The organism is Leeuwenhoekiella polynyae, assembly GCF_004104075.1.
In the GTDB taxonomy this organism is placed as follows: Bacteria; Bacteroidota; Bacteroidia; order Flavobacteriales; family Flavobacteriaceae; genus Leeuwenhoekiella; species Leeuwenhoekiella polynyae.
The window spans coordinates 1-100,218 of the sequence record NZ_QOVK01000017.1 but is presented as its reverse complement, the minus strand read 5'-3'; the positions used below and the strand labels follow the sequence as shown (position 1 = coordinate 100,218).

The 100,218-nt window shown below is 37.0% G+C and carries 94 protein-coding genes and 1 riboswitch; of the genes, 47 read left to right on the top strand and 47 right to left on the bottom strand.

The features are described 5' to 3' along the window. Window positions 1-126: 126 nt before the first annotated feature. A complete protein-coding gene (locus DSM02_RS15445) occupies window positions 127-1,107 on the bottom strand; it encodes an App1 family protein (protein ID WP_128766457.1) in 981 nt (326 codons plus the stop codon). A gap of 65 nt (window positions 1,108-1,172) precedes the next feature. Between DSM02_RS15445 and DSM02_RS15440 the strand changes: the two genes are divergently transcribed. The 6 genes from DSM02_RS15440 to DSM02_RS15415 all read left to right on the top strand — a co-directional run bounded on the left by DSM02_RS15440 (window position 1,173) and on the right by DSM02_RS15415 (window position 7,158). After that, window positions 1,173-2,063, top strand: coding sequence for a diacylglycerol/lipid kinase family protein (locus DSM02_RS15440; protein ID WP_128766456.1), 891 nt, complete (start codon window positions 1,173-1,175; stop codon window positions 2,061-2,063). Between the two features lie 89 nt (window positions 2,064-2,152). After that, complete coding sequence (locus DSM02_RS15435) at window positions 2,153-2,740, top strand: superoxide dismutase family protein (protein ID WP_128766455.1); 588 nt, start codon at window positions 2,153-2,155, stop codon at window positions 2,738-2,740. Between the two features lie 95 nt (window positions 2,741-2,835). Continuing rightward, the gene (locus DSM02_RS15430; RefSeq protein WP_128761167.1) at window positions 2,836-3,366 is read left to right on the top strand and encodes an RNA polymerase sigma factor; all 531 of its coding nucleotides are present in this window, start codon (window positions 2,836-2,838) and stop codon (window positions 3,364-3,366) included. Further along, the gene (locus DSM02_RS15425) at window positions 3,367-4,173 is read left to right on the top strand and encodes an anti-sigma factor (RefSeq protein ID WP_128766454.1); all 807 of its coding nucleotides are present in this window, start codon (window positions 3,367-3,369) and stop codon (window positions 4,171-4,173) included. Window positions 4,174-4,557: 384 nt separating this feature from the next. Next, window positions 4,558-5,772 (top strand): LETM1-related biofilm-associated protein, encoded by a 1,215-nt coding sequence (locus DSM02_RS15420; protein ID WP_128766453.1) that lies wholly within the window; start codon window positions 4,558-4,560, stop codon window positions 5,770-5,772. A gap of 57 nt (window positions 5,773-5,829) precedes the next feature. Next, on the top strand, window positions 5,830-7,158 hold the full coding sequence (locus tag DSM02_RS15415) for a DUF2254 domain-containing protein (RefSeq protein WP_128766452.1): 1,329 nt from the start codon (window positions 5,830-5,832) through the stop codon (window positions 7,156-7,158). Between the two features lie 72 nt (window positions 7,159-7,230). Here the strand turns inward: DSM02_RS15415 and DSM02_RS15410 are convergent, their stop codons facing one another. From DSM02_RS15410 to DSM02_RS15390, 5 genes are all read right to left on the bottom strand, one after another. Then, window positions 7,231-7,989, bottom strand: coding sequence for a LytR/AlgR family response regulator transcription factor (locus DSM02_RS15410; protein ID WP_128766451.1), 759 nt, complete (start codon window positions 7,987-7,989; stop codon window positions 7,231-7,233). Window positions 7,990-8,031: 42 nt separating this feature from the next. After that, entirely contained in the window at window positions 8,032-8,361 is a 330-nt protein-coding gene (locus tag DSM02_RS15405) for a 2TM domain-containing protein (RefSeq protein ID WP_128766450.1), read from the bottom strand. Window positions 8,362-8,376: 15 nt separating this feature from the next. Beyond that, the gene (locus tag DSM02_RS15400; protein WP_128766449.1) at window positions 8,377-8,691 is read right to left on the bottom strand and encodes a 2TM domain-containing protein; all 315 of its coding nucleotides are present in this window, start codon (window positions 8,689-8,691) and stop codon (window positions 8,377-8,379) included. Between the two features lie 100 nt (window positions 8,692-8,791). Then, window positions 8,792-10,132, bottom strand: coding sequence for a 2TM domain-containing protein (locus tag DSM02_RS15395; protein WP_128766448.1), 1,341 nt, complete (start codon window positions 10,130-10,132; stop codon window positions 8,792-8,794). A 9-nt stretch (window positions 10,133-10,141) separates the two neighbouring features. Further along, entirely contained in the window at window positions 10,142-10,333 is a 192-nt protein-coding gene (locus DSM02_RS15390; protein WP_128766447.1) for a hypothetical protein, read from the bottom strand. Between the two features lie 195 nt (window positions 10,334-10,528). Between DSM02_RS15390 and DSM02_RS15385 the strand changes: the two genes are divergently transcribed. From DSM02_RS15385 to DSM02_RS15375, 3 genes are all read left to right on the top strand, one after another. Beyond that, window positions 10,529-14,197, top strand: coding sequence for a hypothetical protein (locus DSM02_RS15385; protein WP_128766446.1), 3,669 nt, complete (start codon window positions 10,529-10,531; stop codon window positions 14,195-14,197). A 214-nt stretch (window positions 14,198-14,411) separates the two neighbouring features. Continuing rightward, the gene (locus tag DSM02_RS15380) at window positions 14,412-15,830 is read left to right on the top strand and encodes an MBL fold metallo-hydrolase (protein WP_128766445.1); all 1,419 of its coding nucleotides are present in this window, start codon (window positions 14,412-14,414) and stop codon (window positions 15,828-15,830) included. 3 nt (window positions 15,831-15,833) lie between these two features. Next, entirely contained in the window at window positions 15,834-16,217 is a 384-nt protein-coding gene (locus tag DSM02_RS15375; protein WP_128766444.1) for a rhodanese-like domain-containing protein, read from the top strand. Between the two features lie 55 nt (window positions 16,218-16,272). Here DSM02_RS15375 and DSM02_RS15370 read toward each other — a convergent pair whose 3' ends face one another. Beyond that, window positions 16,273-16,638: a winged helix-turn-helix transcriptional regulator gene (locus DSM02_RS15370; RefSeq protein ID WP_128766443.1), complete on the bottom strand. Its 366-nt coding sequence runs from the start codon at window positions 16,636-16,638 to the stop codon at window positions 16,273-16,275. Window positions 16,639-16,770: 132 nt separating this feature from the next. Between DSM02_RS15370 and DSM02_RS15365 the strand changes: the two genes are divergently transcribed. Next, a complete protein-coding gene (locus DSM02_RS15365) occupies window positions 16,771-17,658 on the top strand; it encodes an SDR family oxidoreductase (RefSeq protein WP_128766442.1) in 888 nt (295 codons plus the stop codon). A gap of 64 nt (window positions 17,659-17,722) precedes the next feature. Here DSM02_RS15365 and rpiA read toward each other — a convergent pair whose 3' ends face one another. Together rpiA and DSM02_RS15355 are read right to left on the bottom strand one after the other, a co-directional pair. Beyond that, entirely contained in the window at window positions 17,723-18,400 is a 678-nt protein-coding gene (rpiA, locus tag DSM02_RS15360) for a ribose-5-phosphate isomerase RpiA (RefSeq protein WP_128766441.1), read from the bottom strand. A 39-nt stretch (window positions 18,401-18,439) separates the two neighbouring features. Further along, window positions 18,440-19,021, bottom strand: coding sequence for a nucleotidyltransferase family protein (locus DSM02_RS15355; RefSeq protein ID WP_164918325.1), 582 nt, complete (start codon window positions 19,019-19,021; stop codon window positions 18,440-18,442). Between the two features lie 148 nt (window positions 19,022-19,169). On the opposite strand from DSM02_RS15355, the gene DSM02_RS15350 reads away from it, so the two are divergent. Continuing rightward, window positions 19,170-19,631 (top strand): (2Fe-2S)-binding protein, encoded by a 462-nt coding sequence (locus tag DSM02_RS15350; protein WP_128766439.1) that lies wholly within the window; start codon window positions 19,170-19,172, stop codon window positions 19,629-19,631. Window positions 19,632-19,642: 11 nt separating this feature from the next. Further along, window positions 19,643-21,799: a xanthine dehydrogenase family protein molybdopterin-binding subunit gene (locus DSM02_RS15345; RefSeq protein WP_128766438.1), complete on the top strand. Its 2,157-nt coding sequence runs from the start codon at window positions 19,643-19,645 to the stop codon at window positions 21,797-21,799. A gap of 76 nt (window positions 21,800-21,875) precedes the next feature. Here DSM02_RS15345 and DSM02_RS15340 read toward each other — a convergent pair whose 3' ends face one another. Beyond that, the gene (locus DSM02_RS15340) at window positions 21,876-22,565 is read right to left on the bottom strand and encodes a VIT1/CCC1 transporter family protein (protein WP_128761185.1); all 690 of its coding nucleotides are present in this window, start codon (window positions 22,563-22,565) and stop codon (window positions 21,876-21,878) included. Between the two features lie 129 nt (window positions 22,566-22,694). Between DSM02_RS15340 and DSM02_RS15335 the strand changes: the two genes are divergently transcribed. The 3 genes from DSM02_RS15335 (at window position 22,695) to DSM02_RS15325 (ending at window position 26,155) form a co-directional block, all read left to right on the top strand. Continuing rightward, window positions 22,695-23,267 (top strand): non-canonical purine NTP diphosphatase, encoded by a 573-nt coding sequence (locus tag DSM02_RS15335; RefSeq protein WP_128766437.1) that lies wholly within the window; start codon window positions 22,695-22,697, stop codon window positions 23,265-23,267. A gap of 182 nt (window positions 23,268-23,449) precedes the next feature. After that, window positions 23,450-25,279 (top strand): DEAD/DEAH box helicase, encoded by a 1,830-nt coding sequence (locus DSM02_RS15330; RefSeq protein ID WP_128766436.1) that lies wholly within the window; start codon window positions 23,450-23,452, stop codon window positions 25,277-25,279. A 75-nt stretch (window positions 25,280-25,354) separates the two neighbouring features. Then, on the top strand, window positions 25,355-26,155 hold the full coding sequence (locus tag DSM02_RS15325; RefSeq protein WP_128766435.1) for a carboxypeptidase-like regulatory domain-containing protein: 801 nt from the start codon (window positions 25,355-25,357) through the stop codon (window positions 26,153-26,155). 21 nt (window positions 26,156-26,176) lie between these two features. Here the strand turns inward: DSM02_RS15325 and DSM02_RS15320 are convergent, their stop codons facing one another. Beyond that, window positions 26,177-26,419: a CBU_0592 family membrane protein gene (locus DSM02_RS15320; protein ID WP_128766434.1), complete on the bottom strand. Its 243-nt coding sequence runs from the start codon at window positions 26,417-26,419 to the stop codon at window positions 26,177-26,179. Further along, complete coding sequence (locus DSM02_RS15315; RefSeq protein WP_128766433.1) at window positions 26,419-27,072, bottom strand: TrmH family RNA methyltransferase; 654 nt, start codon at window positions 27,070-27,072, stop codon at window positions 26,419-26,421. The genes DSM02_RS15320 and DSM02_RS15315 overlap by 1 nt, the downstream gene beginning before the upstream one ends. A gap of 69 nt (window positions 27,073-27,141) precedes the next feature. On the opposite strand from DSM02_RS15315, the gene DSM02_RS15310 reads away from it, so the two are divergent. Beyond that, window positions 27,142-27,822, top strand: a complete 681-nt coding sequence (locus DSM02_RS15310) for an SIR2 family NAD-dependent protein deacylase (protein ID WP_128766432.1) — start codon at window positions 27,142-27,144, stop codon at window positions 27,820-27,822. Here the strand turns inward: DSM02_RS15310 and DSM02_RS15305 are convergent. Further along, on the bottom strand, window positions 27,791-28,264 hold the full coding sequence (locus DSM02_RS15305) for a heme-binding domain-containing protein (protein ID WP_128766431.1): 474 nt from the start codon (window positions 28,262-28,264) through the stop codon (window positions 27,791-27,793). The two genes, DSM02_RS15310 and DSM02_RS15305, sit on opposite strands and share 32 nt — an antisense overlap. Before the next feature lie 48 nt (window positions 28,265-28,312). Here DSM02_RS15305 and DSM02_RS15300 point away from each other — a divergent pair, with 48 nt between their 5' ends. Next, a complete protein-coding gene (locus DSM02_RS15300; RefSeq protein WP_128766430.1) occupies window positions 28,313-28,858 on the top strand; it encodes a hypothetical protein in 546 nt (181 codons plus the stop codon). 123 nt (window positions 28,859-28,981) lie between these two features. After that, entirely contained in the window at window positions 28,982-30,325 is a 1,344-nt protein-coding gene (gene purB, locus DSM02_RS15295) for an adenylosuccinate lyase (protein WP_128766429.1), read from the top strand. A 170-nt stretch (window positions 30,326-30,495) separates the two neighbouring features. Here the strand turns inward: purB and DSM02_RS15290 are convergent, their stop codons facing one another. The 6 genes from DSM02_RS15290 to DSM02_RS15265 all read right to left on the bottom strand — a co-directional run bounded on the left by DSM02_RS15290 (window position 30,496) and on the right by DSM02_RS15265 (window position 35,942). After that, window positions 30,496-31,680, bottom strand: coding sequence for an acetate/propionate family kinase (locus tag DSM02_RS15290; protein WP_128766428.1), 1,185 nt, complete (start codon window positions 31,678-31,680; stop codon window positions 30,496-30,498). Window positions 31,681-31,696: 16 nt separating this feature from the next. Further along, window positions 31,697-33,790 (bottom strand): phosphate acetyltransferase, encoded by a 2,094-nt coding sequence (gene pta / locus DSM02_RS15285; RefSeq protein ID WP_128766427.1) that lies wholly within the window; start codon window positions 33,788-33,790, stop codon window positions 31,697-31,699. 139 nt (window positions 33,791-33,929) lie between these two features. Beyond that, window positions 33,930-34,466 carry a DUF4252 domain-containing protein gene (locus tag DSM02_RS15280; RefSeq protein WP_128766426.1) on the bottom strand — a complete coding sequence of 179 codons (537 nt, stop codon included), beginning with the start codon at window positions 34,464-34,466 and terminating at the stop codon, window positions 33,930-33,932. Between the two features lies 1 nt (window position 34,467). After that, window positions 34,468-34,992, bottom strand: coding sequence for a DUF4252 domain-containing protein (locus DSM02_RS15275; RefSeq protein WP_128766425.1), 525 nt, complete (start codon window positions 34,990-34,992; stop codon window positions 34,468-34,470). A gap of 16 nt (window positions 34,993-35,008) precedes the next feature. Next, window positions 35,009-35,446 (bottom strand): hypothetical protein, encoded by a 438-nt coding sequence (locus DSM02_RS15270; RefSeq protein WP_128766424.1) that lies wholly within the window; start codon window positions 35,444-35,446, stop codon window positions 35,009-35,011. Then, complete coding sequence (locus DSM02_RS15265; protein WP_073098903.1) at window positions 35,433-35,942, bottom strand: RNA polymerase sigma factor; 510 nt, start codon at window positions 35,940-35,942, stop codon at window positions 35,433-35,435. Before DSM02_RS15265 ends, DSM02_RS15270 begins: the two co-directional genes overlap by 14 nt. A 111-nt stretch (window positions 35,943-36,053) precedes the next feature. Between DSM02_RS15265 and DSM02_RS15260 the strand changes: the two genes are divergently transcribed. From DSM02_RS15260 to DSM02_RS15255, 3 genes are all read left to right on the top strand, one after another. Beyond that, complete coding sequence (locus DSM02_RS15260) at window positions 36,054-37,535, top strand: S41 family peptidase (RefSeq protein WP_128766423.1); 1,482 nt, start codon at window positions 36,054-36,056, stop codon at window positions 37,533-37,535. Between the two features lie 221 nt (window positions 37,536-37,756). Next, window positions 37,757-38,125 (top strand): S41 family peptidase, encoded by a 369-nt coding sequence (locus tag DSM02_RS20600; protein WP_240674075.1) that lies wholly within the window; start codon window positions 37,757-37,759, stop codon window positions 38,123-38,125. Beyond that, the gene (locus DSM02_RS15255) at window positions 38,112-39,080 is read left to right on the top strand and encodes a S41 family peptidase (RefSeq protein WP_240674074.1); all 969 of its coding nucleotides are present in this window, start codon (window positions 38,112-38,114) and stop codon (window positions 39,078-39,080) included. The genes DSM02_RS20600 and DSM02_RS15255 overlap by 14 nt, the downstream gene beginning before the upstream one ends. A gap of 76 nt (window positions 39,081-39,156) precedes the next feature. On the opposite strand, the gene DSM02_RS15250 is transcribed toward DSM02_RS15255, so the two are convergent. Both DSM02_RS15250 and DSM02_RS15245 read right to left on the bottom strand, forming a co-directional pair. After that, window positions 39,157-40,221 carry a DUF5074 domain-containing protein gene (locus DSM02_RS15250; protein ID WP_128766422.1) on the bottom strand — a complete coding sequence of 355 codons (1,065 nt, stop codon included), beginning with the start codon at window positions 40,219-40,221 and terminating at the stop codon, window positions 39,157-39,159. A gap of 10 nt (window positions 40,222-40,231) precedes the next feature. Beyond that, window positions 40,232-42,070: a TonB-dependent receptor plug domain-containing protein gene (locus DSM02_RS15245; protein ID WP_128766421.1), complete on the bottom strand. Its 1,839-nt coding sequence runs from the start codon at window positions 42,068-42,070 to the stop codon at window positions 40,232-40,234. A gap of 31 nt (window positions 42,071-42,101) precedes the next feature. Beyond that, window positions 42,102-42,319, bottom strand: a riboswitch (cobalamin riboswitch). Window positions 42,320-42,406: 87 nt separating this feature from the next. On the opposite strand from DSM02_RS15245, the gene DSM02_RS15240 reads away from it, so the two are divergent. The 7 genes from DSM02_RS15240 (at window position 42,407) to DSM02_RS15210 (ending at window position 48,978) form a co-directional block, all read left to right on the top strand. Further along, a complete protein-coding gene (locus DSM02_RS15240) occupies window positions 42,407-43,552 on the top strand; it encodes an ABC transporter substrate-binding protein (protein WP_317128253.1) in 1,146 nt (381 codons plus the stop codon). Beyond that, entirely contained in the window at window positions 43,545-44,573 is a 1,029-nt protein-coding gene (locus tag DSM02_RS15235) for an iron ABC transporter permease (RefSeq protein ID WP_128766420.1), read from the top strand. Before DSM02_RS15240 ends, DSM02_RS15235 begins: the two co-directional genes overlap by 8 nt. 3 nt (window positions 44,574-44,576) lie before the next feature. Further along, window positions 44,577-45,365 carry an ABC transporter ATP-binding protein gene (locus DSM02_RS15230; protein WP_128766419.1) on the top strand — a complete coding sequence of 263 codons (789 nt, stop codon included), beginning with the start codon at window positions 44,577-44,579 and terminating at the stop codon, window positions 45,363-45,365. A 137-nt stretch (window positions 45,366-45,502) separates the two neighbouring features. Then, window positions 45,503-46,840 (top strand): DNA recombination protein RmuC, encoded by a 1,338-nt coding sequence (rmuC, locus tag DSM02_RS15225; RefSeq protein WP_128766418.1) that lies wholly within the window; start codon window positions 45,503-45,505, stop codon window positions 46,838-46,840. A gap of 24 nt (window positions 46,841-46,864) precedes the next feature. Next, entirely contained in the window at window positions 46,865-47,233 is a 369-nt protein-coding gene (locus DSM02_RS15220) for a 6-phosphogluconate dehydrogenase (RefSeq protein ID WP_128766417.1), read from the top strand. A gap of 73 nt (window positions 47,234-47,306) precedes the next feature. After that, window positions 47,307-47,801: an acyl-CoA thioesterase gene (locus tag DSM02_RS15215; RefSeq protein ID WP_128766460.1), complete on the top strand. Its 495-nt coding sequence runs from the start codon at window positions 47,307-47,309 to the stop codon at window positions 47,799-47,801. Between the two features lie 772 nt (window positions 47,802-48,573). Then, window positions 48,574-48,978, top strand: a complete 405-nt coding sequence (locus DSM02_RS15210) for a DUF819 family protein (RefSeq protein ID WP_317128252.1) — start codon at window positions 48,574-48,576, stop codon at window positions 48,976-48,978. A 327-nt stretch (window positions 48,979-49,305) separates the two neighbouring features. On the opposite strand, the gene DSM02_RS15205 is transcribed toward DSM02_RS15210, so the two are convergent. The 3 genes from DSM02_RS15205 to rpmH form a co-directional block, all read right to left on the bottom strand. Next, on the bottom strand, window positions 49,306-49,899 hold the full coding sequence (locus DSM02_RS15205; protein ID WP_128766416.1) for a T9SS type A sorting domain-containing protein: 594 nt from the start codon (window positions 49,897-49,899) through the stop codon (window positions 49,306-49,308). Between the two features lie 127 nt (window positions 49,900-50,026). Continuing rightward, complete coding sequence (carB, locus tag DSM02_RS15200) at window positions 50,027-52,879, bottom strand: carbamoyl-phosphate synthase large subunit (protein WP_128766415.1); 2,853 nt, start codon at window positions 52,877-52,879, stop codon at window positions 50,027-50,029. A 109-nt stretch (window positions 52,880-52,988) separates the two neighbouring features. After that, window positions 52,989-53,150: a 50S ribosomal protein L34 gene (rpmH, locus tag DSM02_RS15195; protein WP_073098918.1), complete on the bottom strand. Its 162-nt coding sequence runs from the start codon at window positions 53,148-53,150 to the stop codon at window positions 52,989-52,991. A 201-nt stretch (window positions 53,151-53,351) separates the two neighbouring features. On the opposite strand from rpmH, the gene DSM02_RS15190 reads away from it, so the two are divergent. Both DSM02_RS15190 and DSM02_RS15185 read left to right on the top strand, forming a co-directional pair. Beyond that, window positions 53,352-53,909 carry a DUF2892 domain-containing protein gene (locus DSM02_RS15190; RefSeq protein ID WP_128761210.1) on the top strand — a complete coding sequence of 186 codons (558 nt, stop codon included), beginning with the start codon at window positions 53,352-53,354 and terminating at the stop codon, window positions 53,907-53,909. A 161-nt stretch (window positions 53,910-54,070) separates the two neighbouring features. Next, window positions 54,071-54,775, top strand: coding sequence for a TlpA family protein disulfide reductase (locus tag DSM02_RS15185; protein WP_128766414.1), 705 nt, complete (start codon window positions 54,071-54,073; stop codon window positions 54,773-54,775). A gap of 79 nt (window positions 54,776-54,854) precedes the next feature. On the opposite strand, the gene DSM02_RS15180 is transcribed toward DSM02_RS15185, so the two are convergent. Together DSM02_RS15180 and DSM02_RS15175 are read right to left on the bottom strand one after the other, a co-directional pair. After that, the gene (locus DSM02_RS15180; RefSeq protein ID WP_128766413.1) at window positions 54,855-55,805 is read right to left on the bottom strand and encodes a lytic transglycosylase domain-containing protein; all 951 of its coding nucleotides are present in this window, start codon (window positions 55,803-55,805) and stop codon (window positions 54,855-54,857) included. 36 nt (window positions 55,806-55,841) lie between these two features. Continuing rightward, window positions 55,842-56,492: an alpha/beta hydrolase gene (locus DSM02_RS15175; protein WP_240674072.1), complete on the bottom strand. Its 651-nt coding sequence runs from the start codon at window positions 56,490-56,492 to the stop codon at window positions 55,842-55,844. A 233-nt stretch (window positions 56,493-56,725) separates the two neighbouring features. Between DSM02_RS15175 and DSM02_RS15170 the strand changes: the two genes are divergently transcribed. Further along, on the top strand, window positions 56,726-57,025 hold the full coding sequence (locus DSM02_RS15170) for a GNAT family N-acetyltransferase (RefSeq protein WP_128761214.1): 300 nt from the start codon (window positions 56,726-56,728) through the stop codon (window positions 57,023-57,025). A 49-nt stretch (window positions 57,026-57,074) separates the two neighbouring features. Here the strand turns inward: DSM02_RS15170 and mtaB are convergent, their stop codons facing one another. Then, entirely contained in the window at window positions 57,075-58,412 is a 1,338-nt protein-coding gene (gene mtaB / locus DSM02_RS15165) for a tRNA (N(6)-L-threonylcarbamoyladenosine(37)-C(2))-methylthiotransferase MtaB (protein ID WP_128766459.1), read from the bottom strand. Between the two features lie 236 nt (window positions 58,413-58,648). On the opposite strand from mtaB, the gene DSM02_RS15160 reads away from it, so the two are divergent. The 5 genes from DSM02_RS15160 to DSM02_RS15140 all read left to right on the top strand — a co-directional run bounded on the left by DSM02_RS15160 (window position 58,649) and on the right by DSM02_RS15140 (window position 65,014). Continuing rightward, window positions 58,649-60,232: an ABC transporter substrate-binding protein gene (locus tag DSM02_RS15160; RefSeq protein WP_128766458.1), complete on the top strand. Its 1,584-nt coding sequence runs from the start codon at window positions 58,649-58,651 to the stop codon at window positions 60,230-60,232. 145 nt (window positions 60,233-60,377) lie between these two features. After that, window positions 60,378-61,001 (top strand): TetR/AcrR family transcriptional regulator, encoded by a 624-nt coding sequence (locus tag DSM02_RS15155; RefSeq protein WP_128766411.1) that lies wholly within the window; start codon window positions 60,378-60,380, stop codon window positions 60,999-61,001. Continuing rightward, window positions 60,991-62,325 (top strand): TolC family protein, encoded by a 1,335-nt coding sequence (locus DSM02_RS15150; RefSeq protein ID WP_128766410.1) that lies wholly within the window; start codon window positions 60,991-60,993, stop codon window positions 62,323-62,325. Before DSM02_RS15155 ends, DSM02_RS15150 begins: the two co-directional genes overlap by 11 nt. Window positions 62,326-62,338: 13 nt before the next feature. Further along, window positions 62,339-63,421: an HlyD family secretion protein gene (locus tag DSM02_RS15145; RefSeq protein WP_128766409.1), complete on the top strand. Its 1,083-nt coding sequence runs from the start codon at window positions 62,339-62,341 to the stop codon at window positions 63,419-63,421. 6 nt (window positions 63,422-63,427) lie between these two features. After that, the gene (locus DSM02_RS15140; RefSeq protein WP_128766408.1) at window positions 63,428-65,014 is read left to right on the top strand and encodes a DHA2 family efflux MFS transporter permease subunit; all 1,587 of its coding nucleotides are present in this window, start codon (window positions 63,428-63,430) and stop codon (window positions 65,012-65,014) included. Here DSM02_RS15140 and DSM02_RS15135 read toward each other — a convergent pair. Together DSM02_RS15135 and rpsA are read right to left on the bottom strand one after the other, a co-directional pair. Further along, complete coding sequence (locus DSM02_RS15135; protein ID WP_128766407.1) at window positions 65,011-66,189, bottom strand: GlmU family protein; 1,179 nt, start codon at window positions 66,187-66,189, stop codon at window positions 65,011-65,013. The two genes, DSM02_RS15140 and DSM02_RS15135, sit on opposite strands and share 4 nt — an antisense overlap. A gap of 150 nt (window positions 66,190-66,339) precedes the next feature. After that, complete coding sequence (rpsA, locus tag DSM02_RS15130; protein ID WP_128761222.1) at window positions 66,340-68,223, bottom strand: 30S ribosomal protein S1; 1,884 nt, start codon at window positions 68,221-68,223, stop codon at window positions 66,340-66,342. A 193-nt stretch (window positions 68,224-68,416) separates the two neighbouring features. Between rpsA and DSM02_RS15125 the strand changes: the two genes are divergently transcribed. Beyond that, window positions 68,417-69,256: an alpha/beta hydrolase gene (locus DSM02_RS15125; protein ID WP_128766406.1), complete on the top strand. Its 840-nt coding sequence runs from the start codon at window positions 68,417-68,419 to the stop codon at window positions 69,254-69,256. Between the two features lie 67 nt (window positions 69,257-69,323). Here the strand turns inward: DSM02_RS15125 and DSM02_RS15120 are convergent, their stop codons facing one another. From DSM02_RS15120 to lon, 5 genes are all read right to left on the bottom strand, one after another. Beyond that, window positions 69,324-70,754 carry an NAD-dependent succinate-semialdehyde dehydrogenase gene (locus DSM02_RS15120; RefSeq protein ID WP_128766405.1) on the bottom strand — a complete coding sequence of 477 codons (1,431 nt, stop codon included), beginning with the start codon at window positions 70,752-70,754 and terminating at the stop codon, window positions 69,324-69,326. Between the two features lie 170 nt (window positions 70,755-70,924). After that, entirely contained in the window at window positions 70,925-72,094 is a 1,170-nt protein-coding gene (locus DSM02_RS15115; protein WP_128766404.1) for an MFS transporter, read from the bottom strand. Window positions 72,095-72,175: 81 nt separating this feature from the next. After that, window positions 72,176-72,871 (bottom strand): (d)CMP kinase, encoded by a 696-nt coding sequence (cmk, locus tag DSM02_RS15110; protein ID WP_128766403.1) that lies wholly within the window; start codon window positions 72,869-72,871, stop codon window positions 72,176-72,178. 43 nt (window positions 72,872-72,914) lie between these two features. Continuing rightward, entirely contained in the window at window positions 72,915-73,934 is a 1,020-nt protein-coding gene (porQ, locus tag DSM02_RS15105) for a type IX secretion system protein PorQ (protein ID WP_128766402.1), read from the bottom strand. A 163-nt stretch (window positions 73,935-74,097) separates the two neighbouring features. Continuing rightward, complete coding sequence (lon, locus tag DSM02_RS15100; RefSeq protein ID WP_128766401.1) at window positions 74,098-76,548, bottom strand: endopeptidase La; 2,451 nt, start codon at window positions 76,546-76,548, stop codon at window positions 74,098-74,100. Window positions 76,549-76,774: 226 nt separating this feature from the next. On the opposite strand from lon, the gene DSM02_RS15095 reads away from it, so the two are divergent. Genes DSM02_RS15095 through DSM02_RS15080 form a run of 4 tightly spaced genes read left to right on the top strand, consistent with a single transcriptional unit; the run spans window position 76,775 to window position 79,731 of the window. Next, window positions 76,775-77,335, top strand: coding sequence for an RNA polymerase sigma factor (locus tag DSM02_RS15095; RefSeq protein ID WP_128766400.1), 561 nt, complete (start codon window positions 76,775-76,777; stop codon window positions 77,333-77,335). Window positions 77,336-77,342: 7 nt separating this feature from the next. Then, a complete protein-coding gene (locus DSM02_RS15090) occupies window positions 77,343-77,900 on the top strand; it encodes a DUF4179 domain-containing protein (RefSeq protein WP_128766399.1) in 558 nt (185 codons plus the stop codon). After that, complete coding sequence (locus tag DSM02_RS15085) at window positions 77,881-78,984, top strand: hypothetical protein (protein WP_128766398.1); 1,104 nt, start codon at window positions 77,881-77,883, stop codon at window positions 78,982-78,984. Before DSM02_RS15090 ends, DSM02_RS15085 begins: the two co-directional genes overlap by 20 nt. An 18-nt stretch (window positions 78,985-79,002) precedes the next feature. Further along, window positions 79,003-79,731, top strand: a complete 729-nt coding sequence (locus DSM02_RS15080; protein ID WP_128766397.1) for a head GIN domain-containing protein — start codon at window positions 79,003-79,005, stop codon at window positions 79,729-79,731. 68 nt (window positions 79,732-79,799) lie between these two features. Here the strand turns inward: DSM02_RS15080 and DSM02_RS15075 are convergent, their stop codons facing one another. From DSM02_RS15075 to DSM02_RS15050, 6 genes are all read right to left on the bottom strand, one after another. Further along, entirely contained in the window at window positions 79,800-81,134 is a 1,335-nt protein-coding gene (locus DSM02_RS15075; protein ID WP_128766396.1) for an MFS transporter, read from the bottom strand. A gap of 81 nt (window positions 81,135-81,215) precedes the next feature. Beyond that, entirely contained in the window at window positions 81,216-82,028 is an 813-nt protein-coding gene (locus DSM02_RS15070; protein ID WP_128766395.1) for a M48 family metallopeptidase, read from the bottom strand. Between the two features lie 91 nt (window positions 82,029-82,119). After that, window positions 82,120-84,513 carry a glycoside hydrolase family 31 protein gene (locus DSM02_RS15065; protein ID WP_128766394.1) on the bottom strand — a complete coding sequence of 798 codons (2,394 nt, stop codon included), beginning with the start codon at window positions 84,511-84,513 and terminating at the stop codon, window positions 82,120-82,122. Between the two features lie 109 nt (window positions 84,514-84,622). After that, on the bottom strand, window positions 84,623-86,542 hold the full coding sequence (gene glgB, locus DSM02_RS15060) for a 1,4-alpha-glucan branching protein GlgB (protein ID WP_128766393.1): 1,920 nt from the start codon (window positions 86,540-86,542) through the stop codon (window positions 84,623-84,625). Next, window positions 86,535-88,172, bottom strand: coding sequence for a phosphotransferase (locus DSM02_RS15055; protein ID WP_128766392.1), 1,638 nt, complete (start codon window positions 88,170-88,172; stop codon window positions 86,535-86,537). Before DSM02_RS15055 ends, glgB begins: the two co-directional genes overlap by 8 nt. A 43-nt stretch (window positions 88,173-88,215) precedes the next feature. Then, window positions 88,216-90,150, bottom strand: coding sequence for an alpha-1,4-glucan--maltose-1-phosphate maltosyltransferase (locus DSM02_RS15050; protein ID WP_128766391.1), 1,935 nt, complete (start codon window positions 90,148-90,150; stop codon window positions 88,216-88,218). Between the two features lie 181 nt (window positions 90,151-90,331). Here DSM02_RS15050 and msrB (DSM02_RS15045) point away from each other — a divergent pair, with 181 nt between their 5' ends. The 5 genes from msrB (DSM02_RS15045) (at window position 90,332) to lpdA (ending at window position 94,099) form a co-directional block, all read left to right on the top strand. After that, window positions 90,332-90,805, top strand: coding sequence for a peptide-methionine (R)-S-oxide reductase MsrB (gene msrB / locus DSM02_RS15045; RefSeq protein ID WP_128766390.1), 474 nt, complete (start codon window positions 90,332-90,334; stop codon window positions 90,803-90,805). Between the two features lie 167 nt (window positions 90,806-90,972). Then, window positions 90,973-91,371 (top strand): peptide-methionine (R)-S-oxide reductase MsrB, encoded by a 399-nt coding sequence (gene msrB, locus DSM02_RS15040; RefSeq protein WP_128766389.1) that lies wholly within the window; start codon window positions 90,973-90,975, stop codon window positions 91,369-91,371. 131 nt (window positions 91,372-91,502) lie between these two features. Next, window positions 91,503-92,045, top strand: a complete 543-nt coding sequence (locus DSM02_RS15035; protein ID WP_128766388.1) for a collagen-like protein — start codon at window positions 91,503-91,505, stop codon at window positions 92,043-92,045. A 22-nt stretch (window positions 92,046-92,067) separates the two neighbouring features. After that, window positions 92,068-92,634, top strand: coding sequence for a uracil-DNA glycosylase family protein (locus DSM02_RS15030; RefSeq protein WP_128766387.1), 567 nt, complete (start codon window positions 92,068-92,070; stop codon window positions 92,632-92,634). 88 nt (window positions 92,635-92,722) lie between these two features. Further along, window positions 92,723-94,099, top strand: a complete 1,377-nt coding sequence (gene lpdA / locus DSM02_RS15025; protein ID WP_128766386.1) for a dihydrolipoyl dehydrogenase — start codon at window positions 92,723-92,725, stop codon at window positions 94,097-94,099. A gap of 75 nt (window positions 94,100-94,174) precedes the next feature. Here the strand turns inward: lpdA and DSM02_RS15020 are convergent, their stop codons facing one another. From DSM02_RS15020 to DSM02_RS15000, 5 genes are all read right to left on the bottom strand, one after another. Beyond that, a complete protein-coding gene (locus DSM02_RS15020) occupies window positions 94,175-94,720 on the bottom strand; it encodes a hypothetical protein (protein ID WP_128766385.1) in 546 nt (181 codons plus the stop codon). Between the two features lie 104 nt (window positions 94,721-94,824). Further along, window positions 94,825-95,550 (bottom strand): Dph6-related ATP pyrophosphatase, encoded by a 726-nt coding sequence (locus tag DSM02_RS15015; protein WP_128766384.1) that lies wholly within the window; start codon window positions 95,548-95,550, stop codon window positions 94,825-94,827. Between the two features lie 9 nt (window positions 95,551-95,559). Next, entirely contained in the window at window positions 95,560-95,985 is a 426-nt protein-coding gene (aroQ, locus tag DSM02_RS15010; RefSeq protein ID WP_128766383.1) for a type II 3-dehydroquinate dehydratase, read from the bottom strand. Window positions 95,986-96,135: 150 nt separating this feature from the next. After that, on the bottom strand, window positions 96,136-96,738 hold the full coding sequence (locus DSM02_RS15005) for a porin family protein (protein ID WP_128766382.1): 603 nt from the start codon (window positions 96,736-96,738) through the stop codon (window positions 96,136-96,138). A gap of 419 nt (window positions 96,739-97,157) precedes the next feature. Continuing rightward, window positions 97,158-97,757, bottom strand: coding sequence for a porin family protein (locus DSM02_RS15000; RefSeq protein ID WP_128766381.1), 600 nt, complete (start codon window positions 97,755-97,757; stop codon window positions 97,158-97,160). Window positions 97,758-97,866: 109 nt separating this feature from the next. Here DSM02_RS15000 and DSM02_RS14995 point away from each other — a divergent pair, with 109 nt between their 5' ends. Continuing rightward, on the top strand, window positions 97,867-98,763 hold the full coding sequence (locus tag DSM02_RS14995; protein ID WP_128766380.1) for a site-specific tyrosine recombinase: 897 nt from the start codon (window positions 97,867-97,869) through the stop codon (window positions 98,761-98,763). A 93-nt stretch (window positions 98,764-98,856) separates the two neighbouring features. Here DSM02_RS14995 and DSM02_RS14990 read toward each other — a convergent pair whose 3' ends face one another. Both DSM02_RS14990 and DSM02_RS14985 read right to left on the bottom strand, forming a co-directional pair. Next, entirely contained in the window at window positions 98,857-99,300 is a 444-nt protein-coding gene (locus DSM02_RS14990) for an Hsp20/alpha crystallin family protein (RefSeq protein ID WP_128766379.1), read from the bottom strand. A 189-nt stretch (window positions 99,301-99,489) separates the two neighbouring features. Continuing rightward, the gene (locus tag DSM02_RS14985) at window positions 99,490-99,852 is read right to left on the bottom strand and encodes a hypothetical protein (RefSeq protein ID WP_128766378.1); all 363 of its coding nucleotides are present in this window, start codon (window positions 99,850-99,852) and stop codon (window positions 99,490-99,492) included. Window positions 99,853-100,218: the final 366 nt, after the last annotated feature.

Genomic DNA, 100,218 nt, shown 5'->3' with positions numbered 1-100,218 from the left:
GAAGCAGGCTCAACTGAGACTGATGGTCGGTCTTCCAAACAGGTTTTGCTTTCATTCCATGAAATTAAAACATATTCAGAATAAATCCTATAAAAAAAGGCTGCCTTTTTAGACAGCCTCTTTTATTTACTGTTCTTTTATCACCCCTATTGCTTTAGAGTGCTGGATAGCTTCTGTGCTTTTTTTAAAGTAGCAGGTTGCGACTTGCATGTTATTGATGTTATCAAGTACTTCCTGAATTTTATTTTTTTTAGAACCACTGGTTTGACGCAGGTAAACAGCTTCAATATTCTTTGGAAACATTTTACAAATACGCTCATAGATATAAGCATCTTGTTGTGAATCATCACCAAGAAGCACATAGCGTTGCTTCGGGTAAAAGGAAATAATATCTTTTATTTTGACAAATTTGTGATCGTGGTTTCCGCCACCGGTTCCCAGAAAATCGGTTATTCCGGTCTTAATATCTTTCAGTTTAATAACAGCCTTAGGCAGCTTCTGTAGATTAGTAAACTGAACAATAAAATTGTATAAATTCCATTCACTACTGGAGACGTAAAAAAACGAATTGCTCACTCCTTTCTCTTTATGTCCGCTATTGCTCAAAGCCTGGTAATGCTTCACTACATCTTCAAAAGTCTTTCTGTCGTTTACATTTCGCGCCAGCATAACATAAAGCTTCTTAAGAATATTTCCGCTATGCGAGATTAAAAAAGTATCATCTATATCTGAGATAATACTCACTTTACTTTCAAAAGGCTTTAAAAATTGAGCTTTATCAACAATGCCATAATTTACTTCTTCTGGTTTACATGTCACTTCATAAGTGTGCCAGCCACTCTGCAAAGTATTATCGTAGGGTATTGTAAACCTAAAATAACCATCATTCATCGTTTTGGTAGTAATATCAATATCTTTAAAACGCAGCCGAACCTCAACATTTTTTAGAGGAGAAATTCTAAACATATGCAAAACAGAGAATGCATGCTTAAACCCTTTGCGATCTGTTTTATATTTATCTGGTGCCCAGGATTTAAATACATGTCCAAAAACTATTAGCTCCTCATCGTTGGCATATCCGCGGTATAATTGTAAATCCAGCTTCACTTATTGGTATTTTATTAACGGTCTTCTGTGGTCAAAATAGCTAATTTTAAATCGAAATCTACTTAATGAAAACACAAAAGACCATTTTACTTGTCATTAATCCTATTGCAGGTGGCACAAACAAAAATCCCATTATTAAAGCATTTGAAAAACACGTTTCTCAAAACAACGATGAGAGTATTGTCTACGAGACAACAGGTAAAAATGACAAAGAAGCCATTCAAAATTTAATTGCTGAAAAACGACCAGATCGTATTCTGATATCCGGTGGTGATGGTACTATTCGCGAAGTGGCTGATGCTATTAAAAACGAATCCTTAAAAATAGGTCTTTTACCATCTGGTTCTGCTAATGGGTTGGCTACTAATTTTGATATTCCAGACTCACTAGAGCAACAACTCAAAATCGCGTTAGGTGATCATTATATTGAAATGGACCTTCTTGAAATAGATGGATACACCTGTCTGCACATTGCAGATCTTGGTGTAAATGCAAAGTTGATAGAGAATTATGAAAAATCTGAAATACGTGGTAAGCTGGGATATCTTATACAAGCATTCCCGACACTTATTAATAATGATTTTCCTTTTGAAGTAGAGGTCGAATGCAACGAAGAAACTTGTACTGAAGAAGGTGTGCTGGTCGCAATCGCCAATGCCAATAAATTTGGTACCGGAGCAAAAATAAATCCTACCGGAAAAATGAACGATGGCTTTTTTGAGGTTTTAGTGTTTAAAAATTTCAGTATTAAAGGAATTCTTGAAACCTTTTATGATGATGCGCATTTAGATCCAGATTTTGTAAAAGTCTATAAATGCAAAGAAGTGACCATACGCAGTAAAAAGGCAATCGCTTTTCAGATTGATGGCGAGTTTATAGGTGAGAAACAATTGATTAATGCTAAAATGACCGATTCTAAACTCACTATTGCAATACCCAAAAGCTTTAAGTGCTAATTAACCCTAATGTTAAGCTTATCTTTAATTCTTTGGTCGGGCTGAAACAAACCCTTAATTTAGTACTGTAAACTAATCAAAATTCTATTATGAAAAATTACGCAATACTTTTTTCACTTGCACTTACTCTAGGTTTTACCTCTTGTAAGAATGACAAGAAAGAAAAAGAAATGGACGAAACAACTACAACCGAAACTGCAGATATGCAAGAAGAAGCTCCGGTAGTTAAAAAAATAACGGTAAATCTTGAATCTAAAAGTGGTAGTACTGCAACTGGTAGTGCTGTTTTTACAGAAGAAGATGGTGAAGTTTCTATGACTGCTGTTTTTGAAGGTTTAGAACCGGGAATGCATGCAATACATATTCATGAGAATGCAGACTGTTCTGCAGATGATGGTACATCAGCAGGTGGTCACTGGAATCCTACTAAAGAGAAGCATGGCAAATGGGGTGATCCAGAAGGGTATCACAAAGGAGACATAGGAAACTTTCAAGCAGATGAGAATGGGAATGGTACTATTACTATCACTACAGATGAATGGTGCATTAGCTGTGATGATCCTATGAAAGATATTGTAGGTAAAGGACTTATTGTGCATCAAGGTGCAGATGATTTTACAAGTCAACCTAGCGGTGCAGCAGGACCACGTGTAAGTTGTGGTGGTATTATTGAATAATACATTAGCATCCTCTAACTAATTATTAAAAGCAGCTCATAGGGCTGCTTTTTCACTTTTAATTTAATACATTTAGGCACAACTAACAGATTGCTATGCAACCAGATGAATTAATTTTACGTCTTCAGCAAAAAGACGAGAAAGCCTTTGAACGCTTATATAGCCTTTACTCAGAAAGTATTTTTGGCGTAATTAACAGTGTACTCCACGATGTTGAAGCATCAGAAGAAGTATTACAGGATGTTTTTATTAAAGTATGGGATAACTGTGAATCGTATTCCTCTAAAAAAGGAAGATTCTTTACCTGGCTCCTTAATATTGCTCGTAATGCAGCAATAGATAAGACTAGGTCTAAAGCATTTAAGAACCAAAAGAAAAACCTTACTCAAGAATATTTCGTAGATATCCTTGAAAACAAAAGTAGTTTTTCAAGTAAAGTTGATGCGATAGGTATAAAAAAATATATTAAAGCTTTAGGAGAAGATTGTAAAAAAGTGATTAATCTTTTATTTTTTAAAGGATACACGCAAAAAGAAGCTTCTGAAGAATTAGATATGCCTCTAGGAACTATTAAAACGCGCAACAGACTTTGTATTAATAAACTAAGAGCTATATTGGTAAATTAAATGGATATTCAAGAATACATAGAATCTGGCATACTTGAGCTGTATGTATATGGGGCCTTAACTTCTAAAGAAAGTAAAGAAGTTTCAACGGTACTTAAACAATACCCTGAAGTAGAAAAAGAAGTAGAACAAATAGAAGCTGCACTACAAAATCTGGCAACAGCGGCTGCGCCATATAATCCTGAGGAAATACTTGCTGCAATACGAGCAAAACTTCAGAGTAACAATGGTGTAGTAAAATTAAATCCTGCATCTCAAAAAAGAACACGCTTGCTGTCATTCATCAGCATAGCTGCTTCGGTAATTTTCTTAGTTGGAATATTTGTTTTGTTAAATAGAACAAATACACTTCGTAAAGAATTACAAGTTGTAGAGATCGAAAACACCAAGTTAGAAAGTAAACTTCAATATTCTGAAGATGCATTAACTGAAACAAAAGAGATACTGGCGGTCATTCGTGATCCACAGGTTACTAAAGTACCTCTTGCTGGTCAGCAGGTTGCTCCTGAAGCATACGTAAACGTCTTTTGGGATAAGGAATCTAATAAGGCTTATATAGATGCTATGGGATTACCAGAACCTCCGGAAGGTTTTGTATATCAAGTGTGGTCTTTAAAGCTAGATCCGCTTACTCCTACGAGTATGGGACTTTTGGATGATTTTGTAAATAATACGAATAAGGTCTTTGCTCTAGAGAATCCTAATGATTCACAAGCATTTGGTATTACGCTAGAACCTGCAGGGGGTAGTGAAACTCCTACAATGGAACAATTATATACCTTAGGTGTTGTAGCGAATAATGCTTAAGACAAAATAGTTTATAAATGAAAAAGCCTCTGTATTCACAGAGGCTTTTTTTTATATCAATTTTCTTAAAATAATTCAGAAATAGACATAAAAAAAGAATCACCTGCCTTCTCCAAAACAAGGTGATTCTCAACTAACAAAAAATCCAAAAAAACTAATCAACTAACCAAAATTGATAATTTTCCTTTCCATATTCTCCAAAATAATTGAGATTTGGATTTTTCAATTGAATAAGTTAAATGCCCTGTTTAACTTATTCATTACATTTACGTAGTAAAACTGACTATGGTTTTTAGAATTTTAAAAAAAGTGTATTTTTTTTAAAAAACAATTTCAAATTACTGAAATTCAATTGTTTAAATTTTAAATTTTAATCTAAATTTTATGAATCCTTCATCTTTTGGATGGATTACAAAGCATCAACCTGTAATAAAAAAAGCTTTTAAGGAACTTAACTCAGACTTGAACGCCTTATATGAATTATTACTTCAATCTGGTTTTATATATGGTGTTTCAGTAACAACAGTAAGCTACGGAACAGCAGAGCCTTTATTGTGGAATGAAACGGAACGCACTAAACTTAATTTTTTTGACAGCCTTTATTGTGTTTATTATCAGAAATATAAAAACGATACTCACTTTTTTAAGGCAATTACCGAATATTATGAGCAACTAGATCCTAAAGAACACTTTTATTTTACCCGATTTTCAAAACTAAAACCAAATGCTGCTACTTTAGAAAAGATCATTCAAGAGCGCATTCAGACTAATGAACATTTGCTTCAAAAAAACTTCAGTAACCTTATAACAAATGCGTTGCTATTTATTGATGTATTATCGTTTCAACACTACCTTGAAAATGAAGAAAACATCAGCCATTATGCTTCATATTTAGAAGCTACACTGATGAACGTTATCTGGCTTGCTTTGATACAAAAAGAAGAGAAAGAGCAGTATGATAAGTTATTGCTTAAACTTTTTGAAAAATCCCTCAGATACAATCGCAACTTAAAACAAGAAGCGCAAAATCTTGACGAACTTCCTTTAGAAGTATATACCGGGCTTCTCGAGAAACGATATTTATTAGATCTGGCTGCGTTGGCTATATGGGATGATGTAAAATTGGATAAAACCGAATATCTTTTTCTTAAGAAATTTGGTGCTCAACTTCTTTTACCTAATGAGGTTATTGAGCAGTCAACAACCTATGTGTATACTTTTATACAAGCAAACCGAAAAAGAATATCATACCTCAACTACAGTAACCCGGTAAAACATTTTTATTCGCAAACGATTCGAACGGTAAAAACCCTTATTTTTCGGAATAAAAATCGCTTGCTTCAGGAGCTTTCAGAAAGTAAAGATCTGGTCTTATTATTAGGACAATCTACTGTAAGGGATTTAAGCAAAGCTGAAAAGAAAAGGGTTAAATCACAGCTTTTAGACATTTGTAAAAGCATACCTTCCCTTGCTATTTTTATGCTTCCGGGAGGTGGTATATTACTTCCGTTACTGGTTAAATTTATTCCTGAATTATTGCCCAGCGCGTTTAATGAAAACCGAATAGAAGCTCAAAATCATGATGATCCTGAGATTTAGTATGTTAACACTATATCAAAAAGGACAGGGTTTTAAAGATATTGTAGAAATTCGCCTATGCTTCAGTTCATAACTAAATTCCGATTATTTTTTGCTAATCTCACCGGTAAAATTGGCTTCTACCCTTCTCTATTTGCTTTTGGAGGTCTTTGCATAGGTTTTGCCATGCTATATGCAGAAAGCCGAGGGATTTCTAGCTTTTTAATCAAAAACGCACCACAGCTGGTTATTAATGATGCAGATACTGCACGTACGCTACTCAGTACGTTTATAGGCGGTATTATCTCACTGATGGTATTCAGTTTTTCTATGGTGATGATTTTGCTCAATCAAGCATCTAATAATTATTCACCCAGAATTCTTCCAGGGTTGATTTCTAATAAACGACATCAGTATGTTTTAGGATACTATATTGCAACGCTTATTTACTGTATTCTCATTTTACTGAGTATAAAACCTACAGATAACAAATACCAGCTTCCGGGATTTGCTGTATTGATTGGTATCATTTTAAGCATGCTGGTATTAGCTCTCTTTATTTATTTTATTCATTCTATTTCAGAAGCGATTCAGATTAATAAAATAATCGAAACCATATACCAAAAAGCAAAAACGCGTTTGACCCAACTCATCAATCAAACCGATGACGAGTACAGCAAAACAGACTTTCCAGAGAGTAAAGACTGGAATGTTATTAAAATAAATAATACGGGTTATTTGCAAACTATTGCTGTAGATGCTCTTCTCGAACTCTGCAATGAACTGGACTGTAAGATTGAAATTCTGGCTCCTAAAGGTACTTTTATTTTAAAAAATGTACCCATAGCCCGCTGTGACAAAGAACTTGATGAAGAGCAAAGAAATCACTTACTCACATGTTTTGGATTTTCGCGAAGCGAAATTGTGAAACATAATTATATCTTGGGTTTTAAACAACTTACTGAGATTGCAATTAAGGCTATGAGCCCCGGTATCAATGACCCTGGTACGGCAATAACATGTATAGATTATCTCTCTGAACTTTTTGCTTTAAGACTCCGTAAAGAAGATTTTAGCTATATAAAGAATAAAGATGATGAGGCAGTTATAAGTCTTAGAACAATAGATTTTAAAGAGTTGATCTATTTTGTTTTTGTTCCGTTACGCGGTTATTGTAAACACGATGTCGTGATGTTACACAAAATGCTCACTGCATTATATTTCTTATTACAGACTAAGTCTGTAATCAATAATGCCGAAGAAATTATAATCGACGAGATCAATCTTATTTTAATAGACGCGAAAGCCGACATAGCAAATAAGAAAGATCTTGAGGGTGTTTTTACGATACGAGACAAAGCAGCAGCTTATAACAATACAGATCGCAAGTTGGCGAGTTTAGAGTAAATTATTATTGAATACAACCTCGGGGCAAGCCTCTAGGTATTAAACCCTTTGGTGGAGCCAATAAAACTTATATTAAGAAAGCCAGAATTTAAAGTCTTTTACGCGTTCACGGCTTACAATAATCTCAAGATCATCACAAGCCTGTAGTTTAACTTGTAAACGCGAATTGGTATAGCTTATAATATCATGAATGGCATTTACATTTACAAAATACTTGCGGCTTACTCTAAAAAAAACATCAGGTTGTAATTCTCCTTCCAGGATTTCTAAAGTTGTATCTAGCAAATAATCCCGCTTATCAGTTGTACGTGCATAGGTCCCCTTATTTTCACTATAAAAGCAAACCACATCATCTACGTTTATCATCTTAAGATGCTGTCCTATTTTTACGGTAAAGCGTTTTTTATAGTCACGCTCCACAGGGTTGACTCCTAGAAGTTTGCGTATATCTTCAAAATTGAGTTTAACATCACTTGCTGAAGGTCGTTGTTTTTTAAACTTAGTCACAGCAGCTTCAAGCTCTTCATCATCTATAGGCTTGAGCAAATAATCAATGCTGTTCAGTTTAAAAGCCTGTAAGGCATACTCATCATAGGCTGTTGTAAAAATAATTGCACTGGTAACTTCTACAGCATCAAAGATCTCAAAAGACAAACCATCGCTTAATTGAATATCAAGAAATATAAGCTCTGGATGTGTATTGGTTGAAAACCATTCTACCGCTTCTTCTACCGAATGCAATTGAGCCAAAACATTTAGATCTAGAGCTTCCAGCATTCTGGTGAGTCTGCGTGCTGCAGGTTTTTCATCTTCAATAACCAGTACGTTCATTTTTTATAATTTATTCATAGTTATTCTGAATATATATAAAACCTACTCCCAGCGACTGGTTTTAGTTTCTGCATGTATTTCCTGATCCAGATATTCTTTTATTTTTCGCTTTTCCCAGTTCTTGTAATACGATTCAAAGATGCTTCCATGTTTGAGGTAAATATAATAACCTAAAAGACTTAATCCATAGCCACCCACCATACAAAGAGGTGACCAAAATGGAATATGCTGACTAAAACTACCCCCATCAAAAACACCCAGACAAAAAGCAACATACAGCGCAGATAGAATAATATAAACCGGTATGTGATTGTAAAAGTCTTTAAGTTGCTTTACGCGTTTTAAAGCTTCCTCGTAATTTGAATTTTTCATACTATAAAATTTAGATTACTCCCAGCGCCCCATATTAGATTGAGATTTTTGATCACGCTCCATAAATTCTTTAATTTTGCGCTCTTCCCATTCTCTACTTACAAAAGGATTCCAGTTAAAAGCTTTTGCCGCCTGAAACACCAAACCTATCCCCCAGCCAAATGCAGCCCATAAAAACCAAGGATAGCGTAAACCATCTGTATAATAATTTAAGAGTGCCAGAGCACCAATTATTACAAAATAACTGATCAAGCTTGTGTAAAATTTCTTGATGTGACCTACGCGTTCTTTTGCGTCCAGATACCGATTTTCTCTATCAAAATTTTCCATCTTTAAAGTTTTTAGTGATTAATACTGAAACAAATTTGGTAAGAAATACTTTTTGAAGAAATTCTAACTGACTCACCTGTCATTTTTTTTGACTGAATTGTTACCACTTCTTTTCTTGCTCATTCATAATTTCACGAATCTTACGTTCTTCCCAGTCTCTGCCTAGAAACGGATTCCACTTGAAAACTTCTGCACCGTGAAAAAACACACCCAGTCCCCAACCTAATGCCGGGAAAATCGCCCACGGAAATGTGGTTGTAAGCAAATTGAGAATGATAAGACCAGTAATCACAATAAGGTAAACTGTGATATGTATATAAAAGCCTTTAAGTTGCTCTACGTGTTCTTTAGCAAGTGCATATTTCTTGTCTGTAAGGTACTCTTCTGTGTTCATAATTGCTGATTCTAATTGACGGGTTAACTTTGGTATTTTGATTATAAATTCTGATTCTGTTTGTTGAATTTGGAGCCGTCTGGAAGTAAGCAATGCATAACGCTGTTTGATATTGATGAGCCCTACTCCGCTACCTTTGGTCATAATCTTTTTGGGCTGTAGATTATTGCGTACCACCAGATTTCCTTCTTCTTCTTCTATGCTAATGTGTAATCTGTGATTATCACTTACTACGTTGTGTTTTACTGCATTTTCAAGTAAAAGCTGTAACGATAAGGGTACAACACGAGCTTCGGGATGAGTTACTTCCGCAGGCATATTAAAAATAATGCTGTCTTCATAACGCATTTTTAAAAGCGTCATATAGGTTTTTGCAAATGCCAATTCTTCTTCTAACGTAACCAGTTCTTTATTCTTTTGCTCTAAAACATAGCGGTAAACCTTAGACAAAGAAGTAGTGAATTTTTGAGCCTGAGCGGGGTTTTCTTCAATAAGACTGGTAAGTACATTCAAACTATTGAATAAAAAATGAGGATCTAATTGATTTTTTAAAGCATCAAACTGTGCCGAAGCTGTACCGGCAATGATCTTCTGCTCTTTAACCTGACTTTCTTTTTTGTATTTGTAATAGAAAAAGAAATAGAAGATCGCATTACAAACGAGCGCAATAAACAGCGGCATCCAGTAATCTATAAACTTCTCGTCACTTATAAATTCTAAAAAAGAAAACTCCTTTAATACACAAATTATAAAGACTCTGATAAAAAATACACTTATGCCAGTAACAATTAAACTCGCCGGTATCGCTCTAGCTAAGTGTTTTGGAGAATAAAGCCTGATTTTATTACTAAAGTAGAAATATCTAAAAACAGCCATATTTGCCATATATAGCACTACTGAATACAGCATACTGATCCCAAAATCTTCTGCAAGCTTTTTGTTGAAATAAAGTGGGTTACCTCCTCCCAAATGAATCAATAAAAACACTGCATAGATCGCTATACCTACGATACAAGCCTTTCCTAATTCCTTAAAAAAAATATTCATAATTTAATTTTATAGTAGACAAGCTGCGGCATTTTCTACTTTTTTAAAAGTATTACAATCTGAATAATTAGTAAACATCTTGCACTTTTCAAACGGAACAAGATCAACATTTGGCTTATCAAACGCTGTTTGCTCTTGATTAGGGAGCATTACCGCGAGCGATACGACCAATTTAAAAACCCAGATTAATATACGTGTCATACTGTTGATTTTTGATTAGATGCTTCAAAGATTAGAATAGATAGTTTTTTTATAGAAAGAGATTTACTCAGTTGTAAAATTTTGATACCCAACTGTAAATTGATTATCTAGAGGTGAGAACGTTAACAATCATACAAAAACTTTTGACACGCCAGAGATTTAATATTTTTGCTTTTACAACCTACACCCCTATTAATGCAAAAGCAAAAATTACAATCTTGTTTATCACTAGTTTTAACGTTATTATTCTTATACTCCTGTGCCAGTAAACGCACCCAATACCGAGATCAAAAGCATATTTTAAATCAAATAAATAGTGACACTTCAAACTATAGAAGTGTTTTTCTCTTGGGTAATCTGGGTTCTGGTAAAAACGGACCTAATAATGCGCTGATTCAAGCTTTTGATAGCTTGCAGAATAAAATTGCAAAAAAGGATGATTACCTGATGATCTTGGGTGATAATGTGTATGCTAATAAATTAACCAAAGACAATAACGAACAACAGCTAAAGCACATCGTACAGCTCGTTAAAGATTTTAAAGGAAAAACGCTGATTATTCCGGGGGAAAACGACTGGAATGATGAAGGCCTAAAAGGTCTTGAAAACATTGAAGATTATATCGAAGAAAAGATGGGGAAAGACAATCATTTTCAACCTGAAAATGGCTGCCCTATTGAAACCATAACAGTTGACAAAGAAACTGAAATCATCATCATAGACTCTCAATGGTATATTGAAGACTGGAGCAAACACGAAGGTTTTAATGATAAATGTGCCATAAAAACACGTAAACAATTCTTAACCTTGCTTAAAGATGAAGCGCGTAAAGCACGACACAAAAACGTGTTACTCGTGATGCATCACCCTCTTTTTTCTAACGGAATTTATGGTGGTGAGATGAGTACGCGTGCATTTTACAGGCCATCTTTAGAAAATGCGTATGTGCCCATAGCCGGTTTTTTATGGGGCTTTGCAAGAACACAAGGTGGAATTTCTAAGCAAGATCAGTTTAACCCGTTGATGAATGAGCTGATGAGTGAGATCAAAACTATGGCTATTGGCTTGCCACGCTTATTTGTACTCTCTGCTCACGAGCGCTCAATGCAATATATTGAAAACGGAAATATTCGCCAGATCATATCGGGTACCGGTAGTAAAACTGAATATGCACGTCTAGGAAAAGACGGACTTTTTGCTTCAGTTAAACCGGGGTTTTCAGAGTTAAGACTGTTTGAAGATGGTTCGTCTACCGTTCACTTTTACAGTTTAGACAAAAACAACAGACTTTCGGTAAGCTTCTCTAAAGAAAGCTATTCTAGGCCTGAGCCTTATCCGTTAGATTCTTTACCTAAAAACATTCCCCAGTCAAAAAAATCGAGTATCTACCCCAAAGAACTTGTTGAAGTCACTCCGGGATATGAAAAAAAATGGGGAAAGCATTACCGTTATTTATACGGTTTAGATATAGATGCACCAACAGTGCTTTTAGATACGCTATATGGCGGTCTAACAGTAGAACGTGCCGGTGGTGGCAATCAAACGCAGTCTTTGCGACTGGTTGATGGTGATGACCGCGAGTATAATATGCGTGCCTTGGCAAAAGATCCCCTAGCATTTTTAAAATCATCAGGATACGATGACTTAGACGCCCAGGAATATTTTGAAGGTACGCTACCTGTAAGAATTATTGAGGATTTTTATACAGCTTCTCATCCCTATGGTGCTTTTGCCATACCAAGATTAGCCGGAGCGGCAGATCTCAACCACACCCATCCTAAAGTGTTTTATGTGCCTAAACAAAAAACACTGGGTGATTTCAACAAAACGCACGGAGATCGCCTCTATATGATTGTAGAGAAGCCCGATGAAGACTTCAATGGTTCGCATATGTTTGGTTTTAATGAAGATGTAGAAAGTACTGCAGATCTTTTTGAAAAGATTCGCGAGGATGAAAAAAATCAAATTGCCGAGGATGAATATATCAGAGCGCGAGTCTTTGATATGCTTGTTGGTGACTGGGATCGTCACGAAGATCAATGGCGCTGGGCAGAGCGTAAAGATGCAGATGATGTATATACCTATATTGCCATTCCTAGAGATCGTGATCAGGTATTTTCTAAGTTTGACGGGAAGATCATAAAAACGATGCAGAAATTTATGGTAAGCACCCGTGAACTTGGCAACTATGGACCTGACATTGAGTTTATAGAAAAGTTTAGCGAGAGTGCGATTAATCTTGATCGCGCTGTGCTTCAGAAAACAACTAAACAAGACTGGTTTGATGCCGTTGATTATCTTCAGAAAAACATTACTCCAGAAGTTGTAAATAAAGCATTTAGTGAGATGCCTGTAGAAATTCAAAATGAAGATTGGAAACTATTACAACAGGATCTGCTCGCGCGAAAAGCAAATTTAAAAGATATAGTTGAACGTTATTATAAATATTATATCAGGTTTCAAACCTTAAAAGGAACCGATAAAGACGATCACTTCTACATAACCAGAAATGACGACGGTACGACTCTAATTAAGGCTTTTCGTATAAAAGATGGTGAGGATGGCGCTTTGCTTTTTGACCGCGTATTTACCCCAGAAGAAACAAAAGAAATCTGGATTTACGGTCTAGATGATGATGATGTTTTTACAACATCAGGTACGGCCAAATCAAAAATTAAACTAGTTATTGCCGGTGGTCAGGATGATGATACTTATGACCTAAAAAATGGAAATAATCTATCAGTTTACGATCAACCCAATGGTAATAAAATTGAAGAAAATAATGGGGCTCGTTTACACTTTAGCAGCGTTTATGAAAATCATATTTATGACTCAGAACGCCTTCCTGATGAAGCTAAAAAAATAGGTTTAGAATTGCCTTATAATCCTGATTGGGGAGTAGCACCTCATCTACGTTTTGCTCGTCAAAAATTAGGCTTTGAACGCAACCCGTTTACTTCTCAATTTGTTTTGGATGCTCAATATTTTTCATTGACACAAGCTGCGATATTTAAATCAGAAATGCATTTTGCAAATATTTTCCCAGAGTGGAATTTTAAAATTTCGGGTCTTGCGACCACAAATAACTACACCGAAAACTTTTTTGGTTATGGGAATGAGACAACGAATACAGCATCAAATTTTGACGTGAACCGCATCAATATGCAGAAATTTGAAGCAGGAACCGGTGTGTATTATAACGGAGAATACGGCAGTTCATTTCAAACAGATCTTGTTTATCAAAATTATCAACTTGATTCTTCACTTCAAATAAAAAACTACAACCAACTGAATAACAATCAATATTTAACTCTAAAAGCAATTTATTCCTACAGAAGTATTGATGACTCAAAATTTCCTACAAGAGGAATGCTTTTTGAAGCTTCAGGCTTTTACAGTGATGATTTGAATAACTCCCAAACCGTTTTTGCTGCAGATCCAAAAATCACATTTTGGAACGCAATAGACAGTTCTCGAGATCTGGTTTTAAAAACACAAATTGACGGTCAGTTGCGAGTTGGTAACACAATTCCATTTTATCAGGCAGCTCAATTAGGTGGTAATTCTGGTTTGAGAAGTTATCGTTTAGGAAGGTTTACCGGTGATCAGGCGCTTCGTGCTTCCGCAGATATTTTATATCAATTCAACCCTTTAAAAACTGCTATTTTCCCGATACGTTCTAACATTTTTGCCGGCTATGATGTGGGTAGAATTTGGCTTAATGAAGAATCCTCAAAAGTGTGGCATAATAGTTATGGTGGCGGACTCAATTTTAGTATGGGTGGATTCTTTAGCAGCAGCCTGGGTTATTTCACCGGAGATGAAGGTGGCCGTTTTCAGTTTGCTGTAAAATTTGGTGTTTAATCATTTATCTATGTAACTTCTGTTACCGCTACACTGCTTAAGGTGTCTTATCTTTGTTGAGTAAATTACCTTGGGGAAAGCCCACAAGGAATTAATATGGAAATAGATTTTTACTTCGAGAAAAGCGTTAAAGCATTTAAATCTCGATTATTTATTAAATCATTTTGAGGTAAGTCTTAATTTTTCAATTTTAAGGGCGATTAAATCTAGAATTATGAATATAGAACAGATATATACCGGTTGTTTAGCTCAGGGAGCTTATTATATAGAAAGCGAAGGCGAAGTTGCAGTTATTGACCCATTACGTGAAGTAAAACCTTACATGGATCGCGCCGCTGCTGACAATGCAAACATCAAATATATTTTTGAGACGCATTTTCACGCAGATTTTGTGAGTGGTCACGTGACATTAGCTAAAGAAACTGGTGCTTCTATTGTTTACGGCCCTAAAGCAAACCCTTCTTTTGAAGCGATTATCGCTAAAGATAATCAGGAGTTTAAGTTGGGGAAAATTATCATAAAAGTGTTGCACACTCCAGGACATACGATGGAGAGCACAACCTATTTACTTATTGATGAAAATGGAAAGGATCACGCGATTTTTAGTGGGGACACCTTATTCCTTGGAGATGTAGGTAGGCCAGATTTGGCCCAAAAAGCTAAAGAACTTACACAAGAAGATCTTGCCGGTTATTTATACGGCAGCTTACGCGAAAAGATCATGCCTTTAGCTGATGATGTGATCGTTTATCCTGCACACGGAGCGGGATCTGCCTGCGGAAAAAATATGAGCAAAGAAACGGTTGATACGCTGGGGAATCAGAAAAAAACAAATTATGCGTTACGCGCTGATATGACTAAAGACGAATTTATCAAAGAGGTAACAGATGGTTTGTTACCGCCTCCCTCCTATTTTCCATTGAATGTAAAAATGAACAAAGAAGGCTACGATGATATTGATGAAGTTATAGAACGCGGTACACAGGCTTTATCACCAGATGCTTTTGAAACTGCTGCAAATGAAACCGGTGCCGTTATTCTTGATGTGCGTAAAGCAGGAAATTTTGCAAAGGGACATATTCCGAGATCTATTTTTATTGGTATAGACGGTGGTTTTGCACCTTGGGTAGGAGCACTTATCGCCGATACAGAGCAACCCATTTTATTGGTTGCTGATGAAGGACGCGAAGAAGAAACCATTACCCGTCTATCTCGTGTAGGTTTTGATGGTACTATAGGGTATTTACAAGGTGGCTTTAAAGCCTGGGAAGCTGCAGGAAAACAAACCGACTCGGTTAAATCTGTCCCTGCAAGTGAGATGGAAAAAGCAGTGATTGCTGATAAAGATACTCCTGTTTTTGATGTGCGTAAGCCCGGAGAATTTGAATCTGAACATCTTGAAGTAGCTAAAAGCACTCCGCTGGATTATATCAACAAACATCTAAGTGACTTCCCCGACAAAGAAGATTTTTATGTGCATTGCGCCGGCGGCTACCGCAGTATGATCGCATCAAGTATTTTAAAAAGTCGTGGAATTCATAATCTTATTGATGTACAAGGTGGTTATAAAGCTATCAAGGAAACTGAGCTTCCCAGAACAAGCTTTGTTTGCCCATCAACTCTTAAAAGCTAGAATATGAAATTAGCTTTCTCTTTAATTTTAATCTCATTATTTAGCTTTCAAATAAAAGCTCAGGACTCTAAACATCAGATCTTAGATAAAGTGAGTTTTGCTGATAGTTTAAAATCGAAACAAGTGGTTCTAATCGATGTGAGGAGACCGGAAGAATTTGAAGTCGGAAAAATTGAAGATGCGCAAAATATCAATGTTTTAGCGCCGGAAAGTTTCAATACAGAAATCGAAAAATTAGATAAATCAAAACCGGTCTATATTTATTGCAGATCAGGCAATCGCAGCGGCAAAGCTGCGCAAATTATGCAAGATTCAGGTTTTACCAAGATTTATGATCTAGAAGGCGGCTATCTCAACTGGACGGCTGAGAAGCAACCCGAAGACTAATTTTTTATTAAACCAAATTCACTAAAAAGCTCAAAAGAATTTTCTTTTGAGCTTTTTAGCGTTTATAAGACGCTCTCGATTCTTCAATAGCATCAAAATTAGTATTCGCCCATTGCACCAGATTTTGAATATGCGGCAAAAGTGATGCACCACGTTTGCTCAATTTGTATTCCACCCTCGGTGGAATTTCAGGGTATTGAGTTCTGATTATTAAACCATCTGCTTCGAGTGTTTTAAGCGTCACAGCGAGCATTTTCTGTGAGATGCCATTAATTGCTTTGTGTAATTCATTAAAACGCATTACAGCAGCTTCATCAAGCAATAGTAAAACAAGCGTTGACCACTTATCTCCAAAACGGTCAAGCACATTGCGCACCGGACAATTTGCCACATCTGCATATTTTTCTAAATTATTTTCCATTTTAATTGACTGATTTTCAACTAAACTAACCTCAACGTAAGTGAGCTACATTTTAGTAAGCTCTTCCAAACGTCAACTCTAGTAATTACCTTTACTTACCAAAAGTAAGCTAATAACTAAAAATATAAAATAATGAGTACTTATTTAATTACCGGTGCAACCGGCGGACTAGGAAGCAGCGCACTAAAACATTTATCAAAAAGTGTTGATACATCAGAAATAGCAGTATTAATTCGTGATGCCGAAAGCGAAAAAGCCAAATCATATAAGGAAAAAGGCTATGAATTGAGAGTGGCTGATTATGATAATAAAGAAGCACTTGTAGCCGCTTTTAAAAACATTGATGCGCTTTATTTTGTTTCGGGAAGTGATATACCGTCACGTGAACCGCAACATAAAAATGTTGTTGAAGCAGCAAAAGAAGCTGCGGTAAAACATGTGGTTTATACCAGTGCCGGCAGAAAAGATGATTCAAAAGATTCTCCTGTTGCTATGGTTATGGATGCGCACATCAAAACCGAAAATTGGTTGAAAGAATCTGGTCTTGATTACACCATCCTAAGACATAATTTATATGCTGAAGTCTTACCGATGTTTCTTGGAGATAAAGAAGCATTATTAGGATCTAGAACAATATTTCTTCCTACCGAAACAGGAAAAACAGGATTCGCATTGCGAGATGATCTGGCCGAAGCCGGTATGATTGTGCTAAAGAATTATAAAAATCACACCAATAGAGTTTACACGTTAGACGGACCAAAAGCTATTGATTTTAAAGAGATCGCTTCGATCCTAAGTACGATTACTAGTGAAGAAATTGAATTTATTTCTCCAGATGCTGAAACCTTTAAATCTACGATGGTTTCATACGGTGTTCCTGAAGAAGCAATAGGAATGATGCTCGTTTTCTCACTAGGAATTGCTGCCGGAGAATTCAATTCAGAATCTAATGATCTTGAAGTATTATTGGGTAGAAAACCAAAACCTGTATCTGATTTATTGGATCAAGTTTACGGGTAAGCATCAAAAAAACATACAAAAAAGCTATCAAAATCTTGATAGCTTTTTTGTGTTTTATCGTGATCTAGTTACGCTCCTTAACTTCCGGTCCGCCTTCTTTACCTACAATGATCAGGCTGGTTGTGTCTAAGAAAAGTCCGGTTTCTACGATTCCTGGAACTTTTAATAATTGAATCTCTAGACCTTGAAGATCATCAACTCCCGAAATATCAACATCTAAAATAGTGTTGTTCTCATCTGTACGATACGGGTCATCTCCTTGCATACGCTGTACGGGTTGTAATCCTTCGGCTTCTAAATAAGCTAAGATTTGTTTGGTTGCAAACGGAATGACTTCAACTGGAAGTTTAAAAGCTCCCAACTTCTGTACGTCTTTACTATTGTCTGCGATAATGATGTTGAATTTAGTATTCCAGGCAAGAATCTTTTCGCGAAGCAAAGCTCCTCCTCCACCTTTGATCAGTTGAAATTTTCCGTCAAATTCATCGGCACCGTCAATGGTAACGTCAATTTTATCAATCGCATCGAGGGCGACGATTTTTATACCCAATTCTTTTGCCAACTTTTCGGTAGCGTCAGAAGATGGAACGCAAGTCAGATTCATTCCTTCAGCGACTAGTTTACCTACGGCTTCTATCATATACTTAGCCGTAGAACCCGTACCAAGGCCCACAACCATATTGTTTTTTATGTATTTTACAGCTTCTAGCGCTGCTTGTTTTTTTTCCTGATCAGCAGTCATTATTTTAAACTTATGGTGGTTTAGCGTTTAAAAATAAGTTTATTTTTTCAGCAAACGGGCATAATCTTCAGGAGTATCTATATCCTGTATTTTATCTTGAGCATCCAGAGCGATTATCTTTTCATCAGTCGCATTCAATAAATTTTTAGCTCCCTGATCTCCTTTTAGATTCAAGAGTTCTTTAAAATAAGTCTTCGGAAAAACTGCCGGAACTCCATTTCTAGTTCCATAATCTGAAGCAACACATTTGGTTTTATATTCTACTGAAGTTTCAATAAGCAGATTCAAATAAGCGGTATCTATTTTAGGTTGATCCGCAAGCATAACTAATATAGCATCAAAACCCATCAACCTAACCTTTTCAACCCCACAAGCAATACTGCTGCTCAAACCATCTTGCCAACTTTTATTATGAATGAAGACCAGATCACTATTAATAGTTTTCTCTATTGTTTCAGCATTTGCTCCCAGCACACAAAAAATCTGTTCAGCTATTGAATTTTTAGCTTGTACTATTGCGTGTTCTAATAGAGTTTTAGTTCCATAAGGCAATAATTGCTTCGCTTCTCCCATTCTGGTAGAATTTCCTGCGGCAAGTATAAGTATTGCTGTTTTTTTCATTGATTTTTTTAACCGCTTAAAACTAAATAAATACCTGCATATATTGCGATGCATACAAAGTCCTTTTTTGAACGGGTATAAATAAGAAACTGTCAAATAGAATATCTTAAGATTTCATTAACTTAACACAAACAAAAAGAATAGTGCTATGCCGGTATATAATTTAATGGTGAACGGTAAATCCCTAAGTGTCGAAGCCGAATCAGACACTCCGTTATTATGGGTTTTAAGAGATGAATTAAACTTAGTAGGAACAAAATTTGGCTGTGGAATAGGTCAATGTGGAGCCTGCACAGTTCATATTGATGGCACTGCAACACGCAGTTGTCTACTTCAAATTAGCTCACTGGAAGAAGCAAAAATCACAACAATAGAAGGACTTTCTGAAGATGGTACGCATCCTGTTCAGGTCGCATGGAAAGAGCATGATGTACCGCAATGCGGATATTGCCAGGCTGGTCAAATTATGACTGCTGCATCTTTTTTAAACAGCAATGCTGCTCCTTCACAATCTGAAATACGCAATGCGATGAGTGGTAATCTCTGTCGTTGCGCATCTTATAACCGTATAGAAAAAGCTGTAGCAGACGCTGCAGAAAAAATAGCTTAAAAACCTGCGTTATGAAAAAACAGACCAGAACTACTTTTAGCAGACGCGGGTTTATACGTACTTCTGCCCTTGCGGGTGGCGGTATGTTAATAGGCTTTAATTTTTTAACGGCTTGTAAAGACGAGGTGAAACCTCCTGTAGATATCGCAAACCTCAACTTTAATGACTTCAACGCCTATATAAAAATTGCAGATAATGGGTACGTAACTATTTTTTCACCAAATCCAGAAATTGGTCAGGGTGTTAAAACTTCGATGCCTATGATCGTAGCTGAAGAATTAGATGTACCGTGGAAACACGTGCACGTTGAACAAGCCGGCCTAGATACTGATAAATATCGCGGGCAGGTAGCTGGTGGTAGTCAATCTATACGTCAAAACTGGGACGTTTTACGTCAGACCGGTGCTACAGCAAAACAAATGCTTGTAAATGCTGCAGCGGCTAAATGGCAAATTGATGCTTCTGAAGTATCTGCAAAAGATGGAATAATCACAAGCAAATCTGGTGAAACCTTAGGCTACGGTGATGTTGTTAAAGAAGCTGCGGCTCTTGAAATTCCTGAAAATGTATCATTAAAAGAACCTAAAGGTTTTAAAATAATAGGTAACGACGCCTTAAATATTGATCTGCATAAAATAGTAACCGGGAAACCCCTTTTTGGACTTGATTATAAAAAGGATGGCATGCTTATCGCTTCAGTGATGCGCCCGCCGGCTTTTGGTCAGACCTTAAAAGATTTTGATGATACCGAGTCTCGAAAAATAACCGGTGTAACTGATGTGTTTCAATTTGGTGATAAAATCGCTGTTTTAGCTAAAAACACCTGGTCTGCGATGAAAGGTAAAAAAGCTTTAAAGGCAAACTGGGAAGACAATGCATTAGAAAGCACTGAGAAACATGACGAACTTTTACTAGGCTTGTTAAACAGTTCTGAAGGTGAGGTTCGCAGAGAAGATGGTGATGTTGATAAAGCGTTTGCGGAAGCAGATCAGGTAATTGATCGTATTTATGAATCTCCATTTTTACCGCACAACTGTATGGAACCGATGAACTTTTATGCAGACGTAACATCTGAAAAAGTACAGTTAGCCGGACCAATTCAAACACCTGAAGGAACTGCTAACCGTGTTGCTAACTTACTGGATCGTGCCCCTGAGGAAATTGAAGTAGAACTAACTCGTATGGGTGGAGGTTTTGGTCGCAGACTGTATGGAGATTTTGCTCTTGAAGCAGCCGAAATTTCAAGCAAAGCCGGCAAACCGGTTAAACTCGTCTATTCGCGTGAAGATGATATGAATGCCGGGATTTTTAGACCTGCAATAAAATATCGTATTTCCGCAGCTTTAAAAGATGGCAAAGTAACCGGATATAAACTGAAAGAAGCTGCTATAAACAGCAATATGTATGGGCTGATTCCTAATTTCTTTCCGGCAGGAGCTATTCCTAATTTAAAAATAGAAAGTGCTAATTATAAAAGCAATATTACAACCGGTGCGTGGAGAGCTCCTTACACAAACTTTCTTGCTTTTGCAGAACAAAGCTTTTTTGACGAAGTAGCAGAAGCTTTAAATCAAGACGCCGTACAGCTCCGTCTGGATCTATTGAACAATGTAGATGAGGGTGCAGATGATCGCATTCAATATTCTGCTTCTCGAATGAAAGAAGTTATCAAATTAGCAGCAGAAAAAGGCGACTGGAATAACACTTCAGATGGCATTTACAAAGGTTTTTCTGCTTATTACAGCCACAATACACACGTTGCAGAAGTTGCAGAAATCAGTATCCAAAACGGAATGCCAAAAGTAGAGCGTGTTACTGCTGCTGTAGATTGTGGAATTGTCATAAACCCAACCGGTGCCAATAATCAAGTTGTGGGTGGTGTTCTTGACGGAATTGGTCATGCAATGTATGGTGATTTTACCTTTGAAGCAGGAAAGCCTTCTGCAAGTAATTTTGACACCTATCGATTAATAAGAATGAATGAAACTCCAAAAGTTGCAGTTCATTTTATAGATAGTGAAATTGCTCCTACAGGACTTGGAGAACCCGGACTTCCTCCAGCGGGCGGTGCGGTTGCTAACGCAATTAAAGCTGCTACCGGCAAACGTCTTTTGAAACAACCATTCACAAAATACCTCGCAGAAACAGAAAGCGAAGTAAAAGGATAAATCATAAGATTCTCCCATAAAAGAAGCCTCTTTGTACTTGATACGAAGAGGCTTCTTTCGTTAATCAAATTTATATTTAAGCGATATTCACACCAAAAAAGTGTCCGATTATAGCGGTTGCAACCATAGCTAATGTTCCCCAGATAGTAATTCTAAGTATTGCGGTAATCATATTAGAGCCGCCTGTTTTAGCAGCCAGCGCACCCAAAACTATCAAGAATAAAATTGCACAAGCGTATTGAATATATTCCATATACTCCACCGGGGCTAAAAAAGCTACAAGAACCGGTAATCCTCCACCCACGGTAAATGCTGCTCCACTAGATAATGCTGCCTGTAAAGGCTTTGCCTGCGTTATTTCGTGCATACCTAATTCATCACGAGCGTGCGCTTCTAACGCATTATGTGCAGTTAATTGTTTGGCTACTTCAAGAGCTGTTTCTTCAGTGAGACCACGATCTATGTAAACATCTTTAAGTTCCTGTAATTCTTCCTCAGGCATTGTGGCCAGCTCGTTTGCTTCGCGTTCCAGGTCGGCTTTTTCTATATCACTTTGTGAGCTTACAGAAACATACTCACCGGCAGCCATAGACAATGCACCGGCTACGATGCCAGCTACTCCCGCTAATACAATAGGTTCGCGTGTTGTGCTTGCGGCAGCAACGCCTATTACCAGACTCGCTGTTGAAAGTATTCCGTCATTGGCCCCTAAAACAGCTGCTCTCAACCAGCCACTACGTTGCGCATAATGTTGTTCGTTTTGCATACAACTAATTTAGAACAACATCAGGCTCGAGACAATGATAAAAGTCACTTTAGAGAATTTCCAAATAGAAGCTTCCGGTAGTTTTAAATTCAATTTTAATAACTTGCGGCTTCCCAAAAAACAAATAAAATGACACTGGTTTTCGCAACGCATAATGCTAATAAACTCAAAGAAATTCAAGCTTTAATGCCTGAATATATTCAGCTTAAAAGCTTAACCGATATAGGTTGTAATGAAGATATTATTGAAGATGCACCCACGATTGAAGGCAATGCACTTATAAAAGCCCGTTATGTAAAAGAAAAATACGGTTTTGATTGCTTTGCAGACGATACCGGGCTTGAAGTTAAAGCCTTAAATGGCGAACCGGGAGTTTACAGTGCACGGTATGCCGGTGAACAAAAAAATGCAGAAGATAACACTCAAAAACTACTCGCTGAGCTCAAAGCTAAAACCGATCGCAGTGCGCAATTTAAAACGGTAATCGCATTAATCCTTAATGGAAAAGAACAGCTCTTTGAAGGAATTTGCAAAGGAACGATCACAAAAGAGAAAACCGGTGATGCCGGCTTTGGTTACGACCCGGTATTTAAACCTGAAGGGTTTCCCTTAACTTTTGCCGAAATGCCACTTTCAGAAAAAAATAAAATAGGGCATCGCGGCAAAGCAACGCAAAAGTTATTAGATTATCTCAAAAAATAGCCTTAACTCGCGGAAGCTTCAGTATCAACAGCTTACAAGAATCGAATTAAACGCATTTTAATTCTTTCAAATGTTTGATTTACAATTATTTAAATCAATTTAGTCAATACTCTGTTCTTACCTCAATTAACTGTATCTTTGCGCCCTCTTAAATCGACGTTGATTTAAGATAATTATTTTATATGAATACATTTAAAGCGTTAGGACTTAATGATGCCATCTTGCAAGCTGTAACCGATATGGGTTTTACAGAGCCTTCTGAAGTGCAAGAAAAAGCCATCCCGGTCCTATTACGCGAGGCAACAGACGTAGTTGCACTCGCCCAGACAGGTACAGGTAAAACGGCAGCATTTGGTTTTCCGCTTATTCAAAAAGTTGATGCAAACAACCGCAAAACACAGGGGTTAATTATCTCTCCTACTCGCGAATTATGTTTGCAAATCACAAACGAATTAAAAAATTACTCCAAACACGTTAAGGGTTTAAATACCGTTGCGGTTTATGGTGGTGCCAATATTCAAGAACAAGCTCGTCAAATTTCTCGCGGAGCTCAGATCATTGTTGCGACCCCCGGTCGTATGCAAGATATGATGCGTCGTAACTTGGTAGATATTTCAGGAATCGATTTTTGTGTATTAGATGAAGCTGATGAAATGCTCAATATGGGCTTTTATGAAGACATCACAACCATTCTTGCTGATACTCCTAAAGGAAAACAAACCTGGCTATTTTCGGCTACTATGCCTAAAGAAGTTGCTCGCATTGCCAAGCAATTTATGAATAACCCTATTGAAATCACAGTAGGAACCAAAAATATGGGTGCTGAGAATGTTTCTCACGAATATTACATGGTTAATGCCCGTGATCGTTACCAGGCTCTTAAACGTCTAGCAGATGCAAACCCTGAGATTTTCTCAGTTGTATTTTGCCGTACAAAGCGTGACACGCAGAAAGTAGCAGAAAACCTTATTGAAGACGGTTATAATGCTTCTGCATTACACGGAGACTTAAGCCAGAATCAGCGTGATCTGGTTATGAAAAGCTTTAGAGCACGTCAAATACAAATGCTTGTCGCGACAGATGTTGCTGCTCGTGGTATTGATGTTGATGACATTACTCACGTAATCAACTACCAGTTACCAGACGAAATCGAAACGTACACACACCGTAGTGGTCGTACTGGTCGTGCCGGTAAAACCGGTATTTCAATGGTGATTGTTTCTAAAAGTGAATTACGAAAAATACGTACCCTAGAGAAAATCATCAACAAACAGTTTGTACAAAAAGACATTCCGACAGGCATGGAAATTTGTGAAGTACAGTTGATGCACCTGGCAAACGACATTCGCAATACTAAGATCAACGAGGAGATCAATCCGTATTTGTTCAGTATTAATGAAGTGCTTGAAGGCTTAAGCCGTGAAGAAGTTATCAAAAAAGTATTCTCTGTAGAGTTTACACGTTTCTTCAATTATTACCAAAAGACTAAAGATCTTAATATTGCTGTAAAAGCTGATCTTAAAGAAGAATCTGGTGAATCTACACGTTATTTCATCAACATTGGAGCAAAAGACGATTTTGATTGGATGAGTCTTAAAGACTTTTTGAAGGAAACTACCGGTCTTGGTGATGGAATTTACAAAGTAGACTGTAAAGATTCCTTCTCCTTCTTTAATACTGATACCGAGCATAAGGACGCTATACTTGCCCTATTTGAAGATTTTAAACTTCAGGGAAGACAAGTACACGTAGAAATCACTAAAGACACCCGGGGCGGTGGCGGAAAGCGCAAACGCAATGATCGCAAAAGCAGCGGTGGTGGTTACGGCGGTGGCGGAAGAGGTCGTGGTCGCAGAAATGATTCTGGTGGTGGCGGTGGTCGCAGATCAGATTCTGGAGATGGTTTTAGAGGAAAATCTAAAGGTAGTGGCGAGCGTCGCGGTAAAAGCAAGGCAGAGCCTAAAGAGAACAAAAGTCCTTTTTCTGGTAAAAGAAGAAGAAGAGATCGATAATCTTTTATAAAATTGAGACGGATTTGTCACGTTTGGTATGATTTTTCCGTCTCTTTTTCTAAATTGGCATCCTCTATGAAAACTATTTTATTTGTCTTGCTGTTGTTAACAGCCCCTATTTATATTTTTGCTCAGGAAAATTCAACTTCTGCTGTTAGTCAGAACGAAGATGAAACCTATATAGAAGGGACCGTTCTCAATGCTTCAACAGATAAACCTTTAGATGGTGTTAATATCATCAACCTCAACACCGTAAAAGGAACGATTACCAAAGAAGATGGTACGTTTAGATTGCGAGCATCCTCTACAGATACACTCTATTTCTCTTTTTTAGGGTTTAAAAGTCTTCAGATACGGGTTACCAATGACTGGAAACGCTTTGGTGATGTAAAAGTAAAAATGACTGAAACAGGTATTGCTCTTGAGGAAGTTGTTGTTAAAGATGTTGAACTTACAGGTTATCTTGAGATTGACGCGCGTAATGTCCCGGTATATAAAAATGTACGCTATAGTATTTCTGGTTTAGAAACCGGTTATGAAGCCGGAGATTCTCAGCCAGGAGCCATTAACAAAGTTCTTAGTGCTATATTTAATCCTGCAGATTTTCTCAATAAAGTTTTCTCTAATAAAGGCTCGCAGATGCGAAAACTACGCCAGATGAAAGAAGACGATAACATCAGAGATTTATTAATTACTAAATTTGATCGCGAAACATTATCTGCACTTTTGCAGATTCCGCGTGAAGATATCGAAGCTATTTTAGGTCGATGTGACTATTCTGAAAGCTTTGTAAAAACAGCTAATGATTTACAGATTTTAGATGCATTGAGCAGCTGCTATGAAGAATATAGGGTACTTAACCGAGACAGAGGTTAAAACTTTTTAGAGGCAGGCAACTTAGTTTTTCATAACGAGCTTTTTAAAAAGGCTAATTACTGAAACAAGCATCCACACGCCTTCTAAAATAATAAAAGGCCAATAATCTAGTAAAACACTTGCCAGACAAGCCATGCCGGCTCCTATTGTATTCAGAAGAATAAAAGACCAGTCTGAAGTTTTTACTTTTTGACTTAGATTTAATAAGTAAGCCAGTAAAATCTGAAATACACCAAGAGCACCCAACCAATCAACTGAATTCATTAATGTTGAGAATTAAATTGATTCACTAAAGCCTCATAATCTTTCAGGTTCCGTTTAAGCCATAGTGCTTTTATTTCAGTGATATCAGAATCTTTCAGTTTCCAGTCTAATGCTGAATTGCGCATTCTAAATGTTAAGTCTTGAAGTAAAATAGCCGCACAAACTGAAATATTCAAACTTTGTGTAAAACCGAAAGTGGGTATATACACATAATCATCAGCTGCTTCAATAACTGCTTCTGTTAAGCCATCTTTTTCACTTCCGAAGAATAGCGCAGTAGGTTGATCTAACTTAAAATCTTCTAATTTATGCGCAGTATGATGCGGCGTTGTGGCTACAATTCTATATCCGTTATGCTTAAGTTGAGCTAATGCATTTTTTGTAGAATCATATCTGTGAACAGTTGTCCACTTTTGAGCTCCCATCGCAATCTCCCTATCGATACGCTTTCCTTTCAATTCTTCAATGACGTGCACATCCTGAACTCCAAAAGCATCGCAGCTGCGCATTACCGCACTGGTGTTATGCAAATGCCCCACGTCTTCTATAGCGACCGTTAAAAAGCGCGTACGCTCAGCTAAAACCTCTTTAAAAAGCTGCTGCCGGCGCGGAGTAAGATAAGATTCCAGATAGTTTAGTGTAGCTGTATTCATCTGGCAAATATTCAAAGGATTCTTTCATTACCAAAATTTTGTCTTTGTATATTTAAAAAAATATTTGTTTTGAAAAAAATAGTAGTACTCACCGGTGCAGGAATCAGTGCTGAAAGCGGTTTAAAAACCTTTAGAGATTCTAACGGACTTTGGGAAGGTCATGATGTTATGGAAGTTGCCAGCCCCGAAGGTTGGTTTAATAATCAGGCACTTGTATTGGATTTTTACAATCAACGTCGCCGGCAATTAAAAACAGTTGAACCCAACGCAGCTCACCAAGCCTTAGTAGATCTTGAAGAACAATTTCAGGTTGATATTATTACTCAAAATGTAGATGATTTACACGAGCGTGCAGGAAGTTCTTCTGTAATTCATTTACATGGCGAACTTTTAAAAGCAAGAAGTACAGTTGATGAAAATCTAGTTTTAGATTGGAGCGATGATATTTGCGAAGGAGATCTGTGTGTAAAAAAAAGTCAGCTGCGACCCCATATTGTTTGGTTTGGAGAGATGGTTCCGTTGTTAGACACTGCTGCTCAACTCACTTCTGAAGCGGATTATATTTTAATAATAGGGACTTCAATGCAAGTTTATCCCGCTGCATCTTTGATAAATTATACCAAAGCAGATGCTGCTATTTATTTTATAGACCCTAAACCCAATATTAAATCACAAGCTAATCTTAGTGTTATTGCTGAAAACGCCTCTAGCGGAGTGCCTATTGTGGTTGAAAAGCTTCTGAATAGTTAAGTCTTGCTGCTTTTGTCCAATTTAGTAAAGCTTCGGTTTGTGCGGCATCTAACTTAGCAGCTGTGTGAATGAGCGTATACGACTCTAAGGGCATTTCACCACTTTCAACTTCTTCTATTAGTTCATCCAGTTTGTGATCTTTTCGCTTCGCAGAATAGGTATCCCATTCTGAAAAATTAAGATGTCTCTTTCCATCTTCTACGTGATCTGCTAAGAAAAAACTTGCAGGAGCTAGATTAGAATACCAAGGATATTCGGTTTGATTACTGTGACAATCGTAACAAGCTGTTTTTAAAATTGTCCCAACAGCATCACTAGGTTTTGTTTCTGCTAAAAAGGAATCAAGAGATTTATAACCTCCCTCATTTTTCTCTACGGGAATAAATTGAATTACTACTAATGCGACCAAAGCAAGTATCAAAAAACGTTTTATCCAGACCATATTATTAATTTTAGAATCTTAATTTAAAAGTCAAATTACTCAATTAAAATGACCGAAGAAAAATGGGCAGCAAAAGTTTTGCAAATTTCATCGCGATTGAGCGACCGGAAAGCTCTTGGTCAAGAAATCTTAGCTGAACCAGAGCTTATCAACTATAGCTTAAAATTCATACAAGAAGGTTCTGAGGAACTTGCTACAAAAGCTGCTTATGGTTTAGATATTGCATTACGTTCAGATATAAAAATTCTCAAGCCTTACCGGAGCTCATTTCTAAATGTTCTCCAAGAAAATAAGATAGAAACTGTTTCCCGTATTTTTTCAAAAATTTGCGAATTGCTCACTTCTGAATTTCTAAAAAATGAAAACTTATCTAAGGCTGAACGTGAACAAATTCTTTCAAAATGCTTTGATTGGTTAATAGGTAATGAGAAAGTTGCAGTTAAGGTTTTTGCAATGCAAAGTATTTACAACCTTTCTGAAACGGAAAGTTGGATTCCCGGCGAACTCAAAGCACAATTAGAACTTCAGTTTGATGCGAGCTCTGCTGCTTTTCAGTCTCGTGCTAAGTCTATTTTAAGAAAGCTTGAATCTTAACTAAACCCGTTTCAATTATCTAGATTAAGTCCTTTTAAGCCCGTACAAGGAGTTTACTTCAAATTCTGGTTTGTTGCTAGCAAGTAGCTGTGTATATTTGCGCTTTTAACTATAAAAGCAACTATGTCTTTATCTTCATTAGAAGCCGTTTCACCTATAGACGGCAGATATTCAAGTAAAACCGAATCACTTTCGGCTTATTTTTCTGAAAAAGCACTTATAAAATATCGTGTCAAAGTAGAAATCGAATATTTTATCGCCTTATGTGAAATCCCTTTGCCTCAGCTTAGCGAATTTCCGAAGGAAAAATACCCTCTATTACGTGCGATTTATGAAGATTTTACAACTGAAGATGCGCTTAAAGTAAAAGTAATTGAAAGCGTTACCAATCACGACGTTAAAGCTGTTGAGTATTTTATTAAAGAAAAATTTGATGGCCTTGGCTTAACTGATTCTAAAGAGTTTATACACTTTGGTCTGACATCTCAGGATATTAACAACACTGCGATTCCGTTAAGTTTAAAAGATGCCACCAATCAGGTGTACTTACCACATCTTCTTGAAGTGGTAGATCATCTAAAGCAACTTACAGATGAGTGGGAAACCGTATCGATGCTTGCGCGTACGCACGGTCAGCCGGCATCTCCTACGCGTCTAGGAAAAGAAATTGAAGTTTTTGTAGTTCGTTTAGAGGAGCAAATTCGTCTCTTAAAAGAGGTACCCAGTGCTGCAAAATTTGGCGGAGCAACCGGTAATTATAATGCTCACCACGTAGCGTACCCAGAGATTGACTGGAAAGCTTTTGGTAACTCTTTTGTAAGCGGGACTTTAAAATTACACCACTCCTTCCCTACTACCCAGATCGAACACTACGATCATATGGCTGCTCTTTTTGACAATATTAAACGCATCAACACCATCTTATTAGATCTTGATCGTGATTTCTGGCAGTATATTTCTATGGAATATTTTAAGCAGAAAATCAAAAAAGGAGAAGTTGGTTCTTCGGCTATGCCGCATAAAGTGAATCCTATTGATTTTGAAAATAGTGAAGGAAACTTAGGGATTGCAAATGCTTTATTTGAGCATTTATCTGCAAAATTACCTATCTCCAGACTACAAAGAGATCTTACAGACAGTACTGTTCTGCGTAATATAGGCGTTCCTTACGGTCATACATTGATAGGTTTACAAAGCACCTTAAAAGGGCTGAATAAATTACTATTGAACGAAAGTAAATTTGCTAAAGATCTTGAAGATAACTGGGCAGTGGTGGCAGAAGCTATACAGACTATTTTACGTCGTGAAGGCTATGCAAATCCATACGAAGCTTTAAAAGGACTTACTCGTACTAATGAAGCTATCACTCAGGATTCTATGCATCGATTTATAGAAACTTTAGAAGTGAGTGATTCAATCAAAACAGAATTAAAAGCAATCACTCCGGCTAATTACACCGGAATCTAATGAACTCAAAATATTCGCTAAATCTAATTTTAGTCATTCTGCTTTATGCAGGAATTCTTATTGCGGGCCTCGCAGGAATTCTTACAAAAACAGTAGTGCTTTTAGGTTTAGCGATTGTTTTTATTGTTCTTCTTTACAATTTATGGCGCACCCGAAGCGCTTGATTGATATTATTTTATCAGGTCAAAAACCTGAGTGGCGATTGCCAACTCCTCATTGGTGGGGATTACCATCACTTTTACTTTAGAAAAAGCTGATTGAATTTCGCGAAGTTTTTTAGAGCGTTGCCCGTTGAGACTTTCATCCAGTTCAATGCCTATGTATTCCATCTCTTTACACACTTTACTGCGTATCGTGCTACTATTCTCTCCTATTCCCGCAGTAAATACAATAGCATCAACACCATTTAATGCTGCTGTGTAAGCACCTATAAATTTACGTATGCGGTAAGCATTCATCTCTAAGGCTAATCCACAAACTTCATCACCTTCTGCGGCGGCAGCCTCTATATCTCGTAAATCGCTATAACCGGTAAGACCCAACATTCCGCTTTGTTTCAACAGAATATCGCTCACTTCTTTTACAGAATATCCCAGATGTTCTTGCATGTAGAATATTACACTCTGATCTATGTCCCCGGCACGAGTACCCATAATCAATCCGTTAGCAGGACCAAATCCCATTGAAGTATCAATAGCTTTACCTGCCTTAATTGCAGCCATGCTACAGCCATTACCCAGATGTATGGTGATCAATTTTGCATCAGGTTTGCCTAGATGCTCAAGGGCTTTTTCTGAAACATACTTATGACTTGTGCCGTGAAAACCGTATAAACGTATACGCGAATCATCCATAAAATGTTTTGGAATAGCATATTGATAAGCTTTTTGAGGTATAGAAGTAAAAAATGCAGTATCAAAAACACAAACTTGCGATGCATTTTTAAATATATCTTCTGCAACTTCAATACCATTAAGATGCGCTGGATTGTGTAATGGTGCAAGTGAAAACAAACGTCTTATATTGGCTTTTACTTCTTCAGTTACTTGAGTTGTTTCTGTGAATTGTTTCCCACCGTGAACGATACGGTGTCCTACAGCATCTAGTTCATCTGTACTGCTAATTACCCCAAGATCGCGGTCCATTAACAGTTCTGCTATCTTTGTTAATCCAGAAGCATGATCTGGAAAGTTTATTTTTTTTGAAAAATCATTACTAGCATTCTTATAAGAAATAGAACCACCTTCAATACCTATTCGTTCAACCATTCCGCTAGCTAAAACGGAAGCCTGTGGCATTTGAATCAATTGAAATTTTATAGACGAACTTCCAGAGTTTATTATGAGTATTTTCATTTTAAATTAAATCTAATTATAGGCCTTGGGCCTGTATAGCTGTAATGATTACGGTATTAAAAATATCTTCTACTGTACAACCGCGACTCAAATCATTCACAGGTTTATTCAATCCCTGTAACATAGGACCTATAGCTAAAGCACCGGTCTCACGCTGTACCGCTTTATACGTATTGTTTCCGGTATTTAAGTCTGGAAAGATCAATACACTTGCCTGACCTGCAACTTCAGAATCGGGTAATTTACTTTTACCCACTGCTGCATCTACAGCAGCATCATATTGAATGGGGCCTTCAATCTTTAAATCTGGTCGTTCTTTTTTAACGATCTCAGTAGCTTCTCTAACGCGGTCAACATCTGCGCCTTTACCTGAAGTTCCTGAGGAATACGAAAGCATTGCGATTTTGGGCTCTATACCAAAAGCCAGACTGCTTTCCGCAGAAGAAATAGCAATTTCTGCCAGTTCTGTTGCTGAAGGATTAGGATTGATCGCACAATCACCAAAAACCGAAACTCGATCTTCTAAACACATAAAAAACACTGAAGAAACCACTGAAACTCCAGGTTTTGTTTTAATAAACTGAAGCGCGGGCTTTATCGTATGCGCCGTGGTATGCGCCGCACCGCTAACCATACCATCTGCATGACCTTTGTATATCATCATTGTACCAAAATAAGACACATCTGCCATCCAGTCCTTTGCGATATCGCGGTTTACGTTTTTATGCTTCCGTAACTCATAAAAAGTTTCAACATAATCCTCAAAATGCTCAGACTTCACAGGGTCTATTATATCAATCTTATTCAAGTCAAGCGGAATACTGTATTGAACCGCCTTTTCTTTAACCTGTTCCAGATCTCCAAGCAAGGTTATTTTTACAATATCTAACTCAACCAATTGTACTGCAGCGTTTAAAATACGCTCGTCTGTACCTTCAGGCATTACAATATGTTTCTTTGCAGTTCTTGCGCGTTTCATCAAACCATATTGAAACATTCTAGGCGTAATTCCTTTAGGTTCTAAATTGATAAAACGCTCGATGAGTTTATCAAAAGAAACTTCTTTTGCAAATACGGTAAGTGAAGTATCAATCTTAGGTTTACTATTTGCGTAAATCTGTGATTTAATATTTCCTACCCTATTAGTTACCGAAAACGTACCGTCATTAACTGAAACAATAGGAACTATCTGAGAAAGACCCTGTATCAGTTTTAGAATAGGCTCTTCAGGAATCAATCCACCGGTTAAAATTATGCCAGAAATCCTGGGGTAATTGGTTGAAATATTGGCCTGCAAAGCTCCCAGAATAATGTCTGCACGATCACCGGGAGTAATCACTAAACTGTCATCTTTTAAATGCGTCAGGTAATTACGCAACTGCATCGCTCCTACCCCAAAATTACCAGTCTGATTATCTAAAAACTCAGAACCGAACAAGACTTTGCCGTCTAACTCTTCTACAATCTCTTTTATGGTAGGATGCGCTAATTTTTCAGTGAAAGGAATAGCAAATACCTCAACCGAATCTGGCAAGAATGTTCGCAGACCTTCTTTAGCAATTAACAGGTTTTCTTCTTGAACTTTATTAGCGACCACAGCTAAAACTGAAACATCTTTATCTAGAAAAGTGGTATACGCAATTTGCAAACTACCTAGCAATTCATCTTCAGTCTTCCCCACTCCGCTACCAACTAAAATAACGGGTAATCCTAGATTTTTAGCAATCAACACATTAGTATCAAATTCAAAAATACTTCCCTCTCCAGTGAAATCAGATCCTTCTACTAACACAAAATCAAACCGATCTTCCAGGTTTTTATATTTAGTAATAATCGTATCCAGAATTTCACCAGACTTACCTTTATTTCTTTTTTTTATGATTTCACTACTCGTGAACGCATAAGCATCTTCATAATCCAGATCTATATCAAAAAAAGAAATCACCGTACTAATATGATTGTCTTTGCTGGTATTTTTACTATCATCTATTATAGGTCTGAAATAGCCCACTTTTGCGGTTTTACCCAGAAGTGTGCGCATCAGGCCTAGTGAAACAATAGATTTACCACTATTAGGTTCTAGTGTGGCAATGTAAATTCCTTTGTTCATGGAGTGGAGAATTTGTTTAAACAAAAATACGATTTCATAACTAAAGAAAACACTGACTTTAATCAGTGTTTAAACTAATTCTAAATAAAAAAGAGCGCATTTAGCGCTCTTTTAGAATTTGTTATTTATATAATTCGATTTACTTAAAAACGTCCATTATACCTTCAAAACCACCGGTGTTGAGAGCAGCACTACTGGTATCCATAGTTTCAGCAAAACGTACCATATCAGCTACATTCATATTATCGCCTAGAACGCGGGCTAATAAAAACCCTTTATTATTATCCTGAGCAAAAACAACAACTTCATCTATAGCATCTTCATCTCCTTTTATAAATATACGCATACGCTGCTCAGGAGTTCCAAGTTTCATAAGTTCGTCATAATTATCACTATTAAGAATACCAGTTACCTTATCTGTTTCAGAATTGTAAAAGCTGGTATCTTTCATAGCATAAGCTAAAAGATTTACCTTTTTAACTGAAGCTACAATTCGTTTCTGATCTTCAGAAAGACTCTCGCTTTTAGGCGCAATAAGACTCGTAGGCAGATCAACCATTATAAACTCATCGCTCTCTTTGCTGTCTATATAATATTCTTGCAGGGACTGTTGATCATTACAACTTATACAAGTCGCAATTAGCAGCAGAACCATACTTAGCTTTAAAGTTTTCATTTTAATTTACTTTTACATTGTTAAGCTCTTCACTTCCTTTGAAGTTGATACTACTTGCTATTTTGCCTATATCTTTAAGATTTATATCTCCCGTGATTTTAATAAGCACGGTATCGTCATCATTATTTTCACCATCAATAAACATTAAAAATTCACTTACAAAATCTTCACTTTTGCCGGGCTTATAGTAAAAATTCACATTTTTACCATCGTCTTTAATACTCATTAATTGCTCAAGACGTTGACTGGCTTTATAAGAATTAAATTCAAGTTTCATCTGTTTTGATGCGTAAGAACTTTTTGTGGTAAAAAGCTTAATATCCTTAAGACTTTTGACCATTTCATTGTAATTTTTCATCTCAGAATCTTCAAGATCAAGATCCATTTTAGATAACAGTCCAAACATCTTTTGATTAATTACCATTGAGGTAACGTCTTTCATATCTTCAAACTGATCAAAGCTATTTTGTGCAAAAGAGGTAAAGCTCAGACCTATTAACAAAAGGGTAATTACTAATTTATTCATCGTTTTTTGATTTTGATTATTTTACAATTTGATTTGCGGTTTCTTCAAACGTTTCCAGTTTTTCTAACTGGCCGGTACCTTTATTCATAAAGCTCCCCATCATAAACAGCGCTTGTTTTGTTTTTAAAGCGGCTACTTCAGGATCTTTATACGTACCTAAATCATTTTCAGAGCCTTGCTTCTGATTATACGTTAAAAAGAGACCTATACACAATAAGACACTGGCTGCAACAGGTATCCATTTATACGATCTTTTAGTTTCTGGTAATTCTAGAGTACGGTTAAAACCGGTTTCTTTAGCTTTCGCGAAAGCGCCAAAGATAGGAACATACTCTTCCAGGTGCGGAGCTACTTCATCACTAGTGAAGTATTCCTGTAACTGCGCTTCTTGCTTTAAGGAAGTTTCTCCCTCAAAATAAAGCTCCAGCAGGTTTTCTATTTTATTTAAGTCCATAGTTATGTTTTTTTAACAATTGTTCGCGTATGGTTTTTCTTGCTCTCGACAGCGTTACACGCACCGCTGTTTCATTTAAATCTAATTCTTCTGCAATTTCACTATTGGTGTATTGCTCTACATCCCGCATATGTAAAACCAGGCGTTGCTGTTCGGGTAAGTCTTTCATCAATTTCAATACCCAATTGACACTGTCACTATTTTCGCTGGTTTTTACCGTGTTGTAGTGCTGATCTTCATAGTTAGTGTGTACTAACTGTAAATTGCTGCTACTTTTTGCTTTCAGTTTATCGTAACAATAGTTTTTTGTCATCGTTACGGCAAAAGCTTCTACACTTCTCAATTTTTTAATCTTTTTACGATTAGACCACAGTTTAATAAGTACCTCCTGAGTTGCATCTTGCGCCTCATCTTCAGAAACCAGCAGTCGCTTTGCTAAGCGATACAAACGATCCTGAACAGGAGTGACTTTTGCTAAAAACTCGTTTTGGTTCATATTTAATTGCGGTTAGTTACAAGGATGACGATCTAAACTAAATTTTGTTACATTAAAAACCACAAATACAATATAACCCTTAAATTTAGAGTTGATAACTAAAATGCTTTGATGAAAAAAATTACCCCAATCCTTATAACGCTATGCGCGTTATTCTTACTGAATTCTTGCGCTACAGACCGAGATGATGAAATACGACCCTTATCTGAATTAGAAATCGAAAACTTCATCTATTCAGGGATGCAGTTGTATTACCTCTACAAACCACAAATACCAGAGCTTGCAAACGATTTTTTTGACACACAAACAGAACTTAATGGTTTTCTTGACGGTTTTGAGTCTCCTGAATCGTTGTTTTATGACGGACTAGTGGCCGATGTAGATCGGTTCAGTTTTATAACAGATGATTACCGCGAACTTGAGAACAGCTTTGCAGGTATAAGTAAAACCAGTGGTATAGATTATGGGCTTGCACTTGATCCCGGTGATCCTAACTTTGCTTTCGCTTTTGTTCGTTATGTGTTGCCTAATACTTCTGCTTCAGAAAGCGGTGTTCTAAGAGGCATGCTGTTTAATAGTGTTAACGGTGAACGTTTAACAACAACAGCAAACGCAAACGGGACCTATTCTCTAAGTGCACGTTCTCGCGAACTTTTGGCGTTAGATTCTTTTACCCTAGAAACCGGGACTTTTGATGCTAACGATGTGTTTCAACCTAGTGGAACGCGTTTTGATCTAGTTCAGGAAGAATACACCGAAAATCCGGTGTTTATCGCCAAAACATTAGACATTGATGGAAGCAAAATAGGATACTTAATGTACAACGCCTACCGAAGAAATTTTGATCAAGAGTTGAATGCAGCTTTTGCTCAATTTCAAGCAGATGGTATTGAAGATTTGGTTCTTGATTTAAGGTATAATGGTGGTGGTTCGGTAGAAACCGCTATAGATCTCACTTCGATGATCACCGGTCGGTTTGAAGGACAAATTGTAACTCAGCAGCAATGGAATCCCGAAATACAGGCCGCTTTTGATGCAGAAGAACCAGAGTCGCTTATTGATCGTTTTGATAGTACCATCTCAAATGGTAATGCTATAAATAGTCTTAATCTAAATCGATTATATGTTATAGGAACCGGTAGCACGGCATCTGCCAGCGAACTTACAATCATAGGTCTTGATCCGTACATAGATGTTCAAACCATAGGGACAACAACTGTAGGTAAATTTCAGGCTTCAATCACACTTTATGATTCTGATAACTTTAGAAAAAATGATGAAAGCTTAAATCTGAATCACAGATACGCCATTCAACCTTTAGTTTATACCTATAGTAATAAAAATGGTGTTGTGGGGCCACCTAGCGGTATCATTCCAGATTTTGAACTGAGTGAAGACCTCTCAAATCTGGGAACTTTAGGAGATCCTGATGAACCACTTTTAAGCTTAGCTTTAAATCAAATTTTAGGAAAAGGTCTCGTTTCATCTAAAAAAAGTCATGGTACAGTCTTTGAAGTTATTGGAGAACGGGAAAACCAAAAGCAAGATTATCAACGTATGTATATTGAAGAACTCCCAGATAGTTTTGAATAATATTTCAATGTATTCTTCAATTATTAAAAAAAATACAAATATAATATGAAAAAGCACTTTCTAATACTCTTATACTCTTACTAAGTATTCTAGCGCTATCATCATGCTCTAATGATGATGATGTTACAGAAGAGTTAGTTGAAGAACCTACTACTGAAGAACCGGAAGAAGTCACTTTAGATAGAGAAGATTATCCTATTCAAGACTTCATTTACCAAGCGATGAATGTTTATTATTTATACAAAGCTGACATCCCTGAATTGGCTGATGGTTACTTTACTGATACAAATGAATATGTAACCTATTTATCAGAGAATCCTGATCCTGAAAATTTTTATTACGATGAGTTGATTTCAGATCAAGATCGCTTCAGTTTTATAACAGATAATTATATCGAGTTAGAAAACAGTTTTTCTGGAGTTAGCAAAAGTAATGGACTTAAATTTAGTCTAGTTCGTTTTTCAAATTCAAATGATATTTTTGGTTATGTAAGTTATGTTGCTCCTAATTCTAATGCTTCAAGCACAATTATTGAGCGCGGCGATCTTTTTATGGAGGTAGACGGTACGTACCCAGATGACTATAAATAATTATCAAACCTTACTTAATCAAGATACCTATACACTGAATTTAGCTTCGGTTTCAGATAACACCGTGAGCAATACAGGAGAAAGTGTTACACTCACTAAAGAAGAAGGGTTTACTGAAAACCCGGTTTATATTGCTGAAACACTTGATATAGATGGTCAAAAAATAGGCTATTTAATGTACAACTCTTACGTGTCTAATTTTGATGGCGAATTAAATGCTGCTTTTGCTGATTTTAAAGCAGACGGTGTTACTGACTTAGTTTTAGATTTAAGATATAATGGCGGTGGTTCTGTTGCAAGCGCTATCGATTTGGCTTCAATGATTACCGGTCAATTTGAAGGAGATGTTATAACTAAACAACAATGGAATGCCGAGGCACAAGCTTATTTTGAGTTAGAAAGTCCAGATAATTTAATTGATCGTTTCAATTCTACAATTTATAGCGAAACAGATCATGAAGAAGCTATAAACAGTTTAAATCTAAGTCGTCTCTATGTAATAGGTACAGGAAGTACAGCCTCTGCGAGTGAGTTAACCATTATTGGTTTACGACCTTACATAGACGTTACTACTATTGGGACTACAACAGTTGGCAAATTTCAGGCGTCTGCAACTTTATATGATGGAGATAATTTCTTTAAAGAAAACGTAAACCCAGATCATACCTATGCGATTCAACCTTTGATTTACACCTATTCAAATGCTAATGGCTTGGTAGGACCTCCTACAGGTATCGAACCAGATTTTGAATTGGAAGAAGATCTTACTAATCTTGGGCAGTTAGGAGATCCTGACGAACCACTTTTAAGGTTAGCTTTAGATCAAATTTTAGGAAAAAGCCGAAGCACTAAACGTCGTTCAGGACCTGCTTATCAATTGGTTGGAGAAACCGACATGTTTTCTCCTACTTACCAAAGAATGTATGATAACAGACTTCCGGAAATTAAGAAATAGCATTTCATTTTTATAAACTAAAAATCCGCTGAGTTCATCAGCGGATTTTTTTATGCTTTAAAGTGTAAGAAGTTGTTTAGTTGAAATAGAAACCGTTGGGTCCTAATCCAACTGTTATATTTTTTAATAAACTTCCATTTGTTGAGTAGATCTCAACAAAACTATCTGAATCAAAAGTTCCTTGAGCAATAAATATGCGATCATCTTCTACATCAAATCCGTAAGCAAGATTACCGCTAAAAGTAAGTAAATCTTGCAACGGCTCCTCACTTGTGCTTAAAGCTATTTTATATACAGAAGTACCAATCATATAATAAATTGTATCATCTTCTATTGTTAAGTTTTTTGCAACACTGGTTGCTTGTGAAAAAACAATCTGAGTAGATCTATTTCCTGTAGCAAGATCTATTTTTTCTAAATAAGCTACTTTTTCCAGAGGATCTGTACCTTCAACATCCTTTCTCGTTAAAGCATAAATAAAACCATCCTCAATATCAAATGAGTTAAGAGATCCTTCAGTTGTATACGTAGTTGTAATAGAATTTGAAGTTGGATCTAAAACATTTATACTATTACCATCATTAAAGGCACTTCCTTGAATATAAATCAGACCGTCTTCCTCTTCTAATTTATCAATTTTATTACCGATAATTAACGTGTTTTCTACTGTTAGGGTTTCTAAATCTATTACAACAACATAATCATCTGCTCCTGTAGAAAAATCTCCCTGATTGGTCACATAAGCTTTTCCATTCACAACCTCACCGTATCTTGGAATTGAAAGTTCTGAATCAATCACTCCTATATATTCAAAGGTATAGCGATCTACGACAGTTATATAATTTGATCCATTAGAAATTACATACGCATTGTCTTCGTCAAAAAATATAGACTGTACAAATTGACCCAAATCACTTTCAGAAGGATTTACTGTCGAATACACATCAATATCTGAAGTTTGTAAGTCGTCGCTTATAAAAGAGACTGTTCCTCTTCCTTCAAACATTCCTTCGTTAGTAACAAAAAAACCATCAGTGTAATCCCCTTCAGGAAGTGGTTCTAGATTGTCATCGTCATTAGAACACGAGTTTAAAATAAATACGCCTAAAAGCGCTAAAAGACTAAGTTTATTAATTTTCATTTTTGATTATTTATAGTTTAAAATTTAAGTACATAGTAAAATTTCGACCAGGCATCCAACGGTTTTCAACACTTTGATATTCAGCATCAAAAAAGTTATTGATACGTCCACCCAGTTCAAATTGTTCTGATTTGCCGAAGCGATAGCCCATACTGAAGTTGCCAACCGTATAGGGATCTAGATTATATCGACTGTTGTTATCACTGCGTGTAAACACTTCTCCCACATATAAGAATTGAAGGTTTGTATGCAGTCGCTTATAGTTATAATTCATCCCGGCAGTGACTTTATGAAAAGGAACGTAGATCAGTTGATAACCCGTCTCTTTATTCTCTGAAATTGTATACGCATAGGTCGCATTTAAAGAAAATCGGTGTTTATTTTTAAAAGTCTTAAACCAGTTTAAACCCGATTCTAAACCATAGATTTGCACTTCATCTTCATTAACCGGTCTCCAAACCCCATCGCTTCCGGGCAACCATCTGATCATATCTGTAACCGAATTGTAATACCCTGTGATGTTTAAACGCAACGAGCGGTAATTAAACACAGCTCCTATCTGCCCTTGCAAAGATTTCTCCGGAAGCAAATCAGGATTTCCGGCAGAAGACCAGTACAGATCGTTGTAGGTAGGAATTCTAAAGTTTCGGGAAGCATTAACATTTAAACTGAAAAAATCACTAAAGTCTTTCGTAGCTCCTACAGAAAACAAAAACGGACTATCATAATTGGCTGTAGCTTCTTTTCTAAAACCCAATTCGTATTTAAAGTCCGAAGCCAACTGATGTTTCATTAAAAGAGCAGCTGCAAAAATATTTCGATCATTTTCACCTAAACTTGAACCTTCACCGGTCGTGTTGGTATTGGTCAAAACGGTATTCAGTGTTAGATTATCTAAAACAGAATAACTCAAATCATATTTTGCGATAAATGTTTTAGCCCTTCCAAAGGTGAACGAATCGTAATTGAGATTTCCGAAGTATTTATAGTGTTCATCTAAATATGCCAGTCGAGTAACCGAAATAAAATCTCCGAAGCTACTCTCCCACTCCAATAAATTCTTACTATTTAGATCTTGATATTTTGTAGCAGTCTCTGAAGCACGTATTAATGAAAAATGGCGCTCCCCGTCAAAGAGTTCGCTAAAAATCCTGATAGAATTCTTGTCATTTATTTTAAATCCCAGACCTACATTAAATGCAGTATTTTCAAATTGACCATTTAAATTTTCACCTCCATTTGGATACTCATAGTCGTTATCGCTGCTGTTTCGGGACAATGCCAGATTTAAACTCCATTGGTCTGTACCCAATTTAAAAGTGTATCGAGCATCACGAGTAGTATAGCTACCATATTGAAGAAAGAGATTATGTTCATGTAGTTTTTCAAAGCTTAACGTCGTGTTTAAATGTACACTTCCGCCTATTGCCCCCGTACCATAAACGACGCTTCCACCACCGCCACGCACTGATATTTCATTATAAGCACCGGTGTTGATCGTATTAAAATCAAGCTGACCGTTAAACTGAGAATTGATATTGATCCCATTCCACAACACAGCGGTTTGAGAAGCAGTTGTACCTCTAAATGATGGTGATGAGACCATTCCCAAGCCATTTTCTTTAAAATATATGGGCGTGTTAAAATTGAGTGTATTGGTTAGTAAAGCTCTGTTTTGGTACAAAATCGAATCAGAAAGCGTCAAGACATCGCGACCGGTAGAATATTCCTTTAATTTAGAATCTGTTAAATACACAGAGTCTAGAGGCGTCACCGTACGCTCTTGCGAATAAAGAAACCCTGCACACAACAGAATCCCTACAAAAATGTAGTTAAATCTAAAATTCATAAGCCCTTTGACCTTTACCCCGAAAGTCTTCAGTTAATAGTTACTTCTGGCAGGTCTCCTGGCTCGCGTATAAAAATCAACCTTCCCATCGTAAAGACAGTGGTGTAAGAGCGATTTTACCGTTCGGTTAACCGAACAAAGCTTACAGTTGCGGGAACAGCTCAGGAATATTAAAAAAATTAAGCACCTGATTCCCTTTTAAGGTATTTCCGTTAGTAGAAAATAACCACCAAAATTCAAGCGCGAAGTTAATCAAATCACTTAGTCTACCTTACTTTTTTTAATTAATCTTACTTTTGAATTTCAATTACTACCTAAACACCAAATCAGACGATTTTGATAAAAAACCTATTTACAACTGTATTTCTCTTCTCTTTTTTACTCTTTAACTCGTGTAAAAACGAGTCAAAACCTGAAGTTTCAGAGAATCAACAAACGAGCAAATCACTAGTAGAGTTTGCTACAGGATTTGACATTCTAGACCACGAAGCTTATAAAATTTTAAGTGTTTCTCAAGCATGGCCCGGAAGTAAAAAAACCTTCAGATATGCATTACTCAAAGAAGGACAAAAACTACCAGATAGCATCGAAGCAGATGCTATACTAACAATCCCGATTACTTCAATCGTGGTAACTTCAACAACGCATATTCCCGCCCTAGAACTGCTTGGTGTTGAAGAAACTCTAAAGGGTTTCCCAAATCTTGATTATATTTCTTCGCCCAAAACAAGAGCGCTTATCAAGGCTGAAAAAATTGAAGAATTAGGACAAAATGAATCTATAAATACAGAGAGAGCGATCGATTTAAATCCTGATGTTGTGGTGAGCTTTGGCGTTGAAGGTGAGAACAAAAGCTTAAACTCGTTGCAACGCGCAAATATTCCGGTATTGTATAATGGCGATTGGACGGAAACTTCTCCTCTTGGTCAAGCAGAATGGATCAAATTTTTTGCTGCACTCTACAATAAAGAAAAACAAGCTGATTCTATTTTCAACTCCATAAAAGACAACTACAATTCTTTAAAAAAAGAAGCCCTTAAAGCGAAGAAAAAGCCTACAGTTTTAAGTGGTGCTATGTTTAAAGATGTATGGTATTTACCAAAAGGTGAAAGCTGGGCCGCACAACTGGTAGCTGATGCAAATGCTGAGTATTTATATAAAGACACCAAGGGAACCGGAAGCCTTTCTTTAAGTATTGAAAGTGTTCTGGATAAGGCACAAAATGCTGAATTTTGGATTGCTCCTAATGCTTTTGAAAGCTACCAATCTTTAAAAGAAACAAATGATGCCTACACACAATTTGCTGCTTTTAAAAACAAAGCTATTTACAGCTTTGCTGCTGCAAAAGGAGAAACCGGTGGAATGCTTTATTATGAGTTGGCTCCTTCTCGACCAGACTGGGTTCTTGAAGATCTGGTAACTATTTTTCACCCGGAACTTAACAGTAATAAAGCCTCTCACTTTTTCACACCACTTGAATAGTACCAGTAAACATAGCGTTCAATTTGTAATTCTAGGAACACTTTTGATTTTGCTGTTCGTAGTCAATATTGCTTTGGGTTCAGTACTGATTCCATTAAAGGCTATTATTCAAATTATTCTTGGGGATGATAGTGTAAAAGAAGCCTGGCAATATATCATTCTCGATTATCGAATTCCAAAAGCTTTAGCGGCTATTATGACCGGAAGCGGACTAGCTGTTGCAGGTTTAATGATGCAAACGCTATTTAAAAATCCGCTGGCGGGACCTTTTGTATTAGGAATTAGTAGTGGTGCAAGTTTGGGTGTTGCTTTTTTTATTTTAGGAGGAAGTGCTCTGGGCTTATCTGCATTTGTTGTGCCTAATGGCTGGGGAACCATTCTCGCTGCCAGCTTGGGAAGTTTTGCTGTTTTGAGCATTGTATTGCTTGTCGCCTCAAGAGTTCGCGATGCGATGGCTTTATTGATTATAGGCTTAATGTTTGGGAGTCTTACTGCTGCAGTGGTAAGCATACTCGCGTATTTTAGTCCGGCAGAAGAATTACAGCGGTATATGTTTTGGTCCTTCGGAAGTCTGGGAGACATCTCTTGGGATGCACTAATAATTCTTTCGTTTTGCTACTTTATAGGAATGATTTTAGCTTTTTCAGTCACAAAAAGCCTCAACAGTCTATTACTTGGTGATCACTATGCTCAGACGCTTGGTGTTTCCTTACAAAAAAGCAGATTTATCATTTTAATAGCAACCAGTATTCTCGCAGGAAGTCTAACTGCTTTTGTAGGACCAATAGCCTTTGTCGGGCTCGCCGTTCCGCATTTGATCAGACAATGGTTTACAGCTTCTAATCACTGGACGCTGATGCCGGCTTGCGTTTTAGGAGGTGCTGTATTGATGCTTTTTTGCGATACATTGGCACAAATGCCTCTATTTGAATTCTCGCTACCCATAAACGCTATTACTTCAATTATAGGTGCGCCGGTTGTGATCTGGCTTTTAATTAGGAAGAAAAAACTCTTATTTTAAGTAATGTCAGATTTTAATAAAATATTGCTAAGCAGTTCAAAACTTTCCGTTGGATATAAAAATGGACAGGAAAAGATTATCATTGTTGAAGATGTGAATCTTTCTCTTAAAAAAGGAACCTTAACAACAATGGTGGGTATTAATGGCTCTGGTAAATCTACATTATTACGCACACTAGCCGGACTTCAGAATCCTATTTCCGGAGAGGTTTTACTTGAAAAATCACCTATTAAAACACTTGATGCTGAAATAAAAGCTAAACAATTGAGCGTAGTTCTAACCGGACAATATATTTCAAAAAACCTAACAGTTTTAGAGTTGGTTGCGCTAGGAAGACAGCCCTATACTAATTGGTTAGGAAAACTTTCAGAAGAAGATAAAGTCCATATTTTAAATGCTATAAACGCAACTGAGTTAGAAGCTCTTAAAAATACAGCTTGTCACGCACTAAGCGACGGCCAATTTCAAAGAGCACTAATTGCTCGTGCTTTAGCCCAAAATACGGAAGTCATTTTGCTTGATGAACCCACAACTCATCTTGATTTACATCACAAAGCTTCTATTTTTTCTTTACTGAAAACAATCGCTCACGAGCAACAAAAAACGATCTTAAGTACATCGCACGATATCGAATTGGTTTTAGGGATGTCTGATGAAATGCTGGTGATTCACAACGGAAAAGCAACGCAAGACACTCCGAAAAACTTGACAGAGTCTGGGATTTTTGAACAGTTATTCCCCGATAACATTATTGGCTTCAACAAAGAAAACCAGCGATTTTTTATTCGGTAATACCAAAGCCTTATCCCTATCTTTGAGTAAACTACCTCGGGGCAAGCCCACGAGTTATTTATTAGAAACAATTTTTCAATATAGAGGCAAGACTCGGGGTATTAAACCCTTTGGGGGTGCCAATAAATCCCAGTTGCATGAATGATAGTCTCATCCTGATAATTAGTGTTATAGTATCCTTAAGTATAGGCTTTTTTTTAGGTCAACTAATTACTGGTCTTAAAAAAAAATCTGAAACTGCCCGCTTACACGAAAGATTACAACTCAAAGAGCAACAACTGGAAGGTTTTGAAAAAGAAAAAGCTGATTTGCTCAAAAAACAAGAGCAACTGCAGGACGATAAAGAGTTTTTTCAAAATGAACTAACCAGCCGTAATGTAGCTTTTGAAAACTTAGAACAGCGCATCTCAGAAAAATCTGCTGAACTAGAAAAACTTCAGGAGAAATTCACAAAGGATTTTGAGATTGTTGCTAATAAAATTTTGGAAGAGAAATCTTCTAAATTTATGTTTCAGAATAAAGAAAACCTAAACTCAATTTTAAAACCCTTACAAGAAAAAATCAACAGTTTTGAGAAAAAGGTAGAAGACACAAATAAGGAAAGTTTAGGGAGACACAGCGAACTGAGACAGCAAATAAAAGGTCTGGCAGAACTCAATTTACAAATGAGTAAAGATGCAGATAATCTTACCAAGGCATTAAAAGGCGATACTAAAATGCAAGGAAACTGGGGTGAGCTAATACTCACTCGAGTTCTTGAAAAATCTGGACTTGAGAAAGATCGCGAATACACGTTGCAAGACAGCCATACTGACGAAACCGGAAAACGTTTTCAGACAGACGTATTAATCCATCTTCCTGATGGAAAAAAAATGATCGTAGACAGTAAAGTATCTCTTACAGCCTTTGAACGATACGTTTCTGAAACTGAAGAAAATTTAAAAAACACCTTTCTTAAACAGCATATTCTTTCGGTAAAAAACCATATTAATACCTTGAGTTCAAAAAATTATCAAGCTCTTTTAGAAGAAAGTCCAGATACGGTTTTTATGTTTATTCCCATCGAGCCCGCTTTTGCTATTGCTTCTGCCCATGCTCCGCAACTTTATGAGGAAGCTTTTAGTAAAAATGTAATCATTGTTACTCCTTCTACCCTGCTCGCCGCTTTAAAACTGGTAGAAAACCTTTGGCAAAACGATCGTCAAAAGAAGAATGCTATAGAAATTGCAACGCAGGCCGGCAGACTTTATGACTCCTTTACACTGTTAACAGATGAACTCATCAAAGTAGGAACCCAACTGGGAACGGTACAAAACACCTATGATCGCACGATGACAAAACTTACAGGAAAAGGCAATCTCATCAACCGTGTAGAACGTCTAAAAAAGCTTGGAGCCAAAACCAGTAAAGATATAGATCAAAAATTATTGAACAGCGCTACAGAAGATGACTCTATTGAAGCAGCTAATGACTAAATTTGAACTTAGACCCTGTATTTTATGAAAAAACTTTTAGCTTTTGTTTTGGGCGGAATCATACTTCTCGCCATTCTGTTTTACTCGTTTGTTTATTTTGTTCCTTATAGTGAAGGGACACGTGCAGGCGAACTGATCAAATTCAGTAAAAAAGGTATTTTATCTAAAACCTGGGAAGGCCAGATTAGTCAGGGAATTAGTGGTGCTCAGATCTTTGATTTTTCGGTGATGGGAAGTGAAGATGAAGTTATTCAAAAACTGAAAGATTATCAGGGAAGCTATGTAAAGTTGACTTACGTTGAGCGTTATGCAACCTTTATTTTCTGGGGTGATACAAAATATTTTGTAACCGATATCTCCAAAGAAAATTCACCACATTTTAATCGCGAATAAACAACCCTCTAAACCAACCTACTTGGAATCATTTAAAAATATTGAACAATCACAGGTGACCATTAGCGAACTGATGCTACCTTCTCATACTAATTTCAGCGGAAAAATTCATGGAGGCTACATTCTTTCTTTAATGGACCAGATCGCCTTTGCCTGCGCGTCAAAACACAGCGGCAATTATTGCGTGACCGCCTCGGTAGATACTGTGGATTTTTTAAGACCTATTGAGGTGGGCGAACTCGTGGAAATGAAAGCTTCAGTAAATTTTGTGGGCAGAACTTCAATGGTTGTGGGTATTCGGGTTGAATCTGAAGATATACACAGCGGAATTATAAAACACTGTAACTCTAGTTATTTTACAATGGTTGCTAAAGATAAAAACGGGGACTCGGTGCCTGTGCCCGGTCTTATTTTGAAAAACGAAAAGCAGATGCGCCGCTTTTTAAAAAGCCTCAACCGCCAGGAGATGAAGAAAAAGCACCGGGCAGCGTCTTCTGCAAAACACGAAATCAACAACGAGGATCTCGAGATACTTAAAAACTCACATAAGGTGCAGTTGAAGTATTAATCAAAAATTCCAAAGCTGAATAACACCAAAACTTTTGAGGTGCAAATACATGATTTAGCAGCCCATAAAGTATAGCTTGAAAAGCTTAGGGATTCTTTAAACCGCAGGCATTCTCAAACAGTTCGAGACTTCTCCAATTAGGCTAACTTTAAGTCGAAGCGGTTTTTAGCCATAGTTAAATTTCCGTTGCTGCCCGGATCTTGTTCCCGTAGAATCACATAAAACCCTGATAAGGCATTCATTGTTAAAGAAAGGGGGACCAGCAGCCAACTCATGAATTTCTCCCATCACATTCGCAAAAGGTTTTCCCATTCATACTTTACACACCCCATTCTATGTTCTATACCACGTCTTTCTTAGTATCTGGTTTAGTCCTGATAACTACCTGAATCTTTATACCTGATACCAATATACTACCTTAATCCAACCGTCTTCAACCACAAAAAGTGTGGTAAAGTGTGGTTGCAGTGTGGTTGCAGTGTGGTTGCACTATGGTTGCAGTTGGGATTTACCGGGAAGAATCCCGGTAGGATTCTGGAGTCTATTATTAATACAAGTACCCTAAAAAACCTGAAATGATACTAAACAGGAGATTCCTCCGTTACACATAGTCCACTTAAAAAAACCGTTCCAAATCTGTTTCTGCATAAAACCGGCTGTATTTAAAGCGATCCGACTCCTAATCTGTATCCTTAGTCTCGTTTTAGGAGTATTCTGAAAAGAATTGAGAGAGTGTCTTTGAACCTGATTCGGCTCACAGCAAAAAGGTCTGGTGCACTATCTGAATACACACTTCGCTTCCTTTTTAGATAACAATTTTGAAGTAGTTCGCAACAAAGAAAAAATCCTGTCTTCGCTGCGTACAGACTTTTTATGGATGGTAGTTTTTGCTACCGCTTTCGGGATTATACTTCCATTTACCAGAACGAAAAATTACGAAGGGGCCTGCAGCAGTAAATTTGGTGAGCGCTTTATCTACATTCTCGCAGCGACCATAAGTATACAAATGGGTTTGACCAAAGCGCTTGAAAACCCGGGTCTGATTGCCATTGGTTTAATCTGGATTAGCATTCATGGAGGTTTGCTCATTGGTGTTACCAAACTCATCAAACCACCCTACTCCTTTCTTGAAGTGGGGAGTCAGGCAAACATGGACGGGCTGCCTCAGCTTCTGTGATAGCAACATAATTTCATCCCTATCTAACCTCGGCAAGGCATACTTTTGACGGTTTTTGGATACGTTACATGTACAGCAGAGCATATCTTTACATCCTGCTTATGGAACATGGGCACTAATGCTTAGCACTCGTAAAACATACCTGTTTGGCTATCATATGAATATGTGCAACATAAAAAAGTGATTTTCTTCTAAGGATAAAGTAGACTATTTTTTCATAGATTTTGATCAGGATAAACTAAAACCTGAAGAATACAATTTATAAGGATAAAACCAAAAAACCCTTCTGAAATCCAGAAGGGCTTTATTATAATTCGTGTGTGATTCTTAATCTTTAATTAGTTTCTGAGTAAAAGAACGCTCTCCATTATCTATCTGAACCAAATAAACGCCACGCTTAAGTCGGCTTACATCCATACCACTTTGCAACATATTAGAGTCGATAGAATTCCGTTTTACAAGCTTTCCTAGTACATCGTAGAATGTAATTTCTACTCCGTTGGAAGCTTTAGGATTCTTAAAAAATATTCTGTCTTTTACAGGGTTAGGATAAATCTTAAAGCCGTCTTTAGTCTGCGATAAAGTAGATTTTGATTGGGTTACACGAATGGTTCCTTTCAAATCTTTATTTACAGCGCTCTGAAACGTATAAATACCTCTTTTTGCAAACACATATTCATATATAGACCCCTTAGCTAAGACCTGTTGAATTCCAAAATCTGAAGATTCACCTAAAGAATTACCAATTAAATTCTGCGGTGTTGACTCCCCAAAAACCCATTGCACTTTATCTCCCACTTGAACCTCTAGTGGAGCTTGGAGGTCATCAGTCCCAGAGGCCCACTTGATTATGTGTGTCTCCTGAGCGCTTATAGATGCTCCTATTATAAATATAAAAATGTAAAGCCAAGTAAATTTCATGCCATATTACTGTGTTTGAAGTCTTTATGTAAAGATAAAATAAGTATAACTTAAAAATGCTAAAATTTTCTCATAATTATACTATACTTTACATAAAGACGTTGTTCACAGCATTATGTTGCAAAAATTATTTACTTAAATACATTTTTCTTCTAGCGTATAAATCATAAAATGCGTCATCCTTCAAACTATCTATAAATAAGATACTTTCACCCGTACTTTTCATTTCTGGGCCTAAGGCTTTATTCACATTTGGAAACTTATTGAAAGAAAATACCGGTTGTTTGATTGCATAACCGTCTAATTTCGGCTTAAAATCAAAGTCGGTCACCTTTTTCTCTCCCAACATTACTTTAGTTGCATAATTAACATAAGGCTCACCATATGCTTTTGCAATAAACGGTACCGTACGAGAAGCTCTGGGGTTTGCTTCTATGATATAAACTTTATCATCTTTAATAGCAAATTGAATATTGATCAATCCTACCGTGTTAAGCGCTAAAGCAATTTTATGAGTGTGATCTTTTATTTGCTGAATAACAAGATCTCCTAAATTGAAAGGAGGCAAGGTTGCGTTAGAATCCCCTGAGTGAATACCACAAGGCTCTATATGCTCCATAATACCGATGATGTATACATTTTCACCATCACAAATCGCATCTGCTTCGGCTTCTATTGCTCCATCTAAATAGTGGTCAAGAAGTAATTTATTGTTCGGTATTTTACGTAAAAGATCAACAACAGTCTCTTCTAATTCGTCTTTATTGATTACAATCTTCATTCCCTGACCTCCTAATACATAAGATGGTCTTACAAGAATTGGGAAATCTAAACGATCTGCCACAGCTAAAGCTTCTTCTGCAGTTTCTGCAACATCAAACTCAGGATACGGGATATTATTCTCTTGAAGCAATCTTGAGAAACTACCACGATCTTCAGCTAAATCTAGTGCTTTATAACTGGTACCGATGATTTTAACACCGTATCTGTCTAATTTTTCAGCTAATTTCAAAGCAGTCTGCCCACCTAACTGAACGATTACACCTTCCGGTTTTTCGTGACGGATAATGTCATAAATATGCTCCCAGAATACCGGCTCAAAATAAAGTTTATCTGCCGTATCAAAGTCTGTAGATACCGTCTCAGGGTTACAGTTGATCATTATAGTCTCATAACCACATTCTGCAGCAGCTAAAACACCGTGTACACAACAGTAATCAAATTCGATTCCCTGCCCTATTCGGTTAGGTCCAGACCCTAAAACAATTACTTTTTTCTTATCGCTTACTTTGCTTTCATTCTGTGCAAAACGCTCTCCGTTTGCCAGCTGCATATCGCTTTCAAAAGTAGAGTAGAAATAAGGTGTTTGCGCCACAAACTCAGCCGCACACGTATCTACCAATTTGTAAACACGATTCACTTTAAGTTCATCTCTTTTATTGTAAACATCACTTTCTAAACAATCTAGCATATGAGCAATCTGACGATCTGCAAAACCTTTTTGTTTAGCTTCTAATAATAAATCTCTTGAAAGCGTGTCTATTTTAAAGTTTGAAATCTCCTTCTCAAGAGCATTTAATTCCTCAAATTGCTTAAGGAACCACATATCTATCTTAGTAATATCGTGAATACGACTTAATGGAATACCCATCTGTATCGCATCATATATAGTAAAAACACGATCCCAACTTGCATTGGTCAGTTTTTCTATAATAGTATCGTAATTAGTATAACCTTTACCATCTGCTCCTAAACCGTTACGCTTAATTTCAAGCGACTGGGTTGCTTTATGTAAAGCTTCTTGAAAAGAACGACCTATACCCATCACTTCTCCAACAGATTTCATCTGTAATCCCAGAGTGCGGTCACTTCCTTCAAATTTGTCAAAGTTCCAACGAGGAATTTTTACAATTACATAGTCTAATGTTGGCTCAAATAAAGCTGAAGTAGATTTTGTGATCTGGTTGTCTAACTCATCTAATGTATATCCTATAGCTAATTTTGACGCTATTTTTGCAATTGGATAACCGGTAGCCTTAGAAGCTAATGCAGATGATCTAGACACACGCGGGTTGATCTCAATAGCGATAATATCTTCTTTCTCATCAGGACTTACAGCAAACTGCACATTACATCCACCTGCAAAATCCCCTATAGAACGCATCATGTGTATTGCCATATCACGCATTCTTTGGAATGTAGTATCACTCAAGGTCATTGCCGGAGCAACTGTTATTGAGTCTCCGGTATGAATTCCCATAGGATCCATATTCTCGATAGTACAAATAATAACTACGTTATCATTTTTATCGCGTAATAACTCCAATTCATATTCTTTCCACCCCATTAAAGCCTTATCAATCATCACCTCGTGAATAGGTGAAATCTCTAAACCGTGGCTTAGTTGTTTATCAAAATCTTCTGGCTTGTAAACAATAGAAGCTCCTGCTCCACCTAATGTGTATGAAGCTCTAATTACTAATGGAAAACCAAACTGTTGAGCAATCTCCTTACCTTGAAGAAAAGAAGTTGCGGTAGCTTGAGGTGCCATACCTATACCTATTTTCAACATCAATTCACGGAATTTCTCACGATCTTCCGTAATATTAATTGCATCAATATCAACACCTATAATCTCAACATCAAAGTCTTTCCAAATTCCTTTTTCATCTGCTTCAATACAAAGGTTTAATGCTGTTTGTCCACCCATTGTAGGTAGAACAGCATCAATTTGAGGATGTTCTTTTAAAATTTTTACGAGTGATTTAGTTGTCAAAGGCAACAAATAAACATGATCTGCCATAACAGGATCTGTCATAATTGTTGCAGGGTTTGAGTTGATCAGAACGGTTTCTATACCATCTTCACGCAATGAGCGGAGCGCCTGAGACCCAGAGTAATCAAATTCACATGCCTGGCCTATAACGATAGGACCAGAACCGATAATTAAAATAGACTTAAGTTTATTATTTTTTGGCATTATACTGAGATTAGGAGTATTATCTAAAAATTCGGTTGTAGTATTTATAAAAAAAGGTGTTACTTATAAAAGTAACACCTTAATATTTTTAATAATGGAAAATCACCATTTATCTTTTATGTCTTAGCTCTGAAGATACAGATAATCTCTTTCTACCCTTAGCTCTTCTACGAGCAAGGACTTTACGACCATTAGCGCTAGCCATACGCTCGCGGAATCCATGTTTGTTTCTTCTTTTTCTTTTTGAAGGCTGAAAGGTTCTTTTGCTCATTTTATATCTTCTTTAATCCTTTTACTTTTCGATTATTAATTTGAGAATTACCTTCTCAAAAGCTGGGCGCAAATATACAAACAGTTTCTAAATCAGCAAATAGATTCTATAAAATATTTTAGATTGTTTTTATTACATTTGCACGCTCATAAAAATAACAACTAGCTACTCTATATTAGGAGTCTTTTAATACGAATCTTCATGTTCAACAAAAATATAAAATTAGTACTTGCTGCCCTTGTTCTTGGTCTTGCTATCTGGCAGATTATAGACAGATCTATAGGTAATGGTATTATGCTCATTTTACTTGCCGCAATCTTTGTGCTCCTATATTTTAAAAATGAAATTCTTATTCTGGCTTTTCTTCGCTTAAGAAAACAAGATTTTGCCGGTGCGCAGAAGTGGTTAGACAAAATCAAAAATCCTGAAGCCGCTCTGGTACGCAAACAAAACGGGTATTATAATTATCTCAATGGTTTGATGTTGTCTCAAACCAATATGATTCAGTCTGAAAAGTATTTTAAGAAAGCAGTTGAACTGGGCTTAAATATGGATGCAGATCTTGCCATGGCAAAAATTAATCTCGCCGGCATAGCAATGACTAAAAACCGCAGAAGAGAAGCAGACAAACTCCTCGCTGAAGCTAAAAAATTGGACAAAAATAATATGCTTGGTGAGCAAATTAAAATGATGAAAAAGCAAATGAAGCAAGCTGCAAATATGCCACGCCAACAATATGGTCGTGGTGGACGTAGATAATTTTTTTAATCTAGCACAATTAGCATCCTAAAAAACTGATAATCAACGCTCAGAATTCATTTTAGATAGTATTTAATCGGATTCTCAACTCCTTTTAACGATATCTTTTTTTTGCTCTTGTAGCATAAGGTAACTTTGGATAACAACCCCAAGCGAACCTTATGACAAGACTTTTACTTTTCTTTTTTTTATTGAGTTTCAGTATTTCAGCACAAGAGAAAAGCGAAAAACTTTTTTTCTCTGAAGCCCTATCGCTCAATTTAAACAACTACAACACTAAAGTAGACGATGCTTTAGAACGTGGAGAATTTTCTTATGCCAAATCTCTTTTTGACTCATTGGTTAAAAACCATCTTCAGGGAAGTTTTATTGATCCTTTAAAATTTGAGAGACTGAGTAGTTCTATCGCCTCGACAGAAGAACTAGAAAAACCTACTATTATTTTAACTTATGCATCTTGGTGTATTCCTAACGAAGGAGAAATTCCTGTTTTAAATAAAATGGCTCAAAAATATGGCGATATGGTTGATTTTGTTGTGCTCTTTTGGGACCAGAAAAAAACCGTACGCAGATTAGCTAAACAGTTTGATACCAATATACAGATTGTATATGTTGACGAGGTACAAAACAATTATATGCAAACAGTTAAACTTCTAAAACACGCACTGGGAATCTCTTTAAGTTTTGTCCTTGCTGCAGATGGGGAGATCCTAGATATCAATAGACGACCTCCTAATAAAATGAATCTTAGTGAAAATCAGATTTTCAACCAAAATATCACTTTTTTAAGTCGTCAAATTGCAGCGATCAATATAGACTTGAATATCAATATCAATGAATTACCTGAATCTTTAGCTACATTTTAATTCAACAGCTAAGTCTATAAATAAATAAGGGAGCCAGCTGGCTCCCTTATTTATTTATTAAGTTGTAATCACATTTTTATTACTGCCCTATACCAATATTAGCATTGTAAACCCCCTCTTTAGGAATCTCGATATGATACAATTTTCTTGATGCATTATTTAAATGATCTTCACGCAACCACGGGTTATGCAACTTTAAAATCTTATAGTTAATGCCAAAACCCTGAGCAAATTTCACAAAATCAGTCACCGCCGTGTCCACTTCAACTTTATAAGAAGCTACATCTTTATATAGATCATCTTCTGTAAAATTAAAACCAAAAGTCTCAGGATCAGACAATATTTGTTTCAGTGCAAGTATTCTAAAAACATAACGACCGGTCTCTTCGCCTAACAACAAGTCATAATAGCCGTTTACATCCTGACTATCTAACCTTCTACTTACACCTGCATTTCCTGCATTATAACCAGCAGCAGCAAGCGTCCAACTACCTAAATAAGCCTTTGATTTCTTTAAGTACTTACACGCTGCACGAGTTGAAAGTTCAATATTATAGCGCTCATCTACATTATCATTAACCTCAAGTCCTAGCTCTTTACCTGTAGTGCTTAATATCTGCCAGAAGCCAGTAGCACGAGCCGGAGAAACCGCCTGTGTCAAACCACTTTCAATCACAGCTAAATATTTAAAATCATCAGGTAAACCTTCTTCTTTTAAAATAGGCTCTATTATAGGAAAATATTTCGCAGCTCTTTTGATCAGCAACAAACCGTTAGACTGCCAGTACGTATTAACCAAAAGCTCTCTATCCATACGCTCTCTTATATCAGGATTATCTAAAGGCACAGGTTCTCCTGCAAAATCTAAAGTTTCTGGTAACGGAATCGCATAAACATTATAATCGTTTACTAATTTTTCTTTTTCCTTTATTTCGGGATCCGAAGGTTTCTCTTGTTGTACAGCCTGCACACAAACAGCAGTTGTAGCAACTAGGCCAATACCGGCCAGTACATTTTTAAAATTTATCATAGCGCATTAGTTTTGAAGTTTGTAGCAAATTACCAATTAATTCTCAATAATTTTAGGCAGGTTTTTGTTAAACCACTTGCATTTTGTGATGATCATTGCGTGTGTTCCTCCAGGGACAGGAATGCAATTATTTATATATCTATACGGAAAAACCGGATCACTGGTTCCGTGTATGTGTACTAGTCTGTTATCATAAGTTATTTGATCCCAACAGAGCATCTGCTCTAATGCCCAATTCAAATAAACAGGATCTGTAATCGATAAATATTTTTGATAAAGTGCAACTTTATGCTTAAACCTATCGCCTACCGCATAATTAGCCAGTGTATCTATATTGCGAGCTAGACTTACCGGTGCCAAACGATATAAACCTAAAGCAGCGCTGAAACGCATTCGTTTAGGCAATTCAGATTTAGACTTAACACTGCTAACAATTATGAGCTTTCTAAATTCAATTTGCTTTGCCATTTCTTGTACAACAACCCCGCCAAAACTCACTCCTAAAAGCACCGGATTTTTTTCGGTTACTTCTTCAAGCATTCTCTTTGCATAATCTGAAAGTGACTCAGCCGTCTCAGGAATTTTCCAAGAAAGAGGATGTAACACAAACTTTTCTTCAGGAAGTTTTATATGCTCAAAAATACTGGGATTCGCTGCCATACCCGGCATTAAATATACGTGAATCATATACCTCAACATTAATGGTTTAACAGTTTAAAGCCCGAAAAACTGCTTATTTTTTTGTATATTTACGTTTATACGATGCATTTTCTTACAATTATGTTCAATGTTTATCAAAAGCTTTTTAGCAAAACTAAATAACTATTCGGTAAACACGTGCAACATAAGCCGAGATATATTGAATATACCATTTTAATATCTCTATTATCGAGTAAACTATTTTCTTAAAACAATTTTATATGGATGTAATGACAGCAATTGAATTAACAGACAACGATTTTTTAAGACAATTTGAAACCACATTTGATGGTAAGTTGGCTAAAATTGAATATTCACTTCAGGATAGAAAAATCTTTTTAACTAAGATTCATATGCCGGAAGGCACTGAAGATAGAATGAACGACTTCATCGTTGCTGTATTCAAAGAAGTTGAAGATCGTAACATCAGACTGGTTCCTACAAGTCCAGAAATTGCGAAATTCATGAGGTCAAACCGTAGAAAGTACAAAAATTTACTACCTGTGGGTATTAATATTTAAAAGCTGCTTGCTACATAAAAAAGTTGAACCTGCTTGAGAGCAGGTTTTTTTATGCGATTTCAGGTTCGCTTGCATATTCAAAACGGACTAAACCATCTTCATCTATATCACTCAGATTTATCTGGTGTGTCGTATTTATTAATGCAGGGTCCCAAGGCGTTTTAACTTTTACATAGTTTTCGGTAAAACCGTGTATGTATCCTTTTTTGTTTTCACCTTCAAAAAGAACCGTTCTATCAGTTCCTAATTGAGATTCATAAAAAGCCCTTCTCTTTTTTGCCGAAAGTCCACGGAGCATTTTACTTCTCTTTTTACGTGTTTTAAGTGGTACTACTCCATTCATATTTGCAGCTTTAGTATTGTCACGCTCAGAATAGGTAAACACATGCAAGTACGAGATATCAAGCTCATTTAAAAATGTATACGTATCTAAAAAATGTTCATCAGTCTCTCCGGGGAAACCTACGATCACATCTACTCCAATACACGCGTCTGGCATAAGTCTTTTAATTTCCTGAACCCGATCAACATAAAGTTCACGTTTGTAACGACGGCTCATTTTACCCAAAAGCTCATTATTACCGCTTTGCAGTGGAATATGAAAATGCGGTACAAATGCTCGCGATTCTGCAACTACTTGAATCGTTTCATTTTTAAGAAGATTAGGCTCTATACTGGAGATACGCAAGCGCTCAATACCTTCAATCTGATCAATCGCTTTCACAAGATCTAAAAACGTATGCTCATGTTTTTTATTACCAAACTCACCCTTACCATAATCTCCTATGTTTACTCCAGTCAACACAATCTCACGTATACCTTTCTCAGAGATCTCTTTAGCGTTTTTAAGAACATTCTCTAAGGTATCACTACGCGAAATCCCACGTGCCAGCGGTATGGTACAATACGTACATTTATAATCACAACCATCTTGAACTTTTAAGAAAGCACGCGTGCGATCGCCTATAGAATAAGACCCCACATAAAAATCTGCATCTTCAATCTCACAGCTATGCACCTCTCCCATATCGTTTTTAGAAAGGTCATTGAGATAGTCTGTAATCTTAAATTTTTCAGTAGCTCCCAAAACGAGATCAACACCATCTACATCAGCAAGCTCTTCTGGTTTTAATTGTGCATAACAACCTACAGCAGCAACAAAAGCATCGGGATTAATTTTCTGAGCTTGCTTAACAATAGTTTTAAAACGCTTGTCAGCATTTTCAGTTACACTACACGTATTGATCACATAAATATCTGCTTCATCAGTAAAATCTACCCGATCAAAACCTTCGTTTTCAAAACTTCTGGAAATGGTTGCGGTTTCAGAAAAATTGAGTTTACAACCCAACGTATAAAATGCGACTTTTTTACCTGCTTCGTTCATTAGAATCTTCTTCACAATTGGTTACTTTTGTTTTGCTTTCGCGAAAGCGAAAAATAACCGCATCTATTAAGGGTGCAAAGTTAACTACAATAATCCTATTGCTCAAGTCTGTAAAGCGATTCATACAACTGGCCTGGTCAATTAAAGAAATTTATTTGGCAACAGATGAACGGAAGATACTTATGACCCTAAACAACTACCGCCTTTTTACTTTTTTTCAAAAACGTTACAGGTATATGCTTTGCGCAATATTCGTTATAGTATTCAGCTCTTGTAATTCTGAAAAAAACACTAAGAATGAACTTAAAGTTTTTAGATACAATGAGCATTATAATGTTGCTACTTTAGATCCTGCTTTTGCCAGAAACCCACCTATAATCTGGCCCACGAATCAATTATTTAATGGCCTAGTACAACAGGATGATAGTTTAAATATAGCTCCGGATATAGCTAAGAGTTGGGTTGTAAGTGAGGATACCAAAACATACACTTTTACCTTACGTGATGATGTTGTTTTTCACAAACACGCACAATTTAAAACAGCAGACAGCACACGCAAGGTCACAGCATTAGATTTTGTGTATAGTTTTGATCGCCTTAAAGATCCCAAAGTCGCCTCACCGGGAAGCTGGGTGTTGAATAATGTTGAAACTTATAAAGCTGTTAACGACAGTACGCTTGTTATTAAACTAAAAAAAGAATTCCCGGCTTTTATGGGCTTGTTAACAATGCGGTATTGCTCAGTTATACCAAAAGAAATTGTTGAATATTATGGAAACGATTTCAGAAAACACCCAATAGGCACGGGTCCTTTCAAATTTAAACGCTGGGAAGAAGGCGTTAAATTAGTCCTTCGGAAGAATTACAATTACTTTGAAACAGACGAAAACGGAGTTAAACTCCCCTATCTCGAAGCTGTAGCTATCACTTTTTTACCAGATAAGCAAAGTGAGTTTTTGCAATTTGCTCAGGGCAATCTCGATATGCTCAACAGTCTAGACCCCTCTTACAAAGACGAGTTACTTACTGCTACCGGCAAGCTAAAAGACAAATATAAAGATCAGGTAAAGACGATTACCGGCCCATTTTTAAATACAGAATACTTAGGGTTTTTCTTAGAAAGCTCTTCAAAAGAAGTACGCTCTCCTTTACTTAGAAAAGCTATTAACTATGGATTTGATCGCGTCAAGATGATCAAATATTTGCGTAATGGAATAGGAGAACCTGCCAATTCAGGCTTTATCCCTAAAGGATTACCCGGTTATGGTGCTAAAGGATTTGAATATGATCCTGTAAAAGCTCGTAAGTTAATTGAAAAATATATTAAACAAACAGGAAACCCTAATCCTGTTATCAACATAGGAACAAACAGCCAGTATCTTGATATTTGCGAATACATTCAACGGGAGCTGGGAAAATTAGGCTTGACAATTAATATCGATGTGATGCCGCCCTCTACCCTACGCCAATTGAAGTCAACTGGAAAACTGGATGCTTTCCGTGCCAGCTGGATCGCAGATTATCCAGATGCAGAAAATTACCTCTCTCTGTATTACAGTAAAAATTTTACCCCAGGAGGGCCTAATTACACACACTTCTCTAATGAAGAATTTGATCAATTTTACGAAGAAAGCTTTAAAATTTCAGATATAGAAAAGCGAAAAGAACTCTATCAAAAAATGGATTCTATTCTCATCTCAAAAGCTCCTTTTGTAACCCTTTACTACGATCAGGTGATCAAATTTGTACACAAAAATGTTGACGGACTAAAGGCAAACCCACAAGATTTTCTGGTTTTGAAACACGTTAGAAAAGACTAAAACAAGTTCTAATAATAGTTTAAGATCATCTCATAAACCAATTCATAGTACGAAAACGTTTTCTGTTAAACAAGTGTTTAAATACAATTAAACAAACGTTTAATTTAAACAAACGTTTAACTTTGTCTAACATTTTTAAAATGTTATGGAGTTAAACGAAAAACAATTACAAATTATAACAGTTGCTGAAAAACTGTTTGCAGAAAATGGTTTTACCGGTACCTCTGTGCGCAACATTGCTAAAGAGGCAGGTATCAATATCGCGATGATATCTTATTATTTTGGCTCAAAAGAAAAATTACTAGAGCACTTAGTGGTTTACCGTATGGCAAACTTTAAGATTGATCTTCTTAGTGTTATCAATAAAGATGATGTTGGTTTTAAAAAACGTCTAGACCAGCTTGTGACCTTATTTGTTATGCGCATTCATGAAAATCAGCGTATTTATAAAATAATTCATACTGAATTATCGAAAGAATCCGGCTGTCTCACCTTTGAGCACTACATCAATCAGAAAAAAGAAAATCATCAGACTCTTGAATCTTTTATTATTAAAGGTCAGCAGGCTGGCATTTTTAAAGAAAACATAGAAATTCCATTAATCATACCTACACTTATAGGAATCTATTTTCACTTCAACTACAATCAGGAATATTTCAATCAGATCTATTCTATAAAAAGCAAAAGGCAAACCGACTCTTTTGTAAAAACTACCCTTACTAAGCACATACAAACTACGCTTAAAGCTCTCTTGACTTATGAAAACTAAATCTATATTGGCCGTTCTACTTGTACTGCTAAGTATAAAATTCGCTCAGGCTCAAGCTCAGAATTCTAAAAATCTCTCGCTTGAAGAAGTTGTAAAGCTTGCACTTAGTACAAGTGATGCTTCAAAAATAAACGGATCTCAAATAGATCTGGCTAAAAATGAACTCACCATCACTAAGAATATGCAATATCCAGACTTGAATATTTCAGGTCAATATCGGTATTTGACAAATGCAAATGTCAATCTTCAGATTCCGTTAAGTTCGCCAGAAAGCAGCGATGGCTCATCAGAACAAACCAGTTCTTCTCCCGATGTAAACGGATTATTAATTGGCTCTGCTGACGTATCCTTACCAATTTTTTCTGGTTTTAAACTAAAGAATAGTGTTTCTGCCAGTGAAAACAAGTTACAAGCATCCATATTTAATGCTGCTAATGAACAGGAAAAACTCGCATTACAAGCTATTCAAATGTATCTGAGTCTTTATAAGGCTAATGCTACAATAGATTTAGTAAAAGACAATCTTAAAAGCGCAGATCAACGCGTTAAAGATTTTACGAATATGGAGGAAAATGGTTTGCTTGCTCGTAATGATCTTTTAAAGGCTCAATTACAACAAGCCAATATAGAATTGTCACTGGCTAATGCTAAAAAAAATGCCCGTATTCTAAATTATAATCTCAACGCTTTATTAAAACTGCCAGAAGACACTACAATTAATACAGACGTAAGTGCCATCACCCCTATTGCTGCTACTTTACCCAATATTTCTCAGCGTAATGATCTTCAGGCTTTAAATTATCAGGAAGAAGCCTTACAAGATCAAATAAAAATTGCAAAAGGGGACTATTACCCATCTCTAGCTCTTGTAGGGGGTTATATAGCTCTTGATTTAAATAATGCACTTACTGTAACGAATGCGATGAATGTAGGTGTGGGTTTATCGTATAATGTTTCGTCACTTTTTAAGACCAAAGCCAAAGTGAAATTAGCCGAAAGTCAGGCTCAAGAAATGAATTACCGTATTGATCAGGCTACTTCACAAGCACAAGTGAATGCTCAAAATGCATTAGCTGAATATAATCTGGCTTTAGAAACTTTTGAAGTCTATGAGGTTTCTGAAGAACAAGCTGTTGAAAACTACCGTATCGTTAAAGACAAATACGACAACGGTTTATCTGATACTAATGATTTACTTGAAGCAGATGTACAACAACTGCAAACACGTATCAATCTCGCTTATGCGAAAGCAGATATTACCCAAAAATATTACGAATTATTAAGCGCTGAAGGCGCGCTCACCAATCAATTTTCTCAAAATTAATCCCCTCAAAAAAATGGAACAGAAGAAAAAAACCAATAAAAAGTTTATCATCATTATCTCAGTTCTTGTGATACTTGGTGTTGCTTACGGAGGTTATAAGTTTGTACATTCTCTTTCTCACGAGGAGACAGACGATGCTCAGGTAGAAGCAAATATGAACTCGATCATTCCGCACGTGGGTGGTTATGTCGATAAAATTTTTGTGTCTGATAATGATATTGTTAAAGCAGGAGACACGCTTTTTACTATAGATCAGCGTGATTATCTCGTTCAGCTAGAACAAGCAAAAGCTAATTTGGCTGCTGCTCAAAGTCAGGTTGCTGTTGCAGAATCTTCAATAGGTTCATCACAGGCTAATGCAAATGCATCGTATGCTCAGGTTTCTTCAACTTACGGAAGTATAGAGTCTGCAAAAATTCAACTTAGAAGAGCTACAGATGATTATACCCGCTATAAAAATCTTTATGATAATAAAAGCATCACCACACAACAATACGAGCAGGCTTTGGCCTCAAAACAAGAAGCTGCTGCACGTCTTTCGGTTTTAGAAGATCAGCAGAAAGCTGTAAGAAGTCAGAGTCAGGCTGCTACTTCTCAGAGTAAGGTGACCGAAAAACAAGTAGCAGTTGCAGAAGCTAATGTTAAGAGTGCACAAGCACAGGTAGATGCTGCGCAACTCAATCTGGATTATACAGTAGTAACTGCTCCTATAGACGGCCAACTTTCTTCGGTTGAAATGCAGCAAGGTCAATTTGTGCAGCCGGGACAGGCTTTATTTTATTTGGTAAATACACAAAACAAATGGGTGGTTGCAAACTTTAAAGAAACGCAACTGAACGATATGAAAGTAGGGCAAAAAGTAGGTATTACCATTGATGCCTTTCCTGATGTAGAATTTGAAGGGATTATCAGTAATTTTTCTCCGGCGACAGGAGCACGTTTCTCGCTTTTACCTCCCGATAATGCAACTGGGAATTTTGTCAAAACGGTACAGAGACTTCCGGTGAAGATCAACTTTACAAATGCAAATGACGCAGCAAAACTGGCGCTATTGCGCGCCGGAATGAACGCCGAAATAGATGTTCATCTAAATTAAAAAATCATGCCTGAGGCTATTGAAGCACAAGACAGTCTGGTTGAGTACGGTTTTAGACGCGTGATTATTACGATTACCGCTATTCTCTGTGCCCTACTGGAAATAGTAGATACAACCATTGTAAACGTTGCGTTAAATGATATGCGCGGTAGTCTGGGTGCAACTTTAACAGACGTTGCCTGGGTAATTACCGCCTATGCAATAGCAAACGTCATCATCATCCCGATGACAAGTTGGCTTTCTAAACAATTTGGTAGACGTAATTATTTTGCCGTTTCGATTGTCATATTTACGTTTTCATCTTTTCTCTGCGGAAACGCCACAAATATCTGGGAATTGGTAGCTTTTAGATTTGTACAAGGTTTAGGAGGTGGAGCACTTCTCGTTACTGCACAAACTATCATTACCGAAAGTTATCCAGCCGCAAAACGTGGTATGGCACAAGCCATTTATGGAATGGGTGTTATTGTGGGACCTACTTTAGGTCCACCATTAGGCGGTTATTTAGTAGATAATTACTCGTGGCCTTATATTTTTTACATCAATATCCCAATAGGAATCATTGCCACCATTCTTACGATAATGTATGTAAGAAGTCCAAAATATGGTGAAAAATTAAGAGCTAATCAAGTTGACTGGTGGGGAATTGTATTTCTAACCGCATTTATTGGTTCATTGCAATTTGTATTAGAACATGGGCAACAAGATGACTGGTTTGAAGATCATATGATTGTAACGCTAAGTGTTGTTTCAGCATTTGGCCTGGTGGCTTTTATCTGGAGAGAATTGGTTTATAAATATCCAATTGTAAACTTGAGAGTACTCCGTAATACAAATTTATGGACAGGTACCATAATGACGTTTATTTTAGGTTTTGGGCTGTATGGTTCTACGTTTGTAATCCCTATTTACACTCAATCTATCCTGGGCTGGACCGCTACAGATGCAGGGCTCTTGTTAATTCCAAGTTCGATAACTACCGGGTTGATGATGCCAATTATCGGTAAGCTTTTAGAACGCGGTATTCCTGCAAAGTATTTGGTTGCGGGCGGTTTTATAGGTTTTTTCCTCTATAGTTTGTGGATGCACAACTTGCTCACCCCAGACACTTCTAGCGAGGCCATGTTTTGGCCACTTGTGGTACGCGGAATGGGATTAGGATTGCTTTTTGTGCCTATTACTACCTTAGCTTTATCCACACTAAAAGGTGCTGAAATAGGTGAAGGAGCAGCTTTTACCGGGATGATGCGTCAGTTAGGTGGTTCTTTTGGTATTGCTATCATAACGACAATGATCAGCAGACTGAATCAACAACACCGCGTAGACCTGATACCAAATATCAGCGCTGTAAATACTCAAACTCAAGAACAGCTAAAAGGCTTGCAACACATGTTTATGGGCAAAGGCTTCAGTTTTAATGAAGCTTTAGATCGTGCGTATCAGGTTTTAGAGGGAAAAATTATGCTTCAAAGTACTGTACTCACGTATATGGATGTGTTCTTATACTTAGGAATTTTATTCCTTATTTGCGTACCTTTTGTTTTAATGCTGAAAAAAGGAGCCGGAAAAGTAGATACTTCTTCAGTTCACTAATACCTTCTGTACTTAGCAGTTTCTTCAAAAACATGTTCTAAGATCGCCGCTTCTTGCTCATCAAATGGTATGTTGCGGCGTTCCATCACCAGCTTTGCCGTCTGAAAAGCTTTTACTGTTTTATAAGTTGTAAAACCTGCAGCGCCACCCCAACTGAAAGATGGAATGAAATTTCGTGGAAATCCGGTTCCAAATATATTAACACTCACACCGATAACCGTACCGGTATTAAACATCGTATTGATACCGCACTTACTATGATCTCCCATAATTAAACCACAAAACTGGAGTCCGGTTTTTGAGAAACCTTCAGTCTCATAATTCCATAGACGCACTTCTTCGTAATTATTCTTCAGGTTACTGTTATTAGAATCAGCACCTATGTTACACCATTCCCCCAAAACCGAGTTCCCCAAATATCCATCGTGACCTTTATTAGAATAGGCCATCAAAACCGAATTAGTAACCTCTCCCCCTACTTTACAATACGGGCCAATGGTTGTCCCGGTATAAATCTTAGCTCCCATTTTTACGGTAGCATGCTCACACATTGCAAAAGGACCTCTAATAAGAGCACCTTCCATTATTTCAGAATCTTTACCAATATAAATAGGGCCTTCTGAAGCGTTAAGCGTACAAAAGTTAAGCTTTACTCCTTCTTCAATAAATATATTCTCAGGATTGAGGGTTTGCACAGTCGAAGGAATTAGAGCTGACTTTCGGTCTTCAGTTAACAAATCATAATCTAACCGAATTGCATCGTGATTTTTACTGAAAATATCCCAAGTATTCTCAACCTTAAACACAGCCTCTTCCGGAATTTCTAACTGCTCATACGTATCAAAATCTATTTCTTCCTGACTATCATCGCTATAAAAAGCAACAAGATCTTCACCATCAAAAATCGCTTGATTTTGTTGAAGGTCAACTATCATTTCCACTAAGATTTCAGTAGGCAGATAAGCCGCATTAATCATCACATTTTCTTCAAACTCAACCATTGGGTATTTATCAGACAAATAATCCTCAGTAATTGTGGAAGTTGTGCTGCCCAGATGCTTTTCCCACTTTTCACGAATAGTCAAAATACCGATTCTTAAATCTGCCACCGGCTTAGTATACGTAAAAGGTAATAATTGATTGCGTACAGGACCGTCAAAGAGGATGTAGTTCATTCTGGTGATTCTAATTGATTTGGTAAGCGAAATTAAACATTTATATCTAGAGAATCTCTGTAGTAAAAATTAAATCACTTTAAGATTTAGATATAAAAAAAGCCCTTTAGCAAATGCTAAAGGGCTTCTCTATATTAAAAACATTAGGGCTTAGTTACCGCCTTTTTCCATTTTCTTTTTCAATGCTGCAAGAGCATCATTAGCGTCTCCTAAAGTAGGTGCACTAGCTGCTGCAGAATCAGCTGCTTTCTTAGCTGCCTGCTTAACAATCTTAGCTTCCTCTTCTTTAAATAATGCAGTATGCGATGCAACTACACGTTTAAAGTCTTTATTAAACTCAATGATCTGGAACTCTGCTTCATCACCTTTACCAAGTTTGCTACCATCTTCTTTCTCTAAGTGACGCCCTGGAATAAATGCCACGATGTCCTCGTTGAATTCTACAGTTGCTCCCTTATCTACAATCTCTCCGATTGTACCGGTGTGCTTCGTTCCTACTGCAAACTCAGCTTCATATTTATCCCAAGGATTGTCTTCAATCTGCTTGTGACCTAAGCTTAGTTTACGTCCTTCTACATCAAGCTCAAGAACTACAACCTCTAGTTTATCACCAATGTTTGTAAATTCTGATGGATGCTTGATTTTCTTAGTCCAAGAAAGGTCTGAGATGTAGATAAGACCATCAATACCTTCTTCTAATTCTACGAATACACCAAAGTTAGTGAAGTTACGTACAATACCGGTATGACGAGATCCTACAGGATATTTAGTAGTAATGTCTGTCCAAGGATCTTGCGATAATTGCTTGATACCAAGAGACATCTTACGATCTTCGCGATCCATAGTAAGAATCTGAGCTTCAACTTCGTCACCAACATTTACGAAATCCTGAGCGCTGCGCAAGTGCGTAGACCAAGACATCTCACTAACGTGGATAAGACCTTCAACTCCTTCTTCTACTTCTACAAAAGCACCGTAATCTGCGATTACAACTACTTTACCTTTTACTTTATCCCCTACGCTTAAGGTTTCGCTAAGAGCATCCCATGGGTGCTTCTTAAGCTGCTTAAGACCAAGTTGGATACGTGTTTTATCCTCATCAAAGTCAAGGATAACAACGTTTAATTTCTGATCTAGATCAACGATCTCATTAGGGTGGTTGATACGAGACCAAGAAAGATCTGTAATGTGAACCAATCCATCTACGCCACCAAGGTCAACGAATACTCCGTAAGAAGTAATGTTTTTAACGGTACCTTCAAGAACCTGACCTTTTTCAAGCTGCCCAATGATTTCTTTTTTCTGTTCTTCGATATCTGCTTCGATAAGCGCTTTGTGAGAGACAACAACGTTTTTGAATTCCTGGTTGATTTTCACAACTTTAAATTCCATTGTTTTATTCACATAAGCATCGTAATCACGAATAGGCTTAACATCAATTTGAGAACCTGGTAAGAACGCTTCTATACCAAATACGTCAACGATCATCCCACCTTTAGTACGTGCTTTTACAAAACCGGTAACAATAGTACCATCTTCGTGAGCTTTATTTACACGCTCCCAAGCTTTGATTACACGAGCTTTACGGTGAGATAAAATTAATTGACCAGTTGCATCTTCACGCACATCAATTAATACCTCAACAGTATCACCTACTTTAAGATCTGGGTTGTAACGAAACTCGTTAAGAGAAATTACGCCTTCAGATTTTGCATTGATATCTATAATAGCATCACGATCTGTGATGTTGATTACGGTACCTTCTACAACTTCGTCATCAAGAGTGTCAACAAAGTTTTCTGCCACAAGCTTTTCAAACTCATCTAACTTGTCATCATCGATTGGGTCAATACCTTCCTCGTAGTTATGCCAGTTAAATTCTTTAAGAAATTTCTCAGGGTTTGCTTGTGCAGCACTTTCGTAACCTTTTGGCTCTTCAATTGCATCAGGAGTAGCAAGTTCTTCTGCTGCTGCAACATTTGTTTTAAGCTCTACTGCTTCTTGAGCTTCCGGGTTTTTGTTTTCTTCAGCCATTGCTGATTAAAAATTTGTATTTTACGCTTTCGCGGAAACTAAACAACACAAAACCATAAAAGAGGTTTAGAATATTTGTTTTCAACAGCTAAGAATAAAATTCTTCTCTGCGCCTTTTGTGCTTCCTAACTGTTGTCAAAAGGAGTGCAAAATTACATAAACTTTTCATATTTTCAATTCTAAAATAAAAAATATGCAAGAAGAAATTTCTGCGGAAACTTTTAAGGGACAAACTGCTAGACATGAGCTCTTTGGAAAGCTATGGAAAGTACCTAATCAAAAAGCTGTTGTGTGTATGATTCATGGTTTTGGCGAGCACCTAGGCAGGTATGAGCACGTCGCTCAATTTTTCAATATAAAAAAGATAAGTTGTTATGCGGTAGATCTTCCCGGTCATGGTAAATCAAGTGGAAAACGCGGAGTGGTACGCTCGTTACAAGATTTTATTCTTGCAGTAGATTTTATTTATGAAAAAGCAGTTGATGAAAATCCCGACACACCTGTGTTTCTATACGGTCACAGTATGGGAGGCGGCATTGTTTTAAGGTATCTTCTTCTTACCGCTTTACCACCTAAAGGGGCTCTAGTTACTTCGCCCTGGCTAAAACTTGTGAAAAATCCCGGAGCTTTAAAAATTATTCTCGGGAGAATGGCGTTAACCTTTGCATTAAATCCTGTTCAACAAACCAAATTAAATCCTGACGATCTTTCCCGCGATCCCGAAGTAGGCAAAGCATATCTTAAAGATGAGTTGGTGCACGGTGACGCTTCTACACGGCTTTTTTTCGGTCTGAATGATAACGGCGTTTATCTTATGGATAAAACTTTTGATTTTAAAGCTCCTGTTTTATTAGCACACGGCACAGCGGATAAAATCACAAAGTACAAAGCATCCAAAACATTAGCATCAAGACATCAGGATCAAATTAAATTTAAGTCTTGGAAAGATTTGAGACACGAGACCCATAACGAGCTCAACAAAGAAGAAGTTCTGACTTATTATGTTGATTGGATTTTGAGTGAAATTCAATAACGAAAAGTTAACAAAAAAATCCCCGCTCATCACTGAACGGGGATTTTTGTTTCAAGAGGTATTAAAATCACTTATTAAGTCTCATGATTGCTTTCTCATTTACAAATTCTTTAATACCAAAACCACCATGTTCTCTACCATAACCTGATGCTTTTACTCCACCAAAAGGCATATTGGGCTGAGCCAGACCAAAACTGTTGATAAATACCATCCCAGTATCAAAATGATTCTTAGCCAATTCAAATGCAGCATCTTCATCTTTAGAGAAAATACCCCCACCTAAACCAAATCGGCTATCGTTAGCTATACGCATAGCATCTTGGTTATCCTTAGCTTTTATTAAAGAAGCAACCGGACCAAATAATTCATCATCATATGCAGATTGACCGGGTTTTACATTACCTAAAATAGTTGCAGGATAAAAATAGCCATCACCTTCTGGTACCTTGCCTCCACATAAAATTTCAGCTCCATTGGCAACACTTTCTTCTACCTGATCGTGCAGTTTTTTACGTAAATCTTTACGTGCCATTGGTCCCATATCTACAGCGTCATCTTTAGGATCACCATATTTTAATTCTTTCATTCCGGCGACAAACTTCTCTTTAAATTCATCGTAAACTTTTTCGGTCACAACAAAGCGCTTTGCAGCTACACAAGTCTCGCCGTTGTTATACGTTCTACCCTTAATACTCCATTCTACCGCAACATCAATATCAGCATCATCTAACACCAAGTATGCATCGTTAGAACCCAATTCTAAAACAGTCTTCTTTAAAGCTTTCCCTGCTTTTTCGCCTACAACTTTACCTGCAACTCCGCTACCAGTTAAAGTTACTCCGCGTACTAAATCATTTTCTATAATATCATCAGATTGGTCGTGAGAAATTCTCAGAACCGTAAAAATGTTTTCGGGCAAACCAGCATCTTTTATGATCTTTTCAATCAATAACGCAGAGCCAGTAACGTTCTCTGCATGTTTCAGCAAAATACCATTACCTGCCATTAAGTTCGCTATCGTATAACGCATCACCTGATAGGTTGGGAAATTCCAAGGTTGTATTCCATAAATTACACCTAAAGGCGAATATGTAATTAACCCCTTACCTCCTTGCGGTAAAGTACGCTCCTTATCTTTCAACTCTTCCAGGCCATTCTTTGCGGTATATTCACAAATTCCGGCAGACAGGTCAACTTCCTGCTCTCCCTGACTCGTGAGTTTCCCCATCTCTTCAGTCATTAATTTTACAAGACTGTCTTTATGCTTAATTAAACTCTCTCCAATTTTTTTAATATAGTCAGCTCGTTTTTCTAGCGAAAAAGTTTTCCATGTTAAAAAAGCTTCGTGAGTTGCTTTGACAGCGTCACTAGCCTCCTGATCAGTCATCATTTTATAACTATTGAGTAGTTTACCGGTTGCTGGATTTATCGTTTGGATTGTATTGCTACTTGAAGCTTTTTGCGTTGCATTGGGCTTCTCTAAAATATCTGTACTCATAATTTATCTTTTAAATAGTTTTCGGTTTTACTTGTATTAACAAGCTGCCGATTGTTTTATTTAAAGTTAATGAGTAGCCCCGCTCAAGCAAGTCGTTTTAATAAAGCCTTAAGCACATCTTATGGGTAATTTAGCATAACAGATTTCTAAAAATCCCTAAAACTGAAAATTCATCGTTTATACCGCCATTGAAACAAAAGCTGAAATAGAATAATGAGTATAGAATAAGCCAGACCTAAAGTCGCAACACCTGCCCACTGATAATGTTGCCAGGCATACGCTCCGGTAACAGTACCTAGAGCACCTCCTATAAAATAGATTACCATATAAATGGTGTTTACGCGATTGCGTGCTTCTGGATTCTGGTTGAAAATGATATTCTGATTGGTGACGTGTAAACACTGTAGTCCAAAATCTACAAGAAGAACGCCTATTATCAAACCGATTAATGAACTTCCTGAAAATTGAAACACAATCCATGATACGACCAAAATACCGGAAAACATATAAATTAGATTTTGGGAATTGTATTTATCATTCAGTTTTCCGGCTAGAGTTGCGCCTAATGCCCCCACCATTCCCAATACACCAAAAAGTCCGGCTCCACCACTACCGTAACCAAAATTAGCTTCCATCAGAAAAACCAGTGTGGTCCAGAACGCACTAAAACCTGCAAAGCCCAGTGCACCTCTCAATGCAGCAATACGTACATCAGGTTTGGTTTTAAAAAGCTTCAGCAAAGAACGCATAAGTTGCACATAAGTTCCTTTAAAATCAGTCGCAACATCCGGAAGTTTAAAATACAGGAGTATGGCGTAAATAACCATAATTCCGGCTGCTAGATAATACATAAACCGCCAGCCATAATATTCACCTATCATTCCACTTAAAAACCGACTGCCTAAAATTCCAATCAGCAAGCCACTCATCACGATCCCTATAGCTTTACCTCGTTTTTCTTCTGTAGCTAATTGCGCAGCCATAGGCACAAACAACTGTGGCACTACAGAGGCAAACCCAACACAAAAGCTTGAAATCGTCAACACCAATAAACTGGGAGCCATCGCAGTAACAAGTAATGCTGCAATAATTGCAATAAAGTCAATAAGAATAATTTTACGCCTTGAAAATTTATCGCCTAGAGGAATGATAAACAATAACCCAAAAGCATAACCCAATTGTGTCGCAAGCGGAATATTACTCACCTGAGCTTCGGAAACGTCAAATGTATTTGCCATCAAATTGAGTAATGGCTGGTTGTAATAGTTATTGGCAACAACAAGACCTGCTCCTGCTGCCATAAGATACAGCAAGGATTTATTGAGTTGGGTAGCTTTCATCAACGGAATTAGAAGGTTTTAATAAACGATTTCAAGTAAGCCACAAGGGATAAAAGAAAACAGCTTTATACTTCGAGTTTATTAGCATCTGCCAAAGATGCGGTCTTTTGCCAACTGAAGTAGTATATGAAACTGATCTTCGATATTTGTATCTGTGTTATCTAAAAGTATCGCATCTTCAGCTTGAACTAGTGGCGAATCCTTGCGACTCGTGTCTAACTGATCCCGTTTTTGAACGTTCTCTAAAACGGCTTCATAACTCACATCATCGCCGTTAGCTTTCAGTTCTTCAAAACGTCTGCGAGCACGCTCATCTGCAGTTGCAGTCATAAAAACCTTTAATTCTGCATCAGGAAAAACAACGGTACCTATATCCCGGCCGTCCATCACAATACCTTTTTCTTTTCCCATTTCGTGTTGCTTTTTTACCATAAGCTTACGCACCTCAGGAATCGCAGCAACCTGACTCACAAAATTAGATACTTCCAAGGTCCTGATTTCTCTTTCTACATTCTCACCATTCAAATACATATCAGCGATCCCGGTCTTTTCATTCATTTGAAATTTTACCGAAATCATAAACAAATGTCTGATCAGAGCTTCTTTATCAAAATGACCTTCTTTTATAAAAATCTTTCGCATCGCATAAAGCGTTACCGCGCGATACATCGCACCCGTATCTACATAAACGTAACTCAATTCTTTAGCTAACATTTTAGCAACTGTACTTTTTCCGGTAGAAGAATAACCGTCTATGGCAATGGTGATTTTTTTCAAAAGTTTAGAGTTGAATATTAAAACTAATCGGCTTGAATCTCATTTATCGTAAATCAATATTCAAACCGAAGAAACCTGAGCTTGCAGCACTGTTGTATCTGGCATAGCTATAACTCAGGCGCAATTTATTAAACTTAATAGAGAAACCGGCACTGAGCCCTGCAAAACTACGCTGATCTACAATGCGTAGTTCTTCAGCTCTTCTTACGTTATAACCCAACCTTATATTGAAGCCTTTATCAGGAAATAATTCTGCTGCAAAAATCATATGTCGCAAAGCTTCATCAAAAAAATTTATATTTTCTGAAGTTGTATCGCCGCTTAAATCTGAAGTTTCTCGTGCCGGATTGGCAAAAGCTACATTCCAATTTTGTAAATTTTCCAGAGTGAAATGCCACCGAAGCGGAACGTGTTCTAACTTTTGAGAAATCCCAAAATCAACTTCTAGCGGAAGCCTTTCATAGGTAACATCATAAGCGGTAAACTGCGTTCCTATATTACGCACCACGCCGCCTATATTGAGATCTAAATCTTCATTGACATATAAAATCCCGAGATCAACAGCTCCTCCCAGTGAGGTGTATTCTTCAAGCTTAGACGAAATCAATTTTGCATGTGCACCTATAAAAAAATCAGTTCGTGGAATATTATAGGCATACCCCACAGAAAAAGCCACTTCGCCCCCACTAAAGTCTGAGGTTGCATTACCTCGCTCATCAAAACCTTGAAAAGTACCATAATTTACATAAGTTACTCCTGCGTGAATCACTTGCGTACGGCGGTCATACTCATACGCATAACTTACCGTACCATAATTTACATCTGCTAAATAATTGACGTAATTTAAAGAGAGTTGGTTATCCATTTCCGTATTTATAGAAGCCGGATTGAACAAGCCGGAAGTGGGATCATAACTTTGATCGGTAAGCAATTTTCCTCCTAAGGCAGCTTGCTTAGGCGAAGAAACCAAATTTAAAAACTGGTACGTTGCACGACCGCCTAACTGCCCAAAAGCAGTAAGTCCCATATGTAAAGTAAGAAGCAGTAATAGCTTTTTTAACATAAGTTCGTTTGCAACAATACCCTTCTAAAGACTAACAAAGTTACACGATAGTCGAAATTAAAAAGGTATCCCAAGTACGCTCAAAGATAATTTACTTTATTTCGTCTCCACAAAAAAACCCGCTTGTATTAGAAAGCGGGCTTTGAATTATAAATCTTAAATACTAGAGTTCTTTAGCTCGTTTAACCTTCTGATTGGTCAAAGCCAGCTCCAGAACTTCACTCATATCATTTACATAGTGAAAAGTTAGCCCCTTTAAGTACTCCTCATTGATCTCTTTGATATCACGCTCATTCTCAGCACACATAATAATCTCTTTAATATGGGCGCGTTTTGCTGCAAGAATTTTTTCTTTAATTCCTCCCACAGGAAGTACTTTTCCTCGAAGCGTGATCTCACCAGTCATTGCTATATTTTTCTTCACTTTACGTTGGGTGAACAATGAAACTAATGAAGTTAACATGGTGATACCCGCACTAGGACCATCTTTTGGAGTTGCACCTTCTGGCACGTGAATATGCACATTGTATTTCTCAAATACCGATGGATCTAATTTCAGTTCTTCGGCATTAGATTTAATGTATTCCATGGCAAGTGTTGCACTCTCTTTCATAACTTTTCCTAAGTTCCCGGTAACCGTAAGGTTTCCTTTACCTTTAGAAAGTATCGATTCTATAAAAAGAATATCACCACCTACCTGCGTCCAAGCCAAACCGGTTACCACTCCGGCAACTTCGTTATTCTCATACTTGTTACGCTGTAGTTTAGGAGAACCCAGCACATCAATAACCGTTGCATTATCAATCTTCACATTATACTCCTCTTCCATCGCGATATTTTTAGCAGCATAACGCACCATTTTCGCGATTTGTTTTTCTAGTCCTCGTACCCCAGACTCACGGGTATACCCCTCAACTATTTTCTCTAATTGTGGTTTAGCGATTTTAAGTTGATCTGCAGTAACACCATGTTCTTTCAATTGCTTCGGAAGCAAGTGGCGTTTACCAATCTCAACTTTTTCTTCAATCGTATAACCGGTTACATTTATGATCTCCATACGATCACGCAATGCAGGCTGAATGTTTCCGAGATTGTTTGCAGTAGCGATAAACATCACTTTAGAAAGGTCAAAACCTAACTCCAAGAAGTTATCGTGAAATTCTGAATTTTGTTCAGGATCTAAAACTTCTAGCAAAGCCGAAGAAGGATCTCCCTGATTGCTGTTGCTCAACTTGTCAATCTCATCCAATACAAAAACAGGATTACTGGTGCCTGCTTTTTTCAAACTCTGAAGAATTCTACCCGGCATCGCACCTATATAGGTTTTACGGTGACCACGTATCTCAGCTTCATCACGTAAACCACCTAAACTCATACGCACATATTCACGTCCTAAGGCCTCAGCTACAGATTTTCCTAAAGAAGTTTTACCAACTCCAGGAGGTCCGTAAAGGCATAGAATAGGTGACTTCATATCATTACGTAGTTTAAGAACTGCGAGATATTCTATGATACGCTTTTTAACATCGTCAAGACCATAATGATCCCGATCTAATATTTTCTTAGCACGTTTAAGATCAAATTTATCTTTACTGAATTTATTCCAAGGAAGGTCTAAAAACAGATCTAAATAGTTACGCTGAATACTGTATTCTGCAACCTGTGGGTTCATACGCTGCATTTTGGCAAGCTCTTTTTTAAACTGCTTACCTACTTTCTCATCCCACTTCTTCTTCTTTGCACGCTGGCGCATTTCATCAATCTCATCTTCCTGAGAAACACCCCCCAGTTCTTCCTGAATAGTTTTCATCTGCTGATGTAAGAAATACTCGCGCTGCTGCTGACTCATATCATTATGCACCCGGCTCTGAATATCATTTTTCAGCTCCAGTTTTTGCATTTCGGTATTCATATGACGCAAAGTTTGCAAAGCACGCTCCTGCAAATCATTGATTTCTAGAAGTCCTTGTTTTTCAGAAACCGTGAGATTCATATTAGAACTCACAAAATTGATTAAAAACGATTCGCTTTCTATGTTTTTTATAGCAAAACCAGCCTCACTTGGGATGTTGGGCGACTGCTTAATGATTTGTAAAGCTTGTTCTTTTATAGACTCTATGATCGCTTTAAATTCAGCAGAATTCTTCTCGGGGCGTGTTTCAGGAACTTCACGTACTGTTGCAACCAGATACGGTTTTTCGGTAATAACCTCAGCTACATTAAAACGTTTCTTTCCTTGAATGATAACGGTAACATTCCCGTCAGGCATTTTTAAAACTCGTAAAATACGAGCCACTACACCTGTAGTATTGATATCGTCTGCAGAAGGATTTTCTACAGTCTCATCTTTTTGAGAAACAACACCTATAATTTTTGACCCCTTATTTGCTTCGTTGATCAAGTCTATAGACATATCACGTCCTGCAGTAATGGGGATCACCACACCGGGAAATAAAACTGTATTCCTTAGTGGTAAAATAGGTAAGGTTTCTGGTAATTCTTCACGATTTATCTCATCTTCATCTTCAGGGGTCATCAACGGGATTAATTCAGCATCTCCTTCAAAGTCCTGCAATGACAGATTGTCAAGATTTGTAAATTTTGTTCTAGCCATATTATTTAACGCCACATTGTCATAATTTTTAAATATTCAGAACAATGCGATCTTTTTTATTTGGTTTAACCCCTTTATTAACGGGCTATTGAGCCTCTAGAGGTATTTTGTTTTAAATATAATTCAATTGTTATGCCACCTTAATTTTTTTAAAGATTTGAAAAAAAATTCTAACAACTGTAACAAAACCTAACGAACTGTATCTTTATAGTGAAGCATTAACCTATTGAATACTACTAACCATCATATTGACTTGCTCATAGAGCAATGTAAAAACGGAAATCAGCAAGCGCAACTTGCGGTTTATAAGCGCTATTACAAAGCCATGTACAATACTTCGCTACGTATTGTAAAAGATAGCGCTGAAGCCGAAGATGTTATGCAAGAATCTTTTTTAAGTGCCTTTACGAAGCTTGAGAGTTATAGCGGTGAAGCTACATTTGGCAGTTGGCTTAAGCGTATTGTGGTAAACAATAGTATAAGCAGCTACAATAAACGTGTACGCCGTAAAGAAGATGATCTTGAAGACACAATGTACAGACTGGAAGATGAAAACCAAGGCATTACAGAGTGTGATACAGATAATCTTGAAATACAGCGTGTAATGCATACTATGAATCACCTCAAAGAGAATTACAGAGTAGCTCTAACCTTAAACCTAATAGAAGGTTATGATTATGAAGAAATGAGTGAAATACTGGGAATAAGTTATGCCAATTGCAGAACAACTATTTCCCGAGCGAAAGAAAGTTTAAGAAAAAAATTAAGTGATATAATCACAGAATAAAAGAATTATGAAAACGAATTTAGAAAACTGGTTTGAAGAACAGCGAGACTGTTTTGACATTGCCGAGCCCGGCGATGGTCATGAACTGCGCTTTTTAGACAAACTCAAAGAACGTAAAAAAGAAGAAAAAGTTGTTACCACCCGTACTTTAGGCTGGTGGAAACCTCTGGCAGCCGCCGCCGCAATTGTACTCCTTGTATTTGCAGGTTATGCTACCGTAAAACCCACAGTTTCAAATGTAGGTCTTGCAGCCGTTTCTCCAGAAATGGCTAAAACACAAGACTTCTTTACAAAAGCAATTGAAGAAGAGCTTTATAATATTAATGAAGCACGCACTCCACAAACCCAAAAACTGGTTGAAGATGCGCTTGTACAACTCGAAATTCTTGAAAAAGATTATAATAAACTTACCAATGATTTGGCCACAAGCGGGGAGGATAAACGCGTTATCTATGCGATGATTGCCAATTTTCAGGCACGTATAGATTTACTCAACACTGTTTTAGAAGAAATAGAATCAATCAAAAAAATTAAAACAAACGATTATGAAGATCAATTACTATAAAACCCTACTACTTTTCTTGGTAACCAGCGCGGTGACCTTTGCTAACGGAAACGATCCTGATCACTTTAAAGGTCGCTATACTAAAGAAAAGAAGATTACTAAAGAATACAACGTTAATTCAGATGCGTTGCTTAAGATCAATAATAGCTACGGAAATGTAGACGTGATTTCTTGGGAACAGAACAAAGTCGTTATTGAGGTTATTGTAAAAACAAACGGTAATGACGAGGATAAAGTGACGAAAAAACTTAATGAAATCGAAGTAAAATTTGATGCCAGCGCCGATATGGTTTCTGCTCGAACAGAGATTGAAGAAGGCAGAAGCTCGTGGTGGAGCAGCTGGACTTCAAGCAACAATAATGTAAATATGGAAATCAACTATAAGATCAAAGTTCCAATTACAAATAAGGTTGACTTGAGCAATGATTATGGTGGTATTTCGATAGATAAAATAAAAGGTGTTGCTAAAATATCTTGTGACTATGGACATCTGGATCTAGGCGAACTCTTAGCAGATAATAACGTATTGAGCTTTGATTACACCAATAACTCGAATATCACTTATATGAAAAGTGGTAAAATAAGCGCTGACTACAGTTCGTTCACACTTGAAAAAGCAGAAAATGTAGTGCTTAATGCAGATTATACCAAGTCAAATTTTGGTGCCGTCAAAAACCTCAAATACAGTTGTGATTATGGTGGAGTATCATTAGACGCTGTAAATAATATAGAAGGAAGCTCTGATTACCTTAGTGTAAAACTGGGTAAAGTAAGCGGTAATCTTGATTTGAATATGGATTATGGTTCGCTACGTATTGATGAGCTTACCGCAAATGCAGGTAATGTACGCATCAATACAGAATATGCCGGAGTTAAAGTTGGTTACAACACAGCTTATAAATTCAATTTTATAATCAAGCTTGATTACGCTAGTCTTAAAGGTGAAGAAGAGTTTGAGATCACAAAACGTCAAATTGAATCATCAGATAAATACTATGAAGGCTATTACGGTAGTGCTTCTGCTAAAAATAACTTAAGCATCAATTCAGAGTATGGTGGTGTAAGTTTTTATAAAGTCAATTAATTAAATATCAATCAAAAAATGAAAAAATTAGTACTAATAGTTGCTATCGCATTAGTTTCAGGTTCTACAAATGCACAATGGTGGGGAGGAAAAAAAATTGAAGGCAATGGTAATTTAACCACCAATGATCGTAACGTTGGAGATTATGATGAAATAGGTGTCGCCGGTTCTTTCACTGTTATTCTAGTTGCCGGAAATGAAGGTCAAATAAGTGTTGAAGCAGAAGAAAACCTTCAGGAATATATTATCACAGAAGTAAAAGGCAATAAGTTAAAGATTTATACTGAAGATGGCATTAGCCTGAGAACCAGCAGAAATAAAGACATAACAGTTACTGTTCCTTTTAAAGATATTGAAAAAGTAAGCATGGCTGGTTCTGGTGATGTTATAGGGAAAGATCCTATTCATTCGCAGCAGTTTTCTTGCGCTGTAGCAGGAAGCGGTGATATGATCTTAGAAGTAAACGCTCAGGATATTAGCGCATCAGTAGCTGGTTCTGGTGATCTTTCGATAAGCGGTAGTGCTCAAAAAACACATTTAAAAGTTGCCGGAAGCGGTGATCTTGAAGCTTCAAGATTGAGCAGTATTGATGCTGAAGCCAGTATTGCAGGTAGTGGCGACATCAGTCTTAATTGTGATAAAGGGACGCTTAAAGCTTCTGTAGCTGGTTCTGGTGATGTCGTTTACAGCGGCAAGCCTAATAAAGTAGATTCTAAAGTCGTAGGCTCTGGAAGCGTCAGAAACTAAAACTCGATTATCGAGTAAATTCATCAATCAAATCTGGAAAAAGGCTGTCTTAGTAGACAGCCTTTTTCTTATTCTGTCTGTTCAGTTATGCGCTTACGAGGAACATATAATAACAAGATAACACCAGCAATAAAGAATACGATGAAGAACAGAATAGCATATCTAATACTTCCGGTTAATTGAGCCACATAGCCATAACTCAACATCCCAATTACAATACCTATTTTTTCTGAAACATCATAGAAGCTGAAATAAGAAGCAGTGTCCTTCTCCCCTTCAGGAATTAATTTGGAATACGTAGAGCGTGATAATGACTGTATTCCTCCCATAACAAGCCCTACAAAAGCAGCTGTAAAATAAAACTGAAAAGGCGTAGTAATTGTATATGCATAAACACAGATCGCGATCCAAATACAGTTGATCACAATTAACGTCTGAATGTTTCCATATTTTGCCGAAGCTTTTGAGGTTAACCACGCTCCTAAAACAGCAACCAGTTGAATAAGCAAAATACTAACGATAAGTCCGGTTGTACTGTCTGTAGTACCCCAATCTAATTCTTCAATACCAAAATAGGTTGCAACAAGCATTATGGTTTGTACCGCCATACTGTACACAAAAAAAGCAGTGAGATACGTACGCATCGGTTTATCTTCTTTCAGCTTTTTCCAGATTTTGCGCAGCTCTTTAAAACCGTTAAACATTACATTTTTGGTAAGCTTTTCTTTCTTGTTTCCCTTCGGAAGATAGTGATAGGTATATTGGCTGAAGCCTATCCACCATAAACCAGTTAATACAAATGATAATCGTGTGGGCAGACCTTCATCTTCAAAACCAAAAGTTTCATACATCAAGATCATTGCCAGGCAAACAAGGAGTAAAATCACACTTCCCACATAACCTAGAGAATAACCTTTGGCACTTATTTTATCTTGTTGGTCAGGAAAAGCGATATCCGGCAAATACGAGTTGTAAAAAACCAGACTAGCCCAAAACCCGATCAATGCTAGAAAATAGCATAAGAGTCCGAACCAGAGATTCTCCATATTAAACCAAAATAACCCTATGCAGGAAATTGCTCCCAAATAGCAGAAGAACTTCATAAAGGTTTTCTTATTCCCAACATAATCAGCAATCCCGCTTAAAAAAGGACTCAAAAAAGAAACTACTAAAAATGCTGCAGCGGTCACATAACTTATGAGTGTATCATTATTGAAGTCAAAGCCAAAAAAGTTTACAGTGTCATCTAAGATCTTTCCGTTCTCATCTTTTACTAGCGTTAGCGCTCCATAAAAAATAGGAAATACAGCAGACGCAATAACCAGACTATAAACTGAATTAGCCCAGTCATAAAAGGCCCAGGCGTTTAAAAGTTTCTTACTCCCTTTTGGTAAAGCTTCCATAGAAAAAATAACTAGTTGAATCGGCTAAAATAAGAAAGCCGCTCCAATAGAGCGGCTTTTACTTTTTATTTTTGCGTTATCCTACTTAAAAGAAGTAACTCCAAATTTTTTAGCTTCAGCAACTGCACGCGGTGCAATTTGATTTAAAGCTTGTATACGTGTATCTGGAGATGGGTGAGTGCTTAAAATTTCTGAAGTACCTGAACCTCCCTGAGCCTTCATGCGTTCCCAAAGTTTAGGAGCCTCATAAGGATCATATCCGGCAATTGCCGCAATAATAGTTCCTATCTCATCAGCCTGGCTTTCGTGGCTTCTACTAAATGGCAAAATAGCACCTACAGTGCTTGCTGTACCATAGTATTGATTGAACAATTGCCCTGCTCTAGAATCGCCAAGCGCAATACCGCCCGCTGCTCCTACAATAGCCTGACCTTGCTGTGCAGTCATACGTTGGGCTCCGTGATTCGCTAATGCGTGAGCCAACTCATGACCTAAAATCATCGCCAGACCCGTCTCGTCCTGAGCTATAGGTAATATCCCGGTATATACTACGATTTTACCTCCCGGCATACAAAAAGCGTTTACAGCGTCATCTTTTACTAAGCTATACTCCCAGCGGTAATCGTCAAGATAATTTGGGTAACCTAAAGCTGTCATATAACGTTCTGCAGCTTTTGCTATATTATTTCCTACACGCTGAACCATTGCGGCTTCAGCTGTTCCTCTTACAACATTATTTTCAGATAAAAACTGATTGTATTGCTGAAAAGCCATTGGGAATATCTTCTCATTACTATAGGCGTTAAGCGTCTTTTTACCTGTGAATGGACTGGTTTTACAGCTTACAACCAGCACTATAGTCATACATGCGACGAGTATTTGTTTTAATTTCATTTTAGTTTATTAAAGATTAGCGAGTTGAAATTACAAATTATAACCTCTTGCATTTTAACATTTAGCTAAATTTTAGTACAACTTGTGAAAATTATCCTATTAAATGAACAACTGAAAAGCCCTTAGGTAATTTAAGATACTTATCCTTTTTATCCAGATTGTTTAAATCATAGGTAACATTATCTACTTTAATATTTTTGATAACAAAGGGCAAACCTATCAGGTTAAGTTTTATAATATCGTATTCAGTCTCATAAGTCCCAGACTTGTGTTGCTGTATCGTCAAGTCATTTTTCTTACCGGTCAATTTAAAACTCCGTAAACTATACCGCCCTTTCTTATAATCATAACCATCATTCGCATCCTCATAAACCTGAGATTTCATCGTTTCTTCGGCGAAATAAACATCGAGTTTTAACTCTCCAATAACCTTCTCCCCTACAAATTGTTGAACAGGGTATCTTGGTATAATTGAACCTGCTTTTACAAACATCGGGATGGTATCAAAATCTGCATCTACCCAAAGTTCGCGACCACCCTCAAGGACTTCATTAGTCCAGTAATCATACCAGTTCCCACGTGCCAAATACATTCTACGCCCTTTAGAATTAGGCTCTAAGATAGGACAAACTAAGATATTGTTTCCAAAAATGAATTCGTCTGTGCGGTAATGGGTATGCACATCATCCTGATCGTAATACACTAAAGGTTTTAGCATAGGTACGCCATCTGTGGCGTACTCGTAAAACATCGTGTATAAATACGGTAAAAGCGTGTAACGCATTTCGATGAACTTACGCGTGATATTTGTAACCTCATCATCAAAAGACCAAGGCTCCTGATCCCCATGATGCCCACTAGAATGCACTCTGCAAAACGGGTGAAAAACTCCAAGCTGAATCCATCTCACAAACAATTCACCAGTAGGTTGTTCTGCAAAACCGCCAATGTCTGTACCGGTAAAAGACATACCAGACAGACACATACGCTGCACTTGGTTATTAGCAATCCATAAATGCTCCCAAGTTGCAACATTATCACCCGTCCACGACGAAGTATAGCGCTGCGCACCACTATATGCTGAACGTGTAATGACCAAAGGCCTTTTTGGGTAAACAAACTTTTTTACCCCTTCATAAGTAGCTCGTGCCATCTGTGTACCATAGACGTTGTGGGCTTTACGGTGACTACACGGATGACCATCATAATCGTGTCGCACATCATCAGGAAATGTTTTCCCGGGAACCTCCATTACTGCAGGCTCGTTCATATCATTCCAAACTCCGCGCACTCCTATTTCACCTACTAATTCTTTAAACAAGCCGGCCCACCATTCTCGGACTTCAGGATTAGTATAATCTGGAAAGGCACATTCACCCGGCCATACTTTACCTATCATATAAGGACCGTCTGCACGTTTACAGAAATAATCATTTTCTAAAGCCTCTTTATAAACCCAATAATCCGGATCGATTTTAATTCCCGGATCTATAATAACTATGGTTTTAAAACCATCATCAAGCAACTCCTGCACCATACGCTTTGGATCAGGAAAATATTCTTTGTTCCAGGTAAAACACCTGAAACCTTCCATATAATCTATATCCAGATAGATGCCATCACAAGGAATTTTAAGATCTCTAAATTTTCGAGCAATTCCTTTTATAGTACTTTCAGGATAATAACTCCATTTACACTGCTGAAAGCCGAGAGTCCACAGTGGAGGTAATTCTGGTTTACCGGTAAGATGCGTGTAATTTTCTACTACTTCGTTCATCCCGGGACCGTAGAGAAAATAATAATTCATTTCACCTCCGGACGCCCAGAAACTGGTTACATCTAATCGCTCGTGACAAAAATCAAAATTAGACTTGAAGGTATTGTCAAAGAAAATTCCGTAAGCTCGCTTCTCTTTTAAACCGATATAAAAAGGAACCGTTTTATAGATCGGGTCTGTGTCTTTACCAAACGCATACGAATCTGTAGCCCAGTTAGAAACCTTTTTCCCTCTTAAATTGAGATGAACCGGCTTATCACCCAGACCGTAGAAGGCTTCTCCCGGATGTGAGCGTTTACTCATTTTGACTATATTTCCACCTAAAGGAAAACTTTCTTCATAATGAAAACCTATCTCATCTTCATTGATCAGATTTCCTTCAATATCAAGAATTTTAGTCTGCAGACTTATCTTTTCGACCTTAATGATAAGTTTAGCTGTGGTAATTATGTGGAAATTTTTATTCTCCGTAAGCTCCAGATGGTTGTAGCCTATGTGACTCTCAGGATCTATTGCATATGAAAAATCATCTTCTAGTATACCACGCGTACCATATCTAAACCGAATCACGCTGTCGCGTAAAACCGTTAATTCTAGTATGATATTATTTTCAGTGGTAAAATATAGTGTATCTACTTCTTGCCGGACGTTTACAACGGCATTGGGAAACTGATTACCCTTTTGTTCTAACTCCGTATTAATAATCATAAGTAGTCTTTATAACGTGTTGGGATTACTAAATTAAGGGTTTCTACGGGGAATCTAGTTTACTAAAGTAAAAGATATTAACTACAACGTTGCAATCAGCTCAATATAGTTAAAGTGCAAAAACCATTACTGCAAGTGGTGCTAAATCTATTTTTATAGAGTTTTCTCTATTATTCCACGGTACAGCTTCTACAGCAACACTTTCTGCAATATAATCACCGCTACCGCCATATTTTTTAGCGTTACTATTAAAGACCTCTCGGAGTTTGCCTCCTGCTTTATATAATTCTGCCGGTGCTCCCACCCTGTAATTTTCTCGAGGAACGGGAGTATAATTACAAACTACTAATACAGCTTCTTTAGACTTATACCCTTTTCTAATATATGTAAGCACACTGTTCTCGCCATCTGCCCACTCGATCCACTCAAAACCTTCCTGACTGAATTGTTTTTCAAATAAAGCAGGATGTGTCTTGTATAATTTATTAAGATCAATAACACATTGCTGTAAGCCGATATGAAAATCATATTCAAGCAAATGCCAATCTAAACTTTCCTGAAAATTCCATTCTGAACTTTGAGCAAATTCACCTCCCTGAAAAATCAGTTTAGTCCCGGGATGTGTGAACATATAACCAAACATCAAGCGTAAGTTTGCAAAACGCTCCCATTCAGTTCCCGGCATACGATCAAATAAAGATTTCTTACCATATACTACCTCATCGTGGGATAAGGGCAACATAAAGTTTTCTGAGAATGCATAAGTCAAACTGAAGGTTATATCGTTCTGATGAAACTTTCGATAAACCGGTTCTTTTTTAAAATACTCAAGTGTATCGTGCATCCACCCCATCATCCATTTCATACCAAAACCTAATCCTCCTAGAAATACTGGTTTTGAAACCCCTGTATAACTTGTAGATTCTTCTGCGATGGTTTGAACATCAGGAAAGTTTTTATAAACCGTCATGTTCAATTCTTCTAAGAACGAAATCGCATCTAGATTTTCTCTTCCGCCAAATTCATTAGGCTCCCACTCCCCGTCTTCACGAGAATAATCAAGATACAACATAGATGCAACTGCGTCTACGCGTAAACCATCAATATGATATTGATCTAACCAGAATAATGCGTTACTGATTAAAAATGCCCGCACTTCATTACGACCATAATTAAAGATCAAAGATTTCCAATCTGGATGCCACCCTTTTCGCGGATCTGGATGCTCATATAAGTGTGAGCCATCAAAATTACCCAAGCCATGAGCATCTTCAGGAAAATGCGAAGGAACCCAGTCAAGAATCACCCCAATACCTGCTTGATGAAATTTATCTACCAATAACATGAATTCTTCGGGATAACCAAATCTAGAAGTAGGTGCAAAATATCCTGTTAACTGATATCCCCAACTCGGATCGTAAGGGTATTCCATTATTGGCATAAATTCCACGTGCGTGAACTCCATTTTCTTTACGTAAGCCACCAGTTCATCAGCCATCTCGGTATAGCTCAGACTCCGATTCTCTTCACCTGTCTTGCGCCAAGAACTCAAATGCACTTCATATACTGAAAATGGGGTGTCTAGCGAATTATATTTTGCCCGGTTAGTCATCCATTTTTTATCCTTCCATTTATAATTTGCATCATAAACTACTGAAGCTGTTTTAGGTGGATGTTCTGCCCGTCTTGCAAACGGGTCGGCTTTTTCGGTCTTAATATCATTATTATTAGACTGAATCTTATACTTATAGATTGTGCCTGGCTCAACACCCGGAATAAAACCTTCCCAAATACCGCTGCCGTCCCAACGTACATTCAACTTATGGTCTCCTTCTATCCAAAAATTAAAGTCTCCCACAACAGAAACAGATTTTGCACTGGGCGCCCAGACCGCAAAATAAGTTCCCTTTTCACCGTTAACGGTCATAGGGTGTGAACCCAATTTTTCATAGAGTCTGAAATGCTTACCGGCCTTAAATAGCGAGATGTCAAATTCTGAAAATAAACTGTAAACGTGTACGTTACTCATAGTGTTGTTGGTTAAGAATATTAGAGATTCCTTTTAATGGAATTATAGCCCAGCGTGGTCGAGCATTTAACTCATAACCCAACTCGTATATAGCTTTCTCTAACAGGCAATATTGTAATAAAAATTCAATTTCTTTAATGTAACCAATATTTAAATTGGCTGTTTGCACTTCATTGATGTAGGTTTTTAAAAACACCCCTACAATATGACTGTAAAGCACTTCTGCAACCTCAAAAAGCTCTTCTAAGTCATAGCTATATTGCTCAAAATTGTTGAAAATAGTCGCGTAAATTGCGTAATTAAAAGATCTGAAAATCCCCGCTATATCTTTTATAGGAGGTTGTTTTACTTTTCGGTCTCTGATTGTGCTTTCAGGCTCGCCCTCAAAATCTATAATATAAAAATCACGATCTTTTACCAGAACCTGACCTAAGTGGTAATCTCCGTGAATACGCAGACGTTCACTTTTAAGCAAAGCTTCATCAAAATCAAGCAGTTGCTTTCTGATTATTTTTTTCTTGCTTAACAGTTCATTTGCCAGATCTAACTGTAAACCTTCTAATTTATGTAGGTTATTTTCTACCAGATTGATGCGGTTTTCAAATTGATAAATCAATCTGTTTTTTAACCAAACCGAATAATCACTACTGAAAGCCTGTGGCGTAAATGCTGTATTCACCCGTTCTTGCCCTAATGCGATGTGCATCTGGGCTGTACGCAATGCCAACTGTGAGACATCTTCAAAAAATTCTACCGGACACCAGGCTAATAATACGGGCGGGATATCTGTGATCGCAATTTGCCCCAAATATCTTGTAGGTCTTAAGGTTTCTAGTTTGGGCTTTTGTCTAGAAAGTTCTTCGAAAGTGAGTTTAAGATTATGTACAAAATATTCCCAGGCATCTCCTTGATTAGGAACAAGCTCTTGCATTAACCCCAGCGTGATCACATTTTTATTACTGAATTTTAAGGTGATGCTTCCTAAGTATTTTGGGGTATTTTTAAAAATACCTTTCATCGTAAGGTACTTGCTTATCTCATAATCAGGATTCTCATCTACATATACTCTCCTGAAAATTTTCAGAATATAACTATCATTATAAACGATTGAAGTATTGCTTTGCTCTACTCCTATCAACTTACTGCTTTCGTAAGATTGTGCGGTATTAGAACGACCACGACGATAAGCAACTTCTTTATATCTGTACTTTTCGCCCTCTAATATTTTTTCAAAGATTTGCTTTCGGAAAGACTCTAACAGCAATGCATCTACCAGAAATCCTGCTGTACCATTTAAGTTTAAATGTGCGATAAATTTATCGCCTATCAATGACTGATCTGTTACAAAAGCAATGGGTAAAAAATAGTTATGTACAAAAGCTTCTTTAAAATTAACTTCCAGAACAATACCATAAAATAAATCTTGATCGTCTTCTATAGGAAAACAGTCTATAATCTCAATATACTTGAGCGCACTGGCTTTACCACCATACCAACGCTGGTTAAGAATATATGGCTCTAGAATATCATCACACAACTCTTTTCTAAACCGGTCTAACTCAGTTAGGGTATTCCAATCTGAGTCATATTTAAACGAAATGCGACCATCTATTTCCTGATCCTGAGCCATTTATTAGTTTCTTTTGAAGTTAGTTGTTAATTTGTAAGCTTTCCTATTTAAAAATCTGAAAAATATGGAATGGCATTGCCGGGTGTAGCTCGACATAATTCCATTCATCATTCCAAGTGTAGGTATTGTCTGTGACCAGATCTTTGAGCATCAATTCTGAACCTGGAGTAAGATTCATAGATTCAAAAGGTACTCTCAAGCTACCCGATTGTTGATAATAAGGATCCAAACTTATTACTACTAAAAGCTCACTGGTTCGGTCTTGATTCCATTTATAAAATGCCATCATACCCTCGTTATGCAAATCACAAAATCTAATATTATTAGTCTGTTGCAAAGCCTCGTGCTGTTTTCTAATCGCATTAATCTTAGTGATAAGACGAATGAGCTTGTTATCAGTATTCCAGTCCCAGTGGCATATTTGATATTTTTCAGAATTCATGTATTCTTCCTTCCCAGGAACCGGTTCACTTACCATAAATTCATACACTGGACCATAAAGCCCAATGTTTGAGCTCAACGTAGCGGCGAGCGCATAACGAATTATATGCTGTGCCTCATTAGCACCTTGTAAATGATACGGGTTAATATCTGGCGTGTTTGGCCAAAAATTAGGTCTAAAATATTCCTTTTGATTGGTCTGAGTCAACTCGGTCATATACTCGGTCAATTCATGCTTGCTCGTACGCCATGTAAAATACGTATACGACTGACTATAACCTTGTTTTGCGAGCTGCTGCATCACTTTAGGACGTGAGAATGCTTCTGCTAAAAACAGTACATCCGGATGTTTTTTCTTTATTTCGGTAATAAACCAGTTCCAGAAATAATAGGGTTTAGTATGTGGGTTATCAACTCTAAAAACTTTTACTCCAAAATCTATCCAGTGAAAAGCAACGCTCAATAACTCCTTCCATAAATCTTTAAAATCTTCAGACTCCCAATAGAAGTTTACGATATCCTGATATTTCTTAGGTGGATTTTCTGCATATTGCATTGTACCATCTGGACGTTTTTTAAACCAAGAAGGATGCTCCTTTAAATAGGGATGATCTGGCGCAGCCTGAAAAGCTAAATCCATCGCTACTTCTATCCCTAAACTATTTGCATTATTTATAAGGTTTCTAAAATCTTTTTCAGAACCCAACTCCGGATGAATAGCCTTATGCCCACCCAAATGCGAACCTATTCCCCACGGCACACCACTATCTCCTTCTTCTGCATTGGTTGCGTTATTTCTTCCTTTACGATTTACCTCTCCAATAGGGTGAATGGGCGGAAAATATAAGGTGTCAAAGCCCATTGAAGCCACACGAGGCAGCAAACGCTCACAGTCTTTAAAGGTACCGTGCTTCCCCGGCTCCTGACTCGCAGACCGCGGAAAGAACTCATACCACGTACTAAAACGTGCCTTTAAGCGGTCTACATATATTTTTAATGCAGCACTCTCGTTTGCAAATTTACGGGTAGGATTATCTTTAAAAATGCAGTGTAAATCTTCAGAAACTGCATAGCGACACGCCTCATCATAGCGTTGCTCATCAGCAAAAAGCTCTTTTACAATACGCACATAATGCTTTCCGTCTTCATCCAGCTTTGCCTCTACCGCTTCCAGATATTGTATTCCGTCAAGTAATTCACTTTTCACATATTGTGCATCTTTCAGCTTTGCTTCAATACCGTGCTGCCAGTTTAAAGCATGATCAATCCACCCTCGTATTTTATATTCATAAAAACCTTGATTTTCAACTACAAAATTAGCGGAATACGCATCGTTAACTCTGTGCGCTAATCGTTCGGTTTTCCAGACTTTATCTTGTTCCCATTTATAGCAAACTTCAGCTTCTACAACATCATGCCCGTCACCCAGAACATCTGCAGTAACTTGCACCAGTTCACCGATCACTCTCTTTATAAAAAAATCCCCGCCTTGCAGTTGGGGCTCTACATTCTCAATTACTATACGTTCTCTAGTCAAGGTTAGTTAGTTTTATATTTTCAGTTGAACACCTCTAAAAATAGCAATAATTAATTAGAAGACGATACATTATATGAATTTGACAAAGGCTTAACAAACACAACAGGCGTTAGTCTTTTGTTAAATGTGCGACTAAAACAAACCAAAGGATAGCGCTTTGCGTAATTTTAAAAAAATGATAATGAAAAAAATACTTCTATTGGGTCTGTTATTAGGCCTTAACGCTTGTAAGGGAACAGCTCAAAATGATAAACAAGAAACGTTTCCGGTATCTAAAACAGATGCTGAATGGAAAGCAGAATTAAGTCCTGAAGAATTTCAGGTTTTGCGACGAGAGGCTACAGAAACACCATTTAGCAGTGATCTTTTAGAGAACAAACAAGAAGGTACTTATGTTTGTGCAGCTTGCCAAAATCCTGTTTTTAAGAGCAGCACTAAATTTGACAGCGGTACCGGCTGGCCGTCTTTTTACGATTATATTGAAGGGAATGTTGCTTTTGGCTCAGATAACAAATTGGGCTACACCCGTAGTGAAGAACATTGCGCAAATTGTGGTGGACATTTAGGTCATGTTTTTAACGACGGACCAAAGCCTACCGGTAAGCGGCATTGTATAAACGGTGTTGCGCTTAACTTTGTACCTGAAGCCCCCTAACCCCCAAAGGGGAACAGACCCTATCTTAAAACAAAATTTTATATTACAAAAAGCCTCCCTCTGAAGAGAGGTTGGAGGGATGTAAAAAAAGATCTAAACTTAAAACATAAAGATTTCCGACGAAGCTTGTGCTGAGTGCGTCGAAGTACGGAAATGATGAAAATAATATGAAAGAATATCCAATACAAAAAACGGAAGCCCAATGGAAAGAAGAGTTGAATCCAGAACGGTATCATATATTACGTGGTAAAGGGACTGAAAGACCCCATACCGGTAAATACAATCTGCATTTTGAAAAAGACGGCACCTACCACTGTGGTGCTTGTGATGCAAAACTTTTTGAAGCAAATAGCAAATTTGAAAGCGGTTGCGGATGGCCCAGTTTTGATGAATCTATAGACGGTGCTGTAGAATATGTGCGTGATACCACTTTTGGAATGATGCGAACTGAAATTTTGTGTGCCAATTGCGGAAGCCACTTGGGTCATGTCTTTGATGATGGACCAACAGAAACCGGTCAACGATATTGCGTGAACTCTGCCTCAATAGATTACGACAGTAATTAGATTAATTTTCAGCACAATCTAAAAAAAAAATTCGTTAATAATTTATTAAAACTTATAGGTTTAGGATAGTTTTAAAATTTTCGGAATAACTCTTGATTTAAATTTAGCCTAAACTTGAAAAACATACAATTATGAAAAAAACAACAACAATATTAAGCCTATTATTAGTTATAATTCTAACATCTTGCTCAGGTTCTGATGGTAGAGATGGTGTTGATGGATTAGACGCAGAATATTCTAAAGTGATCGAAGTTACAGGTATAGATTATGTCTATGACGATGCCAATAACGAATGGTTTACACAAAACCCTATCCCATTTGACGGAGTTGAAGTTTTAGAAGGTGACGCAGTGCTAGTGTATTTAGCTGATGGAAGTGTTACCGCTTCTGATGGTGAACCTACAGAATTATGGAAACTTATGCCCATAACCTTTTTTGATGCTAATGGAGAGTTTCAATATGAATTTAATCACACTTTTGAAAACGTAGAATTAAATATAGTAGGTAATTTCGATTTGAGTACTCTTAACAACGCTGCCGTTTCAAATCAAACAGTTAGAATCGTTATTATACCTACGGAATATGCTGAAAATTTCAACGGTGACTTCTCAAATTATAATGAAGTAATGTCTGCTTTAGAGCTGAATGAATCTGATGTTCAAATTCTTCAATAATAATATTTAAGACTATAAATTTATGAAAGGCTTACTCACGGAAATACGAAAATGTTCCGTTTGTAAGCCTTTTTTGCCTTTAGGAGCTAACCCTATTATTTCGGCCTCGCCTCAAAGTAAAATTGTCTTAGCCAGCCAGGCTCCGGGAAAAATTGCTCATGAAAATTCAATCGCTTGGGATGACCCCAGTGGCAAACGTTTACGAAAGTGGCTTGATGTAGATGAAAAAACCTTTTACAATCCCGATAATTTTGCGATTCTGCCTTTAGGCTTTTGTTATCCCGGTAAAGGCAAGACCGGAGACCTCCCTCCCAGACCTGAGTGTGCTCCGCTTTGGCACAAAAAAGTAACCGATCAATTTGCAAATGATCCGCTTCATATATTAATTGGCAATCATTCGCAAAGCTATTATTTGCAAGACAAGCTCACGCTTACCAGGCGTCTTCAGAATTTCACAGAATATCTGCCCAACTATTTTGTACTCCCCCACCCTTCACCGGTAAACCATTTCTGGATGAATAAAAACAAATGGTTTGAAACCGATGTCATTCCTGTTTTACAAAACGAGATTAAAAAGCGCTTAAAATAACCAACACTCTCAAAATCACAAGCACAACCGCGTTCGTTTTTTAGGGTTTTTATGCGTAAATTCGTGCCTTCAAATTTCACTGAAAACTATGAGTAAATACGATATTATTGTCTTAGGAAGTGGACCCGGTGGTTATGTAACAGCTATCAGAGCTTCACAATTAGGTTTTAAAACCGCTATTGTAGAAAAAGAAAGCCTTGGAGGCGTTTGTTTGAACTGGGGTTGTATTCCCACTAAAGCCCTTCTAAAAAGTGCACAGGTATTTGAATATCTTAAACATGCTGAAGATTACGGTCTTAAAGTAGATGGTGCAGATAAAGATTTTGATGCTGTTGTAAGGCGTAGTCGTGGTGTTGCAGAAGGAATGAGCAAAGGTGTTCAATTCTTGATGAAAAAGAATAAAATCGACGTTATTGAAGGTTTTGGAAAATTAAAACCCGGTAAGAAAATTGATGTTGATGGCACAGAGTACAGCGCCGATAACATCATTATCGCAACGGGTGCGCGTTCTCGCGAGTTACCAAGCCTTAAACAAGACGGTAAAAAAATTATAGGTTATCGGGAAGCGATGACTTTAAAAGAGCAACCAAAAAAGATGATCGTAGTAGGTTCTGGTGCGATAGGTTGTGAGTTTGGTAGTTTTTACAATTCAATGGGAACAGAAGTAACCATCGTTGAGTATTTGCCAAACATCGTTCCTGTTGAAGATGAGGAAGTTTCTAAACAATTTGAACGCAGTCTTAAAAAGGCAGGGATCAAAGTTATGACTGGTTCTTCTGTAGAATCTGTTGACACATCTGGTGACGGCGTTGTTGCGACTGTTAAGACAAAAAAAGGAGAAGAAAAGCTAGAAGCTGATATCGTTCTTTCGGCAGTGGGCATTAAAACCAATATTGAAGGAATAGGTCTTGAAGATGTGGGTATCATTACTGATAAAGACAAAGTTATTGTGAATGATTGGTACCAGACCAACATGCCGGGATACTACGCGATAGGTGATATCACTCCCGGACCAGCACTAGCTCACGTAGCATCGGCTGAAGGTATCATTTGTGTGGAGAAATTAGCAGGAATGCATGTTGAGAAACTAGACTACGGAAACATCCCGGGATGTACGTATGCTTCTCCTGAAATTGCTTCTGTAGGTATGACTGAAAAGCAAGCTAAAGAAGCTGGTTACGAATTGAAAATTGGTAAATTCCCATTCTCTGCTTCTGGTAAAGCAAGTGCTTCTGGAAATAAAGACGGATTTGTAAAAGTTATTTTTGATGCAAAATATGGGGAATGGTTAGGTTGCCATATGATTGGTGCCGGCGTTACTGATATGATCGCTGAAGCGGTTTTAGGTCGTAAGCTTGAAACTACAGGTCACGAAGTATTAAAAGCTGTTCACCCACACCCTACAATGAGTGAAGCTGTGATGGAAGCTGTAGCTGCTGCTTATGATGAAGTAATTCACTTATAATATAGCTTACACTTAAAATAAAAAACCTGCGATTAATAAAATTGCAGGTTTTTTTATACTAAAAGATGTCAAAGCTTATAAAGAAGGATCTATTTTAGCTTCTAACTCAAGATTTAATCTTACTTTAAGATCATTAGCATCTTCTGTACTATCAAATTTAACGACTAGCTTCAAACTTGTAGACTTGGCATATTCATCTAAATAATCATCAGTCGTCTCAAGTTCAATAACAGTCTGTCCCGTAGGTACAGAATTTAAACTTGCTATTTCTTTGTATTCTAAATCGTCAGTGCGTACACCCAAAGTAACTGAATTTATAAAATCAAAATTATCTTGGTCGTCTGCACTCACCAGTTCTATTTCCAAGTCATCTAACTGTATATCCTCAACTTGATCGATGGTGTTATCTACACCACTCTCATTTTCTAATGCCCCTCTTAAATTGACATCTGTTTCAACAGGAATCTCAAAAGGATTAATAGGTAGATAGTCAATACTTGCATCTACACTTACCGGAATATCATCTATTGTTCTAATACGATCTATAATGTTATCGTCATCACTACAAGAGCTTACAGACAATCCTGTAATTGTAAGGGCTAAAAATAAATACTTTTTCATAATTTGTTTTTTTGCTTGCCACAAAGCAACAAAAACAAAGCAGGATTAGTTCTTAAGCTCTGGTTAAAAACCCTTAAACAAATAACAATATTTTAATCCAAGAGTTAAGTAGGAATTAAATCCTGATACCAAAATTTGGTATCCCAAGGTTTTTTATCATCAGAAAAACAATTATCATCATTGCTTTCTGATGGTTCATATTTACGATTAACTTTCTCTCCTATTTTAAACTCTATTGAGTTTGAGAAAATAGGTCCATCAAAAACAAAAGTGTGAAATTCTCCATTTTCTCCACAAGGATCTACATTTTTGGGCAAATCTGCCACAAACTGATGATCTAGTATTCTACCCACAAAAGATTCGTCTAGGTATTTTCCATTTACGCAAACCGTGATTGCCTTAAAACCCAGATCAATAAATTCAGTTATTAATTGTTTAGTGTCTTTTTTCCATAGCGGAAAAACTGCTTTAAGTCCTACGGAAGCTAGCTGTTCTTCCCGATAAGCCTTAAGATCTTCCAAAAAAATATCGCCAAAAATAGTATGGGTATTTCCACCTGAAACCAATCGGTTTGCTACAGCTCCTAAAATCTTTGAATATTCGGTCATTGTTACATTGCCAGCCAATGGAATTTTCTCAAGCGGTAATCCTAAACGTTCCGCCTGAAGGTCTAAAAGCTCTTCTCGTAAACCATGCATAGAAACACGCTCAACATCAGTGTTAACGGTAGTAACTAGTTTTGTAATCTTGAATTCTCTTTCAGTCAGAACTTTATAGAGTGCTAATGCAGAATCTTTACCACTACTCCAATTAAAATAAGCTTGTTTCAAAAGATAATTTTAAAGAAATGATTTAATCGCTAATTCGTAGCTCTGCAAACCAAAACCTACGATGATTCCTGTAGCATGTTTTGAAATGTAAGATTGATGCCGAAATGATTCGCGAGCAAAGGTATTAGATATATGAACCTCAATGACCGGTACCGAAACCGCAGCAATAGCATCACCAATTCCTACTGAGGTATGCGTATACGCCGCTGCATTAAGCACGACCCCGTCAAAAACACCGTCTGCATCTTGGATTTTGGTAATTAAATCCCCTTCAGAATTGGATTGAAAATAAGAGAGTTCGGTCTCTTTAAATTGAAATTGAAGCTTCGAGAAATAATCTCCAAAAGATTGATTGCCGTAAACATCAGGTTCGCGTTTACCTAAGAGGTTTAAATTGGGCCCGTTTATAATGAGTATTTTGAGTTCTTGTGCCATTTACATAAATTGAAATAGTTACTGCTAATAAAGCAAAATAAATATCGTTTAAATCGGAATTATCAAGTAAAGGTAATTTAAAAAATTACCATAAAAAAAGCCCCGCGTTGCGAGGCTATTTCTAGAATTGGTTGGTTATTGAAGTAGCTTTTAGAATACAAAACCTACACCTGCCTGAATTGCATAGTTGTAAGCATTTACATTGTCATAGATTTTTGTAAATCCTCTGGTATAACGTCCTTGAATAAACAGACCGCTATCAAACTGGTATTCTAAACCTGCAGCTGTACCAAACTCAAAATCGTTTGCTCCGTTTACAATATCAATATCGCCAGAAGCAGATGTTGGCTGGTTATCGATCTCTTCACTAACTAAAAAGTTGAAAGATGGACCTGCTTGTAAGCTCAAACCATCTGCCAAGTAAATTTTAGCCATTAAAGGCACTTGGATGTAGTCTAACTGATACTCTATATTGTCATCAACATCTAGAAAGTTATCCTCATCAATTGCTGCGATAGTAGAACCCTGAGCAGAATAAATTACCTCTGGTTGAATAGAAAACATTTCAGAAATAGGAAGCTCCGCAACTAAACCTGCATAAAAACTGGTTCTTGAATCTTGATCTGCAGAATCATCTCCTGCGATATTCGCAAAATTCACCCCACCTTTAACTCCAAAATGAAACGTATCTTGAGCCTTAGCTGCTGTAGTACCCAATGCAATAAAACTTGCAATTAAAATTAGCTTTTTCATAAATAATTTGTTGTTTATAATTTTCGACAAAGCTATATTCTATAAGGCCTAAGAAGTATTAATAGAACTCTAAGATTTATTTAAAGAATTCACAATTGGCAAGGGTTAACAACAAAAAGAGCAAACAATTTGACTGCCTGTTAATTAAGATTTTTAGGGATTTTTGATAAACGATTTAAACTTCATTAATAACCTGAAAACTAAAATTTTGTGTTTTATTGTATAAAACACAAACTATATTTCAAATGTTAATTTCTGTTAATAAGTAATAAAAACGAAAGCTCAGTATATCATTTTTAATCAAAGCGAAGATGCTGATCACTAATTTTAAATGGTGAAGTGAAAAAAGAATTTCGGTTTAAAACAAAAAAAAACACCTCTTGAAAGAGGTGTTTTTATAAGGTAAGTTATACTATTTTTTAATTGAAGATAAATCCTAATGAAGCGGCAAACACACCGTTTTTAGTTGCGTTATCTCCCGTCTCACCATCATAAATATCTGTGAATCCCTGAGTATAACGCGCATTTAAATACATACCCCCGTTAAATTTGTAACCTACTCCTACTGCACCAGCAAAGTCAATATCATTAAAATTGTCTTCATTTAAGCCTAAAGTTGCATTAGGACCCTCAATTTTACTATCAACTAGAAATCCAACTTGTGGACCTGCTTCTAAATATAGACCTTGAACTAAGTAAATCTTAGCCAAAACAGGAACATTAATATAATTCAGTTGAAATTCGGTATCCTGATCATTATCCCGCTGAATCAAATCAAAACCTTGACCTGAGTAAAAAACCTCCGGTTGGATTGCGAATTTCTCTGTTACCGGGATTTCAACAAGAGCACCTAAATTAAAAGAAGTTCTGGCACTATCATCATCAAATTCACCAAAACGATCTCCTGTTAAATTTGAAAAGTTAACACCACCCTTAATACCAAAGGCTAACTCGCTTTGCGCTTGAATGAGAGAAGTAGTTCCAAAAACAAGTATTGCTGCAAAAAATAATTTTTTCATGATTTTTATATTTAGATTTGAAACAAAACTACTTTTCGAGGAGACACACTCCTATTAATGCTGTTATAAAATATCTCTAAAGTATTCCCAAAAACACCATACTTCATTTATGAATTGGCAAAAATCGTTAATAGATTATAAATTATTCTTAAAGCTTGAGCGCGGCCTTTCAGAAAATTCTGTAATCAATTATGGCCTCGATGTTGCCAAACTCATCAATTGGATTGAAGAAAATTCAATTACAGAAAGTCCAATTTCTATCCATAAGGAACGCCTTCAGGAATTCATTTACGCTAATGTCAAAGCCCTAAATGCAGCCTCACAAGCGCGTTTAATTTCAGGGTTAAAAGGATATTTTGATTATTTGGTATTTGAAGATTACCGCAAAGACAATCCAACCGATTTAATAGAATCTCCCAAAGTAGGTCGAAAACTTCCGGATACCTTATCTGAAAAAGAGATCGACCAAATCATAGAATCAATAGACCTCAGCACACCCCAGGGAGAACGTAATCGTGCAATTATAGAAACGCTATATGGGTGTGGCCTCCGCGTCTCTGAGTTACTCAACTTAAAATTATCAGACCTGTTTTTTGATGAAGGTTACATTTTAGTTACGGGTAAAGGTGATAAACAGCGCTTTGTACCCATCGCTCCAACAACGCAAAAGTTTATCACTATATATATAGAACAGATACGAGCTCATGAGGAACCAAAACCAGAATTCACCAATACCCTTTTTTTAAACAGGCGCGGTGCGCAACTCACAAGAGCGATGATTTTTACTATCGTTCGTAACCATACTCAAAAAGCCGGTATAAAAAAGAAAATTAGTCCGCATACATTCAGACACTCTTTTGCCACACATTTACTACAAAATGGAGCAGACTTAAGAGCCATACAACAAATGCTGGGGCACGAAAGCATAACTACTACCGAAGTATATATGCATGTAGATCGCACGCATCTAGCCGAAGTAATGAACACCTTTCATCCCAGAAAATAAAAAGCGGTTTATTTAAAATATAAATTAAAAAATCCCGAACTATTACAATCCGGGATCTTTCAACTAACCAAAAAAAAACTTACTTACTTAATCTTAGGAAACTTCAATTAAGCGTTTTGCCTGAACTTTAGCTTCCTCTTTCTTTGGGATTGAAATATTTAAAACCCCATTATCATAACTTGCATTAATCTTAGCGCTATTTACCGTTTCAGGTAAGCTAAATGCACGTTTAAACGTACTGTAACTAAACTCCCTACGGGTATACTTTCCTTTATCTTCAAATTTCTCAGATTCTTTACTTTCCTGAGCAGAAATGGTTAAAACATCATGATCTAACTCGATATTGAAATCTGCCTTAGTCTTTCCAGGAGCTGCTACCGCAAGTTCAAAACTCTCTTCATTCTCTATAATATTAACAGCTGGTATACTCACCCCTATGCTGTTAACATTTGTAGTTCCACCTAACCAGTCTGTTTTAAACATATCGTCAAAAACTGATGGTAACCAATTCTCGTTTGTTCGCTTTACTAAACTCATATCTATAAATTTTATGTTATGCTTTTTGTTTACGCTTAGATATTAGCAAAACAGATACCAATGCATTCACTAAGCCATTATGTCATTAATTAATGAGTTTAAGGTGACTTTTTGTCAATTTTAAATAAAATAAAAAGCCCGACTGAAACAGTCGGGCTTTTAGGACTAACTAAAAATATTAAACTAAAACTATCTAGTACCTTCTATTTTTACCGGTACGTGATAGGTTTGACCAATTAAAGCTTTAGAATCAAGCTTTTTATAATTTAAGCGACCTTGTATAAACTTCTCTATAGAAGCATCCTTAGAGTCTACATTAAGTACAACTACCTCGTTGTTCTTATTAACCGTGAAAGAGACTTTTACTGAAATGGTTTCTTCAACTTCAAAGTTGGGATCAGATAAGAAATTACCCAATTCTCTGTTCATTGCCTTTTTAACAGCTTTACTTGTAGTCTTTGCTGTTGGCTCGGTTGGTTCTGTTGTGTTTGCGTTTACCGCTGTACCGCAGATGATTGCAACTGCAAGTACCATTGTTTTAAAAGTTTTCATAATGTTTGATTTTTGAATGATGTACTAAAAAGACGCTCCAAAAAGCAAACAGTTACACCTCCAAAATCAATTTAACAGTTTATTAACTAATTCAAACCTTAACAATCAAGCAGTTACCCAACAAAACTAAATCAATTAAGCAAATGCTATCTTGCTATTTTTCAGCCTATTACAAATAATAAACAACGTCAATAATTTTAATAAATTAATTTTTTATTTTTTTATCCAAATCGCAAATGATTGAAATATGTCTAGTCCTAAATAAACGATACAGATTATTGATGGATTAAATTTATAATTTAAAGCTTGACGATTCTATTATCGTCAAGCTTTTTTGATTTATACCGTTTTGGTTTTATCTTATCT

Coding starts and splice junctions, on each gene's coding strand:
- DSM02_RS15410 (WP_128766451.1), bottom strand. CDS start 7,989: ATGAACGTACTGGTTATTGAAGATGAAAAACCTGCAGCACGCAGACTC.
- DSM02_RS15150 (WP_128766410.1), top strand. CDS start 60,991: ATGAAAACTAAATCTATATTGGCCGTTCTACTTGTACTGCTAAGTATA.
- DSM02_RS15260 (WP_128766423.1), top strand. CDS start 36,054: ATGAAAAAAATTACCCCAATCCTTATAACGCTATGCGCGTTATTCTTA.
- DSM02_RS15290 (WP_128766428.1), bottom strand. CDS start 31,680: ATGAAAATACTCATAATAAACTCTGGAAGTTCGTCTATAAAATTTCAA.
- carB (WP_128766415.1), bottom strand. CDS start 52,879: ATGCCAAAAAATAATAAACTTAAGTCTATTTTAATTATCGGTTCTGGT.
- DSM02_RS15300 (WP_128766430.1), top strand. CDS start 28,313: ATGACCGAAGAAAAATGGGCAGCAAAAGTTTTGCAAATTTCATCGCGA.
- DSM02_RS15415 (WP_128766452.1), top strand. CDS start 5,830: ATGCTTCAGTTCATAACTAAATTCCGATTATTTTTTGCTAATCTCACC.
- DSM02_RS15280 (WP_128766426.1), bottom strand. CDS start 34,466: ATGAAAACTTTAAAGCTAAGTATGGTTCTGCTGCTAATTGCGACTTGT.
- DSM02_RS15190 (WP_128761210.1), top strand. CDS start 53,352: ATGTTCAACAAAAATATAAAATTAGTACTTGCTGCCCTTGTTCTTGGT.
- rmuC (WP_128766418.1), top strand. CDS start 45,503: ATGAATGATAGTCTCATCCTGATAATTAGTGTTATAGTATCCTTAAGT.
- aroQ (WP_128766383.1), bottom strand. CDS start 95,985: ATGGCACAAGAACTCAAAATACTCATTATAAACGGGCCCAATTTAAAC.
- DSM02_RS15350 (WP_128766439.1), top strand. CDS start 19,170: ATGCCGGTATATAATTTAATGGTGAACGGTAAATCCCTAAGTGTCGAA.
- DSM02_RS15035 (WP_128766388.1), top strand. CDS start 91,503: ATGAAAAAAACAACAACAATATTAAGCCTATTATTAGTTATAATTCTA.
- DSM02_RS15075 (WP_128766396.1), bottom strand. CDS start 81,134: ATGGAAGCTTTACCAAAAGGGAGTAAGAAACTTTTAAACGCCTGGGCC.
- DSM02_RS15425 (WP_128766454.1), top strand. CDS start 3,367: ATGGATATTCAAGAATACATAGAATCTGGCATACTTGAGCTGTATGTA.
- DSM02_RS14995 (WP_128766380.1), top strand. CDS start 97,867: ATGAATTGGCAAAAATCGTTAATAGATTATAAATTATTCTTAAAGCTT.
- rpmH (WP_073098918.1), bottom strand. CDS start 53,150: ATGAGCAAAAGAACCTTTCAGCCTTCAAAAAGAAAAAGAAGAAACAAA.
- DSM02_RS15205 (WP_128766416.1), bottom strand. CDS start 49,899: ATGAAATTTACTTGGCTTTACATTTTTATATTTATAATAGGAGCATCT.
- DSM02_RS15120 (WP_128766405.1), bottom strand. CDS start 70,754: ATGAGTACAGATATTTTAGAGAAGCCCAATGCAACGCAAAAAGCTTCA.
- DSM02_RS14990 (WP_128766379.1), bottom strand. CDS start 99,300: ATGAGTTTAGTAAAGCGAACAAACGAGAATTGGTTACCATCAGTTTTT.
- DSM02_RS15220 (WP_128766417.1), top strand. CDS start 46,865: ATGAAAAAACTTTTAGCTTTTGTTTTGGGCGGAATCATACTTCTCGCC.
- rpiA (WP_128766441.1), bottom strand. CDS start 18,400: ATGACTGCTGATCAGGAAAAAAAACAAGCAGCGCTAGAAGCTGTAAAA.
- DSM02_RS15315 (WP_128766433.1), bottom strand. CDS start 27,072: ATGAATACAGCTACACTAAACTATCTGGAATCTTATCTTACTCCGCGC.
- DSM02_RS15145 (WP_128766409.1), top strand. CDS start 62,339: ATGGAACAGAAGAAAAAAACCAATAAAAAGTTTATCATCATTATCTCA.
- DSM02_RS15355 (WP_164918325.1), bottom strand. CDS start 19,021: ATGAAAAAAACAGCAATACTTATACTTGCCGCAGGAAATTCTACCAGA.
- DSM02_RS15330 (WP_128766436.1), top strand. CDS start 23,450: ATGAATACATTTAAAGCGTTAGGACTTAATGATGCCATCTTGCAAGCT.
- DSM02_RS15255 (WP_240674074.1), top strand. CDS start 38,112: ATGACTATAAATAATTATCAAACCTTACTTAATCAAGATACCTATACA.
- DSM02_RS15420 (WP_128766453.1), top strand. CDS start 4,558: ATGAATCCTTCATCTTTTGGATGGATTACAAAGCATCAACCTGTAATA.
- DSM02_RS15020 (WP_128766385.1), bottom strand. CDS start 94,720: ATGAAAAAGTATTTATTTTTAGCCCTTACAATTACAGGATTGTCTGTA.
- lpdA (WP_128766386.1), top strand. CDS start 92,723: ATGAGTAAATACGATATTATTGTCTTAGGAAGTGGACCCGGTGGTTAT.
- DSM02_RS15085 (WP_128766398.1), top strand. CDS start 77,881: ATGAAGATCAATTACTATAAAACCCTACTACTTTTCTTGGTAACCAGC.
- DSM02_RS15365 (WP_128766442.1), top strand. CDS start 16,771: ATGAGTACTTATTTAATTACCGGTGCAACCGGCGGACTAGGAAGCAGC.
- DSM02_RS15250 (WP_128766422.1), bottom strand. CDS start 40,221: ATGAAAATTAATAAACTTAGTCTTTTAGCGCTTTTAGGCGTATTTATT.
- DSM02_RS15400 (WP_128766449.1), bottom strand. CDS start 8,691: ATGGAAAATTTTGATAGAGAAAATCGGTATCTGGACGCAAAAGAACGC.
- DSM02_RS15070 (WP_128766395.1), bottom strand. CDS start 82,028: ATGAAATTAAAACAAATACTCGTCGCATGTATGACTATAGTGCTGGTT.
- DSM02_RS15345 (WP_128766438.1), top strand. CDS start 19,643: ATGAAAAAACAGACCAGAACTACTTTTAGCAGACGCGGGTTTATACGT.
- DSM02_RS15065 (WP_128766394.1), bottom strand. CDS start 84,513: ATGATTATTAATACGGAGTTAGAACAAAAGGGTAATCAGTTTCCCAAT.
- DSM02_RS15245 (WP_128766421.1), bottom strand. CDS start 42,070: ATGAATTTTAGATTTAACTACATTTTTGTAGGGATTCTGTTGTGTGCA.
- DSM02_RS14985 (WP_128766378.1), bottom strand. CDS start 99,852: ATGAAAACTTTTAAAACAATGGTACTTGCAGTTGCAATCATCTGCGGT.
- DSM02_RS15160 (WP_128766458.1), top strand. CDS start 58,649: ATGCTTTGCGCAATATTCGTTATAGTATTCAGCTCTTGTAATTCTGAA.
- DSM02_RS15370 (WP_128766443.1), bottom strand. CDS start 16,638: ATGGAAAATAATTTAGAAAAATATGCAGATGTGGCAAATTGTCCGGTG.
- DSM02_RS15395 (WP_128766448.1), bottom strand. CDS start 10,132: ATGAATATTTTTTTTAAGGAATTAGGAAAGGCTTGTATCGTAGGTATA.
- DSM02_RS15175 (WP_240674072.1), bottom strand. CDS start 56,492: ATGATTCACGTATATTTAATGCCGGGTATGGCAGCGAATCCCAGTATT.
- msrB (WP_128766389.1), top strand. CDS start 90,973: ATGAAAGAATATCCAATACAAAAAACGGAAGCCCAATGGAAAGAAGAG.
- DSM02_RS15215 (WP_128766460.1), top strand. CDS start 47,307: ATGCTACCTTCTCATACTAATTTCAGCGGAAAAATTCATGGAGGCTAC.
- DSM02_RS15390 (WP_128766447.1), bottom strand. CDS start 10,333: ATGACACGTATATTAATCTGGGTTTTTAAATTGGTCGTATCGCTCGCG.
- DSM02_RS15320 (WP_128766434.1), bottom strand. CDS start 26,419: ATGAATTCAGTTGATTGGTTGGGTGCTCTTGGTGTATTTCAGATTTTA.
- DSM02_RS20600 (WP_240674075.1), top strand. CDS start 37,757: ATGAATGTTTATTATTTATACAAAGCTGACATCCCTGAATTGGCTGAT.
- glgB (WP_128766393.1), bottom strand. CDS start 86,542: ATGAGTAACGTACACGTTTACAGTTTATTTTCAGAATTTGACATCTCG.
- DSM02_RS15325 (WP_128766435.1), top strand. CDS start 25,355: ATGAAAACTATTTTATTTGTCTTGCTGTTGTTAACAGCCCCTATTTAT.
- msrB (WP_128766390.1), top strand. CDS start 90,332: ATGAAAAAAATACTTCTATTGGGTCTGTTATTAGGCCTTAACGCTTGT.
- DSM02_RS15055 (WP_128766392.1), bottom strand. CDS start 88,172: ATGGCTCAGGATCAGGAAATAGATGGTCGCATTTCGTTTAAATATGAC.
- DSM02_RS15305 (WP_128766431.1), bottom strand. CDS start 28,264: ATGGTCTGGATAAAACGTTTTTTGATACTTGCTTTGGTCGCATTAGTA.
- DSM02_RS15435 (WP_128766455.1), top strand. CDS start 2,153: ATGAAAAATTACGCAATACTTTTTTCACTTGCACTTACTCTAGGTTTT.
- DSM02_RS15230 (WP_128766419.1), top strand. CDS start 44,577: ATGTCAGATTTTAATAAAATATTGCTAAGCAGTTCAAAACTTTCCGTT.
- DSM02_RS15440 (WP_128766456.1), top strand. CDS start 1,173: ATGAAAACACAAAAGACCATTTTACTTGTCATTAATCCTATTGCAGGT.
- DSM02_RS15380 (WP_128766445.1), top strand. CDS start 14,412: ATGAATATAGAACAGATATATACCGGTTGTTTAGCTCAGGGAGCTTAT.
- DSM02_RS15135 (WP_128766407.1), bottom strand. CDS start 66,189: ATGAACTACATCCTCTTTGACGGTCCTGTACGCAATCAATTATTACCT.
- porQ (WP_128766402.1), bottom strand. CDS start 73,934: ATGTTAAAAAAGCTATTACTGCTTCTTACTTTACATATGGGACTTACT.
- DSM02_RS15265 (WP_073098903.1), bottom strand. CDS start 35,942: ATGAACCAAAACGAGTTTTTAGCAAAAGTCACTCCTGTTCAGGATCGT.
- DSM02_RS15125 (WP_128766406.1), top strand. CDS start 68,417: ATGCAAGAAGAAATTTCTGCGGAAACTTTTAAGGGACAAACTGCTAGA.
- DSM02_RS15185 (WP_128766414.1), top strand. CDS start 54,071: ATGACAAGACTTTTACTTTTCTTTTTTTTATTGAGTTTCAGTATTTCA.
- DSM02_RS15140 (WP_128766408.1), top strand. CDS start 63,428: ATGCCTGAGGCTATTGAAGCACAAGACAGTCTGGTTGAGTACGGTTTT.
- mtaB (WP_128766459.1), bottom strand. CDS start 58,412: ATGAACGAAGCAGGTAAAAAAGTCGCATTTTATACGTTGGGTTGTAAA.
- DSM02_RS15000 (WP_128766381.1), bottom strand. CDS start 97,757: ATGAAAAAATTATTTTTTGCAGCAATACTTGTTTTTGGAACTACTTCT.
- DSM02_RS15090 (WP_128766399.1), top strand. CDS start 77,343: ATGAAAACGAATTTAGAAAACTGGTTTGAAGAACAGCGAGACTGTTTT.
- DSM02_RS15030 (WP_128766387.1), top strand. CDS start 92,068: ATGAAAGGCTTACTCACGGAAATACGAAAATGTTCCGTTTGTAAGCCT.
- purB (WP_128766429.1), top strand. CDS start 28,982: ATGTCTTTATCTTCATTAGAAGCCGTTTCACCTATAGACGGCAGATAT.
- DSM02_RS15270 (WP_128766424.1), bottom strand. CDS start 35,446: ATGGACTTAAATAAAATAGAAAACCTGCTGGAGCTTTATTTTGAGGGA.
- DSM02_RS15430 (WP_128761167.1), top strand. CDS start 2,836: ATGCAACCAGATGAATTAATTTTACGTCTTCAGCAAAAAGACGAGAAA.
- DSM02_RS15375 (WP_128766444.1), top strand. CDS start 15,834: ATGAAATTAGCTTTCTCTTTAATTTTAATCTCATTATTTAGCTTTCAA.
- DSM02_RS15115 (WP_128766404.1), bottom strand. CDS start 72,094: ATGAAAGCTACCCAACTCAATAAATCCTTGCTGTATCTTATGGCAGCA.
- DSM02_RS15180 (WP_128766413.1), bottom strand. CDS start 55,805: ATGATAAATTTTAAAAATGTACTGGCCGGTATTGGCCTAGTTGCTACA.
- DSM02_RS15335 (WP_128766437.1), top strand. CDS start 22,695: ATGACACTGGTTTTCGCAACGCATAATGCTAATAAACTCAAAGAAATT.
- DSM02_RS15080 (WP_128766397.1), top strand. CDS start 79,003: ATGAAAAAATTAGTACTAATAGTTGCTATCGCATTAGTTTCAGGTTCT.
- DSM02_RS15340 (WP_128761185.1), bottom strand. CDS start 22,565: ATGCAAAACGAACAACATTATGCGCAACGTAGTGGCTGGTTGAGAGCA.
- DSM02_RS15005 (WP_128766382.1), bottom strand. CDS start 96,738: ATGAAAAAGCTAATTTTAATTGCAAGTTTTATTGCATTGGGTACTACA.
- DSM02_RS15405 (WP_128766450.1), bottom strand. CDS start 8,361: ATGAAAAATTCAAATTACGAGGAAGCTTTAAAACGCGTAAAGCAACTT.
- rpsA (WP_128761222.1), bottom strand. CDS start 68,223: ATGGCTGAAGAAAACAAAAACCCGGAAGCTCAAGAAGCAGTAGAGCTT.
- DSM02_RS15170 (WP_128761214.1), top strand. CDS start 56,726: ATGGATGTAATGACAGCAATTGAATTAACAGACAACGATTTTTTAAGA.
- pta (WP_128766427.1), bottom strand. CDS start 33,790: ATGAACAAAGGAATTTACATTGCCACACTAGAACCTAATAGTGGTAAA.
- DSM02_RS15385 (WP_128766446.1), top strand. CDS start 10,529: ATGCAAAAGCAAAAATTACAATCTTGTTTATCACTAGTTTTAACGTTA.
- DSM02_RS15155 (WP_128766411.1), top strand. CDS start 60,378: ATGGAGTTAAACGAAAAACAATTACAAATTATAACAGTTGCTGAAAAA.
- DSM02_RS15275 (WP_128766425.1), bottom strand. CDS start 34,992: ATGAATAAATTAGTAATTACCCTTTTGTTAATAGGTCTGAGCTTTACC.
- lon (WP_128766401.1), bottom strand. CDS start 76,548: ATGGCTAGAACAAAATTTACAAATCTTGACAATCTGTCATTGCAGGAC.